The organism is Micromonospora sp. WMMC273, assembly GCF_027460285.1.
Lineage (GTDB): Bacteria > Actinomycetota > Actinomycetes > Mycobacteriales > Micromonosporaceae > Micromonospora > Micromonospora aurantiaca.
Map to the genome: position 1 here is coordinate 4,607,793 of NZ_JAPZBE010000001.1, position 112,895 is coordinate 4,720,687.

Sequence of the window (112,895 nt, forward strand, 5' to 3'; positions counted from 1 at the left end):
CGCACCCCGGGCCGCCAGCCGCTCGGCCAACGCCGGGGACACCTCGGTGCGGGCCGCGACTGTCGCCTCCCGGGCCAGCGCGGCGCCGCTGAACACGGCCTCCAGGCAGCCGACGTTGCCGCACGAACACATCGGACCGTTCGGGTCGACCTGGATGTGGCCGATGTCCCCGGCGCAGCCGTCGGTGCCGCGGTAGACCTCGCCGTGCAGGTAGATGCCGCAGCCGATGCCGGTACCGATCTTGATGAACAGGAAGTCGTCGACGGAGTGGGCCACGCCGCCGTGCCGCTCACCGATCGCCATGATGTTGACGTCGTTGTCGACCACCGCCGGGCAGCCGTGCTCGCGGGTGAGCAGTTCACGGACCGGGAACCGGTCCCATCCGGGCATGATCGGCGGGGAGACCGGCACGCCGTCGCGGAAGCTCACCGGCCCCGGTACGCCGATGCCCACCGCGTCGAGCCGCTCGTACGCGCCGTCCACCTTGGCCTTGTGCAGCAGCTCGTTCACTCGCTGGAGCGTCACCTTCGGACCGGAGCGGATGTCGGCGGCCTCGGTGTAGGCGGCCACCGTCTCCAGCCGGCCGTCCACCACCTCCACGTCGATCGAGCTGGCGCCCAGGTCGACGGCGGCGAAGCGCAGGTGCGGGCTCAGCTCGACGAGGGTGGAACGGCGCCCGCCCCGGGAGGCGGCCAGCCCGGCCTCGGCCACGTATCCGAGGGAGACCAGGCGTTCCAGCTCGGCGAGCAGGCGCGGGCGGGGCATCTGGAGCCGGTCGCCGAGTTCGGCGCGGGACACCGCGCCCTCGTCCCGGAGCAGTCGCAGAAGCCGTACGTGCAGGGGGTCGACCGTCCGCACCGGCAGTCACCTCCGCATCGGCGTTGGGTGTTGTGTCCGACACAGTAGGAGCCTTCCGGGCCGCATGTCCATAGCTTCGGCACGTCCGATGCAAACTTTTGTCCATACGAACAAAAGCGAGTTACGGATCATGAAAACGTGACGCCCCGCCCGGGCGACTTCCGGGCGGGGCGACACGATCTCGGGTCAGGTGCGTTCTCGGGTCAGCGGGAGGGCGCGCGGCCCTTCTTGCGCAGCTTGCGGTCGTCGCGCAGCTCCACGTAGGGCTCCTCGTCGGCCGGGTGCCCCGCCGCGATGGCGCGGCTGCGCTCCAGTTCGGCGTCGAACTCCGCACCCAGCAGGATCGCGACGTTGCTCAGCCAGAGCCACACCAGGAAGATGATCACGCCGGCCACCGCGCCGTACGTCTTGTTGTACGAGCCGAAGTTGCTCACGTAGAGCGCGAACAGGCCGGACACGACCAGCCAGAGCACCACCGCGAGCACGCCGCCGGGGCTGACCCAGCGGAAGCCGCCGTGCCGGGCGTTCGGCGAGGCCCAGTAGAGGATCGCGAACATCAGGCTCACCAGCACCAGCAGCACCGGCCACTTGGCGATGTTCCACACCGTCACGGCGGTCTCGCCCAGGCCGATCGCGTTGCCGGCCTGCTCGGCCAGCCCGCCGGTGAACACCACGATCACGGCGCTGATCAGCAGCATCACGCCGATCACCGCGGTCACACCGAGGCGTACCGGCAGCGTCTTCCAGATCGGCCGCCCCTCCGGCACGTCGTAGATGCTGTTCGAGGCGCGCATGAACGCGGCGACGTAGCCGGACGCCGACCAGAACGCCGCCACCAGACCGACGATCGCCGCGATGCTCGCCAGCCCGCCGGACTGGCCGGCCTGGTCGATCGCGCTCTCGATGATGCGGCGGATGTTCTCCTCCGGCACGGCCTGCCCGACGGTGTCCCGTACCCCCTCGGTGGCCCGGTCGCCGAGCAGGCCGAGCACCGAGATCAGCACCAGTACGCCCGGGAAGATGGAGAGCACGCCGTAGTAGGTGAGCGCGGCGGCCCAGTCGGTCAGGCTGTCGTCCTGGAACTCCCGCACGGTCCGCTTGAGGGTCGCCATCCAGCCCGTCGCCGACAGGTCGGCCGGGCTGTCCGGCCCGTCGTCCGGCCCCACCGGCCCGGCGTGCTTCCGCCCGTCGGGCCGGTCCTGCCCGGCGCGGGCGTCGTCGCGCATGGTGGGGGCGTCCTCGCGCCCGTCACGGGTGTCGTCGTGGACGTCGTGGGCGTCGTCGCGGGCGGCCATGGCACCTCCTCGTCGTCATGTCGTCCCGCACGACATGCCCTGACGAGGGCAGCGATAACCACCGCACCCGCAAACCGGCCACTCGACCGCCGGCGACCGGTCCCCGCCCCTTCCCTGCCGGCCCGGCCCCCGGCCGAGCCCTGCCCTCGACTCCCACCCACGCCCCCACTCGCGCCCCACTGCTCGCACCCTGCCGCCGCCTCCCCCGTCGGCACGTTCACACCGCTGGCCGCCGCTTGCTCTGCAGCCATGCGCGCGACGGACACGCTCCGTAACCATGTGCGCCGATGGCTGCAGAGCAAAGAAGGCGTGGGCAGCGCTCCCACCGGCACCCCACCACTCCCCCGCCCGAAATCCTGGCGAGCCGCCGCTCCGCCGCGACCACCAATCGCCACCATCTCGACGACCGTCACGACGAGTGGAACATCATGGGTGTCAAACGGGACCGGAAGCACCCATGACGTTCCACTCACCGAGGGTCGATCACTGGCGTGCGCGGAAGCGAGAGCGCGGGGCACGGGCGGCAGAGGCCGGGGCGCTGAAGTGACGCGTGATCCGTCCTCCGATGCCACCACCTCGGGAAAGTGGAGATGACCGTGGAAACGCGAGCCGGCGAACACACTCTCCGGCCACTTCCCCACCGGGTGAGCGCGGCAGGCACGAGCGCGCACGACCCGGCGCGACGGGCGTCCCCCGCGCGAGCCGACACGGGAGACGCACCCACCTGAGTGGACACGTTGCGTGACGACAAGCATCACGGGCACGCCCATTGTTCATCGTTGTAAGCGATATCGGGAGAGAGTCGCGCGAGACCACCTCCCACCATTGCGAAACAGTTTCAAGAAATATGCGACGCGAATGAGCGAAGCTCCATTCCGTCACTCATTGCAATCATGATCGGCAATGTTCCCAACATGCGCGCTATTCGCGTATCGTGCCCCCTCGTGCCGCCCGTTCGCCCCTCCGACGCGACTCCCCCCAAACCCCGGCCGCCGTCCGGCGGACGACCGGGGTCCGACGTGGACGCCGAGGTGGTGTCGCTGCCGCCGGACGACGGAAGCGTCGCCGGGCCCGAGTGGGCCGACGACGGGCCGGGCGAGACGCACCACCACAGCCGAGCAGCGCACCACACCGCAGGCGAGCAGCACACTGCGGACGATCACCACACCCCGGACGAGAACGAAGCCCGCGACAAGGACGACGAGACCCGCGACAAGGGCGAGAGCCCGGACCAGACCCGGGACGCCCGTGAACTGGCGGCCCGGTTCGAGGAGGAGAAACCGGGACGGGTGCTCGCCGGCCCGGTCGGGGTCCTCTTCACCGGCGTCACCGTCGCGGTCGGACTGCTGACGCTCTGGCAGGTGTTCTTCCCGCTGGCTCAGGGCAGCAAGTACTACCTCATCTTCTTCCTGGCCGGCGTCCTGCCGGTGGTTTTCCTCGCGTACCCCTCGGGGGTGCGGCTGCGACGCGCCAAGGCCGACGCGGACGACGCGGACGACCGGCGCGGGCCCACGCCCGTGGACTGGCTGCTGGCCCTCGCAGCGCTCGTCGTCTGCCTCTACCCGGTGCTGCCGGTCACCATCGGTGCCGGTGGCGGCGGGTACGACGCCTTCCTCGACCGGCAGGGCCTGCTGGATCCGCTGGACGTGGCGTTCGGCACCGGGCTGCTGCTCCTGCTGCTGGAGGCGTGCCGGCGTACCACCGGATGGATCCTGCCCGCGGTGTGCGTGCTGTTCCTGGGGTACGGCTACTACGGCGGCCTGCTGCCGCAGTCCTGGCCGGTGGCGCACGCGGGGCTCGACTTCGGGCAGCTCGTGGACGCGTTCTACAACTCCGACAGCGGCTTCTACGGCACCCCGCTGGACGTGGCCGCCTCGTACATCGTGCTGTTCACGATCTACGGCGCGGTGCTCGACCTGTCCGGCGCGGGCCGGTTCTTCGTGGAGCTGTCCGCCGCCGCGTTCCGCCGCTCGCGGACGGCCGCCGGGCGTACCGCGGTCGCGTCGGGTTTCCTGCTCGGCACGGTCTCCGGCTCCGGCGCCGCCACCACAGTCAGCATCGGCGCGGTGACCTGGCCGATCCTGCGCCGCGCCGGCTACCCGGCCGAGCGGGCGGGCGGCATGCTCGCCGCCGCGGGTGTGGGGGCGATCCTGTCGCCGCCGACGCTGGGCGCCGCCGCGTTCATCATCGCCGAGTACCTGGGCGTGTCCTACCTCCAGGTGCTCGGCTGGGCCACGGTGCCGACGATCCTCTACTACCTGGGCATCCTGCTCTCCGTCGAGATCGACGCCCGGCGCTCGGGCGTGCGCCCGGTGGTCATCGACACCGGCTCGGCGTGGCGGCTGCTGGCCCGCTTCGGCTACCACTTCCTCTCGCTTCTCGTGATCATCGTGGTGCTGGCGCTCGGCGCGTCGGCGATGCGGGCGGTGGTCATCGCCACTGTGATCGCGGCGGCGCTGTCCTTCCTGGACCGCCGGCACCGGCTCACGCCGGCCAGGCTGGTGGCGGCGCTGCGCGACGGCGTACGCGGGGTGCTCGCGGTGAGCGCCGTCTGCGCCGCGGCCGGCATCATCACCGCCACCACCACGAAGACCGGCCTCGGGCCGCAGGCCGCCGCGCTGCTGATCGACGGCGCGCAGGCGGTCAGCTCGGAGCCGGCCGTGGTGCTGGCGCTGACCGCGGTGCTCGCCGCCGTCGCGCTCAGCCTGCTCGGCCTCGCCGTGCCGGTCACCGCCTCGTTCGTCATCGGCTGGGTGATCATCGGCCCCGCGCTGCTGAACCTGGGCGTCGAGGCGCCCGCCGCGGCCATGTTCGTCTTCTACTTCGCGGTGCTGTCCGAGGTCTCGCCGCCGACCGCGCTCGCCGCGGTCGCCGCCGCGGCCGTCACCGGCGGCCGGCTGGTGCCGACCATGTGGCAGACCCTGCGGTACGCGCTGCCGGCGTACCTGATCCCGCTGGCCTTCGTCATCACGCCCACCGGCCTCGGGCTGCTCGGCATCGGCGGGCCTGGGCGGATCGTGACGGCCGGCCTGGTGTCGGCGCTCGGCGTCGCGGTGCTGGCGGTCGCGGCCGGCGGCTGGCTACCCGGTGTGGGCCCGGCCGGCGTGCCGGAGCGGATCGTCGGGGCGATCGCCGGGCTGGTGCTGCTCTGGCTGGAACCGCTGCCCATGGCGATCGGCGCGGCACTCGCCGCGCTCGCGGTCGCGGGCGTGTACGTCCGACGTGGCGCCGCCGGACACCCCGGCTGCCCGGCGGTCGAAGAATCCGTGGACCTTGGGGAGGAGAGAGAGTGGGACGGATCGACGCGAGGATAGTGGCGGGTGTCGGGGCACTTGTCCTGGTCGCCGCCGGTGCCGCCGGCTGCGGGGGCCGTCAGGACGGCGCGGCGAAGGACGACGCCGCCCGCGAGGTCAGCTGCAAGGTCACCAAGGACACCCGGGTCGGCATCGCCACCGGAAACGCCACCGGCGTCTACTACGTGGTCGGCAACGCGCTCGCCGGTGAGCTGAGCAAGACCACAGACGGCAAGCTCACCGGGACGGCCGCCGAGACCGGCGCCTCCGTGCAGAACGTCGAGCAGCTCGTCGCCGGCCAGTACGACGTGGCGTTCTCGCTGTTCGACACCGCCGTCAACGCGGTGCAGGGCAAGGGGAGCTTCACCGCGCCGCAGCCGGTGAAGGCGCTGGCCCGGATCTACGACAACTACACGCAGGTGGTGGTCCGCGCCGACGCGGGAATCACGTCGGTGGCCGACATGAAGGGCAAGAAGATCTCCACCGGCTCGCCGAAGTCCGGCACCGAGGTCATAGCCAACCGACTGCTCACCGCCGCCGGGCTGGACCCGGCCACTGACATCCAGGCGCAGCGGCTGGACCTCACCAAGACCGTCGACGGCATGAAGGACGGCAGCATCGACGGCTTCTTCTGGTCCGGCGGCGTACCGACCGGCGGCGTCACCGACCTGTTCACCACGTCCGGCGACAAGGTGAAGTTCGTCGACATCAGCCCGCTGCTGCCGAAGATGGCCGAGCTGAACCCGGCGTACCAGGCGGGCACCATCGGCAAGGACATCTACCGGACCCCGGCCGACGTGCCCACCATCGTGGTGCCGAACGTGCTGCTGGTGCGGGACGACCTGGACGCCGACGTGGCCTGCGCGATCACCCGGACGGTCTTTGACTCCAAGGACGCCCTGGCCCAGGCGAACCCGGCGGCGAAGGGCATCGAGCTGGGCAACGCCCGCAAGACCGACCCGGTGCCGCTGCACCGCGGCGCGGAGCGGGCGCTGAGCGACCTCGGCGCGAGCTGACCTGAACGGGCCGGGCCCGGACTCGTGTCCGGGCCCGGCCCGCCCGACCCGACCCGGAGACCCCCGTGCCGCTGCCCCACCCGGCTCGCGTACGCCGGCATCACCGCTCCGCGGACCGCACCGGACGCCTCCGCTCGGTCCGCGTCCAACTGCTGGCCCCGATCCTGGTGGCCACCGCCGGCCTGGTCGTGCTGGGGGCGGCGCAGACCGGCGCCGCGCTCGACGCGTCCGCCGACGCCGACCGGGCCCGCGTGCTGGCCGGCACCGCCACCGCGACCGTACGGCTGGTGCACGAGCTGGAACGCGAGCTGGGCGAGACGGCCGCGTTGCGCCAGCGCGGCGGCACGTCCGGCCGCCCGCTCGTGGACGCGCAGCGTCGCCGGGTGGACACGGCCGTGGAGCGCTACCGCTCGGCACAGGGAGACGCGCGCCGGGCCGCCCCGGATCTGGCCGGGGTGCTGGACGACGCACGCGGACGCCTGGATCAGCTCGCGCCCACCCGGGAACAGGCGGTGGCCGGCGAGGACGCCGACCCGGCGTACGTGTCGCTCGTGGAGTCGCTGCTCGCGGTCGCGGACGCGCTGCCGAGCCAGCTCCGCGACGCCGACCTGGCCAACCAGGCCCGTGAGGTCGCAGCGGTGGCCGCCCAGGAGCACCTGTCCTCACTGGAGCGTGACCTGCTGCGGGCGGTGTTCGTCCGCGGTGGGCTGCAGAGTGGCGAGCTGGCCCGGCTGGGCCGGCTGCGGGGTGCCCGGGAGCAGCGGCAGGCCGAGTTCCTGCGGATCGCATCCACTCCGGCGAACCGGGCCTGGTACCGCCTGGTCGACGGCGTCGACGTGACCACGGCCCGCCGGATGCGGGACGCCGTTCTCGACTCCGACGGCGCGCCGGGCACGGTGAAGATCGACGGCGACGCCTGGTACGTGGCGCAGAGCGGCGCGATCCGCCGGTACAACCTGCTCGGCCGGGACCTGACCGACGGGCTGGACCGGGACGCGGCGGACCTGGCCGGGGCGGCCCGGTTGCGTGCGGTGCTGACCGCCGGCGCGACGAGCACGGTCGCGCTCGGCTCGCTCCTCACCGCCGTGCTGCTGGCGGTCCGTACGAGCCGCCGGTTGCGCCGGCTGCGGGTGGCCGCGCTGACCATGGCGAACCGGGAACTGCCGGAACGGATCACCGCGATCGCGGCGGGCGAGCGGACCCCGGCGGAGGGCCCGGCGACCCGGATGACCGACGGGATCAGGCGGGGCCGGGACGAGGTGGCGCAGGTCGCCGAGGCGTTCGACACGGTGAACCGGGCCGCGTTGCGGCTGGCCGGTCAGCAGGCCGAGTTGCGGCTGGACGTGACCCGGATGGCGGAAGCGCTGGCCCGGCGCATCCGGACGCTCATCACCCGGCAGCTGCGGCTGCTCGACGACTTCGAGCGCGAGGAGACCGACCCGGACGCGCTGGCCCGGCTGTTCGCGCTGGACCACCTCGCCGCCCGGTTGCGCCGCAACGGCGAGAACCTGCTGGTGCTCGCCGGCGGTGAGCCCGGCCGGGGGCACGAGGGCGCGTTGCTGCTGGACGATGTGGTGCGGGCGGCGGCGTCCGAGATCGAGGACTACCCGCGGGTGGAGATCGACGTGCCGACCGCGGCGGTGCACGGCACGGCGGCCGGCAACCTGGTGCACCTGCTGGCTGAGCTGCTGGAGAACGCCACCGTCTACTCGCCACCCGAGGCCCGGGTGCTCGTCGACGGCCGGCGCACAGTCGACGGGCTGGTGCTGCGCGTCCGCGACCAGGGCATCGGCATCAGCGAGAGCCGGCTGACCGAGATCAACGAGCGGCTGGCCGCGCCGGCCACGCTGTCCAGCGCGGCGGCGGGCAGCATGGGCCTGCACGTGGTGGCCCATCTGGCCGCCCGGCACGGGATCCGGGTGCAGTTGCACAACCCCGGTACCGGCACTGTGGCCCAGGTCGACGTACCGGAATCGGTGCTGACCCGGGTCGAGTCGGTGGCGTCCCGGCCTGCCGCCGAGCGGCGGCCGCGCGCCGCGGCCTGGTTCAAGTCCGGGCCGGCCGCCGGTCGCAGTCTCGTCACCAGCGCCACGGCCGTCGGGCCGGTGCGTGGCGTCGCCGCGGTCCGCACGCCGGGTGGCGCGTTGCTGGCGCCGAGCACGGCGCGGATCCGGCCGGTGAGTGTGCCGCCGACGCCCGTCCCGACCACCGCCGCCGGGCTGCCCCGGCGGCAGGTGGGCGGCCACCTGCCCGAGCCGATGCCGGACACCACCGCGCCGCCGCCGGCCACCGACCTGCTCGACCCCGAAGTGGTACGTGCCCGGCTGTCCGCCCTCGCCGAGGGGGTGGCCAGCGCGACCCGCCGTGCCCCGAACACCACACCCAACGGGAGAAGACCATGACCTCACCGTCCACCACCGGACTGGACTGGCTGCTGGCGAACTTCGCCGAGCAGGTGCCGGACGTCTCGCACGCGCTCGCGGTCTCCGAGGACGGGTTGCGGCTGGCGTCCTCGCCGGACCTCTCCCCCGACCAGGTCGACCAGCTCGCCGCAGTGATCAGCGGGCTGGCGAGCCTGACCGTGGGCGCGGCCCGGCTGATGTCCGCGGGCCGGGTACGCCAGCAGATCGTGGACATGGACGGCGGGGTGATGCTGGTGATGGCGGTGGGTGAGCGGGCACTGCTCGGCGTGCTGGCCGCTCCCGGCTGCGACCTGGGCCAGATCGGCTACGAGACGGCGACGCTGGTGCAGCGGGTGGCGGAGGCGCTGGAACCGGCGGTCCGCCGGTGACCGGCCGCGCGCTGCGGCTGACCGCCGCGCTGATGTCGGCGGTGCTGGTGGCCGGGTGCGCGGCCGAGGACTCCGCGCCGGAGGCGTGGCACGGCGGGCGGATCTTCCTGGCCACCGGCAACACCACAGGCGTCTACTACCAGCTCGGCGGCGGGTACGCCGACCTGATCACCCGCCACCTGCCCGGGTACGAGGCGCGGGCCGAGCCGACCGGCGCGTCGGTGGAGAACATCACCCGGGTGGCGAGCGGCGACATGGAGATCGCGTTCAGCCTGGCCGACACGGCGGCGGACGCGGTCGACGGGCGCGGGGCGTTCGACAAGCAGCCGCAGCCGGTACGCGCGCTGGCCCGGGTCTACAGCAACTACACGCACGTGATCGTCCGTGCCGACGGCAAGATCCGCAGCTTCGCCGACCTGCGCGGCAAGCGCATCTCCACCGGTTCACCGAAGTCCGGCACCGACATCATCGCGGGGCGCCTGCTCACCGCCGGTGGCATCGACCCGAACCGGGACATCCAGCGGTTCAACCTGTCGCTGCCGGAGACGGTCAAGCGGATGCGGGCCAAGGGCCTGGACGCCATGTTCTTCTCCGGCGGTCTGCCCACCCCCGGTGTCAAGGATCTGCTCTCGTCCGCACCGGGCACGTTCCGGCTGCTGCCGATCGACGAGCTGATCGAGCCGTTGAGCGCCCGCTTCGGCGCCGTCTACACCACGGCGACGCTGCCGAAGGAGGTGTACGGGACACCCGAGCCGACGCCGACCATCACGGTGGCGAACGTGATCCTGGTGGGGGCGGACATGCCGGACCAACTGGCGTACGACCTTACCCGGGTGCTGTTCACCTGGCAGGGCGAGTTGATCCAGGTGCACCCGGAGGCGGCGAACTTCAACCGGTCCAGCGCCGCGTCGACCCGGCCGATCCCGTTGCACCCGGGCGCGCAACGGTTCTACCGCACCGGCTGAGTGCGGGACCGCGCCGCCTCGACCGCGCCGGGGCGGGACCGCGTCTGCTCACGGCGTCCAGTCGCGTCGTAGCAGGCCGTAGATCGCCAGGTCGGTGAAGCCGTCGCCGTCGTACTCGCGGTCCCGTTGGGTGCCCTCGTGGACGAAGCCGCACCGCTCGGCGGTGCGTCGCATGGCCGTGTTGGCGGCGAGCGTCTCGATCTCCAGCCGGCGCAGGTTGCGGTTGCGGAAGCCGTACCGGCAGAGCAGCCGGATCACCTCGGTGCCGTAGCCCTGGCCGCGCGCCTCGGGGAGCAGGGTGATGCCGAGGTGGGCGTACCCGTTGAAGGCGTTGATGCCCCAGAGCACGCCGGTGCCGAGAAACGTGCCGTCGGCGACGGTCTCGGCCAGCAGCGACACCGGGGCGCCGGCTTCCGGCTGCTCGGCGGCGCGCTTCTCCAGCCGGGCCCGGACCTGGCCGACGTGGTGCGGCAGGAACGGTTCGTCGTCGGTGACCAGGTGCAGCTCCGGATCGGCGTGCAGCCGGAACAGGTCCGGCGCGTCGTCGGGGGTGGGGGGACGCAGGCGGACCCGGTCGGTGGCGAACATGCCGCGACGCTAACGGTGGGTGGGCAGGGCGACAACCGGATTTGGCTCCCCTACCGACCGGTCGGTAGGGTGGTGGCATGACTCCGCTCGTGCTCGCCACCGCCCTGACCAAGACCTACGGGACGCGCCACGCCCTGCGCGCGCTCGACCTGACCGTCGCGCCGGGCAGCCGGTTCGTCGTGCTCGGCCACAACGGCGCCGGCAAGTCCACGCTGCTGGAGATCATCGCGACGCTGCGCACCCCGACGTCCGGCTCGGTACGCGTCGGCGGCTTCGACACCGTCACGCAGGCGCGGGACGCCCGACGCCTGATCGGCCTCGCGCCGCAGTCGAACGCCCTGGACCCGCTCGCCACCCCCACCGAGGTGCTCGACTTCCAGGGCGTCGCGCTCGGGCTCGGCCGCCGCGAGCGGGCCCGCCGTACGCGCGAACTGGTCGACCTGTTCGGCCTGGGCGAGCACCGCTCGACCCGGGTCGCCAAGCTCTCCGGCGGCACCCGCCGCAAGCTGGACCTGGCCGTGGCGCTCGTCGCCGAGCCCGCCGTGGTGATCCTGGACGAGCCGACCACCGGCCTGGACCCGCTCGCGCGCATCGACTTCTGGACCGAGCTGACCCGTCTCAACCAGGCCGGCACCTCGCTGCTCATCTCGACCCAGGACCTGCACGAGGCGGACGTGCTCGCCACCGACATCGCCGTGCTCCGGGACGGCCGGGTGGTCGCCCAGGGCCCGCCGGCGTCGCTGAAGCAGCGCGTCGGCGCCCGCACGCTCACGCTCGACCTGTCCGGCGCCGCCGCCGCTGCCGCGTTCGCCGCCGCGTCGGAGGCCGGGTTCCGCGCCGACCCCGACCGCCCGGACCGGGTACGCCTCAGCGTGCCCGACGACCCGCGTGCCCTGGCGAAGGCCCTGACCGAGGCCGGAGACGCCGCCGCCGACATCACCCGGCTGCATCTCGCCGAGCCCTCCCTCGACGACGTCTTCGTCGCCCTCGCCGCCCGCTGAGGCGAGACCCCACCGCACCCCGAAAGGCCCGAACCCGTGCTCCCGCTGGCAGTCGCCCCGCCCCGCCGCTCTCCTGCCCCGGTCGTCCTCGCGGCGATCAGACGCTCCACGCGTGCCGTGCTCCGTACGCCCGCGCTGCTCGTCGCCCCCGTCGCCCAGTCCCTGTTCTTCCTGCTCGTCTACGCCGGGCAACTCGACGCCGTGGGCAGCACCTACCTGGACGGCACGAGCTTCATCGCGTTCCTGCTGCCGCTGATCCTGCTCACCGGCGTCGCCACCGGCGCGGGCGCCGCCGGCACGCTGGTGCTGGGCGACATCACCAGCGGCTACCTCGACCGCCTCCGGCTCGCCCACGGCACCACCACACCGTTCCTCGTCGGGCCGCTCGTGGCCGCGCTGGTCGCCGTCGTCCTCCAGATGGCGGTGACGATCGCCGGGGCCGCGCTGATCGGCTACCGGCCGGCGAGCTGGTCCGGAGTCGCCGCCATGCTGCTGCTGATGCTGGCCCTGGGCCTCGGTGTCGCGCTGCTGAGCATGGCGCTCGCGATCCGGTCGGCCTCGGCGTCGGCCACGAACCTGGTCACGCTCGCCGTGTTCGGCCTGTCGTTCTTCACCGGCGTGTTCGCGCCGGTCGACCGGCTCGCCGGCTGGATGCGGATGATCGCCACCGTCAACCCGCTCACCTATATCGTCGACACCGCCCGCCAACTCGGCGGCGACGCGTCGCTCACCGCGGCTCCGGCCGGCGTCACGGCGGTCGCCGTCCTCGCCGTCGCCGGAACCGCCGCCTGCGCGCTCGCCCTCCACCACGCGAGGAAGAACCGATGAGTCCCACCGACACCCGCACCCAGATCATGGACGCCTTCGCCGAGCAGCTCGCCGCGACCGGCTACCAGGGCATCTCCCTGGTCGGCGTGGGCCGCAGCGTCGGCATCCAGAAGCCGTCCATCTACCACCACTTCCCCGGCGGCAAGGAGGACCTGTACATCGCGGTGGCGGAACGGTACATCCGGGACGTCGGCGGCCGGATCGCGGCGGCGCTTGCCGAGCCCGGCGACGTGACGCACCGGCTGCACGCGCTCGCCGCCGTCGCCGCCGGGCAGCACGGCGACGCGATCACGTTCGAGCAGCGCATCTACGACACGCTGCCGCTCGTCTCCGCCGGGACCAGCGAGCACGTGTCGGGCCTCTACGTCGCGCTGATGCTGGAGCCGGTGACCCGGTTCTTCGCCGACGCGAAGGCCGAGGGCGCCGTCACCGGCGACCCGGAGTTCCTGATGAACGCGTTCCTGCACCTGGCCCGCGCGGCCGACCTCACCGACGAGACCGGACCCGCCCGGGTCGTCGCGCTCTTCCTCGACGGCGCCCGCCCACGTGCCTAAACTAAGTACTTAGCTAACTGAGGAGGTCGCGCTGTGTCTGCTGAGGCTGCGCACTACAACATGCATGACGCCAAGACCCACCTGTCGCGCATCATCGAGCGGGTGGAACGCGGCGAAGAGATCATCATCGACCGGGCGGGCACCCCCGTGGCGAAGGTCGTGCCGCTCGTGCGCCGAACCGACCGCACGGCGGTCGGCTCCCTCGCCGGGCAGGTGGACCTCTCCGGTGACTGGGACTCGCCACAGACCAACGCCGAGATCGCCGCCGACTTCGGAATCGGCGCATGACCCTGCTGCTGGACACCCACGTCGCGCTCTGGGCCATCACCGGCGACGCCACTCTCGGCGTCGAGTTCCTCGACCGGCTACGCCACGACCCCGATGTCTTCCTCTCCCCGGTCAGCCTCTGGGAGATCACCATCAAGCAGCAGGCGGGAAAGCTCTCCGGTCCTCCCGACCTCGCGGAACGGGTGCGGGACATGGGTTTCCGTGAACTCCCGGTGACCCACGACCACGCCATCACCGCGGGCCGCCTGCCGCCGCATCACCGGGATCCCTTCGACCGGATGCTGGTGGCGCAGGCGATCACGGAGAACCTGACCCTGGCCACCCGCGACGCCTCCATCCCGCTCTACGACGTCGACGTCCTCAAGGTGTAGGCCTCAGGCGTCGGCGGGGGCGGTGGCGGCCCGCGCCGCCGCGACCAGCCGGGCGGTCTCGGCGGTCACCGCCTCGTCGTCGGCCGGCGTCCCCGGGTCGTAGCGGACCGTCCAGGTCAGACCGTCGACCCCGGACACCCGCCGGGCCGCGATCCGCCCGGAGCCGCCGGGCACCTCGTGGTGCGAGGTGTACGCCACCGAGCCGGTGACCCGGGCCCGGACCTGGTGCGGCAGGTCACCCGGGTCGACTAGTAGGTAAGTCTCGGGGAGGCCGTCCGCGACCACCAGGTAGCCGTCGCGCTCGGCGACCGGCTCGGCCGGGGTGACCGTCAGCTCCCGGCCGGACCAGACCGCCTTGAGGATGTCGTGCCAGCCGAGGCGGTCCACCCGGCCGGGCAGCCAGAGCCCGCGGTTGCTGGCGACCAGCACGCCGTCGTTGCCGCCCTCGCCGGTGCCGGCGGCGGCCCAGGCGAGGACCCGCTCGTCGGCGGCCAGCGGCGGCCGGTCGGCCGAGGGCAGTTTCGGCCGGCGGTTGAACAGACCCATCACAAACCTCCGGCGGCCTGCTCGCGCAGTGCCCGTGCGTGCTGTTCCAGCGAGAGCAGTTCCCCGAACAGGGCGAAGTACTCGTCCTTGTTGCTCACCGGGTTGACTCGCTGGATCTTCGACTTCAGGTCACGGATGCGGCCGGTGACCGAACTCCACTGGAGCCGGGCCATGGTGATCGAGACGTACCGCGGGTCGGGCTCGCCGTCGATGCGCAGCGGCTCCACCGCCAGCTCACCGATCAACGCCTGCCCGGCCAGGTCGTCGCACGCGTCGCGGACCCGCTCGATCCAGACCGCGCCGCCGGTGGCGCCGGACGCCCCGCCGGCCGCTGCGACGGCGGCGCGTACCGCGAGGTGCACCGGATGCTGGTAGTCGGTCGCCTCGACCGCGTCGAACATCGGGCCGGCCAGGACCGGCTCCTGCAACGCAAGCTTCAGCGCCTCCCGCTCCACCATGGAACGCGGGCTGTCCACACTCGGCGCGGCCGGGCCGGAGCGGGCGGGTGCTGCGGGCGCGCCACCGGCCTGCGGCCCGTGCGCGGCGGCCAGCACCGCGCGCTGCACCGGCTCGATCTCCATGCCGAGGTCGCCGGCGAGTTTGCGGACGTACTCCGGGCGCTTCTCCCGGTCCTTGATCTTCGCCACGAGCGGCGCGGCGCGGCGCATGGCCTCGACCCGGCCGTCGACGGTGTCCAGGTCGAACCGGTTGATCACGTGCCGGAGCGCGAAGTCGACGAGCGGCTCCCGGCGGGCCACCAGGTCGCGTACGGCCAGGTCGCCCTTTGCCAGGCGCAGATCGCACGGGTCCATGTTGTCGGGGCTGACCGCGATGAAGGTACGCCCGACGAAGCGCTGGTCGTCCTCGAAGGCGCGCAGCGCGGCCTTCTGCCCGGCGGCGTCGCCGTCGAAGGTGAAGATGATCTCCCCGGCCCGCTCGTCGCTGTCGAACAGCACCCGGCGCAGCACCGAGATGTGGTCGCCGCCGAACGCGGTGCCACAGGTCGCCACCGCCGTCGGCACGTCGGCCAGGTGACAGGCCATCACGTCGGTGTAGCCCTCGACCACCACCACCTTGCCCTGCTTGGCGATCTCCCGCTTGGCCTGGTCGATGCCGTAGAGCACGTGCGACTTCTTGTAGATCGGCGTCTCGGGGGTGTTCAGGTATTTCGGGCCGTCGTCGTCGTCGAACAGCTTGCGGGCGCCGAAGCCGATCACGTCGCCGGTGATGTCCCGGATCGGCCACATCAGGCGGCGGCGGAACCTGTCGATCAGCGAGCCGGAACGGGCCGGGCGGGACAGCCCGGCGGTGACCAGCTCGTCGTGGGTGAAGCCCTGCTGACGCAGGTGCTTGGTGAGCAGGTCCCACCCGTCGGGGGCGAAGCCGCAGCCGTACCGCTCGGCGGCGGCCCGGTCGAAGCCGCGCCCGGCGAGGAACTCGCGGGCCGGGCGGGCGCCGGCGGTGGTGAGCTGGGCCCGGTAGAACTCGACGGCGGCGGCGTGCGCGGCCACCAGGCGCTGCCGCTGCCCCTGCTGCGGCCGGGGACGCGGCGCCGACCTGTCGTCCTCGACGTAACGCAACTGGATGCCGGCGCGGGCGGCCAGCCGCTCGACCGACTCGACGAAACTGAGGTGCTCGGCGTCCATCAGGAACTTGATCGCGTCGCCGCCGACCCCGCAGCCGAAGCAGTAGAACACGTTGCGGGCGGGCGAGACGTTGAACGACGGGCTCTTCTCGTCGTGGAACGGGCAGAGCCCCTTGAGGTTGCCGCCGCCGGCCGACTTGAGCGTCACCACCTCGGAGATGACGTCCGCGATGGCGGTGCGCTCGCGGACCAGCGCGATGTCCTCGTCCCGGATCCGCCCCGCCATGACCGCCACCCCCTCGGCGTACATCCTGCCCTGCCGGACCGACGTTCCGGCGGCCGGGGGGACGGGCGTGTGGCCGGCCACGCCCGTCCCCGCCGGCTCAGGCCGAGCGGGCCGCCGCGGGGTCGCCGATACGCGGGAACGGCTCGATCGAGAAGACCACCTCGACCGGCACCTCGAAGTACGCGGCGATGCGCAGCGCCAGGTGCAGGCTGGGCCGGAACTCGCCGCGTTCCAGGTAACCGACGGTCTGGTAGTGCACACCGAGCGCGTCGGCCAGTTGCCGGCGGGAGATGCCCCGTTCGGCGCGCAGCACCGCGATACGGTTGTGCACGGTCTCGCTCATCGACGCCCTCTCATCCGACCCGCTGCATGGCCCGCTCCCGCCGGGCCGCGACCCGCGAGCCGGACTCCCGGCGGGCCATCCGGCGCAGCACCACCGGGGCCAGCACGAGCCCGAGCACCGCCCAGGCGCCGAGCACGCCGACCGTCTCCAGGTGCCGCCAGGAGCCGCCGAGTTCGACAGCAGCGAGGTCGCCGGGGAGCAGCGCCGAGCGCATGCCCAAGCCTAGCCAGTAGAGCGGGAAGACCTGGGCGACGCCCTGGAGCCAGCCGGGCAGGCCGTTGATCGGGTAGAAGATGCCGGACAGCGCGATGAGACCGAAGATCGGCATCACCACCAGGCCCATGTTGCGGGGGTTCTCCACCAGCGAGCCGATCACCGCGCCCAGCGGCAGCGTCGCCACCAGTCCGAGCGGCACCACCCAGGCCAGCGTGAGCCAGGCGCCGGGGTCGCCGAGCCGCAGCCCGTCGAGGAAGAACAGCCCGGGCGTGAGCTGGATGACCACGCCGATCAGCGCGACCGCCGAGACCAGCACGATCTTGCCGACCAGGTAGCCGAGCATGCCGTCCGGGATCGCCTTGGCGCGCAGCAGCGTGCCGTCCTCCCGGTCGATGACGAGCTGGTTGGCCAGCCCGAGCAGGCCGCCGAAGAGCAGGCCCATGCCGAGCGCGCTGGGCAGCGTACGGGCGCCGAGCGAGAAGTCGGTGCCGGGCACCGTCGAGCCGCGCATCCAGAACACGGCGATCAGCAGCACCACGGTGGGGAAGAAGTAGGTCCAGAGATCCTGACCGTTTGTGAACGTGGCGCGCAGTTCGATCGCGCCGCGCCGCAGACCGGCCCGTAGCGCGTTGGTGGTCGGATTCATCGGTTCGCCTCCTGCTGCCACACCCGCTCGGCCCGGCCGGTACGGATGCCGGTCTCCTCCTCGTGCACCAGCGCCAGGTAAGCGTCCTCCAGGCTGGCCCGGCGCACCTCCAGCTCTCGTATCCGGTCGCCGTGCTCGCGGAGCAGGTCGCGCAGGAACGCGGTGGCGTCGGCGGTGGCGTGCACGTACCGCTCGCCGTCGCGGGTCCAGCGCACCTCGGCGTCCCCCGCGACGCGCCGGGCGAGCTGGTCGGGCGACCCCTCGGCGATGATCCGGCCGCCGGCCAGGATGAGGATGCGGTCGGCCAGCTTCTCCGCCTCGGCCAGGTCGTGCGTGGTCAGCACGATGGTGGTCTCGTCCAGGTCGGCCAGGCGGTGCACCAGCTCGTGGAACTCGCGCCGGGCGGCCGGGTCGAAGCCGACGGTTGGCTCGTCCAGGAACAGCAGTTCCGGCCGGCCCACGATGCCGACAGCGACGTCGAGCCGGCGGCGCTGACCACCGGAGAGCCGGGACACCCGGCTGCCGGCGTGCGCGGCCAGGCCCACCGTCTCCAGCAGCTCGTCCACCGGCCACGGGCGTGGGATCCGATCGGTGGCGTACGGCGCGTAGAAGTCGCCGAGGTGGGCCAGCAGCTCCCGTACCCGCCACTTGCCGTGGTCGCGCCAGGACTGCAGCACCACGCCCAGTCGTGCGCGCCACCGCTCGTCGCCGCGGGCCGGATCGGTGCCGAGCACGCGCACCGTGCCGGCCGAGGGCAGCCGGAAGCCTTCGAGGATCTCGATGGTGGTGGTCTTGCCGGCGCCGTTGGGCCCGAGCAGCGCCACCACCTCGCCCCGCCGGGCGGTCAGGTCGACGCCGTGCAGCACGTCGACGGCGCCGTAGCGCATACGCAGATCCCGCACGTCGAGGACGAGATCCTCGTCGGGCGGTCGGGGGGACGCGACGGCCCCGGGAAGTTCGACCGCAGTCATGCCTCGGAATGTAGCACCCATGCTACAAACAGAGGTACCCCCACTCAGGAGCGTGGGCGGTGGAACCAGCGCGTGACGGGGGCCGGTTCCTCCTCCTCGTACGACCGGGCCGCGTTCACCGCGGCGGCCAGGCCGGAGCGGCGGGGCCGGGGCCCGGTGCGCAGCATCGGATCGGCGGCCATCTCCCGGAGCACCGCGACGGCCAAGCCCAACATCACCACGACGAACGGCAACGCGACCAGGATGGTCGCCTGTTGCAGCGCGGCCAGGCCGCCGGCCAGCAGCAACGCCGCCGCGACCGCGCCGATCAGCACGCCCCAGAGCACCACCACCCCGCGATGTGGCCGCAACGCGCCCCGCGAGCTGAGCGAGCCGAGCACCAGCGACGCCGAGTCCGCGCTGGTGACGAAGTAGAGACCGATCAGCACCATGGCGAGCACGCTCGTCAGCGTGGCCAGCGGCAGCGCGTCGAGCAGCCCGAACAGCCCCTGCTCGGACCCGGCGTCCACGTCCGCCACCAGATCGCGGGTGCCGGTGGTCTGCGTACGCAGGGCGGTCCCGCCCATCACCGCGAACCAGACGGTGCTCGCGCCGCTGGGTATCAGCAGCACCCCGATCAGGAACTGGCGGACCGTGCGGCCGCGCGAGATGCGGGCGATGAACGTGCCCACGAACGGCGCCCAGGAGATCCACCACGCCCAGTAGAAGATCGTCCACGAGCCCAGCCAGTCAGGATCGGAGAACGCCCCGGTACGCGTAGACATGCGCACCAGGCCGCTCAGGTAGTCACCGACCGAGGCCGGCAGCACCTCCAGCGTGTAGACGGTCGGACCGACCACGAACACGAACAGCATCAGCACGACCGCGATCAGCACGTTCGTGGTGGACAGCCACTTCACGCCCCGGTGCAGGCCGGAGAACGCGGAGACGACGAACGCGAGTGTGAGCGCGCCGATGATCGTCAGCTCGACGGCCCGGCTGTCCGGCACGCCGGCCACCAGATCCAGGCCGGCCGCCACCTGGAGCGCGCCCAGACCGAGGCTGGTCGCGGAGCCGAACACGGTGGCGAAGACGGCGAGCAGGTCGATCGCCCGACCGAGCGGGCCCTCGGTCCGGTCCCCGAGCAGCGGCGCGAACGCGGACGAGATCCGGTTACCACGCCCCTTGCGGAACGTCGAGTACGCCAGCGCCAGCGCCGCGATCGCGTAGATGCCCCACGGATGCAGCGTCCAGTGGAAGAGCGTGTACTGCATCGCCGTCGCCGCGGCGGCACCGGTCTGCGGCTCGACGCCGGACGCGGGCGGCGGCGTCGCGTAGTGCTGGATCGGTTCGGCGACGGCGAAGAACACCAGGCCGATGCCCATGCCGGCGCTGAACATCATGGCGATCCAGGCCAGCGTGTCGAACTCCGGCTCGTCGTCGTCGGCCCCGAGTCGGACCCGGCCGAACCGGGAGGCGGCCACGACCACCGCCAGCACCAGGAAGGCGTCCGCCGCGACCACGAAGAACCAGCCGAACGTGCTCACGGTCCAGGCCAGGCCGGACTCGCCGAACCGGGCCAGCGAGCCCCGGGCGAACACGCCCCAGGCCACCACGGCCAGCACGCCGGCCACGCCGAGCCCGAGCACCACCCGGTCGACCCGCTTGCCCACGTCTTCCCCCATGTCCCCATCCTGGGCAGCGCAGCCGCCCGGGTAGGACGAAACGCCCCACTCCACACCTCCGTCGATCTTGGAGTTGTGGCGCCCGGAATGCCGGCTTCACGCCGGTGTCAGAGGTGCCACAACTCCAAGATCGGCGTCGGGAGCGGGGCGGCGAGGGCGCGGCGGGGCGGGGGCGGGGGGGGGTGGGGGTGGGGGGTCAGGACACGACGGCGGCGGATTCCTCGGCCTCAACCGCGGCGTTCCAGGCCGGCTTGGTGGACCGCCAGCCCTCGTCGTCCAGGCCCTGCCGCCAGTAGCCGGAGATGGACAGGTCACCCCGGGGCACGCCGCGCTCGACGCGCAGCAGCCGCCGCAGCTCCTTCACCGCCCCGGCCTCACCGTGCACGAACGCGTGTACCCGGCCGGGCGGGAACTCCAGCGCCCGGACCGCCTCGACCAGCGGCGCGCCGTACGGGCGCCCGTCGCGGTGCAGCCAGCGCACCTCGACCCCGTCCGCACCGGCCAGGGGCAGTTCGTCGGCCGGGCCGCCGACCTCGACGTACACCTTCGCAGGAACGCCCGCGGGCAGCCGTTCCAGGGCGGCGGCGATGGCCGGCAGCGCGCTCTCGTCGCCCGCCAGCAGATGCCAGTCGGCGGCCGGGTCCGGCGCGTACGCGCCGCCCGGCCCGGTGAACAACACCCGGTCGCCGGGACGCAGCGCCGCCGCCCACGGCCCGGCCACACCCTCGTCGCCGTGGTGCACCACGTCCACCGTCATCTCACCCGCCGCGGCGTCCCAGGCCCGGACGGTGTACGCGCGCAGGCGCGGCCACTGCTCCGCCGGGAACTCCCGCTTGATCGTCGCCAGGTCGACCGGGTACGGGTAGGTCACCCCGGCCGGCGGGAAGACGAACTTCACGTAGTGGTCGGTGTACGCGCCCACCGGCAGCCCGGCCAGCTCCGGACCGCCCAGCACGAGGCGGATCAGGTGCGGGGTGGGCCGCGTGGTCCGGACGACCGTGGCGGCGGTGAGCTTCTTCGGACGATCCGTCATGCCGCTTAGGCTAGCCTAAGCTCCGCGAGGACGATCCGGTCAGCTCGGCGACACCAGGCGGGCGTGCCAGGCCAGCGCGGCCGGATCGGTGAGCGAAGCGACCTGGTCGATCACCACGCGCAGCCGCGCGGCGTCGTCCGCCGCGTCCCGCCACAGCGGCGCGAACACCGGGTCGAGCACGTCCGGCGCCCGGTCCAACAGCGCCGCGACCAGCCCGGTCAGCACGTCCCGCTGCCGCCCGTAGCGGTCCTCGGCGCCGGGGCGGCGCATCACGTACCGCAGGGCGATGCCCTTGAGCAGCGCACACTGCGCCCGGATCCGGCGCGGCACCACCAGGTCGGCCTCGTAGCGGCGGTGCGGGCCGGGACCGTGGCGCTGCTGCGTGGCGGCCACCACGCCGGCGACGAACCGGCCGGTGAGCACGCTCGTGGTGGCCTTCAACGCGGCGAGCGCGCGGTGGCTGCCGTCGTACGCGGCCAGCGGGGCGAGCACCGGATCGGCGAGCAGGTCGGCCAGCACCTCGCCCAGGTCCTCCGGCGCCTCACCCGAGTAGGTGGCGGCCACGTCGGCGCAGAGCGCCCGCCGCTCGTCCGCGTCGGCCAGCAGCGGGCGCAGGTCGACGTACCCGCCGTGGATGCCGTCCTCGACGTCGTGCACCGAGTACGCCACGTCGTCGGCCCAGTCCATCACCTGGGCCTCCAGGCAGCGCCGGGCGCCGGGCGGGGCGCCCTCGCGCAGCCAGTCGAAGACCTGGTGGTCGTCGGCGTACACGCCGAACTTGCGCTCGCCGGGGCGGCGCGGCCACGGGTACTTGCTCACCGCGTCCAGCGCGGCCCGGGTCAGGTTCAGCCCGGCCGAACGCCCGTCCGGGGTGAGCACCTTGGCCTCCAGCCGGGTGAGCACCCGCAGCGTCTGCGCGTTGCCCTCGAAACCGCCGCAGGCGGCGGCCAGCTCGTCCAGCGCGTACTCGCCGTTGTGCCCGAACGGCGGGTGACCCAGGTCGTGGGCCAGCCCGGCGGTGTCCACCACGTCCGGGTCGCAGCCCAGCCGGGCGCCCATCTCGCGGGCGATCTGCGCGACCTCCAGCGAGTGGGTCAGCCGGGTACGCAGGAAGTCGTTCGTGCCGGCGGTGTGCACCTGCGTCTTCGCGGCGAGCCGGCGGAACGCCGCCGAGTGCAGCACGCGGGCGCGGTCCCGCTCGAACGGCGACCGGCCGTACCCGGTGTCCTTCGGCGCCTCGTCGACCAGCCGCGCCGCGTCGTTCACCTCTGCCGGAGTACGCAGAACTCGTTGCCCTCCGGATCGGCGAGCACCGTCCACTCCACGTCTCCCTGGCCGATGTCGACGTGCCGGGCGCCCATGTCGACGAGGCGCTCCACCTCGGCCTCCATGTCGGCCGGACGCAGGTCGATGTGCAGCCGGTTCTTCCCCTCCTTCGGCCCGGCGACCGGGACGAAGACGAGGCCGGGCAGCGTGTCGGGGGTCCGGCGGATCTCCACCTCGTCCGGCTTGTCGGTGATCACCTGATAGCCGAGGGCCTCCGCCCACCAACTGGCGAGCCGGGACGGGTCCCGGGCGTCGACTACCAGGTTCTCCCAGACGGCGGTCATGTGGACACCCCTCCTGATCGACACGCGGCGGAAGCTCAGGTTACGCCGAGGAGGCCGGAAAGGCGCGCCGGGCGTACGCGGGGCCGTCGATGAACACCGGCGGCCCCGCGTCCTCGTCAGCGGGAGTCGGAGCCGGTGGTGGTGATCGCCGCCCGTCCTGCCTCCAGGCGCGCCACCGGCACCCGGAACGGCGAGCAGGAGACGTAGTCCAGCCCGACTTCGTGGAAGAAATGCACCGAGTCCGGGTCACCGCCGTGCTCGCCGCAGACGCCGAGCTTCAGCCCCGGACGGGCCGCCCGGCCCTCCTCAGCGGCGATGCGCACCAGCCGGCCGACACCGTCGGTGTCGATCGACTCGAACGGTGAGATGCCGAAGATGCCCAGCTCCAGGTACCGCCAGAAGAACGCGCCCTCCACGTCGTCGCGGGAGAAGCCCCAGCCCATCTGGGTCAGGTCGTTGGTGCCGAAGGAGAAGAACTCGGCCGCCTCGGCGATCTGCCCGGCGGTCAGCGCCGCCCGGGGCACCTCGATCATCGTGCCGATCAGCACCTCGACGCCGCTGTCCCCGACCACCTCGGCGATGATCCGCTCGGCCTCGGCGCGTACCGTCTCCAGCTCCTGCACCGCCCCGACCAGCGGCACCATGATCTCCGGGCAGGCCTTGCCGCCGTCGCGGACGACCGCCACGGCGGCCTCCGCGATCGCGCGGACCTGCATGGCGAACAGGCCCGGGATGACCAGGCCGAGCCGGACGCCGCGCAGGCCCAGCATCGGGTTCTCCTCGTGCATCCGCCGCACGGCGGCGAGCAGCGCCTCCTCCTTGGCCACGTCCTCGCCACGCTCCTGGGCGACCGCGACGTTCACCGCGAGCTGCTCCAGCGGAGGCAGGAACTCGTGCAGCGGCGGGTCGATCAGCCGCACGGTGACCGGCAGGCCGTCCATCTCGCGGAAGATCTCGATGAAGTCGGCGCGCTGCAGCGGCAGCAGCGCCGCGAGCGCGTCCTCCCGCTCCTTCTCGCCGGAGGCCAGGATGAGCCGCTCGACCAGCTCGCGCCGGTCGCCGAGGAACATGTGCTCGGTGCGGCACAGGCCGATGCCCTCGGCGCCGAAGCGCCGCGCCCGGGCCGCGTCCGCACCGGTGTCGGCGTTCGTGCGGACCCGCAGCCGCCGCGCGGCGTCGGCGTGCGTCATGATCCGGTGTACGGAGCGGACCAGCGCGTCGTCGGTGTTCTCCGGGTCGAGTTCACCCTCGAAGTACTGCACCACCTCGGACGGCATGACCGGCACCTCGCCGAGGTAGACCTTGCCGGTGGTGCCGTCGATCGAGACCACGTCGCCCTCGTTCACCACGTGGTCGCCCACTGTGAACTTCTTCGCCGGCACGTTCACGTCCAGCTCGTCGGCGCCGGAGACGCAGGTCTTGCCCATGCCGCGGGCCACCACGGCGGCGTGGCTGGTCTTGCCGCCCCGGGACGTCAGGATGCCCTTGGCGGCGATCATGCCGTTGAGGTCGTCCGGGTTGGTCTCCCGGCGGACCAGGATCACCGACTCCCCTTCGGCGGCCAGCTCGACCGCCCGCGCCGAGGTGAAGACCACCTTGCCGGACGCGGCACCCGGGGAGGCGCCGATGCCCTTGGCGACCGCCTCGAACTCGTGGTCGAGCTGGAAGCGCGGGAACATCAGCTGGGCGAGCTGCGCGCCGTTGACCCGGTGAAGCGCCTCGTCCAGGTCGATCAGGCCCTCGTCGACGAGCTGCCCGGCGATGACGAACGCGGCGGCGGCGGTGCGCTTGCCGACGCGGGTCTGCAGCATCCAGAGCTTGCCGCGCTCGATGGTGAACTCGATGTCGCAGAGGTCCTTGTAGTGCTCCTCCAGCCGGGCCATGATGCCGAGCAGCTGGTCGTAGGAGGTCTTGTCGAGCTGCTCCAGATCCTGCAACGGCACCGTGTTGCGGATGCCGGCCACCACGTCCTCGCCCTGGGCGTTGGCCAGGTAGTCGCCGTAGATGCCCTGCGCGCCGCTGCCCGGGTCGCGGGTGAACGCCACACCGGTACCGGAGTCCGGACCGAGGTTGCCGAAGACCATCGCCACCACGTTGACCGCGGTGCCCAGGTCGGCGGGGATGCGCTCCTGCCGGCGGTAGAGGATCGCCCGCTCCGCGTTCCACGAGTCGAAGACCGCGCGGATGGCGAGGTCGAGCTGCTCGCGCGGCTCCTGCGGGAACTCGCGGCCGGTGTGCTTGGCGAAGATCTTCTTGTACGCGTCGACCAGCCCGCGCAGGTCGTCGGCGTCCAGGTCGAGGTCGTTGTGCGTACCCTTGGCGCTCTTGATCTCGTCGAGCGCGTGCTCGAACTCCTCGCCCGGCACCTCGCAGACGGTCTTGCCGAACATCTGGATCAGCCGCCGGTAGGAGTCCCAGGCGAACCTGTCTGCGCCGCCGGAGGCGGCCCGGTCAGCACTGCCGCCCGCCTGTCGTGCGAGTCCTTCGACGCTGCGGTCGTTGAGGCCGACGTTGAGGACGGTCTCCATCATGCCCGGCATGGAGAACTTGGCGCCGGAGCGTACCGAGACCAGCAGCGGGTCGTCCGGGTCGCCGAGGCGCCGGCCCATCTCGCGCTCCAGGGACTCCAGGTGCGCCTCGATCTGCGCGGCCAGGCCGTCCGGCTCGCGCCCGGTCGTCAGGTACGCCTTGCAGGCCTCCGTGGTGATGGTGAAGCCGGGCGGAACCGGCAGGCCGAGATTCGTCATCTCGGCCAGGTTGGCCCCCTTGCCGCCGAGCAGATCCTTGAGATCCTTGTTGCCCTCGGCGAAGTCGTAGACGTACTTCTGCTCGACCGAATCGTGCGCTGCCACCAGAGCCTCCCACGCGCGCCATTGACACTTAACGAAGGTTCAGTTCGGACATACCCCGGTAGTGACCACCGGCAATCCCGGCTCGTCAGCGTCGGTGGGCCGAAGGCTAGGCGAACTTCGAGAAACCTGGGAGCGTTCGGTGACTTTCGGCACAACGGTCACCACAATCCGCGTCCGTACGGGTTTTTGGGAACGCTTCCACGAGCACGATCACGCAATTCCGATTCCCCTCGTACTCTGGACGTCACTGCATCTCGCGGAACCTGACCTTTGCCATATCCCGCGCGAATACACCCCTCGGAGCCGTCGCCGTGCCGACAAACCCCGCCGCCCCGCAGATCGGGCCGGAGCCGTCCGACACCCCTCCCACCAGCCCTTCCGTCGACCTGCCGCCTTCGGAGGCGTCCTCGCCCGGCGCGCCCGCCCCGGCATCTCCCACCGGCCTGACCGGTGGGGCGGCGCCCTCCTCCCCCGGCCTGACCGGTGGGGCGGCGCCCGCCGACGGCCTGCCGGGTGTGGCGGCGTCCTCCGCCGAGTTGGCCCGGGCCGCCGCGGGCCGGGCCGCCGGGGCGCTTGCCGGGCCGGCGCCGGTCCGGCTCGACGACGTGGTGCCGGCGCCCGAGCAGGTGCGCCCCGACCCGGCGGGTGACTTCACGCTGGACGCGGACGCGGTGCTGCGGGTCAGCCCCGCCGGGCGGGACGTGGCCGAACAGCTCGCCGGCTGGCTGCGCCCGGCCACCGGCTTCCCGCTCCCGGTCACCGACACCACCGAGGGCGGCCCGCTGACGCTCACGCTGTCCGCGGCGGTTTCCACCGGGGCCGGCGGATCGGGCGGCCCCGGCAGCTTCGGCGGCTCCAGCGAGTCCGGCGGTTCCGGCGGGCCGGGCGACGTGCGGCTCGGGGACGAGGGCTACCGCCTCGACGTGACCGCCGACGGCGTGCGGATCACCGCCGCCGGCCCGGCCGGGTTGTTCCACGGGGCGCAGACACTGCGGCAGCTGCTACCCGCGCCGATCGAGAACCCGGCCGCCGTCGCCGCGCGCTGGGCGATCCCCGGCGGCACGATCGTCGACCGGCCGCGCTTCCCCTACCGGGGCGCCATGCTCGACGTCGCGCGCCACTTCTTCCCGGTCGAGGACGTACTGCGGGTGATCGACCACCTGGCCCGCTACAAGCTCAACCACCTGCACCTGCACCTCACCGACGACCAGGGCTGGCGGATCGCCGTCGACTCCTGGCCCCGGCTCGCCGAGGTCGGCGGCACGACAGCGGTCGGCGGCGGCCCGGGCGGCTGGTACACCCGTGACGACTACCGCCGCATCGTCGCGTACGCCGCCCGCCGCCACGTGACTGTGGTGCCCGAGATCGACCTGCCGGGCCACACAAACGCGGCGCTCGTCGCGTACCCCGAACTGGCGCCCGGCAAGGTCGCGCCGCCGCCTTACACAGGCACCGAGGTCGGGTTCAGCTTCGTCGACCCCGCCGACGAGCGGACGTACGCCTTCGTCGCGGACGTGGTCGGCGAGGTGGCCGCACTGACGCCCGGGCCGTGGCTGCACCTGGGCGGCGACGAGGCGTTCAAGGTGCCGGCCGACAGCTACCGCGCGTTCGTGGCGCGGGCGCAGCGGCTGGTCGCCGCCACCGGCAAGACCGTCGTCGGCTGGCACCAGCTCGCCCCGGCCGAACACGTCGACGGGCGCGTCCTGCAATGGTGGGGTACGAACGGCGACGACCCGGAGACCGCCGACGCGGTACGCCGGGGCGCCCGGCTGATCCTCTCCCCCGGTAACCACGCGTACCTGGACATGAAGTACGCCCCGGACACCCCGATCGGACACGACTGGGCCGGTCTGATCGACGTACGCCGGGCATACGAGTGGGATCCGGCCAGTCACGTGCGGGGCGTACCGGCCGAGGCGGTGCTGGGGGTGGAGGCCCCGCTGTGGACCGAGTCGGTCACCACGCTGGCCGAGGTCGAGTTCATGCTCTTCCCGCGTCTGCCCGCCGTCGCCGAACTCGGCTGGTCACCCCGCGAGACGCACGACTGGTCAGGGTTCCGCAGCCGGCTCGCCGGCCAGGGCCCGCGCTGGACCACCGCCGGCATCACCTTCCACCAGTCCCCCGACATCCCCTGGCCCACCACCCCAGCCCAGATCCCCACCCAGCCCACTGCCCACCCAGCCCCCTCCCCACCCACCCCCTGACCGCGCGGAGGCACCCACCCGCGTCACCCCGCGGACGCCAAACCCGGTCGATCATGAAGTTGACGGCGACAAACCGGACACAAGACGCCGCCAACTTCATGATCGTCGCCCAAGGCGACTCGCTGCCCTCCCCTCGGGCGGGGACGGGCCGGGTGGCTGCGGTGAGGGCGGGCGGGGTCGGTGTCGGCGGCGGGGCCGGTGGGTTGGGTGTCCGGATTTCGGGTGGTGGGGGTCACCGGTGGGGTGGAATCGGGGGTGGGTGCGGGGCGTTGTACATGGCAGACCGCGCCGCACCCACCGACCGCCCGCCCCCTCGGGCCGGGAATCGGGCCGGGCCGCCGGTCGTTACATCACCCGGGCCGCCGAGCAGGCCGACCGCCTGTCGAGCCGGCCCCACCGCCGGGCAGCGCCCCCGGGAATGACCCCGGGCCCCCGGTCGTTACATCCCCGAGCCGCCGGAGCAGGCCATCCCCCTGGCCGCCCGAGCGAGCCACCGGCCCCCCGACGCACATACCGGGCCACCTGATCTTTCTTCGCGGCATCCCCCATCGCCGCGTACCCCCGACAGAGAGGCAACTGATCATGGCTACCACTCTGCTGCGTAAGACCGTTCTGACCGCTGCTGGTGTCGTCGCCACCGCTGGTGGCATCGCCGGCCCCGCCATCGCCGCCCAGGCCACCCCGGCCGAGCGCGCCGCCGCCCAGGTCACCACCGACCGCAAGCACGGCGAGCGGGAACTGGACGTACGCTACGAGGCGCAGCCCAACTTCTACTTCTGCGGCCCGGCCGCGGCCCGCAACGCACTGAGCGTGCAGGGCAAGAACATCGACGTGCACGCGATGGCCGAGGAGATGGGCACCACCGAGGACGGCACCAACTCCATCAACGACATCACGCCGGTGCTGAACAAGGAGACCGGTAAGGACGTCTACAAGTCGACCGAGATCCCGGTGGACAAGGCCGGTGACAAGGTGGAGAAGCTGCGCGCCGACGTGGTGCGCACGGTCGACGACGGCCGGGCCGTGGTGGCGAACATCGCCGGCACCGCGACCGACACCGACGGCAACGCCCACTCGTTCGAGGGTGGCCACTACATCAGCGTGGTCGGCTACCGCGACGGCGGGAAGGTCGTGACGATCGCCGACTCGGCCAACCCGAACCAGGCCTCGTACCGCATGGACGTGGACGCCCTGGCCCACTGGATCGCCAGCCGCGGCTACAGCTCCTGACCGAGTGACAATGCCGAAGGGCCCGACCCCAGAACAGGGGTCGGGCCCTTCGGCGTGTCCGGGGTCAGCCGCCGGAGTCGTCCAGCTCGGCGCCGTCGGGCGGGGTGTCGTCGTCGCGGCTGGCCAGCCAGCCGTCGGGCAGGAAGACCTTGCCCGGGGAGTTGGTGCGGCCGCGCGGCTGCCCGAGGTTCTCCACCGGGAACGGTACGGCCGGGTCGAGCTTGCCGAGCAGGTCGTCGAGCTGCGCCAGGCTCTCGATCATGGCGAGCGAGCGGCGCAGTTCGCTGCCGATCGGGAAGCCCTTCAGGTACCAGGCGACGTGCTTGCGGAAGTCGGTGCAACCGTCCCGCTCGCCCCGGGCCGGGTTGCGCGCACCGGCCACGAACTGCTCCACCAGCAGCTCGGCGTGCCGCCGCATGGTCACCGCCACCTCGCCGAGGCTCGGCAGCCGCCGCTCGGCGCTCCCGTTGAACGCGGCCTCCAGGTCGGCGAACAGCCACGGCCGGCCCAGGCAGCCGCGCCCGATCACCACACCGTCGACGCCGGTGTGCGCGACCATCCGCAGCGCGTCGTCGGCCTCCCAGATGTCGCCGTTGCCGAGCACCGGCACGTCGAGCGCCGACTTGAGCGTGGCGATCGCGTCCCAGTCGGCGGTGCCGGAGTAGCGCTGCGCGGCCGTACGCCCGTGCAGGGCGACCGCCGCGACGCCCGCGTCCTGCGCGGCCAGCCCCGCCTCGACGTACGTCAGGTGGTCGTCGTCAATGCCCTTGCGCATTTTGACGGTGACCGGCACCCCGGCGGGTGACGCGGCGTCCACCGCGGCCTTGACCAGCCGGGCGAACAGCCGGCGACGCCACGGCAGGGCCGAGCCGCCACCCTTGCGGGTCACCTTGGGCACCGGGCAGCCGAAGTTGAGGTCGATGTGGTCGGCCAGGTCGCGCTCGACCACGATCCGTACGGCGGCGGCGGTGATCTCCGGGTCGGTGCCGTAGAGCTGGAGGCTGCGGGGCTGCTCCTCGGCGCCGAAGGCGATCATGCGCAGCGTCTTCGGGTTCCGCTCGACGAGCGCGCGAGTGGTGATCATTTCGCAGACGTAGATGCCGCCGCCCTGCTCACGGCAGAGCCGGCGGAAGCCGACGTTGGTGATCCCGGCCATCGGCGCGAGCACCACCGGCGGCCACACCCGGTGCGGGCCGATGGTCAACGCGGGCAGGATCGGAGCAGTCACCTGACCAGTGTAGGGAGGGGTTCTCGGGTATCGACGCCTACCGGGCCGCCACCCGCTGCGGCGCGGGCTCCGGCGCGGTCCCGGGGTTCCCCGCCGGCATGATCAGCAGCAACGCGAGGACGCCCAGCCCACCCGCCACGGCGCCGAAGAACTGCACGACGCCGTAGCCGACCCCGGCGGCGAGCAACGTGAGGAAGACCGCCACGGAGACGGCCCCGGCCACGTGGGTGGTCGACTCGAACACGGCCGAGGCCGTTCCCTGGTCGCCCGGCGGTGCGTCACCGACACACACGCGGGTCAGCCCGACGTAGATCGGACCGGCGCTGAGCCCCCAGGCGACCAGGATCGTCGTCACGAGGATCAGCGGGCCGCCCGCGTTGACCGCCACCAGCGCGAGCGTGACCGCGCACAGGGCAAGCGCCACCGCGACGACCCGCCGCGCGCCGAACCGGCGGATCAGCGCGCCCGCCGGAGCGGCGCTGACCAGCGCGCCGAGCAGCACCGGGGCCAGCACCAGCCCGGCGCCCGCCGGGGACAGGCCGTGGATCTCCTGGAGGTAGAGACTGCCCACGACCACCACCACCGCGTACGCCGCCGAGTGCGCGGCGAAGGCGAGGCAACCGGCGACCAGCGGGCGCGACCGGAACAGGGACGGCCGGACCAGCGGGTCGGCCACCCGCCGCTCGACCCGCACCAGCAGGAACAGCAGTACCAGGGAGGCGGCGACAGCGCCGAGCCCGACCGGGTCCGGACCCGACTCGGCGATCCGGTTGGCACCGAAGATCAGCGCGAGCAGCATGCCGGTGGCGAGGACCGCGCCGGCGAGGTCCAGCCGCTGCCGGCCGCCCGGTTCGGGCCGGCTCGCCGGCAGCAGCAGCCGGGCCGCCACCATCGCCACCAGTCCGACCGGCACGGTGGCCAGGAAGACCCAGCGCCAGCCCAGGTGCGAAGTGATCAGGCCGCCGACGATCGCCCCGGCCAGGCCGGCCGTGTTCGCGGCGGCGGCGACCACCGCGAACACCCGGCTGCGCCACGGCTCGTCGGGGAAGAACGTCGCCGCCGAGGCCAGGGTCGCCGGGATGGCGAGGGCCGCCCCGGCGCCCTGCAACACCCGGCCGAGCAGCAGCGGGAACAGCGCGGTCGCCAGCCCGGCCAGGGCCGAGCCGAAAGTGGCCAGCGCGAGGCTGACGACGATCAGGCGGCGGCGCCCCCACAGGTCGCAGAGCCGGCCCCCGAGCAGCAGCAGGCCGCCGATGCTCAGCGAGTACAACGTGACGACCCACTGGAGGCGGGCCGGGCCGAGGCGGAACTCGTCACCGATGCGCGGCAGCGCGGTGGCCACCGCCAGGCTGTCGAACAGCACCAGGAACATGGCGCTGGCCAGGACCAGTGCGGTGGGCCACCGATGCGCCACCACCGCGGGCGCCGGGGTGACAGTCGGTCCGCTGGTCGCCTGCCGCATCTCGCCCCCTCCGCTGCCGGTGAGGGATCTGCTACCCGGCGCTCCCGCCGGCTAACGCCACCGGCCTCGCGGGATCCAGACATGTCGACCTGTCGTCCCCGCGCGGAGGACATGAAGAAGGGCGCCGTCGGCGACGGCGCCCTTCTTCGTGCGACGTCAGCAGCCGGGCAGGCGCTCGATCAGGTAGCGCTCGACCTGATCCAGCGAGACGCGCTCCTGGGCCATCGTGTCCCGGTTCCGGACCGTCACGGCGTTGTCGTCGAGCGTGTCGAAGTCGACGGTGACGCAGAACGGCGTGCCGATCTCGTCCTGCCGGCGGTAGCGGCGGCCGATCGCCTGCGAGTCGTCGAACTCGACCACCCAGCGCTTGCGCAGGTCGGTGGCGAGCTGCTTGGCCTTCGGCGACAGCGCCTCGTTGCGCGACAGCGGCAGCACGGCGACCTTGACCGGGGCCAGGCGCGGGTCGAACCGCATGACGGTGCGCTTGTCCACGCCGCCCTTGGTGTTCGGCGCCTCGTCCTCGTCGTACGCCTCGAGCAGGAACGCCAGCACCGCGCGGGTGAGGCCGGCGGCCGGCTCGATCACGTACGGCATCCAGCGCTCGCCCTTGCCCTGGTCGAAGTACGACAGGTCGACGCCGGAGTGCTTGCTGTGCGTGGACAGGTCGAAGTCGGTGCGGTTGGCGATGCCCTCCAGCTCGGCGAACTCGCTGCCGCCGAACCGGAACCGGTACTCGATGTCGACGGTGCGCTTCGAGTAGTGGGAGAGCTTCTCCTTGGGGTGCTCGTAGAAGCGCAGGTTCTCCTCGGACAGGCCCAGGTCGAGGTACCAGTTCCAGCGCTCCTGAAGCCAGTACTCGTGCCACTGCTCGTCGGTGCCGGGTTCGACGAAGAACTCCATCTCCATCTGCTCGAACTCGCGGGTCCGGAAGATGAAGTTGCCCGGGGTGATCTCGTTGCGGAACGACTTGCCGGTCTGCGCGATGCCGAACGGCGGCTTCTTGCGGGCGACCGTCTCCACGTTCTTGTAGTTGACGAAGATGCCCTGGGCGGTCTCCGGGCGCAGGTAGTGCATGCCCTCGTCGCTCTCCACCGGGCCCAGGTAGGTCTTCATCAGGCCGTTGAACATCTTCGGCTCGGTGAAGGTGCCCTTGTTGCCGCAGTTGGGGCAGTTCAGCTCCGTCAGCGAGGTCAGCGGCTTGCCGTGCTTGGCCTCGTACGCCTCTTCCAGGTGGTCGGCCCGGAACCGCTTGTGGCAGGACTGGCACTCGGTGAGCGGGTCGACGAACTCGGCGATGTGGCCGCTGGCCTCCCAGACCTTGCGGGCCAGGATGACCGCCGAGTCGAGGCCGACGACGTCGTCGCGCTGCTGCACCATGGTCCGCCACCACTGCCGGCGGACGTTCTCCTTCAGCTCGACGCCGAGCGGACCGTAGTCCCACGCCGACCGGGTGCCCCCGTAGATCTCGCTGGAGGGAAAGACGAAGCCCCGGCGCTTGGCGAGGCTGGTGACGGCGTCGATACGGTCGGCTGGCATGTTTCCTCCTACGCCGGCTGGCGGTCGGCGCGGTTGAGATGGATGGAACCGGGCTGTTCGGGACAACGGTACGACCGTGTCCGTCCCGAGCCCAGCAGAATACCGGGGGCCGGTCAGCTCACCCCGCAGACCTCCACGCCGCCCGTCTGCTGGTCCGGTGCCAGCGTCACGGTCTGCGCCTCCCGGCGGCCGCCGGCGAGTGTGACGTCCACCGGCACGGTGAGCGTGTTGAGGTCGACCTCGCCGACCCGGTAGCCGGAGATCTGCGGCTCGGTCGCCACCCGCCGCTCGAACTCGCGCCGGGGCTCGCGTCGCCGGATGTCGTCGCAGAGCGTGTCGTACGCCTTGGACCACTCCCGGGCCACGAGCGCCTGGTAGTAGTCGTTCGTGACGGCCCGGCCCTGCTCGCCGATCGCCTGGGCGTTGCTCACGGCCAGGCCGACCACCGCGGCGCCGCCTCCGCCGCAGCAGATCAGCACTGCGAGCGCGCCCGCGCCGAGGCCGAGCCAGAGCCGGGTCCGCCCGCCCTCGGTGGGCGGGGCGGCGAACGGCGGCACGGCACCGGGCCCCTGCGGCGGCGCGGGCACCCCGGGGTCCGCCGGCGGCGCGGGCGGAACTGACGACGGGGGTGGCGCGGCCGGTCCGGGAGCGGTCATACGCGCCAGGGTAGTGCCCCGGCACTCAGCGGTACGGGCCTGCGGCACGATCGCTGGCGACGACGACGATCTCCCCCTCCGGGGCGGCGCCGGCGAGCGTCTCGTACGCCGACGGCTCGTCCACCGATCGGGCGAGCAGCGGCACGGCGGTGACCTTGACGTCGAATCCGCCGAGCGCCCGGCGGTACGCACCGACCGACTCCCACTCGGTGACCAGGAGCCAGTGGTCCGGGTCGTCGAGCGCCCGCAGCAGTTCACCGCGCAGGTAGCCGGGGCGGGCGGCGAGCGCGGCCAGCGCGGCGTGCGCCTCCCGGGTGAACTCGTCCACCGTTTCGGCTTCCACCACGAACCGGTTGGTGACCAGCACGGCGTTCCTCCTCGTAGAGTTTGTGGCATGCAGCGTACGCAGAGTCCCGTGCTGTCCCGGCTGGCACGGCTCAACCCGACGGCGGTGTTCCTGGCCGCGCTGGCCCTGGTGCTTGTCGGCCTGTTCGCGCCCGGCCCGGCGGGTGGCGTCCTGCTGCTCGTGCTGGCCGGCGGGCTGGTCTGGCTGATGTCGGTCACCTGGCCGGTGCAGGCCCCGGCGACCCGGATGCTCCGGCTGGTGATGTTGACCTTGTTGATCGCGGTGGCGCTGGCGAGGCTCATGGTCGGCTGACCGCACGAAGCAGAGCCGAGCTGACCTGCGCTGACATGCAATCATGCGTTTTTGACAATAGTTTTCGTTGTCGCGGACAGTTGAGCCCATGACCGTTCGTGCACCGCGCCGCATCCTGACCGCCGCAACCACCGCCCTGCTCGCCGCCGCCGGCCTGACCGCCTGCGCCGACGGCTCGGGCGGCGCGAGCGAGCCCGGCAGGGTCGACGTGGTGGCCGCGTTCTACCCGCTCCAGTTCCTCGCCGAGCGGATCGGCGGCGACACGGTCGCGGTCAGCAACCTCACCAAGCCGGGCGCCGAGCCGCACGACCTGGAACTCAACCCGCGCCAGGTCGGCCAGGTGGTCGACGCCGACGTGGTCGTCTACCTCAGCGGCTTCCAGCCGGCGGTGGACGAGGCGGTGGAGCAGAACGGCGGCGACCGCGCGTTCGACGTGGCGGGCGTCACGCCGCTGCGGGACGCCGCCGCCGGTGGGCACGACCACGACCACGAGGGCGAGGCCGGGCACACCGAGGAGGGCGGCGGCAAGGACCCGCACGTCTGGCTCGACCCGACCCGGCTGGCCACCATCGGCGACAAGCTCGCCGAGCGGCTCGGCAAGGCCGACCCGGACCACGCCGCCGACTACACCGCCCGCGCCGGCGCGCTGCGCGCCGAGCTGACGAAGCTCGACACCGAGTACGCCGACGGCCTGCGCACCTGCCAGCGCCGGGAGATCGTCACCAGCCACACCGCGTTCGGCTATCTGACCGAGCGCTACCAGCTGGAGCAGATCGGCATCAGCGGGCTCACCCCGGAGTCCGAGCCGTCCCCGAAGCGCCTCGCCGAGGTCGCCGAGGAGGCCCGGGAGCACCAGGCCGGCACGATCTTCTTCGAGACGCTCGTCAGCCCGAAGGTCGCCGAGACGATCGCGCGTGAGGTCGGGGCGAAGACGGCGGTCCTGGACCCACTGGAGGGCCCGCCCGCCGACGGCGACTACCTCTCCGCGATGCGCACCAACCTGCAGACCCTGCGAACCGCTCTGGACTGTTCATGACCTCACCCGTGATCGAGATCGCGCACGCCACCGTCGGCTACGACGGCCGCCCGGTGCTGCGTGACGTCTCGCTGACAGTGACCGCTTCAGAGGTGGTCGCCGTGCTCGGCGCCAACGGCTCCGGCAAGTCGACGCTCGTGCGCGCCGCGCTCGGCCTGGTGCCGGTCGGCGCCGGGTCGGTCGCCCTGTTCGGCACGCCGCAGCGCCGCTTCCGGCAGTGGCACCGCATCGGGTACGTGCCGCAGCGGCTCGGCGCGGGCAGCGGAGTACCAGCCACCGTGCGCGAGGTGGTGGCGTCCGGGCGGCTGGCCCGCCGGGGCGTACTGCGTCCGGCCGGGCGGGCGGACCGGGAGGCGGTGGCGGCGGCGCTGGACGCGGTCGGGCTCGCCGACCGGGCCGGCGACCCGGTGTCGACGCTCTCCGGCGGCCAGCAGCAACGCACCCTGATCGCCCGCGCGCTGGCCGGCCGGCCGGAGCTGCTGGTGCTCGACGAGCCGACCGCCGGGGTGGACGCGGCGAGCCAGGAGGCGTTCGCCGGGGCGCTGCGCGCGTTCCGCGACGGCGGCGGCACGGTGCTGCTCGTCGCGCACGAGCTGGGCCCGCTGCGCCCGCTGATCAGCCGGGCCGTGGTGGTGCACCAGGGCGGGATCGCCCACGACGGCGCGGTGCCCGAACCGGCCGGTCACCACGCCGACCCGGACCACGAGCACGTGCACCCGCACTGCGACGAGGAGCCCGCCCGGCTCTGGACAGGCATCTGAGATGGATCTCTTCCAGTACGACTTCATGCTCCGCGCCCTGGTCGGCGCGCTGATCATCGGTTTGGCCGCCCCGGCGCTCGGCATCTACCTGGTGCAGCGGCGGCTGGCGTTGATCGGCGACGGGCTCGGGCACGTGGCGCTCACCGGCGTCGGCGCGGGGCTGCTGCTCAACCGCTCGCCCGTGCTGGTGGCGGTGATCGCCGCGACGCTCGGCGCGGTGGTGATCGAGCTGGTCCGCGCGTACGGGCGCACCTCCGGTGACCTGGCGCTGGCGCTGCTGTTCTACGGCGGCATCGCCGGTGGCGTGATGCTGGTCGGGCTCTCCGACGCCAGCAGCGGGTCGCTCAACGCGTACCTGTTCGGGTCGCTGACCACCACCTCCCGCACCGACCTGATCACCATCGGCGTCCTCGGCGTGGTGCTGCTGGTGACCATGCTGGTGCTGCGTCCGGCGCTGTTCGCGGTGTGCCACGACGAGGAGTACGCCCGGGTGTCCGGCCTGCCGGTGCGGACACTGAACCTGGTCATCGCGGTCGGTACCGCGGTCACCGTGACCATCGCGATGCGGGCGGTCGGGGTGCTGCTGATCAGCGCGCTGATGGTGGTGCCGGTGGCGACCGCGCAGCAGGTGACCCGGGGCTTCCGCTCCACCATGACGGCGGCCATGGCGCTGGGCCTGTTCGCCGCCGGCACCGGGGTCTGGGTGGCCGCCACCGCCGACACCGCGCCCGGCGCGTCGGTGGTGCTCGTCGCGATCGGCTCGTTCCTGCTGGTCGCGCTCGCGGCGGCCGGTGTGCGGGCGCTGCGGCGGCGGGTGCGGGCCGACCGGGCCACGCCCCCGCCCGAGCCGGTCGAGCACGAGGTGCTGCTGCGGTGAGGCCCTGCCCGCCGGCGCAGCTGGGATTGGTTACCGTTACAGGGTGACCGGCACGAACGGGTACGACGCCTTCGAGGGTGCGGGTGACCTGCTGCGCGCGCTCTCGGCCCCGATCCGGCTCGCGATCGTCAGCGAGCTGGCCGAGGGCGAGCGCTGCGTGCACGAGCTGGTCGAGAAGCTCGGTGCGCCGCAGCCGCTGGTCTCCCAGCACCTGCGGGTGCTGCGCGGCGCCGGGGTGGTGCGCGGGTCGCGGCGCGGCCGGGAGATCGCGTACGCGCTGGTCGACGACCACGTCGCGCACATCGTGGCGGACGCCGTCAGTCACGCCGGTGAAGGGTCGCACTGAGCGGGAAATCGGCCAGGTGCCGACGCGCCCGCGCCGTGGGACGCTGTCCGGCGTGAAGATCTACGCCGACCGTTTTCCCACCGCCGTCCGCCAGTTCCTCACCGACCTGCTCGTGGTCGTCTGGGTGTACGCGGCGATCCGCTTCGCGCTGTGGCTGCACGACGTGGTCGAGAAGCTCGCCGTACCCGGGCAGAAGCTGGAGGGGGCCGGCGGTGGTCTCGCCGACAACCTGGCCGACGCCGGCGGCAAGGTCGGCCGGGTGCCGATCGTCGGCGACGAGCTGACCGCGCCGTTCACCCGTGCCGCCGACGCCGCCCGCGCGGTCGCCGAGGCGGGCCGCGACCAGCAGGAGCTGGTCGGGCAGCTCGCGCTCGGGCTGACCGTCGCGGTGCTGGTGTTCCCGCTCGGCCTGGTGCTGTTCGGCTGGCTGCCGCTGCGCCTGCGCTGGATGCGCCGGGCCGGCGCGGCGAAGGCCCTGGCGGGCGTCCCGGCCGGCCGGGACCTGCTGGCGCTGCGCGCACTGGCGGGTCAGCCGCTGTCGAAGCTGACCCGGATCGCGCCCGACGTCGCCGAGGCGTGGCGGCGCGGCGACGACGCGACTGTCGACGCGCTCGCCGCGCTGGAGCTGCGCGAACTGGGGCTGCGCGGCGGCCGGTAAGGTGTGCGGGTGCTGTACTTCCTGATCGTCGTCGCCGTGCTGCTGCTCGGGTACGCGGCCGTGCTGGTGAGTTTCGTCCGCAAGGGCCGCAAGATCCCGCCGTCGGCGTACCTGGTGCTGGCCGGGCTCAACGGCCTGATCCTGGCCGGCGTCCTGGCCTGGGCGATCGCGCGCTGACCGCCCGCGGCGGCCGTCCGGGTGGGACGACCGCCGGGCGGGCGGGGCGGGGTCAGCCGGCGGGCGGGATGCGACGGCGGACGTCCTGCTCGGTGGACGCCCCCGGTTCCCAGCGGGCCACCCAGGGCAGGTCGGCGGGCGGGGTGACGACACCCTCCTCCACCGAGGCGTACCGGCCGGCGACGATCCGCTTGGCGGCGGCCACGTCGACCGAGTCGGTGTTCGACCACAGGCCGGTGAACAGCTCGTCGACGCGCAGCCGCGCCTGACGGCAGAACAGGTCGGCCAGCTCGACGTTCTCCGGGTGCGCGTCCCGCTCGGCGTAGGCCCGGACGCAGACCGCGCTCATCGCGAACAGCTCCGCGCCGATGTCCACCACCCGGCCGAGGAACGCCTGCTTGCGCTCCATCTTCCCCTGCCAGCGGGACATCGCGTAGAACGTCGACCGGGCCAGCTTGCGGGAGGTCCGCTCGACGTGGCGCAGGTGCCCGGCCAGCGGCCCGAACTCCTGGTACGCCCCGGGCGTCTGCCCCTTGCCGACGGCGAGCGTGGGCAGCCACTTCGCGTAGAAGGCGCCGGCCCGCGCGCCCGCCTTCGCCTTGCGGCCCAGCCCGGCGTCGGGGTCGATGATGTCGCCGGCGACGGACAGGTGCGCGTCGACCGCCTCGCGGGCGATCAGCAGGTGCATGATCTCGGTGGAGCCCTCGAAGATCCGGTTGATCCGCAGGTCGCGCAGGAGCTGCTCGACGGCGGCCGGCCGTTCCCCGCGAGCGGCGAGCGAGTCGGCCGTCTCGTAGCCGCGGCCACCGCGGATCTGGATCAGCTCGTCGGCGATCCGCCAGGCCATCTCGCTGGCGTAGAGCTTGACCAGCGCCGCCTCGATCCGGATGTCGTTGCGGTCGTCGTCGGCGAGCATGCAGGACAGGTCGAGCATCGACTCCATGCCGTACGTGGTGGCGGCGATGAAGGACAGCTTCTTCGCCACCGCCTCGTGCTCGCCCACCGGGCGGCCCCACTGGACCCGGTCCGCCGCCCACTCGCGGGCCACGTTGAGCGCCCACTTGCCGGCGCCGACGCACATGGCCGGCAGCGAGAGCCGGCCGGTGTTCAACGTGGTCAAAGCGATCTTGAGGCCCTTGCCCTCACCGCCGATCACGTTCTCCTTCGGCACGAACACGTCGTGGAACCGGGTGAGGCTGTTCTCCAGGCCGCGCAGCCCGACGAAGGAGTTGCGCCGCTCCACGGTGATGCCGTCGCTGTCGCCCTCCACCACGAACGCGGTGATGCCGCCGCGCCGCCCCTCACCGGCCGGCACCCGGGCCATCACCACCAGCAGCGTGGCGAGCGTGCCGTTGGTGGCCCAGAGCTTCACCCCGTTGAGCCGGTAGCCGGTGCCGTCGGCGGTCGGCTCGGCGGTGGTGGCGAGCCGGGCCGGATCGGAGCCGACGTCCGGCTCGGTGAGCAGGAACGCGGAGACCTCACCGGCGGCGAGCCGGGGCAGGAACCGATCCTTCTGCTCGGGCGTGCCGAACATCTTCAGCGGCTGCGGCACGCCGATCGACTGGTGTGCGGAGAGCAGCGCGCTGACCGCCGGGTTCACCGAGCCGACGAGCATCAGCGCCCGGCAGTAGTGCAGGTTGCTCAGCCCCAGCCCGCCGTACTTCCGGTCGATCTTCATGCCGAACGTGCCGAGCCCGGCCAGGCCGTGGAACACCTCGTCGGGGATGCGCGCGTCCCGCTCGATCGCCTCGCCGTCCACCTCGGACGTCAGGTACGCGCGCAGCGCGCCGAGGAACTCGTCGGCGCGGGCCACCTCGGCCGGGTCGGGGCGGGGCCACGGATCGATCAGGTCGAGCCGGAACCGGCCGAGGAACAGTTCCTTGCCGAAGCTGGGCCGGTCCCAGGCCGACTCGCGGGCCGCCTCGGCGACCTGGCGGGCCTCCTTCTCGGAGACCTGGCCCGCCTCGGTGGGCAGCGGCCCCGCGCCGTCCGGTGACTCGGGCCGGCTGTTCTGGGTCGTGGTCACGGCTGCCTCCTCGTCGGTCCGGCTGCGTCGACACGTGCGACGAAAACGACGCTACCCCCGGGTGTTACCCAGGGGTAGCGCTGCGTGCACGTCCGATTTGGCGGACCGTCAGTCGGTCAGCGACTGAGGGCTGTCGTCCTCGTCGTCGATGTCGTCCTCACCCCAGTTGCGCCTGCTGAACGGCAGGATCGCCCAGAAGATCAGGAACCACACGCCGGTGAGCGCGCTGAGCAGGAACGCGATCGGCCGGTCCAGCACGAAGTCGGTGACCAGCAGGACCGAGCTGACCATCGCGATCAGCATGAAGAACAGGCCGCCGGTGGCCATCCGGTGGGCGAACCGGACCAGCTCCGGCTTACGCCCCTGCCGGAACAGCGCCCGGTGGAACGCGACCGGAGAGATGATCATCGCGGCGGACGCGGCGGCGGTCAGCAGCGCCAGGATGTAGACGTCGCGCTGGAACTCCGTGGTCCGGCCGAACCCGTTGCTGAACGGCAGCGTCAGCAGGAAGGCGAAGAGGATCTGCACGCCTGTCTGCGCGACCCGCAGCTCCTGCAACAGATCGGCGAAGTTGCGCTGCCAGCGCTGCTTCTCGGATTCCTTTGACACTCGCGGACCTCCCCGGGAGACGGCACGGCCGGCGGGTGAACGCCCACCGGCAGGAGCGCCTGTGCCCCGTACGGCTGATCACGAAACCGGTTCAGGATCCCCGGCGGATGCGGCCCGCGTACCGTGCCTCCAGCTCGGCGTTGTGCTCGTCGCCGCCGGTGATGTTCGCGGACAGGTAGACCGGCGGGCGCTGCCCCGCCGCGACCAGCCGGGCCACCACCTCGGTGACGATCTGCTGGGCCAGCAGCGCGGCAGTGATCGAGGAGACCGCGCCGACCGCGCCGCCGCCGGGTAGCGGCAGCGTGGCGTCGCCGTACGGGGCACCGTTGTCCAGCACCACGTCGGCGAAGTCGGCGAGCTTGCGGCCGGACGGGTGCCGCGAGGTCATCCGCGCCGAGTGCTGCGCGGAGGTGATCGCCACCAGGCCGTGCCCGCGTTCCTTCACGACGGACGCGAACTCGACCATCGCCCCGTTCACGCCCGAGTTCGAGGCCAGCACGAACACGTCCTGCGGCCGGATCGGCGCCAGCTCGTAGAGGCGGTGCGCCACCGCCGGATCGCGTTCCAGCTTCGGGCCGAGCACGTCGGCCGGGTCGCCGCCGACCAGCACCAGGTCACGCAGCGCGATCCGGTTGGTGGGCACCAGGCCGCCGGCCCGCCCGGCGATCTCCATGGCCAGCGCCTCGGAGTGCCCGGTGCCGAACGCGTGCACCACCCCGTCGGCCTGCAGTGCCGCCGCGATCAGGTCGGCCGCTTCGGCGACGTTCTGCCGCTGCTCGGCGGCGACCCGGCCGATCGTCTCGGTCACCACCGCCAGGTACGCCTCGGCGCTCACCGTCATGCCTCCTCCGTTCCTGCGCACCGGGCGAGGATCGCCTCGGCCAGCGGGCCGGGCGCCTCGTCCGGGATCCAGTGGCTGACGCCGGACAGCGTCACGAACCGGTAGTCACCGGTGACGTGCGCCGCGCACGCCTGCGCGGCCGTCCGGCCGATCGCCACGTCCTTGTCGCTCCAGACGAACGTAGTAGGCACCCCGACCGGCGCGACCGCCTTCATGTCCGCCCCGGTCATCGCGCGGTACCAGTTCAGCGCCGCCGTCAACGCGCCCGGCTCGCGCATCGGCTCGGCGTACCGGGCGACCGCTTCGGCGTCGCCCACGCCGCTCAGCAGCTTGCGCAGCGTGGCGCCGTTCCACGCCAGCAGCACCTTCTCCGCCGTACCGGGCTTGCGGAACAACGCGATGTACGCGGACTTGACCTTCTGCCGGGGGTCGGTGGCGAGCGCGTGGCCCATCGCGGACGGGTGCGGCACCGACACCGCGGTCAGCGTCCGCACCCGGTCCGGGTGCGCCGCCGCCAGGCCCCACGCCGCGATCGCGCCCCAGTCGTGGCCGACCACGTGGGCGCGAGTCACCCCGAGCGCGTCGAGCACCGCGGCCGCGTCGGCCACCAGCTCCGGAATCCGGTACGCCCCGACGTCGGCCGGACGCGCGCCGGGCGAGTAGCCGCGCTGGTCGAGCGCGTACGTGCGCAGCCCGGCGGCGTGCAGCGCGGGCGTGACCGCGTCCCACTCACCGGAGTGCTGCGGGAAGCCGTGCAGCAGCAGGACGGGATCACCGCCCTCGGGGCCGCCGGCGCGTACCTCGAACGTCAGTCCCCGCGCATCCACCAGCATGATCGCCACCATACCGACACTCGCCCTGCTGGGCCGGGGGCCGTGGTCGGTGCTAGCGTCTGCGACGAGACAACTTCACATCCGACAGGGGAGCGCACAGCGCTGAGAGTGCGGGCCGGTGCCCGCAGACCCTCGAACCTGATCTGGGTAATGCCAGCGCAGGGAGTTCGGTCGACCTCCAGCCGCGTCGCCGTCCGGTGACCACCGGGCGCGGCGTGCGTCTTCTCCTGGTTCACCTCGACGAACTGGGAGCCAACCGTGAACCGTACCGACAGCAACCGCTGGCGTACCGTCGACATCGTCGTCGCCTCGGTCATCGCCGTCGCCTTCGGCGTCGTCTTCTGGGCCTGGGGCCTGCTCTGGAGCGCCACCGACGCGGCGTTCGCGTTCTTCCCGCCGGCACAGGCCGTGCTCTACGGCGTGTGGCTGATCCCGGCGGTGCTCGCCGGCCTGATCATCCGCAAGCCGGGCGCTGCGCTGTACTGCGAGACCGTGGCCGCGATCATCTCCGCCCTGCTGGGCAGCCAGTGGGCGAGCATCGTGATCCTCCAGGGCCTGATGCAGGGCATCGGCGCCGAGCTGGCCTTCGCCGCGTTCCGGTACCGCTCGTTCCGACTGCCGGTGGCGGTGCTGGCCGGTGCGCTGACCGGTCTCGGCGCGGCGATCTTCGACTTCGTCTACTGGAACAAGGCGTTCGACTTCGCCTCCTACCGCCTCCCGTACGCGCTGATCACGATTGTCAGCGCCACGATCGTCGCCGGTCTGGGCGCGCACGTCCTCACCCGCGCGCTGGCGAACACCGGCGTCCTGGACCGCTTCCCCGCCGGCCGGGATCGCGCCCTGGTCTGAGGCTCGCCTCGCACCGCCCCGGTGATCAAGGAGTTTGCGTCCGCCGGGCACGGTTTCCCGGACGCGAACTCCTTGATCACGCAGGCTGGGCCGGGAGAGGGGGTGGGTGGGCGGTGAGCGGGGTGGTGCTGCGGGGGTTCGGGTGGCGGCACGGGGGACGGAAACGCTGGGCTCTGCGCGGGGTGGATCTGCGCGTGGAGAGCGGCGAGCGGGTGCTGCTGCTCGGACCCTCCGGCGCCGGCAAGAGCACGCTGCTGGCGGCGCTGGCCGGGCTGCTGCCGGAGGACTCCGGCGAGCAGGAGGGAACCGTCGAGATCGACGGGCTGGACCCGCGCAAGGCCCGCGAGCGCGTCGGCATCGTCTTCCAGGACCCGGAATCCCAGCTCGTCATGGCCCGCTCCGGTGACGACGTGGCGTTCGGGCTGGAGAACCGTGGCGTACCCGCCGGGGAGATCTGGCCCCGCGTCGACGAGGCGCTGCACCGGGTCGGCTTCCCGTACGACAGGGACCGCCCCACCGCCGCGCTCAGCGGCGGCGAGCAGCAGCGGCTCGCGCTGGCCGGCACGCTCGCGCTGCGCCCCGGGCTGCTGCTGCTCGACGAGCCCACCGCCAACCTCGACCCGGCCGGCGCCGGCCTGATCCGCCGGGCCGTCGCGAATGCGCTCGACCCGGACACCACGATGGTCCTGGTCGAGCACCGGGTCACCGAGGCGCTGCCGCTTGTCGACCGCGTCGTGGTGCTGGAACCCGGCGGCGGGGTCCGCGCCGACGGGGCGCCCGACGCGGTCTTCGCCGCGCACGGCGAGGCGCTGGCCGCCGCCGGGGTCTGGGTACCCGGGCACGTCGCGCCGCCCCGGCACGCCACCACGCCGCCCGGCGACGTGCTGCTCACCGCGGAGCGGCTCGGCCTGCCGCCGCGGCTCAACCCCACAGACCTTCGGGTACGCGCCGGCGAGGCGCTCGCCGTCCTCGGCCCCAACGGGGCCGGCAAGTCCACACTGGCACTGCTCCTGGGCGGCCTGCTGAAGCCCGGCACGGGCGCCGTCACCGCGTCGGCGGAACTCGCCGGGCGGGACGCGCGCACTCCCCCGCACCGCTGGCGCGCACCCGCGCTGGTACGCCGGATCGGTTCGGTCTTCCAGGACCCGGAACACCAGTTCGTCACCGCCACTGTGCGCGACGAACTGGCGCTCGGCCCGCGCCGCACCGGCCGGCCCGAGCCGGCGGTCACCGCCACCGTCGACGAGCTGCTGCACCGGTTGCGGCTGGACCGGCTGGCCGGCGCCAACCCGTACACCCTCTCGGGTGGCGAGGCACGGCGGCTGAGTGTCGCGACGGCGCTGGCAACCGCGCCCCGCCTGCTGATCTGCGACGAGCCCACGTTCGGCCAGGACCGGCGGACCTGGCTGGAGCTGGTCGACCTGCTCGCCGAGCTGCGCGACGCCGGGCACGGCGTGGTCACGGTGACCCACGACGAGGACTTCGTCGCCGCGCTGGCCGACCGGACGCTCACCCTGCCCCGCTCCCCCGACGGGGTGGTCGCGTGATCGGCCTCGAACCGGTCGCCGCACCCGGCGCACCGCTGGCCCGGCGCAACCCGGTGGCGAAGCTGGCCGCCGCCGTGGTCTTCACGCTGATCCTGGTGGCGACGCTCGACCCGGTGGCCCCGGCCGTCGCCATCGCCGTCGAACTCGCGGTGCTCCCGCTGTTCGGCGTCCGCTACCGGGTGCTCGCCCGCCGGGCCTGGCCGCTGCTCGCCGGTGCCGTGGGCATCCTCGTCACGCTTGTGCTCTTCGCGGCCGACCGCTCCGGCCGGGTCCTGCTCGAAGCCGGCCCGGTGCTGGTCACCGAGGGCGTGCTGATGACCGCGCTCGGACTGGTGCTGCGGATGCTCGCCGTGGCGCTGCCCGGCATCGTCGTGTTCGCCACCACCGACCCGACCGACCTGGCCGACGCGCTGATCCAGAACGCGAAGACGCCCGCCCGGTTCGCCATCGGGGCGCTCGCCGCGTTCCGGATGGTGCCGCTGCTGGAACAGGAGTGGCGGATGATCAGCATGGCCCGCCGGGCCCGCGGCGTGGACGCCGGCCGCAACCCGGTGGCGAAGCTGCGGCTGTTCGCGTCCACCGCGTTCACGCTGCTGGTGGGCGCCATCCGGCGGGGTACCCGGCTGGCCGTGGCGATGGACGCGCGGGGCTTCGACGCGGGTACGCCGCGCACCGTGGCCCGCCCGCAGCGCTTCACCCGCGCCGACGCGCTGCTCGTCGCGGGCGCCGCCCTGCTGGCAGCCGGCGCCCTGGCCACAAGCATCGCCCTGGGCACCTTCCGCCCCTTGATCGGCTGACCCCGAGCCCAGTCCCCGCCCAGCGCCCCGCCCCCCGCCCCGCCCCGTTGATCATGAAGTTGACGGTACCGGTTGCCCGTTTTGTCGCCGCCAACCTCATGATCAGCCAGGGTCGGGCGAGATCTTGGTACGGAAGGGCCCCTATGGGGGCCGGAATCTTCCAAGATCTTCGGGGATGCTCGGGCAGGCCCCGGATGAGAGGGCCAGCCCGGTGGGCGGGGCTGTCGGTCAGCTGCGGCGGAAGGCGTAGAACCGGGTCTGGCCGGCGCGCTGGCTCCGCCCGGTGAACCGGGCCTGCTGCCCTGCCGGTGGACCCGATCTGGGCGGCGTCGCGGATGCGCCCGGCAGGACCGGGGTCTCCGGAGACTCCGAGGGCGACACCGTCGGCGCAGCCAGGACTGGCGACACCGCATCCGGGGACACGGCGGGCGCCGCCGGCTCGGTGGGAAGCACCACCGGGGACACGGTGGACGCCAACGGCTCGGTGGGGAGCACCACCGCGGGTGGCGTCTCCATGAGCGCGTCGAGGTTCGGCGTGGTCACCTGCGGCGACGACTGCTTGCGGGACTTCTTCGGATTGCGCTTCGCGGGCATTCGCGGGCCTCCTGTCGTGCGGGCGCGCCGACCGGGACGCGCCGAGCGAGGGCTCCGGTGCGTTCCGATCACGACAGACACCGCGACCGACGGTGGCGGGGAAGGAATGCGGACGCCCGGAGCAGGACGGGTCCACGGCACTGGCGGCGGTGGACCGGGCTCGGAGGTGGGGCGTCACATACGCATGCGGCAACGCTACCCCGCCACCGGACGTCCCGCACCCGAATTAACGCAAGGACGCACGGCCACGCCTCGGTCACGCCCTGTCGACGTCCCCGCCCGCTCCCCCGGCGACCGCGATACGGTCGCAGCACGGCAGCACGAACGAGAGGTGGCGGTACGCATGGCAGAGCAGGCGACGGCGCAGATCGGGGTCACCGGTCTGGCGGTGATGGGCCGCAACCTGGCCCGGAACCTGGCCCGCAACGGCTTCGCCGTGGCGGTGCACAACCGGTCGCCGGAACGTACCCGCAGCCTGGTCGCGGAGCACGGCGACGAGGGCACGTTCGTGCCGTCGGAGTCGCTCGCGGACTTCGTCGGCTCGCTGGAGCGGCCCCGCGCGGTGATCGTGATGGTGAAGGCCGGCGCGCCCACCGACGCGGTGATCGACGAGCTGATCCCGCTGCTGGAGGAGGGCGACATCGTCGTCGACTGCGGCAACGCGCACTTCGCCGACACCCGCCGCCGGGAGGAGGCGCTGCGCGAGCACGGGCTGCACTTCGTCGGCACCGGTGTGTCCGGCGGCGAGGAGGGCGCGCTGCTCGGCCCGAGCATCATGCCCGGCGGGTCGGCCGAGTCGTACCGCAAGCTCGGGCCGATCTTCGAGAAGATCGCCGCGCAGGTGGACGGCGAGCCCTGCTGCCGGCACATCGGGCCGGACGGCGCGGGCCACTTCGTGAAGATGGTGCACAACGGCATCGAGTACGCCGACATGCAGCTCATCGCCGAGGCGTACGACCTGTTGCGGGCCGGTCTGTCGGCGAGCCCTGCGGAGATCGCGGAGATCTTCCGGGAGTGGAACGGCGGCGAGCTGGGGTCGTTCCTCATCGAGATCACCGCCGACGTGCTCGGCCACACCGACGCGGCCACCGGCCAGCCGTTCGTGGACATCGTGCTCGACCAGGCCGAGCAGAAGGGCACCGGCCGCTGGACCGTGCAGAGCGCGCTGGACCTCGGCATCCCGATCACCGGCATCGCCGAGGCCACGTTCGCCCGGTCGCTGTCCGGTCACGCCGACCAGCGCGAGGCCGCCCGCCGGGTGTTCGCCGACGCGGGCGACAAGTGGCAGGTGGACGACCGGGACGCGTTCGTCGAGGACGTGCGCCGCGCGCTCCTGGCCAGCAAGATCGTCGCGTACGCGCAGGGCTTCGACCACATCCGGGCCGGCAGCCGGGAGTACGACTGGGACATCGACCTGGGCGGTACGGCCACGATCTGGCGGGGCGGCTGCATCATCCGGGCCGGTTTCCTGGACCGGATCCGGGAGGCGTACGACGCGGAGCCGGACCTGTCGACGCTGCTCGTCGCGCCGTGGTTCGCCGAGCGGGTCAGCGCCGGCGTACCGGCCTGGCGACGGGTGGTGGCCGACGCGGCCCGGGCGGGCGTGCCGGCCCCGGCCTTCGGGTCGTCGCTGGCCTACTTCGACGCGCTGCGGGCGCAGCGGCTGCCGGCCGCGCTGATCCAGGGCCTGCGGGACGACTTCGGCGCGCACACCTACCACCGGGTGGACCGGCCCGGCTCGTTCCACACGCTCTGGGCGGGCGACCGCTCCGAAGTGGAGGCGTGAGCCGCACCGGCAGCCCGGCCGGACGCCTCACCAGGCCCGCTGGCCGTCCGGGTCGGGCGCCCACCCGGCGGCCGGCTCGCCCGCCGCCAGCTCGCCGATCTCACCGGAGCGGACGGCGGGGGTGTGCCCGAGGTCGGCGCACCACCGCTGGGCGACGTCGGCGCACAGTGCGGCGACGGCGTCCCGGCGGGCCGGCTCCACCAGGTCGGCGGCGGCCAGGGCAGCAGTCATCTCGTACCGGAGATCGCGCATCCTCCACCCCCGTGGCGGGCGCGCACCCGGCGGCACGCCCTGCGCCGATCGTAGAGCGCGACGCCCCGCGCCCGGCGGGAAAGCCGGATGCGGGGCGTCACGGTCGGGCCGGATACCGGCCACGGCCACCAGGGCCGGACGTCGCGGTCAGAAGAACCGGCGACGCTTGGCCTTCTGCGGCCGGACCAGGTCGGCGCCCTTGGTCAGCAGACGGCTCACCCCGGACGGGCCGCGACGGGCCTCCAGGGTGTGGCTGAGCCGGCGCGCGCCGGCCGCTGCCAGCGGCACGGCGACCGCCATGAACGCCCACTGCGCGATCCGCTTCTGAATCATGTGGTTCACCTCCGCGTTTGCTGTCTGGAGGTATCGGTACCCAGCGCGGCGCCCCGGTAAGCGTGACGTCAGGCGCCCGGGGCGACCGGGTTGGGCAGGGCACCGCCGAAGCGGCGGTCGCGTTGCGCGTACAGCTCGCAGGCGTACCAGAGATGACGGCGGTCGAAGTCGGGCCAGAGCGTGTCCAGGTAGACCAGCTCGGCGTACGCGGTCTGCCAGAGCAGGAAGTTGGAGATGCGCTGCTCGCCGGAGGGGCGCAGGAACAGGTCGACCTCGGGCACCTCGGGGTGGTAGAGGTACCGCGCCACCGTCTTCTCGTTCACCTTCGCCGGATCCAGCTTGCCGGCGGCGACGTCACGGGCGATCCCGGCGGCGGCGTCGGCGATCTCGGCCTGGCCGCCGTAGTTGACGCAGAACTGCAGCGTCAGCGTCGAGTTGCCGCGCGACATCTCCTCGGCGGTCTGCAGCTCGGAGATGACGCTCTTCCACAGCCGGCCGGCGCGGCCCGACCAGACCACCCGTACGCCCAGGTCGACGAGCTGGTCGCGGCGGCGGCGGATGACGTCCCTGTTGAAGCCCATCAGGAAGCGGACCTCGTCGGGCGAGCGCCGCCAGTTCTCGGTGGAGAACGCGTACGCCGACAGGTAGGGGATGCCCATCTCGATCGCGCCCTCGACGGCGTCGAACAGGCTGTGCTCGCCCTGCTCGTGCCCCTTGGTGCGGGGCAGCCCGCGCTCCTTGGCCCAGCGGCCGTTGCCGTCCATCACGATGGCGACGTGGCGGGGCACCGCGGCGGGCGGCAGCGCCGGCGGACGGGCGCCGGAGGGGTGCGGGGTCGGCGGCACCGGCTCGCGGCGGGTCGCCCTCGTCGATCGGATCACTCGGTCATCTCCCTGTTCACACCGGCGACTGGCCCGGCGCCGGAGCGCGGCGGGACCACATCCGGTCCCGCGACGCCGGGCGGCGGGACCGCGCCGGCCGCCGGGGCACCCCGGTCGACCAGCGGCAGCGAGCGTAGCGCGCGCTCCAGATGCCACTGGAGGTGCGCCGCGACCAGCCCGCTGCATTCCCGGCGTACGCCGGTCTCCGCCGCGTCGGCGTACCCCCAGTCGCCGGAGGTCAGCGCGGACATCAGCTCCAGCGTGGCGGGCGCGGGGTGGGCGGCGCCCGGCGGGCGGCAGTCCGGGCAGACGGCGCCGCCGGCCGGTACGGAGAACGCGCGGTGCCGGCCCGGCTCGCCGCACACGGCGCAGGCGGCGAGCGCCGGCGCCCAGCCGGCGAACGCCATGCCGCGCAGCAGGTACGCGTCGAGCACCAGCGTGGTGGCGTGCTCGCCCCGGGCGAGCGACTTCATCGCGCCGAGGGTGAGCTGGAACAGTCGCAGCGACGGCTCGCGCTCGACCGGGGTGAGTCGCTCGGCGGTCTCGGCGATCGCGCTGGCCGCGGTGTAGCGGGGGTAGTCGCCGAGGAACCGCTTGCCGTACAGCTCGATCGCCTCGACCTGGCTGACGGTGTGCAACGAGCTGCCCTGGTTGCCCTTGGGGTCACCGGCGAGCTGGAGGTCGACGTGCCCGAACGGCTCCAGCCGTGCGCCGAACCGGCTCGTGGTGCGCCGCACGCCCCGGGCCACCGCGCGCAACCGGCCGTGCCGGCGGGTGAACAGCGTGATGATGCGGTCGGACTCGCCCAGCTTCTGCACACGCAGCACCACCGCGTCGTCGCGGTAGAGCTGTCGGCGGTACCCGGCCATCAGGCCATTCTCCCTCCGGGTGCGATCTCAGGGTCGGCTCGGGGTGCACCGGCGGGCGATCCCCGATGTGCCGGGCGCCGAGCCGGTCCTAATGTGCTGGCCATGGCTTCGCTCCGCACCGCGGTGGCCGCGACCGCTGCCGCCGCCCTCATCGTTCTCTCCGGGTGTGACACCCTCTCGTTCCGCCGCCTCGACTACGACCACACCGAGCGGACCAGGATCACGAAGATCACCGTGGACGACGACGGCGCCGGCGACGTCGTGGTGCGGGCCAACGGCCCCGCCGACCAGGTACGCGTCAAGCGCGTGGTCCGCTACCAGGGCGACGAGCCGACCAGCCGGTACGAGATCAAGGGCGACGAACTCGTCCTGCCCACGGACTGCGGGCACCGGTGCAGCATCTCCTGGGAGGTGACCGCGCCGCCCGGTGTGGTGGTCCGCGGTGGCACCGGCTCGGGCAACGTCGACCTCACCGACGTGGGCGCCGTCGAGTTCACGCTCAGCTCCGGCGACCTGACCATCAGGGGCACCACCGGCGAGGTCCGTGCCTCCACCACGTCGGGCAACATCCGGGTCGTCGAGGCGGCCGGCCCGGTGCGGCTGCGGGCCCGCTCCGGCGACATCGAGGCCCGCCGGCTCGCCTCCGCCGTCGACGTGGAGACCACCTCCGGCAACATCGTCGTCGAGCTGGACGAGCCGGCTCCGGCCCGGGTGCACGCCACGAGCGGCGACGTCGACCTGGCCGTACCGGCCGGCCGCTACCGGGTGCGCGCCACCGCGACATCCGGCGACACCGACGTGCGCGTCACCGACGACCCGACCGCGTCGGTGACGCTCGAAGCGTCCGCCACCAGCGGCAACGTCACGGTAAGCACGCGCTGAGCGGGCCGCGCCCGGTGGTCGCTCAGTCGCCGCCGGGCGCGTCCCGCCGGGACGCCGGGACGCCGTCTCTCCGGCCGGGGTCCTCGGGCGGGCGACGCGGGCCCGGCACCCGGGCGCCGACGCTGACCAGCGCGTCCTCCGCCCCGGCGGGGGCCGGGCTGGCCGGGGCGGCCGCCGCCCGGTCGGCCACGGTCCGCCGCGGCTTGCCGGGGAGCAGTTCGGGGGTACGCCGGGCGGCCACGTCCTCGACCCAGCCGACCATGAGCGTCACCACGCCGACGAGCGCGAAGACCAGCCCCACCCGCAGCCACAGGCCCACCGGGTCGCGTGGCGACCAGCCGACCAGGCCGACAAGCGGGGTGAGGAGCACCACGAACGGCATGTGCCAGAGGTAGATGGTCAGCGCGCGCCGGTTCACCACAGTGACCGCCCGGCCGAGCGCCGGCACGCGGTCGACCCAGGTCACCCCCGCCGGCGCCCGGCCGATCGCCACCAGGATGAACGCGGCCGACCAGAGCGCGTTGCCCAGCGGGATGTCGTTGATGTCGTACCCGCGCGGCCCCGGGTGGGTGACGATCCACGCCAGCCCGGCAGCGCCGACTACAGCGGCCACCGGCAGCAGCACCCGGTTGCGCATCCGGCGCAGCATCCCGTCGTGGTGGGCGAAGCCGAGCAGCCAGGCGCCGAAGTAGAGGCCGAACTCCCGCAGCACCGTCGGCGGGTTCGCCAGGAGGCCCACCTCGATCGCGACCAGCAGCAGGTACGGGGCGGCGAGCGTGGGCAGCGGCGCCCGGCGGAACAGCCGGAGCACCAGCGGTGAGGCGAGGATGAACCACAGGTAGTCCCGCAGGTACCAGATCGGACTGAGCGCCAGCCCGCCCCAGTAGTTGGCCGGCGGGTCGCTGATCGGGAAGAGCCAGAGGAGCACCTTCGGGCTGAACGCCAGCCCGGTGAGCAGCATGGCCGGCACGAAGACTGCGGCGACCACCCACAGCGACGGCAGCAGGCGGCGCAGCCGGCGGCCGACCGCGCGTACCCCGCTGCGATCGAGTGACGCCGCCATCAGCGACCCGGCCAGGGCGAACATCACCGACATCGCCGGGAACACCAGCGTGAGCGTGGCGTAGCCGGTGACGTGGTAGGTGACGACGCGCAGGATGGCCAGGAAGCGGAGCAGGTCCAGGTAGCGGTTTCGCATCAGCTCGCGGCGGGGTCCGGGGGCAGAGACAATGGTCCCTACCCTGCTCCCGGACACTGTGAAACAAGCAAGAACACCTATGGAAAGTGAGATGTCCCATAGGTCTGGCTGATCCTGATCATCCGCTACCCGGCCTGCCCCGGCCGCCGGTCAGAAGCCGAGCTTGCGCAACTGCTTCGGGTCGCGCTGCCAGTCCTTCGCCACGCGGACGTGCAGGTCGAGATAGACCCGGGTGCCCAGCAGCTCCTCGATCTGCCGCCGGGCGGTCGTGCCCACGTGCTTGAGGCGACTGCCCCGGTGGCCGATGACGATGGCCTTCTGGCTCGAGCGCTCCACGTACACGTCGGCGTAGATCTTGGTGAGGTTGCCCTCCGGGATCATCTCCTCGACCACCACCGCGATGGAGTGCGGCAGCTCGTCGCGTACGCCCTCCAGCGCCGCCTCGCGGACCAGCTCCGCCACGAGCACCTGCTCCGGGTCGTCGGTGAGCATGTCGTCCGGGTAGAGCTGCGGCGACTCGGGCAGGTAGCCGGTCATCACGTCGACGAGCGTGTCCACCTGGTGGCCGGAGACAGCGCTGACCGGCACCACGTCGGCGAACTCGCCCAGCTCGCTGACCGCGAGCAACTGCTCGGCCAGCCGCTTCTTGTCGACCAGGTCGGTCTTGGTGACCACCGCCAGCACTGTCGCCTTGAGGCTGGCCAGCTCGCCGGTGATGAAGCGGTCGCCCCGGCCGACCGGCTCGTTCGCCGGCACGCACAGGCCGATCACGTCGACCTCGCTCCAGGTCTCCCGGACCAGGTCGTTGAGGCGCTCGCCGAGCAGCGTGCGGGGCCGGTGCAGACCCGGGGTGTCGACAAGCACGAGTTGCGAGTCCGGGCGGTGCAGCACCGCCCGGATGATGTGCCGGGTGGTCTGCGGCTTGTTCGAGGTGATCGCGATCTTCGTGCCGACGATCGCGTTCGTCAGCGTCGACTTGCCGGCGTTCGGCCGACCGACGAAACAGGCGAAACCGGCCCGGTAGGGACGCGGCTCGGGCGTTGTCACTCGACCACCGTGCCGAGGACGGTGCCGTCCGGCGCGGCCACGTGCACCGGCGCGTCGGCGGACAGGTCACGCACGGCGGCGTGCCCGGAGCCGTCCAGCGTCGACGCCTCGGTCACCACCACCGCGGCCTCCAGCCGGCTCGCGCCCGCCGCCACCGCCGAGGCCACCGCGAGCTGGAGGGCGGTCAGGGTCAGCGACGGCAGCGCCACGCTCGCCGCCGCGTACGTCCGGCCGTCCTGGTCGCGAACCGCGGCGCCCTCCACTGCAGCCACCCGGCTCCGCGCGCCCCGGGCCAGGATCACGAGCTTGGCGTCCTCCGCGCTCAGCTCGGCCGGGTCGGCGGGGGTGGGCAGGGCGGCCGGTACGGCGGGTGACTCAGGCATCGGCGGGTTGCCTCTCCTCGGAACGGTTGTTGTCGCCACGGTTGTTGTCGCCACGCGAATCGGGCGGCTCGCTGCGGTTGGTGCCCTCCGGCGCGTCACCCCGGTCGACCCGGCTCACCAGAACCGTGTCGATCCGGTTGCGCCGGCCGGTGGTGCCCTCGGCCACCAGCCGCAGGCCGGCCACCTCGGCCTCGGCGCCCGGGATGGGCACCCGGCCGAGCGCCTGGGCGAGCAGGCCACCGACCGTCTCCACCTCGTCGGTGGGCAACTCGGTGTCGAACAGCTCGCCCAGATTCTCCACCGGCAGCCGCGCGGTCACCCGCACGGCCCCGTCGGGCAGGTGCTCGACCGGCGGGCGCTCGACATCGTACTCGTCGGTGATCTCCCCGACGATCTCCTCCAGGATGTCCTCGATGGTGACCAGCCCGCCGGTGCCGCCGTACTCGTCGACCACGATGACCAGGTGGTTGCGGGCCGCCTGCATCTCGGAGAGCAGGTCGTCCACCGGCTTGGACTCCGGCACGAACGTGGCCGGGCGCATCAGCTCGGCCACCGGCATCTGCCGGGCGGCCTGGTCGCCCTGCACCCGGCGGATCAGATCCTTGAGGTAGAGCACACCGAGCACGTCGTCGACGTTCTCGCCGATCACCGGGATGCGGGAGAACCCGGAGCGCAGGAACAACGCCAGCGCCTGCGCGAGCGTCTTGCGTTCCTCGATCCACACCATCTCGGTACGCGGCACCATCACCTCGCGGGCGATGGTGTCGCCGAGCGCGAAGACCGAGTGGATCATCTGACGCTCGCCGTGCTCCACCACACCGCGCTGCTCGGCCAGGTCGACCAGTTCCCGCAGCTCCACCTGGGTCGCGAAGGGCCCCTCGCGGAAGCCCTTGCCGGGGGTGACCGCGTTGCCGATCAGGATCAGCAGCGACGCCAGCGGGTTGAGCGCGCGGCCCAGCCAGCGCACCAGCGGCGCGACCGCGCGGCCGACCGCGTACGCGTGCTGGCGGCCGATCGTCCGCGGGCCGACGCCGACCACGACGAAGCTCACCACAGTCATCGCGCCCGCGGTCACCAGCGCCGCCCGCCAGCCCGCGCCGAACGTGTCGACGGCCACCAGCGCGACGAGCGTGGTGGCGGTCAGCTCGGCCAGCAGGCGCAGCAGGAGCAGCAGGTTCAGATGGCGGACCACGTCACCGGCGACCGCCTGGAGAGCACGTCCGCCGCGGGCGCCGTCCCGGGTCAGCTCCGCGGCACGGGCCGGCGAGACCGCTGCCAGCGCCGCCTCGGTCATCGCGATCAGGCCGGCGAGCACCACCAGCCCGGCGGCGAAGACCAGGAGTTGAAGATCAGGCAGTCCGGCGGGGGTGCGGACCGCCGCCAAGGTGTCCATCACCGCGACCGGGTCGACCGCCAGCTGGCCAGCAGCCGGGCCTGGAGACCGAACATCTCCCGCTCCTCCTCGGGCTCGGCGTGGTCGTAGCCCAGCAGGTGCAGCACGCCGTGCACGGTGAGCAGGTGCAGCTCGTCGGCGGCCGAGTGTCCGGCCACGGCGGCCTGCTTGGCCGCCACCTCCGGGCAGAGCACGATGTCGCCGAGCAGGGCGGGCTCACCGCCGGCCGGGTTGCTCTCCCCCGGGCCGTGGTCGACGCTGCCCTCGTCCATGGGGAAGGCGAGCACGTCGGTCGGGCCGTCGCCACCCATCCAGCGGTGGTTCAGCTCCGACATGTATTCGATGTCGACGAGCAGCACGGACAGCTCGGCGAGGGGGTTGACCCCCATCTCGTCGAGGGCGTGCCGCGCGACGGCGAGCACGGCGTCGGTGTCGACGTCGACACCCGACTCGTTGGCGATCTCGATGGACAACTGTCTTCCTCTGATGATGTGACGGCTTCCGCCGGTGGTTCAGCGGCGCCGGCCGGCCCGGCCGCCCTGGGCGGTGCGCCCCGGTACGGCGTGCACGCTCTGCGCCTGCTGGTTCTCCCGCTCGGCGTCCCAGCGGGCGTACGCGTCGACGATGTCGCCCACCAGCTTGTGGCGCACCACGTCGGAGCTGGAGAGCTGGGCGAAGTGCACGTCCTCGACGTTGTTCAGGATCTCCCGGACCACCCGCAGGCCGCTGGTCGTCCCGCCGGGAAGGTCCACCTGGGTGACGTCACCGGTGACGACGATCTTGGAGCCGAAGCCGAGCCGGGTGAGGAACATCTTCATCTGCTCGGGCGTGGTGTTCTGCGCCTCGTCCAGGATGATGAACGCGTCATTAAGGGTGCGCCCCCTCATATATGCCAGCGGCGCCACCTCGATCGTGCCGGCGGCCATCAGCTTCGGGATGGTCTCCGGGTCGAGCATGTCGTGCAGCGCGTCGTAGAGCGGGCGCAGGTAGGGGTCGATCTTCTCGTTCAGGGTGCCGGGCAGGAAGCCCAGCCGCTCCCCCGCCTCGACCGCCGGCCGGGTCAGGATGATCCGGTTGACCTGCTTGGCCTGGAGCGCCTGCACGGCCTTCGCCATCGCCAGGTACGTCTTGCCGGTACCCGCCGGGCCGATGCCGAAGACGATGGTGTGGGCGTCGATCGCGTCGACGTACTTCTTCTGCCCCAGCGTCTTGGGACGGATGGTGCGACCGCGCCGGGAGAGGATGTTGAGCGTCAGAACCTCGGCGGGCCGCTCGGTGCCGCCCTGCTCGAGCATGCCGACGGTACGCCGTACCGCGTCTGTGGTCAGGGTCTCGCCTTTCTCGATCAGTTCGAGCAGCTCACTGAAGAGACGCTCGGCGAGGGCGTTGTCGGCGGGGGCACCGGTGATGGTGATCTCGTTGCCGCGGACGTGGACGTCGCTGTCGATCGAGCGCTCGACGAGCCGCAGGATCTCGTCGCCCGCGCCGAGCAGGTTCACCATGATCTTCTGGTCGGGGACCGTGATCCTGGTCTGCACACGCGGCGTGCCGGGAGGTGGGGTGCCGGTCATAGGTCGGGCCCGTCGGGCCCTGCGCCACCTGCTCTCCGCTTCTCGGGCGCCGGGCCCTGCTGGCGCGGCGTACGGTTACCTCCATCGTATCGGGTCGGCACCGTACGCACCGCGCCCATTTCCGGTGCCCGGCGGTCAGCCGCCGGCGCGGAAGTCGTACCCGTCGAAGGTCTCCTGGGTGCGGGTGAAGCGGTAGGTCGCCCAGTGCATCCGGACCACCACGCCGCATTCGTCGCGGGTCAGCCGCAGCAGCTCCCCCGCCTCCCGGCCGGAGACCGTGCGGAACACGTCCGGCCGGTCCGGCAGCGGCGCGAACACCGCGGGCGGCTTCCCGGCCGGGTCGTCGGCGCCACGCGCCCGCAGCGTCCCGTCGTGCCAGGAGAAGACGTACTCGAAGCCCTCGCCCCACCAGCGGCCCAGCACGCCGCGCAGGTGGTCCGGCGCGGGTGGGCCGGGACGCCACGGCTCGATCTCCGCCGGGTCGTGCTCGGCGGCGGCGGCCAGCAGCCGGTGTGACAGGTCGAACACCTCCACGCCGGTGCCGGACGAGCCGAGCACCGCGGCGCCCATCGCCCCGGCGGTGCCCTGCCCGCCGCGCCGCCCGTACACGGCGGCGAGGAATCCGGGCATCGCGCCGTCGTGGCCGACGTGGGTCACCCGCTCCGGCTGCGGGATCAGGATCAGTCCCAGTCCGAAGCCGGCCGACCAGACCGCCTCGTCGGTGGGGGTGAGCGGCCAGCGCATCTCCTCGACAGTCGTCGCGGCGAGCACCGTGCCGTCCGGGTCCAGCGCCGCCGGGTCGGCCAGGAACGCGGCCCAGCGGGCCATGTCCGACGCGGTGCTCCACAGCTGCGCGGCGGGGGCCACCGCGCCGAAGTCGGCGGGTGGTTCCGGGTGGGCCTCGTCGGAGTACGCGTCGACCAGGAACCCGGTCGCGGCCCGCTCGGTCGGGTACGGGCCGGTGGCGGTCAGCCCGAGCGGGCCGAGCACCCGGTCGGCCAGCACCTCGGCCCAGGTGCCGCCGCGCAGCCGGGCGACCGCCTCGCCGAGCAGCGCCAGTCCGAGGTTGGAGTAGTGGAAGCGCCGGCCGGTGGGCAGCACCCGCTCGACCCGGGCCAGGTCGGCAAGCATCTCGTCGACGGCCGGGGCGCGCAGGCTGTCCCACACGTCGCCGTGCGGCTCGCGTTGCAGGCCGGCGGTGTGCGACAGCAGCCGGCGTACCGTCGCGTCGCCGTGCGCGGGCAGGTCGAGGTGCCGCCCGATCGGGTCGTCCAGGTCGAGCAGCCCCTCGTCGCGGCACTGCATGACGAGCACCGCGGTGAAGGTCTTTGTGACCGAGCCGATCCGGAACACCGTCTCCGGCCCCAGCGGAGTGTCGTTGCCGGTGTCGCCCACGGTGCAGGTCCAGAGCGGCCGGTCGGCCCGGTGCAGGGCGGCCGACACCGCCGGGATCCGCCCGGTGGCCTGCGCCTGGCGCACCATCCGGGCGAGCCGGTCGGAGACGTCGGTCATCGGCAGAGCATCGGGCCGAGCGGCGCGCCGCCGAGCAGGTGGGCGTGCACGTGGAAGACCTCCTGGCCGCCGTACGGGCCGGTGTTGAACATCAGCCGGAACCCGTCCACGGTCAGGCCCTCCTCCTCGGCCACCACGGCGGCGGTCTGGAGCACCTCGCCGGCCAGCTCGGGCGCACCCTGGGCCAACGTGGCCACGTCCGCGTAGTGCTCCTTGGGGATCACCAGCACGTGCGTGGGCGCCTTCGGGTCGATGTCCCGGAAGGCCAGGGTGGTGGCGGTCTCGCGGACGATGGTGGCCGGAATCTCCCCGGCGACGATCCGGCAGAAGAGGCAGTCCATCGCAGCAGTGTAAGGACGCCGCCGCAAGCGTGGCGGGGGCACCGCCGGGCGGACCGGCAGGATGCGGCAGGATGGCCGCCATGTCGGGACGGGCGGTGCTGGTGACGGGGGCCTCGCGGGGCATCGGGCGGGCGGTGGCGCGGGCGTTCGCCGCCGGTGGGGACCGGGTGGCGATCCACCACCGGGACTCGGCCGAGCTGGCCGAGCGGCTGCGCGCCGAACTGCCCGGTGACGGGCACGTGGTGGTACGCGCCGATCTGGCCGACCCCGACGCGGTACGCGCCGTGGTGGACGAGGCGGCCCAGCGGCTCGGCGGGCTCGACGTACTCGTGAACAACGCCGGGGTGTTCGGGCCGGCCGATCCACCGCACCCGGTCTTCGAGAGCAGCTACGAACAGTGGCGGGCGCGGTGGCGGGAGGTGCTCGACACCAACCTGGTCGGCGCCGCGAACGCGGCCTGGTGCGCCGCGCAGCACATGCGCGACCGCGGGGGCCGGATCGTGAACGTCTCGTCCCGGGGCGCGTTCCGGGGCGAGCCGGCCAACCCGGCGTACGGGGCCAGCAAGGCCGGGATGAACGCGATGGCCCAGTCGCTGGCGGTGGCCCTGGCGCCGTACGGCATCGCTGTGGCCTGCGTGGCGCCCGGCTTCGTCGAGACCGACATGACGAACGAGCATCTGAAGAGCGAGCGGGGCGAGGCGGTACGCGCCCAGTCTCCGTTCCACCGGGTGGCCCGGCCGGAGGAGATCGCCGCGGCGGTGTACTGGCTGGCCGGCCCCGAGGCCGAGTGGGCGTCGGGCACCATCATCGACCTGAACGGCGCCTCCTACCTCCGCTCCTGACCCCCACCCTCGCCCCTGACCCCCGCGATCTTGCACTTTCGGCCCGGGCAAGACGCAGCAAAAGGGGCGCAGCACGGGCCGAAACTGCAAGATCAGCGCGCACCGAAAAGAGGGCGGGCGCGGGGGTTACCAGTGGGTCAGGCGGGTGGCCAGGACTGTCAGGGCTGCCACGCCTGCCGTGGACGTACGCAGGACCGACGGGCCCAGGCGGACCGTGCGGGCGCCCGCCTCGGCGAACGCGGCCAGCTCGTGGTCGGCGATGCCGCCCTCCGGGCCGACCACCAGCACGACCTCCCCGGCGGCCGGCAGGTCGACTGTGGTCAGCCGGTCCTGCGCGCCCTCGTGCAGCACGAACGCGCCGGCCGCGCCGGCGATCCGGCGGGCCACCGAGGCGGTGGACTCGTCCGGCGCGCCGGCCACCACCGGCAGCCACGGGCGGCGGGCCTGCTTGGCCGCCTCGCGGGCGGTCGCGACCCACTTCTGCCGGGCCCGTTCGCCCCGCTCGCCGCGCCACTGCGCCACCGAGCGGGACGCCGCCCAGGGCACGATCTCGTCCACCCCGACCTCGGTCATCGCCTGCACGGCCAGTTCACCCCGGTCGCCCTTGGCAATGCCCTGCACCACGACGAGCCGGGGTACCGGCGCGTCCGCGTACCCCCGGCTCGTGACCCGCAGGTCGAGCGTGCCGCGGCCGACGGCGGTGACCACCGCGGCGGCGGTGCCGCCCCGGCCGTCGGCGAGCACCAGTTCCTCGCCGACACGCAGCCGCTGCACGGTGGCCGCGTGGTGGCCCTCCGGGCCGTCCAGCGTCAGCGTGTCACCGGTGGGCAGCGCCTCGACCAGGAACAGCGGCGCGGACACCTCAGGCGTGCCCGTTGAAGGCGTCGCGCATCCGGGAGAAGAAGCCGCCCTGCTTGGTCAGCTCGGCGACCTCCTCGCCGCGGGTCTTGGCGAAGTCGCGCAGCATCCGCTCCTGGTCGGCGTCGAGCTTGGTCGGGGTACGCACGTCCAGGTGCACGTAGAGGTCACCCCGGCCGGTGCCGCGCAGGTGCGGTACGCCCCGGGCGCGCAACCGCAGTGTGCTGCCGGGCTGGGTGCCGGGCTTGACGTCGACCGTCTCCTCGCTGTCCAGCGTCTTGATGGTCAGCCGGGTGCCGAGCGCGGCGGCGGTCATCGGCACCGTGACCCGGCAGTGCAGGTCGTCGCCCTTGCGGGAGTAGACGTCGTGCGGCCGCTCGTGGATCTCGACGTAGAGGTCACCGGCGGTGCCGCCACCGGGGCCGACCTCGCCCTGCTGGGCCAGGCGGATCCGCATGCCGTCCTCGACCCCGGCCGGGATCTTGACGGTCAGCGAGCGGCGGGTGCGTACCCGGCCGTCACCGGCGCAGGTCGGGCAGGGGTGCGGGATGGTGGTGCCGTAGCCCTGGCAGACGGTGCACGGCCGGGCGGAGACCACCTGACCGAGGAAGGTCCGCTGCACCGACTGCACCTCGCCCCGGCCGCCGCACGCCTCGCAGGTGGCCAGGTGGGTGCCGGCGGCGGTGCCGGCGCCGGAGCAGGTGGTGCAGAGCACCGCGGTGTCGACGGTGATCGGCGCCTCGACGCCGAACGCGGTCTCGTTGAGGTCCAGTTCCAGGCGCAGGATCGCGTCCGCGCCGGGGCGGGTACGCGGCCGCGGCCCACGGCTGCCGCCCGCGGCACCGCCGAAGAACGCGTCCATGATGTCCTGGAAGCCGACGAACGGGCCGGCGCCGCCGGGACCGCCCGGGCCGCCCATGCCACCGCCGCCCGGGGCGAGCGGGTCGCCGCCCAGGTCGACGATCTGCCGCTTCCGGTCGTCCGAGAGGACCTCGTACGCGGCGTTGATGTCCTTGAACTTCTCCTGGGCCTCCGGGTCCGGATTGACGTCCGGGTGGAACTGCCGCGCCAGCTTGCGGTAGGCGCGCTTGATCTCGTCGTCGGAGGCGTCCCGGCTCACGCCGAGAATGCCGTAGTAGTCCCTGGCCACTGCGTTAGGTGTCCTCATGTTCGTCTCGCGTCGCTCCGGTCGTCGGCCGGAACCGGCCGTCGGCCCAGACTGGTCAGTTCTGGGCCAGCAGTTCGCCCACGTAGCGTGCCACGGCCCTCACCATGGCGATATTGCCGGGGTAGTCCATCCGGGTCGGCCCGAGCACGCCGAGTCCACCGACGATCGTGCTGCCCGGTCCGTACCCGGTGCTGACCACCGAGGCGGCCCGCAGGTTGTCGAATTCGTTCTCGTCGCCGATGAGCACCCGGGTGGTGCTCGGCTCGGTCTCGCCGATCAGCTTGAGCAGCACGACCTCTTCTTCGAGCGCCTCCAGGATGGGGCGCAGCGAACCCTGGAAGTCGAGCAGGCCGCCCCGGGTGAGGTTGGCCTGGCCGGCCAGCGCGAGGCGTTCCTCGTGCCGCTCGACCAGCGTCTCCAGCAGCACGGTGGACAGCGTGGTCATGGCCGGGCGCAGGTGCGGCGCGGACTCGTCGACGAGCGCCTGCACCAGCGGCGGCGTCTCGGCGAGCTGGCTGCCGACCAGCTTCTCGTTCACCAGCCGGCGCAGGTCGGTCACGTCGTCGGCGGGCACCGGGGCGGGCAGCTCGACCAGCCGCTGCTCGACCCGGCCGGTGTCGGCGATCATGACGACCATCAGCCGGGTGGTGGAGATCGGCACCAGCTCCAGGTGGCGCACCTTGGACCGGGCCAGGCTCGGGTACTGCACCACCGCCACCTGACGGGTGAGCTGGGCGAGCAGCCGGACCGTACGGTGCACCACGTCGTCCAGGTCGACAGCGCCCACCAGGAAGCGCTCGATCGCCCGGCGCTCGGCCGGGCTGAGCGGCTTGACCCGGGACAGCCGGTCGACGAAGAGGCGGTAGCCGCGGTCGGTGGGCACCCGGCCGGCGCTGGTGTGCGGCTGCCGGATGTAGCCCTCCTCCTCCAGCACCGCCATGTCGTTGCGCACGGTGGCGGGCGAGACGCCGAGCTGGTGCCGCTCGACCAGGGCCTTGCTGCCGACCGGTTCCTGCGTGGCGACGTAGTCCTCGACGATCGCGCGCAGCACGGCGAGTTTGCGGTCGTCGAGACCCATTCCCCACCTCCTGACGCACCTCGGCCGGGCCGGCACGCGGCATCCGCCGGGCGGCTGGCACTCGACTGTAGCGAGTGCCAGTCTACGTCGGCACCCCCGCCGACGCGATGATCGCCTGACGGACCTGCGGTGCGGCCCACCACACAGCGCCGCCCACCAGGGCCGAACAGCCGGTCATCGTCGGTCTGTGTCGCTCTGGTGCGAGTTGACCGGTGCCCCTACCGTGGCGACCATGACAGAACCTCCTCGCCCTCCAGGGGCAGGGGACTCCGGCCCCCAGCCCGACCCGTCGGCGCCCTACGGCTCGTCGCCGGGCAGCGAACCGCCCACCGCTCCACTGTCCGGGGCGCCGGGCGCCGGCGGCTATCCCCCGCCCGGTGACTATCCGCCCCCGGGCGGCTACCCGCCCCCGGGCGGCGGCTACCCCCCGCCGGGCGGCTACCCCCCGCCGGGTGGCACGCCCGGCTACCCCGCCGGTGGCGGGTACGGCCCGGCCTCCTACGCCAACAACGACGAGAAGACGTGGGCCCTGGTGGCGCACTTCGGCGGCGCCGCCGGTGTCATCGTCGGTGGCGGTCTGCTCGGCTGGGTCGCCCCGCTGATCGCGATGATGGCCCGGGGTCAGCAGTCCCCGACGGTCCGCGCCCACGCGGTCTCGGCGCTGAACTTCCAGATCACCTGGACCATCGCCAGCGTGCTCGCCTGGGTGATCACGGTCATCACCTGCGGGATCCTGTTCTTCGTCCCGATGCTGGTCTGGCTGGTGCCGCTGATCTTCGGCATCATCGGCGGGGTCAAGGCCAACGAGGGTGTGCTCTACCGCTACCCGATGACCTACAACTTCATCAAGTGACACCGCCGGCCGGCCGAGGGGGCGGCCGGCCGGTGCCGGTCACGGCAGCAGGTCGCGTACCACCGCGTCGGCCAGCAGCCGGCCCCGCAGCGTCAGCACCACGAGCCCTCGCGCGTACGCCCCGGCGTCGAGCAGCCCGGCGTCCCGGGCCCGCTCGGCGCCCGCCCGGCCGGGTTCGTCCAGCACGTCCAGCGGCAGGCCGGCGGCGAGCCGTACCCGCAGCATCACGTCCTCCATGTGCTGCTCGTCCGGAGTGAGCCGCTCCCGGGCCAGCGCGGGCGAGGCGCCCTCGGCCAGCCGCGCCGCGTACGCGCTCGGGTGCTTGACGTTCCACCAGCGCACGCCGCCGACGTGGCTGTGCGCCCCCGGGCCCAGGCCCCACCAGTCGGCGCCGGTCCAGTAGAGCAGGTTGTGCCGGCACGCCGCCGCCGCCGAGCGGGCCCAGTTCGACACCTCGTACCAGGAGAATCCGGCCTCGCCGAGCGCGGCCTCCGCGGCCAGGTAGCGGTCCGCTGCCACGTCGTCGGAGGGGTACGGCAACTCGCCGCGTCGCATCCGCGCGGCCAGCCGGGTGCCGTCCTCCACGATCAGGGCGTACGCGCTGACGTGGTCCACGCCCGCGTCGACCACCTGGGCCAGCGAGGCGGCGAAGTCGTCGGCCGTCTCGCCCGGCGTGCCGTAGATCAGGTCCAGGTTCACGTGCTCGAATCCCGCGTCGCGCGCCTCCAGCGCGGCGGCGGTGGCCCGGCCCGCGCTGTGCCGCCGGTCCAGCACCGCGAGCACCCCGGGAGCGGCGGACTGCATGCCGAGCGAGATCCGGGTGTAGCCGGCCGCCCGCAGCGTCTTGAGCGACTCCGGGCTCACCGACTCGGGGTTGGCCTCGGTTGTCACCTCGGCGTCGGCGGCCAGCCCCCAGACCCGGTCGATGCCGTCGAGGATCCGGGCCAGGTCGTCGGCGGGCAGCAGGGTGGGCGTGCCGCCGCCGACGAAGACGGTGTCGACCCGGGGCGGCGGCGAGTCGCCCAGCACCCGGGCGGCCAGCTCCAGCTCGGCGAGCACCGAGTCGGCGTACGTCTCCCGGCTCGCCCCGCCGCCCAGCTCGGCGGCGGTGTACGTGTTGAAGTCGCAGTAACCGCACCGGCTGGCACAGAACGGCACGTGGACGTACACGCCGAAACCGCGCGCGCCGACGTCGCGGCGGGCGGTGGCGGGCAGCGATCCGTCGCGCGGGACGGGTTCGCCTTCTGGAAGGACGCCGGGCATGGCCACTAGTGTGCCCGGCATGACCTCTCCGGACGCTCTCGTGCGAGTCGCCACGGCCCGTGGGGTGACCACCCTCACCCTGGACAGCCCGCACAACCGCAACGCGCTCTCCACGCCCCTGATGACCCAGCTGCTGGCCGGGCTGGCCGACGCGGTCGCCGACGACGCGGTACGCGCGATCGTGCTCGACCACACCGGCCCGGTCTTCTGCTCCGGCGCCGACCTGAAGGAGACCGCCGCCGCGTACGCCAGCGGCACGGTGCCCGCCGGGATGCTCGGCGACGTGCTGGTGGCGGTGCGGGAGTGCCCGAAGCCGGTGGTGGCGAAGGTCGCCGGGCCGGCCCGGGCCGGTGGGCTGGGCCTGATCGCCGCCGCCGACCTGGCGGTCTGCGCGCAGGAGGCGACGTTCGCGTTCACCGAGGTGCGGATCGGCGTGATTCCGGCGGTGATCTCGGCGACCGTGCTGCCGCGGCTGGGCCAGCGGGCCGCCGCCGAGCTGTACCTGACCGGCGACACGTTCGACGGCCGCCGCGCCGCCGAGATCGGCCTGGTCACCGCCGCGGTGCCGGCCGACGAGTTGGACGCCGCCGTCGGGCGCTACTGCGACTCGCTGGTGAAGGGCGCGCCGGGGGCGCTGGCCGGGGCGAAGGAGCTGCTGCGCCGGCCCGCCGGGACCGACCTGCGGGCCGAGATCGCCGAGTTGGCCGCGCTGTCGACCGGGTACTTCCTCTCCGACGAGGGACGCGAGGGCGTCATGGCGTTCCGGGAGAAGCGTCCCGCCGCCTGGGTGCCCGCCGGAGACTGAGGTGCGCGGCGGGCCCCGCGGGAGCCATTGCGGCCGAGGTGGGGCCCGCCGGTCGGCCGAGACGCGCCGGTGCGGGTGGGACGTACGCTTGTCGGACTGTCGGGACAGGGGGTGCGGGTGCGGACGCGAGCGGCGATCGTGGCATCTGGGGTGGCGGTGTGCGTGCTGGCACTGCTCGCGGTCTATGTCGTGACCAAGCAGTTCGGCGAGCACCTGCGGCTCCCCCTGTCCAGCCGGACCTGCACCGTGAAGGCGGACGGCGAGGTGGTGCTCGGCGCCGACCAGATGGCGAACGCGGCCACCATCGCGGCCATCGGGATGCAGCGCCGGATGCCCGAGCGGGCGGTGGTGGTGGCGTTGGCGACCGCGTACCAGGAGTCGCACCTGCGCAACATCGCCCACGGTGACCGCGACTCGCTCGGCCTGTTCCAGCAGCGCCCGAGCCAGGGCTGGGGCACACCGGAGCAGGTCCAGGACCCGCGGTACGCGGCGAACAAGTTCTACGCCGCGCTGAAGAAGGTCAAGGGCTGGGAGCGGATGCGGGTCACCGACGCCGCCCAGCGGGTGCAGCGGTCGGCGTTCCCCGAGGCGTACGAGAAGTGGGCGGACGAGTCGGAGGTCCTGACCCGCGCGCTGCTCGGCCACGCGACCGGCGCGGTGGCCTGCACTGTCTCCTCGCCGCCGACGATGCGCGGCCCGGCCGCCGCCAGCGCCGTGCTGGAGAGTCTGTCGCTGGACTGGGGGCTGCCCCGGCTGCCCACGGCGACCGACCTGACCGCGCTCACCGTGCCGGCCGGCGGCGACCGCAACGGCTGGCGGTACGCGCACTGGCTGGTCTCGCACGCCGACGACCACGGCGTGAAGAAGGTCCGCTTCGGCAACCTGGAGTGGACCGCCGAGCAGGGCTCCTGGGCCCGGGTGAAGGGCGACCCGGCCACCGAGGTGCGGGCCGAGGTGTTCGCCGCGGCCTGACCGGCCGCGGCCCTCAGCCCTTCACGGCTCCGGCGACCAGCCCGGAGACCATCCGGCGCTGCACCAGCAGGAAGAAGACGATCACCGGCAGGGTGAACAGCGTGGACGCGGCCATCACCGAGCCCCAGGCGGTGTCGTCCCGGCCGAAGAAGAACGTCATCGCCACCGGCAGCGTGTACTTCTGCTGGTCGTTGATGAAGGTCAGCGCGAAGATCAGCTCGTTCCACGCGGTGATGAACGAGAAGATGCTGGTGGCGACCAGGCCGGGCGCGACGAGCGGGAACAGCACCTTGCGGAACGTCTGGGCCCGGCTGGCGCCGTCGATGGCGGCGGCCTCCTCCAGTTCCTTCGGCACCGCGGCGACGAAGCCACGCAGCATCCAGACCGCGAACGGCAGCGAGAAGCCGAGGTACGTGAGGATCAGGCTGGGCAGCGTGTTGTAGAGGCCGAGCCGCTGGATCATCAGGAACAGCGGGATGACCAGCGCCTCCAGCGGGATCATCTGCACCACCAGCAGCATGATCAGGAACGTGGTGCGCAGCTTGAACCGGAACCGGGCCACGGCTGTCGCGGCGAGCAGCGCGACCAGCCCGCTCAGCAGCACCGTCGCCAGCGCGACGAGCGCGCTATTGAGGAAGAAGTCGGCGAACGTGACGCCCGGGATCAGGTTGCCGGTGAGGATCTCCCGGTAGTGCTCCAGCGTCGGCTCCGCCGGCACCGGCCGGGGCGTGGACGAGAAGATCTCCCGGTTGGGCTTCAGCGACGTCGCCACCATCCAGTAGACCGGGAACGCGGCGAAGAGCGCGACCAGCAGGCCCGCGCCGTTGAGGGCGATCTTCTTCATCATTCGTCCTCCTGCCGCAGCACCATGCGGACGTACAGGGCGGTCACCACGAGCAGGATCACGGTGAGGATGACTGCGATGGCGGAGCCGAGGCCGTACTTCGGCGGCGGCGAGAACGCCTCCGCGTACGAGTAGATCGACAGCATGAACGTGGACCGGTCCTGGGTGCCGCCGGCCAGCACGAACTGCTGGGTGAAGACCTTGAAGTCCCAGATCGTGGAGAGCACCACGAGGATGCCGAAGACCGGCCGCAGGACCGGGAACGTCACCGACCAGAACACCTTCCACGGCCCGGCGCCGTCGACCCGGGCCGCCTCCTGCAACTCCGTCGGCACGCTCTTGAGCCCGGCCAGCACGCTCACCGCGATGAACGGGAACGAGTGCCAGACCACCACGAGCGTCAGGATGGCGAAGAACAGCAGCGGGTCGTTGAACCAGCCGTACCCGGTCCAGTCGCTGCGCCCGAACAGGGCCGTGGACAGCCCGTCCGGGAGCTTGTTGAACAGCCACGTGACCAGGCCGCTCGTGTCGTCGAAGATCCACTTCCAGACGATCGTGCCGGTCAGCGCCGGAGTGGCCCAGGCGAGCATCACGCAGCTCGCCACGAACGTGGCCATCTTCTTGCCCAGGCGGTTGAGCAGCAGCCCGACCAGGGTGCCGAGGATCATCGTGAGCGCCACGTTGGCGAGCGCGAACAGCACCGTGTTGCGCAGCACCGTACGGAAGAACGGGTCGCCGAGGATCTGCGCGTAGTTGGCCAGGCCGACCCACGGCCACTCGCGGTCGCCGCGCAACTGCCGGACGCTGTCCAGCTTGTGGAAGGACATCCACACGACCTGGCCGAGCGGCCAGAGCAGCAGCACGGCGATGATCGCCAGGCAGGGCAGGAGGAGCAGGTACGGAAGGTGGTCCACCCGGCGACGGCGCCGCCGCGCGGGGGTCTCCCGCGCGGCGGCCTCGCCGGTGGCCTCGGTCAGCGTGGTCACTTGGCGTTGAGAATGCTTTCCATCTCGGTGGCCGCGTCGGCGGTAGCCTTCTCGACCGTCTTCTGGCCCTTGATGACCGAGCTGTTCATCGCCTGGGTCACCGTCTTGGTCCGGCTGACCTCGACCCACTTCGGGGTGAGCGGGGTCAGCTTGGTGTTCTGGATGGCGGTCGCGAACGCGGCCATCACCTTGTCGTTGGCGTAGTCGCCGCTGCTGACCAGGTCCTGGTAGACCGGGAAGAAGCCGAGGCTGCTGGCGAACTCCTTGTCCTTCTGCTTGCTCAGCAGCACGGTCATGTAGTCCCAGGCCAGCGCCTGCCGCTCGCTGTCCTTCCAGATGGCGATGTCGGAGCCACCGGCGAACGCCGGGGCGGCCTTGCCGTCCGGGCCGGGGATCGGGAACGTGCCCCACACCTTCTCGATGTCGGGGTTGTCCTTCTTCATCGCGCCGCCCTGCCAGCTGCCGGCGAACGCCATCGCGGCCTTCCCGGTGGCGAACTGGGTACGGGCGTCGACCTCGTTCCAGCCGGCGGCGGCCGGCGGGGCGACCTTGTGCACTGTGACCAGATCGGTCCAGAACTTGACCGCCTTCTGCGCCTCGGGGGTGTTGTAGCCGGACTTCCAGCTGTCGCCCTCCTTGGTGGCGATCTCCCCGCCGGCACCCCAGAGGAAGGAGTAGAACGGCAGCTCGGAGTTGCCGGGCAGGGCGATGCCGTAGGTGCCGGGCTTCTTGGCCTGCACGGCCTTCGCGGCGGCGACCATCTCGTCCCAGTTCGTCGGCGTCTTCACGCCCGCCTCGGCGAACCAGTCGGTGCGGTAGTAGACGGCGCGCACGCCGGCGTACCACGGCACGCCGTACTGCTTGCCGTCGAGCTGGGCGTTCTTGACCAGGTCGGGCAGGATGTCCTTGCCCTCGGACCAGCCGTTGAACTTGTCCGAGACGTCGGCCAGGGCCTCCTGCGCGGCCCAGCCCTGGGTCTCGGTGTTGCCCAGCTCGGTGACGTCCGGACCCTCCCCGCCGGCGAGCGCGGCCTGGAACTTCTTCGGCGCCTCGAGCCAGGGGATGTACTGCACCACGACGTCGGTCTCGGGGTGCTTCTTCTTGAACTCCGCCTCGACGCTGTCGAGGAACTTGGTCTGGGCGTCGCCGCCCTCACCCATCATCCACACAGTGAGCTTGCTGTTGTCGGCGGCCTTGTCGTCGTCGCCGGAGCCACCGCACGCGGTCAGCACCAACGCGGCCGACGCCACGATGGCGGTGACCGGAGCCAGCCGCTTCCACCTGTTCACGCCATATCTCCCTCAGGGCCGTTTGGCACTAACCTTCTCCGCCGCACCTTAGTAGGAAAATTTCCTTTACAACAGGGGGTGTTCGTGACGGAGGGCACAGGCGACCGTATCGCAGCCGGAGGCCCGGCCGACATCGATGCCGTCCGGGCAGCTCAAGGGGCCGCACACGGCGACGGGCGCCCGGCCGTGAGGCCGGGCGCCCGTCGAGGCGCGTGATGCGGGGTCAGTAGCGCGAGACGCCGCGGCGACGACCGACACCGGCCACCAGGGCCACGCCGATCGCGGCGAAGAGCACCTGCAGCATCAGCTCGCGCCAGTCGATACCGGCGGTCTCGGCGAAGCCGGAGGCCCGGGCCACGATCGTGCCCAGAAGCGCGGCGCCGACGCCGATCAGCATGTGCAGCCACATCGGCATGTTCTGCCGGCCCGGCACGACCAGCCGGCCCAGCGCGCCGACGATCAGACCAACGACCAGCGCCGTGATGATGCCCCAAACGGTGAGCTCCATGGTCGCCCTCCTCCTTAAGATCCGGTCACACGTTTTTGTGTGGTTACTGTCGTGATCGCTAAGTTCCCGACCGTCCGGAAATCCAAACCGACTCCGATGACGAATTGTTCAGACGTACCCTGACCTGCTGCTTCTCCCCGAAACCCGGCGCGGCGGGCGGGCCCGGCACACCGACGGGGTTCAATGCGCCGAATACGCCGACGGGCGCCCGGCCGTGGGGCCGGGCGCCCGTCGAGGCGCGTGATGCGTCGATCAGTAACGCGAGACGCTGCGGCGGCGGCCGACGCCGGCCACCAGGGCCACACCGATGGCGGCGAGCACGACCTGCACGGCCAGCTCGGCCCAGTCGATACCGGCGGTCTGCGTGGCGATGCCGAGCGCACGGGCCAGGACGGTGCCCAGCAGCGCCGCGCCGACACCGATCACCATGTGCAGCCACATCGGCATGTTCTGCCGGCCCGGCACGACCAGCCGGCCCAGCGCGCCGACGATCAGACCCACGACGAGCGCGGTGATGATGCCCCAGACGGTGAACTCCACGGTCGGTCCTCCTAAAGCGATTTCGCACGTTCTGTGCGGTTGCTGTCGTGACCGCTAAGTGCCCGACGCATCGAAAACCGAAACCGGCGGCAACGACCGCCGCTCCCCCGGCCGGGACGAACCCGCAGGTGGGAGCGCTGCCAGCAGCTGAAAATTTCCTGGGTACGCGAACGGCCGGCGCCCCTGCGAGGGGACGCCGGCCGGTTCGTGGGCTCTGGCGACCTACTTCTTGCCGGCGGGCTTGCCGTCGCCGGAGTCGGACGACAGCGCCGCGATGAACGCCTCCTGGGGGACCTCCACCCGGCCCACCATCTTCATCCGCTTCTTGCCCTCCTTCTGCTTCTCCAGCAGCTTGCGCTTCCGGCTGATGTCACCGCCGTAGCACTTGGCGAGCACGTCCTTGCGGATCGCGCGGATGGTCTCCCGGGCGATCACCCGGCTGCCGATGGCCGCCTGGATCGGCACCTCGAACTGCTGGCGCGGGATCAGCGTGCGCAGCTTCGCCGCGATCGTCGTGCCGTACGTGTACGCCTTGTCCTTGTGCACGATCGCGCTGAACGCGTCGACCGGCTCACCGTGCAGCAGGATGTCGACCTTCACCAGGTCGGACGCCTGCTCACCGGAGGGCTCGTAGTCCAGCGAGGCGTAACCCTTGGTGCGGCTCTTGAGCTGGTCGAAGAAGTCGAAGATGATCTCGGCCAGCGGCAGCGTGTACCGCAGCTCCACCCGGTCGGCGGAGAGGTAGTCCATGCCCAGCAGGCTGCCCCGGCGACCCTGGCACAGCTCCATTACCGCACCCACGTAGTCGTTCGGGGTCAGCACCGTGGCCCGCACGGTCGGCTCGTACACCTCGGCGATCTTGCCGGTCGGGTACTCGCTCGGGTTGGTGACCACGATCTCCTCGCCGTCCTCCTGGATGGCCCGGTAGACCACGTTCGGCGCGGTGGAGATCAGGTCGAGGTTGAACTCCCGCTCCAGCCGCTCCCGGATGATCTCCAGGTGCAGCAGGCCGAGGAAGCCACAGCGGAAACCGAAGCCCAGCGCGCCGGAGGTCTCCGGCTCGTAGACCAGCGCGGCGTCGTTGAGCTTGAGCTTGTCCAGCGCCTCGCGCAGGTTCGGGTAGTCCGAGCCGTCGATCGGATAGAGACCCGAGTAGACCATCGGCTTCGGGTCCTTGTAGCCGCCGAGCGCCTCCTTGGCCGGGTTGTTGTTGATGGTGACCGTGTCACCGACCCGGGACTGGCGCACGTCCTTCACGCCGGTGATCAGGTAACCCACCTCGCCGACGCCGAGCGCGTCGGCCTTCACCATCTCCGGCGAGATGACGCCGATCTCCAGCAGCTCGTGGACCGCGCCGGTGGACATCATCTTGATCCGGTCCCGGGCCGAGATCCGGCCGTCGATCACCCGGACGTACGTGACCACGCCCCGGTAGACGTCGTACACCGAGTCGAAGATCATCGCGCGGGCCGGCGACTCGGCCTCGCCCACCGGCGGCACGAACTGCCGGACGATCTCGTCCAGCAGGTAGGGCACGCCCTCGCCGGTCTTGCCGGAGACCCTGATGCAGTCCGCCGGGTCGCCGCCGATCAGGTGCGCCAGCTCCTCGGCGTACTTCTCGGGCTGGGCGGCCGGCAGGTCGATCTTGTTGAGCACCGGGATGATGTGCAGGTCGTTCTCGAGCGCCAGGTAGAGGTTGGCGAGCGTCTGCGCCTCGATGCCCTGCGCGGCGTCGACGAGCAGGATCGCGCCCTCGCAGGCGGCGAGCGAACGGGACACCTCGTAGGTGAAGTCCACGTGGCCCGGGGTGTCGATCATGTTGAGCACGGCGCTCTCACCGGCCCGGTCGCCCTCGCGGATCGTCCACGGCATCCGCACGGCCTGGCTCTTGATGGTGATGCCGCGCTCGCGCTCGATGTCCATCCGGTCCAGGTACTGCGCGCGCATCTGCCGCGGGTCGACCACACCGGTGAGCTGCAACATCCGGTCGGCCAGGGTCGACTTCCCGTGGTCGATGTGGGCGATGATGCAGAAGTTCCGGATGCGCGCCGGGTCGGTGGCACCAGGAGCGTTCGCGCCGGGATCGAGCGTCGGTGGCACAGCGGTCCGTTCTGGTCGGCTGACGTGAGCGGGCCGGCGCGCCGCCGGCCCCCTCCATGGTCCCACGTCGCCCGGCGCGCGCCCGGGCTCCCCCTTCACTCCACCGCTATTCCACGGGTGGCTCGGCTATTCCACGGGTGGCTCGACGAAGAGTGCGGCCAGCCGCGGCAGGCGGCGGCGGGCCTCCTCCTCGTCGTCGAAGTCCCAGAAGTCGTTCAGGTCGGGCACCGGAACCGGGTCACGCTCGGCCGGCAGGTCGGACGCGGTGGCCTTCCGGTACGCGTCCCACGGCACCGCCAGCATCTGCTCGCACTCGAACTCCTCGCCGCTGAGCGCCGCGGCCCGGACCTGCGGCAGCTCGGCCAGCGCGTCCGGATCGCCGACCGCCCGCGCGAACACCGCCCGCCCCTGCGTCATCAGCCAACCCCGGAAATATTCGAAGCCGTCGTCCGAGGCACCCCCGTTGATCAGGTAGGCCGCGCCCCACAGGTCGACCTTGTATGAGGCGGCGAGCACCCGCCGCTGGTGGTGGGCGTAGCCGACGATCTCCTCCGGGTCGCGCTCGGCCAGCAGCGCGACCGCCCGGGCGGCCACCGCGTCGGGCTCTCCCCCGGCGCCGGCGCGCGCGTCGTCGATCAACTGCCAGAACTCGTCGGTCCTCATGGCAGGCAGTCTGGCAGAGCCCACCGACGCGCCGGTCCGCCGCGCGCCGCCGGTGCGGCAGCATGGTGCGGTGCGCCCGATCTCCCTACCGCCCGTCCCGTACGGGTCGACAGCCGTCCGGCCCGGCTGGGCCGACCTGCCGGCCGGGCTGCGCGATGCGCTGTCCGCCCGGATCGGCGGCGAACCGTCAGCGGTACGGGTGACGGGTGGCGGATTCACCAGCGGCTTCGCCGCCGTGCTGACCGGCCCCGCCGGGGAGAGCGTGTTCGTCAAGGCGGCGGCGCTGCACGGGCAACGACACCTGGTCGACTGGTACGCCCACGAGGCGGCGGTCCTGGCCCGGCTCCCGGCCGGCCTGCCGGTGCCCCGGCCGCGCTGGGCGCTCACCGAGTCCGGCTGGTACGCGCTCGCGCTCGACGCGATCGACGGGCACACCCCCGCGCTGCCCTGGGCGCCGGCCGAGCTGGACGCCGCACTCGCCACGTACGCCGAAGTGGCCGCCGCGCTCGCCGAGCCGCCCGCGGAGCTGGCCGCGCTCCGGCTACCCCGCCTCGCGGACCTGGCCCGCGACGACATCCTCTGGTGGGGCGAGGTGGCCGCCGGGCGGGAGCCGCCGCCCGAGCAGGCCGCCGGCGCCCCGCTGGCCGAGCTGGTCGCGCTGGAGTCGCGGCTGCCCGGGTACGCCGACGCGGCCCCCGGGCTGGCCCACGGCGACCTGCGGGTGGACAACCTCCTGATCGACCCCGACGGCCGCGCCTGGCTGTGCGACTGGCCCTGGCTCTGCCACGGGCCGGCCTGGTTCGACCTGGCCGGGCTGCTGCTCACCGCGTACGCCGGCGGCCTGGACGCGGACGCCGCGTTCGCCGGTCACCCGGCGACGGCGGGAGCGCCGGCCGACGCGCTGGACGTGACGCTCGCCGCACTGGCCGGGTACTTCCTGACCGGTGCCGCCGCCGGACCGTCGAACGCCTCCCCGCACCTGCGCGCCCACCAGCTGTGGAGCGGGGAGCAGGCGCTCGGCTGGCTGGCCGAGCGGCAGGGCTGGTCCTGACTGACGAGGGACAGCCATGTCAACAAGCAACCTGGTCCGCGAGCCGGCCCCACCCCGCCGGTTCCCCGTGATCCACCCCGGTTCGGCAAGGCGGCCGCATCCCACCGCCTCCTTGATCCACACCAGCACGGGGAAGTGGTCACATCACACTGCCCCCGACCCCGCCACCTCCCCGAACTGGCGAATCAGTCCACCGACCCTCACCCTTGATCCACACCAGCACGGGGAAAAGGCGGCATCACACGGGCTCTGACCCCGCCACCTCCCCGAACTGGCGCGCCGCCCAACCAGCCTGGGAACGCCGGTCGGCCTGGCGGCGTCCATGAGTGCGGCGGCATGCTGGTGACGAGGGTCGGGTGGGCCCCGGCCGGAGGCGTTTTGGCTCGTCCGGGGCCGACCTGGTAGCCTGGCTTTTCGCGCGGCGATGACGCATGCTCGTCGTGCGCGAAAGCAGACCAACCCGAGCTATCAAGACGAGGCTGTCGCGTGGCGAACATCAAGTCCCAGATCAAGCGCAACCGGCAGAACGAGAAGCGCCGGCTGCGTAACAAGTCGGTCAAGTCGTCGCTGAAGACCGCCATCCGGAAGTTCCACGAGGCTGCCGAGGCGGGCGACACCGAGAAGGCCACCGTGCTCATGCGTGAGGCCACCCGCAAGCTGGACAAGGCTGCCAGCAAGGGTGTCATCCACTCGAACCAGGCGGCCAACCGGAAGTCGGCGATCGCCAAGCGCGTCGCCTCGTTCTCTGCCTGACCAGCGCTACAGATTCCACCGGAAGCCCCGGGGCCACGAGCCCACGGGGCTTCCGCCTGTCCGCACTCCCCCGTCGCGCGCCGCGCGCGGAGATCTTGGAAGATTTCGGCCCCTCTGGGGGCCATTTCGTACCAAGATCTACGGAGTGATCGGGCCCCCGGCGGCGGCTTCGGCGGTCGGTCCGGCGGGAAAGCGCGGGGCGTCCGGAGAGCGCGGGGCGCGGTGTCGGGAGGCGCAGCGCCGGGCCTCTGGAGGGCGCAGCGCGAGGCGGCGGGAGAGCGCACCCCGGTGGCTGCGGCTATCGCTCGTTCGGGCGGTCGAATGTCACGCGTTGCGGATGGTGGTAGCGGACGCCCCGGGAATCCGCGGTCACGCCGCCGGGCAACGCACGGGAACTCGCCGCGCCGCGCGGCAGCGACCCGATGCTCGTCGCGCCGCCCGGCAACGCACGGGCGCTCGTGGGCACCCGGGCCCGGCCGACCACCGGCTCCATCTGGCGGCGGAAGCGATCCCGCTCCTGCTCGGGCACCTGCGCCGCGGTGCGGACGACCATCTCGGCCACCACGTCGTTGAGCTTGACCATCGCGGCCACCGCGATCGGCAGCACCAGCACCGCCCACCAGCTCACCAGTTCGGCGAGCGCGAGCAGGACGGCCAGCGCCACCGCGCCCTCGAAGAACAGGAAGCAGAGCACCCCACCCGGGTTGACGAAACGCAGCCCCAGCACCCGGGCGTAGAGCGGGCGGTACCGCTCCTCGTCCGTGGGCACCGTCGACCACGCTCGGGTCACCGGGCGCCGCCCTGCCGGGCCGCGGCCACCGAGAACACGGCCCGCTCCAGCGCGTACGCCCGGTCGTCGGCGCCGCCCTTGACCGCCGCGTTGCACTCGGCCGCCACCCGCATCGCCTCGACCAGGCCCTCCGGCGTCCAGCCCCGGGCGCGTACCTGGGCCTTCTCGATCTTCCAGGCCGGCATGCCGAGCGTCTTCGCCAGTTGGAACGCGCTGCCCCGCCCTGCGGCGGCGACCCGGGCGACGGTCCGTACGCCGTCGGCCAGCGCGTCGGCGATCGGCACCGGGTCGACGCCGACGTGCAGCGCCCATCGCAGCGCCTCCAGCGCACCTGGTACGTCACCGACCATCGTCGCGTCGGCGACGGTGAAGCCGGTGACCTCGGCCCGCCCCCGGTAGTAGCGGGCGACGGTGTCCGCGCCGATCCGCCCGTCGGTGTCGGCGACCAGTTGCGAGCAGGCGGCGGCCAGCTCGCGCATGTCGTTCCCGACGGCGGCGACCAGGGCGTCGGCCGCGTCGGGCGTGCACTTGCCGCCGATGCGGCGGATCTCGTCCCGCACGAAGGCGGCCCGCTCCCGGTCGCCCTTCAGCTTCACCGCCGGCACCACTGTGGCGCCCGCAGCCCGTAGACCGTCGGCGAACGCCTTGCCCTTGGCCCCGCCCAGGTGCAGCACCACGAGCTGCACGTCCGGGTCGGGGTTCTTCGCGTACGCGAGCAGCGCTGTGGACAGGTCCTTGCGGGCGTCCTGCCCGGAGCGGAGCACGAGCACCCGGCGACCGCCGAACAGCGACGGGCTGAGCATCTCGGCGATCTCGCCGACGGTGAGCGTGCCGGCCTGGTATTCCCGTACGTCCACGTCGGGGTCGACCTCGCGGGCCCGGGCGACGGCTTCGGTGACCGCTCGCGTGGCGAGCAGCTCCTCGTCGCCGAGGACGAGCACAATAGGAGGCAGGTCGGCGGGGGTCACGTCGCCCATACTCGCACGCCCTCCGACCCGGCCGGGCCTGCTCATCGGGGACTGTGACGGCGCAGCCCGCACACAGCGCAAATCCAGACATTTGACTTGATTCCCCATCTATCGCAACAAGATTCCCCTGGTTCAGCGTGGCGGTCCCGACTCGGCGCCGCGTTTCACCACTGCGAGGCCGGCATCCACCCGGACCGCCGCGACGTCCCCGTCGGTGTCGGTACGCAGCACCCGCGCACCAGCCCGGGTCAGCCGGTCCAGCAACCCGGCGTTGGGGTGCCCGTAGTCGTTGCCGACGCCCACGCTCACCAGCGCCACCGCCGGACGCACCGCGGCCAGGAACTCCGGCGCCTGGTACGCGGACCCGTGGTGGGCGACCTTCAGCACGTGGGCCCGGATCGCGGCGGCCGGTGTGGTCTCCAGCATCGCCCGCTGCTCCTCCGTCTCGGCGTCACCGGTGAGCAGGATCCGTACCCCGCCCACGGTGGCGGCCAGCACCAGCGAGTTGTTGTTCGGATCCGACCGGCTGCCCCGCAGCGGGTACGGCGGCCCGACCGCGACCAGGTCCACCGCGCCCGCTGACCACCGCCAGCCCGCCTGCACCGGGGTCAGCGGCGCACCGGCCCCGCGGGCCGCCTCGCGTACCTGGGCGACACCGAAGGGCGGCTCGGACCAGGACGGACCCACCACCGCACCCACCCGCCGGCCGCGGAACACCCCGGCCACACCGCCGACGTGGTCGACGTGGAAGTGGCTGACCACCAGCAGCGGCACCTCGCGTACGCGAAGGCGGCGCAGGCATGCGTCCACGCCGGACGGCTCCGGGCCGGCGTCGACCACGACGGCCCGGCCGGCGGCGACCGGCAGCACCACCGCGTCCCCCTGCCCCACCGCGCACGCCACCACCACCCAGCCGCGCGGCGGCCAGCCCGAGGCGAGCAGCCGGATCGGCACCGCACCCAGCACCACCGCCACCACGACGACAGCGATCAGCCGCCGCGCCCGGCGTCGCCGGAAGGCGAGCAGCAGCGCCACACTCACCGCCGCCAGCAGCAGGGCTCCTGCCACCCCGCCCGCCCACGGCAGGTTCCCGGCCGGCAGGTCCGCCCCGTACGCGGCGACCGCCACCAGCCAGCGCGCCGGCCAGCTCGCCAGCCAGGCCAGGAACTCCGCACCGCCCGGCCACACCGGCGACAGCACCGCCGCCAGCACGCCGAGCACGGTGGCCGGCGCGACGGCCGGCACCGCGAGCAGGTTCGCCGGCACCGCCACCAGGCTCACCGTCGCGGACAGCCCGGCGATCACCGGGCCGCAGGCCAGTTGCGCAGCGGCCGGCACCGCGAGCGCCTCCGCCAGCCCGGCCGGTACACCCCGTCGCCGCAACGCGTCCCGCCATCCCGGCGCGAGCAGCAGCAGTCCCCCGGTGGCGCAGACCGACAACGCGAAACCCGGGTCGCCCGCGAGGTCCGGGTCGTACAGGACCAGCCCGGTGACAGCGGCGGCGAGCGCCGGCAGTGCCGACCGGGACCGCCCGGCGGCGAGCGCGGCGAGCCCGATCGCGCCCATCGCGGCGGCACGCACCACGCTCGGCGATGGCCGCACCAGGATGACGAACCCGACGAGCGCGAGGACGCAGAGCACGGCGGCGGTACGCGGACCGGCGCGCGCCCAGCGGGCCAGCAGCAGCACCGCTCCCACGACGATCGCCACGTTGGACCCGGACACCGCGTTGAGGTGCGTCATCCCGGTGGCCCGGAAGTCCTCCTCCACCTCCGGCAGCAGCCGGCTGGTGTCGCCCACCACCAGACCCGGCAGCAGCCCGCCCGGCGCGTCGGGCAGCGGCTCGCAGGCCCGTTGCAGCCCGGCCCGCAGCACCCCCGCCGCCCGTTGCGGCCACGACGCGTCGCCGCGCAGCGTGGGCGGTTCGGCGGTGGAGAGCACGGCGGCGGTCAGGTCACCGCCGCGCGGGGCGGCCAGCCTCCCCCGGCTGGTGACACGCTGGCCGGGAAGCAGTGGACGCCAGGCCGGGTCGGTGGCGAGCACCAGGGCGCGTACCGGGCCGGTGACGCGGGCGCCGCCGGGGCCGGTGAGCTGGATCAGATCCACGCGGACCAACAGCATCGGTTGCCGGCCGGGCGCGCCGCGTATCGGGCGGGGATCGTCGCGCAGCACCAGCTCGGCAGTGACCGGGGCGCTGTCGGCGACGAGCGCGCGGACCGGGGCGGCGTCGCGGACCGCGACCCGCGCGCCGGTGGCCGCCGCCCCGCAGAGGACGCCGAGCAGTACGGCGACCGCGATCCAGCCGTAGCGGCTGGCCGTCACGCCCGGCCGGCCGAGCACGCCGGCCAGGTGCAGGCCCGTGAGCAGGGCGAGCGCGGCGGCGACGGCGGCCACCCACACGCTCGACCGGACACTCAGGTGCAGCCCGGCCAACGCGGCGAGCCAGGCCGCCACCGCCAGCCCGGCCAGCCGCAGGTCGGGCACGTCGCGGCCGGCCACGTCACCGTCGAGGGGCGCGGGGCGTGGCCCGCGTCCGGCGGTCACACCGTCACCAGTTCTTTGAGCTGCTCGTACCGGGCGTCGCCGATGCCGTCGACCTGCCGCAGGTCGGACACGGACCGGAACCCGCCGTTGCGGTCCCGGTGGTCGAGGATCCGCTGGGCGAGCACCGGGCCGACGCCCGGCAGCGCGTCGAGCTGGGCCAGCGTGGCGGTGTTCAGGTTGACCGGGCCCGCAGGTGCCGCCGAGCCACCCGGTGCACCACCACCAGCCGCGGCCTGCCCGGGTGGGGCGGTGACGCCGACCAGGATCAGCTCCCCGTCGGTGACCTTGCGGGCCGGGTTGAGCAGCGCCACGTCGACGCCGGGCAGCGCGCCGCCGGCCGCCTCGATCGCGTCGGCCACCCGCGCGCCGGCCGGCAGGCGGACCAGGCCGGGACGCCGGACCTTGCCGGCGAGCGCGACGACCACCTGACCGGGTGAGCCGACCGCCACCGGCGCTCCGGGAGCCGCTTCGGTCGCCGCGCTCACCGGCGCCTCGGAGGACGCCGTGACGGGCTTTACGGGCTCGGCGCTGGGACGCGCGCGCCACGCCCAGACGGCGGCCACCAGGACCACCACTGCGGCCACCGCCGCGAGCGCGCGTACACCCCGGCGGCCGGGATCGAACGCCCCAGGACCGGGCAGCCGCGACGCGAGCCCACGCCCGGATCCCGGAGCGTCGCCTGTGCCGTCGGCGTCCGAATCGTCGGAGGCCGGATCAGCCCCGAACGGATGCTCCCGCCCGCCGTCGCGCTCCGGGAATCCGGGGCGCAGCCCGAAACCCGGCTCGATCTCGTCCGGCCCACGCCCGAGCCGCCCTCGGGCACCGGGCCGACGCCGAGCAGGCGGACCGGCGTCCTGCTCGCCCGGCGGCTGTGGGTCGCGGGTGCCGGCCCGGCCAGGGGCATCCCCGAGGCTCGCGCCGGACCCGCCGGTGAAGATCGGCACGGCACCGTCCGGCCCGGGCAGGGAAAAGCCGGGCGGCCAGGAGGACCGCGCCGGCCGGCCGCCCTGCTCGACGAGATCCGGGCCGGGCTGGGCCTCTCCGGCTCGATGGCCGGACTCCCCCAGCCGGCCGGCGCGGATCGACGGAACAGCGACGGCATCCGTGAACCCGAACAGCCGGGCGAGCCGCCGCCGTACCGTCGTTTCCTGGTCGTCTGGCACGGCTCGGGACGCTACGGCGACGGCTCGTCGACCGTCGGCCGGTGAACTCCCACCTGTGGACAGCCAGCGCGCTGTGGACAGGAGCCCGATCAAGCCCTGACTGTGCTAGGGCGGCCGGAAGGCGAAGCTCAGCGTGCCTCCGGGTCCAGCCCGAGCGCGGCCCGCCCACCGTCGACCGGCACCGTCGCGCCGTTGACGAACGAGGCGCGGTCGGAGAGCAGGAACGCGACCACCTCGGCCACCTCGTCGGTACGCCCGATCCGGCCGAGCGGGTGCAGCCGGGCCATCTCCGCGTCGACGTGCTCCACCCCGGCCGGGTCGAGTCCGGCCAGGTAGGCGGCGTGCCGTTCGGTGTGGATGGACCCGAGCGCGACCGCGTTGGCGCGGATCCCGCGCGGACCGTAGTCGACGGCGAGCGCCCGGGTCAGCCCCTCCAGCGCGGCCTTGGCGGTGGCGTACGGCAGTGCCCCCGGCACCGCCCGGCGGGCCTGGTGGGATGAGACGTTGACGATCGCGCCGCCGGTGCGTGCGGCCAGGAACCGGCGTACGGCGGTCGCGGCCCCGGCCACGGCGGGGCGCAGGTTCAGCGCGATCAGGTCGACGACCTCGCTCGCGGGCGCGCGGTGCAGGTCGGCGTCGCGGAAGACGGCGGCGTTGTTGACCCAGCCGGCCAGTGGCGCGTGTGCCTCGGCGCGGTCGGCGGCCCGGCCGGTGACCGCCTCGTCACCGGCGTCGCCGGTCAGGGCGTGCAGCCGGTCGGCGAGCGGGTGGCGGGCCAGCCAGTCCAGCGCGCTGGTGTCCCGCTCGACCACGACCACTGTGCCGCCGTCTGCGGCCAGCCGTTCGACGACGGCCCGTCCGACGCCGCGCCCGCCGCCGGTGACGACGTACGACAGAGCGCTCATCCGGCCACCCTATGGGGTGCGGCGGTGCACCACCACGCATGCCAGCCCGGGCCCGGCGTGCGCGGCGACGACGGCTCCGGCCTCGGTGACGTACGTGTCGTGCAGGCGATCGCCCAGCCGCTCGGTCAGCGCCGTCAGCAACTGCTCGGCGCGTTGCGGCGCGGCGAGGTGGTGCACGGCGAGGTCCACCTGGGCGTCACCTGCTGCCTCGACGGCGAGGTCGACCAGGCGTGCCACGCCCCGGCTGGCGGTGCGGACCTTGTCCTTCACCACGATCGCGCCGTCCGGCATGTGCATGATCGGCTTGACCGAGAGGGCGGTGCCGAGCAGCGCCTCGGCCGCGTTGATCCGGCCGCCCCGGCGCAGGAACTCCAGCGTGTCGACGTAGAAGTAGATGGTGGTCCTGGTGACCGCGTCCAGCGCCGCGTCGCGTACCCCGGTCAGGTCGGCGCCCTGCGCGGCGGCCGCAGCGGCGGCGAGCGCCGGGAAGCCGAGGCCCATGCCTGTGGATCGGCTGTCGACCACCGTGACGCGGTCGTCGCCGACCTCGGCGGCGGCCAGCCGGGCGGCCTCGACGGTGCCGGACAGCTCGGCGGACAGGTGCACCGACACCACGCCGTCGGCGCCCTCGGCGAGCAATCTGCGATAGACCTGCGCGAACTGTTCGGGCGCGGGCCGGGACGTGCTCACCGAGACCCGCCGGCCGCTCAGCGCGCGGGTGGCGTCGGCCGGGGAGGTCTCGACGCCCTCCAGTCCTTCCGCGCCGTTGAGCACGACTGTGAGCGGGACGACTGTGAGGCCGCGTGCGCGGATCAGGTCGGGGGGCAGGTAGGCGGTGGAGTCGGTGACGACCGCGACGGGCATGACCGGCACGCTAGCCGATGGCGCTGTGACGTGCCGGGGCCGGAGGTGTCAGACCGCGTCGGTGAGCGCCGGCTGGGTGATCAGGCCGACGTTGTGCGCGCGCAGGTGCCAGCCCCGCACGTCGTCGTGGCGCAGTTCGGTCCAGTGGCAGTTCGCCAGCGAGCCGAGGCTGCGCAGCACCGTGTGGTCCCAGCCGAGCAGGTGCCCGACGCCCTGCCGGGCGCCGCCACCGTGCGTGGTCACCACGACGGTGCCGCCGACGGCGAGGCCTGCGGCGTCCTGGAACCCGGCGCCGAGCCGGGCGCCCAGGTCGCCCAGGGGCTCGATGCCGGCGCCGGGGTCGGGGTCGCCGGCCCGCCAGCGGGCGTACTCGTCGGGGAACCGCTCGGCCGCCTCGGTCAGGGTGAGGCCCTGCCACTGGCCGAAGTGCCGTTCGCGCAGCCGGGCGTCGGAGCGGACCGGTAGCCCGGTCAGCGCCGCGAGCGCGGCGGCGGTGTCGGCGGCCCGGCGCAGGTCGCTGGCGACGATCGCGTCCGGGCGCAGCGCGGCGAGCACCGGCGCGGCGGCACGTGCCTGCTCCCGGCCGAGGTCGTTGAGCGGCACGTCGGTCTGGCCCTGGACGCGGCTTCCGGCGTTCCAGTCGGTGTTGCCGTGCCGCCAGACGATCAGGCGGGTCATTCGGCGGTGGCGGTGCCGGCGGCCGAGTCGGCCAGGTCGCGGTCCTCGAAGGGAATCTGCGGGCAGTCCTTCCAGAGCCGGTCGAGGGCGTAGAACTCGCGCTCCTCGGTGTGCTGGACGTGGACCACGATGTCGACGTAGTCGAGCAGCACCCAGCGGCCACCCCGCTCGCCCTCGCGGCGCACCGGCTTGGCCTTCTCCGGCAGCTCCAGCAGGCGCTCCTCGATGGCGTCGACGATGGCGAGGACCTGACGCTCGTTCGGAGCGGCGGCCAGCAGGAACGCGTCGGTGATCGCGAGCTGGTCGCCCACGTCGATGATGACGATGTCCTGTGCCTTCTTGTCGGCCGCGGCCTGGGCGGCGGCCATCGCCAGCTCGTGCGCGCGTTCGGAAACTGTCACCGTTCTCCTTCGATCAACCGTGCGACCCTCCAAGCGTCTCACACCCGGCGGTGCGGCGACTTGTCAGTTCTGGTCGATTTCAGGCATGAACCGGGACACACAGGGGCGAATCACCGCTGGTAAAGACGCCGCTTCGCGATGTACTGCACCACACCGTCGGGCACCAGGTACCACACCGGCTCTCCCCGGGCGACCCGCGCGCGGCAGTCGGTCGAGGAGATCGCCATCGCGGGCACCTGCACGAGGCTCACCGAGTCGGCCGGCAGGTGCTTGTCGGTGAGTTCGAAACCGGGCCGGGTCACGCCGATGAAGTGGGCCAGTTCGAGCGCTTCGTCCAGGTCCTTCCAGGAGAGGATGCGTTCCAGGGCGTCCGCGCCGGTGATGAAGAACAGCTGGGCCTTCGGGCCGTACTCGGCGTGCAGGTCGCGCAGCGTGTCGACGGTGTAGGTGGGACCGCCCCGGTCGATGTCGACCCGGCTCACCTGGAAGCGCGGGTTGGAGGCGGTGGCGATCACCGTCATGAGGTAGCGGTCCTCGGCCGGGGTGACAGCTTCCTCCGCCTTCTGCCACGGTTGCCCGGTCGGCACGAACACGACCTCGTCCAGACCGAACCGGTCGGCCACCTCACTCGCCGCCACCAGGTGCCCGTGGTGGATCGGGTCGAACGTGCCGCCCATGATGCCGACCCGCCGGATGTCTTCCTCCACCCCGCGATCGTAGGCCGCGCGGCGGGCGGGCTCGGGCGGGGTCGGCCACGCCGGGCGGGTGGGCCCCGCCCGGCGTGCCCCGGTCAGGCCGACGCGGCGGCCACCGCCGTCCGGGCCACCAGCGCCCGGCGCATGTCGTCGTCCAGGTCCGTCACCCATCGCCGCAGGCCGGGCGTGAGGTCGTCGCGGGCCAGCAGCGCCGCGGCCATCTCCCGGGTGGGTTGCGACACGGCGTAGCGGGGGTACGCGGCCACTGTGACCGCGTCGGCCACCCACGCGGTACGCAGCCGCGCCGCCGCCGGCATGTCGGTGAAGTAGCGCTCCACGTACCCGGCGGTCAGCTCGGCCTGCTCGGGCTGCCAGAAGCCCTCGGCGGTCGCCTCGACCAGCCGGTTCGACAGCTCGGTGCTGCGCGTGACGATCTCCCACGCGGCCCGCTTCGCGTCGACGTCGGGCAACGCGGCCCGGCACGCGGCAGCCTGCTCGGCGCCGGTGGCGCTGCGGTCGGCGTCGGCCTCGGCGTCGATCTCCGGCGCACCGGCGGCCCCGAGCACCACGAGTCGGCGCAGCACCGCCCAGCGCAGGTCGGCGTCGACCGCCAGACCCGGCGGCACGTCCTTGCCGGCGAGCCAGCCGGTCAGCATGGCGGTGTCGGTTGTCGCGCCGATCAGACCCCGCGCCGCCGCCAGTTGCAGGGAGCCACCCGCGGGCGCCGAGTCGAGCAGCGCCCCACATGCGGTCGCCACCCGCACCAGCGCCGCGGCCCGGGCGAGCGGGTCGAGGTAGCGGTCGATCAGCCGGCGGCTGAGCAGCAGCACGTCCTCGACGATCGTCACCTCGGTCTCGGCGGACAGCGCCGCCGCGATCAGCCCGGCGAGCGCGCCGGCCGGCCGTTCGCCGTCGGTGACCGCGTCAAGCGTCTCGGCCCAGAGCAGCGCCCGGGCCAGCGAGTCGTCGAGCCCCGGCAGCAGCAGCGGCACCGCGTCCGCCGAGGCCGGGTCGAGGCGGATCTTCGCGAACGTCAGGTCACCGGCGTTCGGCAGCACGAGCCCGGTGGCGGGCCGTCCGACCAGCTCGGGCAGCGGCGTCCGGCCGCCGTCGGCGTCGGGGTCGAGGTCGACCTCGAACCGGTACGCCGGGCCGTCCGCGGTGTGGTGGGCCACACCGATGCGGTGCGGCCGCAGCACCGGGTGGCTCGCCGGGGCGGTCTGCACGATCGCCACGTCGGTCCACCGCCCGTCGGCGTCCACGGCGGTGTCGACCCGCAGCGTGTTCACCTGCGCGCGGCGCAGCCAGCGTTCCGCCCAGCCGTCCAGGTCGCGGCCGCTCGCCGTACCCAGGGCGGCCAGCAGGTCGGCGAGCGTCGCGTTGCCGAACCGGTGCGCGGCGAAGTGCGCGTTCAGCCCGGCCAGGAACGCCTCGTCACCGAGCCAGGCGACGAGCTGGCGCAGCACGCTGGCGCCCTTGGCGTACGAGATGCCGTCGAAGTTCAGCAGCGCCTGTGCGGCGTCTGCCACCTCCTCCGGCGCCACCGGGTGGGTGGAGGGACGCTGGTCGGCGGTGTAGCCCCAGGCCTTGCGGTGGCTCGCGAACGTGGTCCACGCCCGGTCGAACCGGGTCGCCTCGGCGGTGACCCGGGTGCCCAGGTATTCGGCGAAGGACTCGTTGAGCCACAGGTCGTCCCACCAGCTCATGGTGACCAGGTCACCGAACCACATGTGCGCCATCTCGTGGGCGATGGTGGTGGCGCGCAGCTCCCGCTGGGTGTCGGTGACCGCTGAGCGATAGACGTAGTCGTCGCGGATCGTGACCAGGCCCGGGTTCTCCATCGCGCCGGCGTTGAACTCGGGCACGAACGCCTGGTCGTACTTGCCGAACGGGTAGCGCTCGGCGAACAGCTCGTGGAAGCGGTCGAGGCACTGCCGGGTGACGGTGAGGATCTCCTCGGCGTCGGCGTCCAGGTGCTCGGCGAGCGAACGCCGGCAGTAGAGGCCGAGCGGGATGCCGTCGTGTTCGGCGCGCAGCACGTGCCAGGGCCCGGCGATCAGCGAGACGAAGTAGGTGGCCAGCGGCTCGGTGGTGGCGAACTCCCAGCGCCCCGGTGCGGGCCGGTCGGCGAGCGGCCCGTTGGCGGCGACGGTCCACTCCGGCGGCGCGGTGACGGTCAGCGTCACCGGGGCCTTCAGGTCGGGCTGGTCGAACGCGGCGAAGATGCGCGGCCCGTCGTCCAGGAAGGACAGCGCGTAGAGGTAGGTCTCGCCGTCGGCCGGGTCGACGAAACGGTGCAGCCCCTCGCCGGTGTTGGAGTAGGCCATCTCGGCCTCGACGGTGAGCGTGTTGTCCTCGGCCAGGCCGGTCAGCGGCAGCCGGTCGCCGGCGAGCAGGGCCGGGTCGAGGTCGTTGCCGTTGAGGCGGGCGGCGAGGAGTCGGCGCGGCTTGACGTCGACGAAGGTCTCGGCGTCGGGGGTGGCCCGGAACCGGATGGTGACGGCGGAGCGGAACCGCTCGGCGTCGCCGGTCAGGTCGAGGTCCACATCGTAGGACTCGACGGTGATCGACGCGCGGCGCGCGGTCGCCTCTGCACGGGTGAGGCTCGGCATCCGCTTATCCTGCCCGATGTGGTCCGCTCGGGCCGCCTCGTTACGCATGGCGATGGAGGAGCAGCGATGGGTCAGCACCCCAAGGGCGATTTCGACCTCTCCCGGGCGGTTTGGCAGCGGGCTGAGGGCGACACCTCCGAGGGAGCGGTCGAAGTGGCCTTCGTCGACGACCTGATCGGTATGCGCAACTCCGCCGAGCCGGACGGGCCGGTGCTGGTCTTCACCCAGGCCGAATGGGACGCGTTCGTCGCGGGCGCCCAGGACGGCGAGTTCGACCTGGACTGAGCGCACCTCAGTCACCGTCGCCCCAGCCGAGCCCGCCCGGGCCGGGCGCGTGGTGGAAGCCGGGGTGACCGGCCACGTCGGCGCAGCGCTCGCCGTCGGGCCCGGCGGCGTCGCAGAACAGCCGCTCGGCGCGGTGCCAGGCGTCCGCCGGGGACAGCGCCGCCGCGGCGAGCGCCAGCTCCGGGCGGAGCAGGCCGAGCGCTTCGGCGTACGCCACGGCGTGCTCGCGCGCGACCGCCGGATCGTCGGCGGCGAAGCCCAGGTGCACGGTGAAGTAGCGCGGCGGGCGGGCGGCGGCGCGCCGGGGCGTGCCGATCAGCGGCCCGTCGCGGCCGTCGCCGCGCAGCCGGGCCGGTGCCTCGCGGTGCCGTCGTGCCGCCCTGTCGTCACGCATCGGTACCCTCCCCCGTCGTCGATGACGCCCCCGGACGTCGCGCCGGCGGGCGGCGGGCCGGTCGCCGCCGGTCCGCGAACCCGAGCCAACCAGCTTTTCCGGGCCCGGGGAGGGGCCAGCGCCCGCCCGCGTGGCCGGCCCCTCCCCCAGGGGGCCGGAGCTGCTGGAATGGAGGGTTCGGCCGCGTCGGCCCGGGTAGGTAGGCAGCGCCGCCGAACCGCGTCAGGAGCAGCCGAGATGAGCACCATGCCGAGCGACCGGAGCCCGGACAGCACGCTGGCGTTCCTCCGGGAGGGCTACCGCTTCGTCGGCTCCCGCTGCGACCGCCTCGGCAGCGACGTCTTCCAGACCCGGCTGCTGTTGGAGCCGACGATCTGCCTGCGCGGCCGGGAAGCAGCCGAGCTGTTCTACGACGAGGAGCGGTTCGTCCGGCGCGGCGCCATGCCGATGCGCGGGCAGCGCACGCTCACCGGCGTCGGCGGCGTGCAGGGCCTCGACGGGCAGGCCCACCAGGTCCGCAAGGCGATGTTCATGTCGATCATGACGCCGGCCGCGATCCGCCGCCTCGGGGAGATCTTCGACGAGCAGTGGCAGGCCCGGATCCCGGTCTGGGCGCAGGACGGCCCGGTGGTGCTCTACGACGAGGTGGGCCGGATCCTGACCCGTACGGTCTGGGCCTGGGCCGGGGTTCCGCTGGCCGAGGCAGACGTGCCGCGCCGCACCGCCGAGATGCACGCCATGATCGAGGCGCCGGCCGCGGTGGGCCCCCGGCACTGGCGCGGACGGCGCGGCCGCCGGCACGCGCAACGCTGGGCCGGCGAGCTGATCGAGCGGGTACGCGCGGGCGCGGTATCCGCCCCGGAGGGCAGCGCACTGGCGGTGGTGGCCGGGCACCGGGACGAACGAGGGCTGCCGCTGCCGCGCCGGATCGCCGCTGTGGAGCTGCTGAACGTGCTGCGCCCCACCGTCGCGGTGGACCGGTACGTGGTCTTCGCCGCGCTGGCGCTGCACGACCACCCGCACTGGCGGGACCGGCTACCGGGCGATGACGCCGCGACCGAGCAGTTCGTGCAGGAGGTACGCCGCTACTACCCGTTCTTCCCGGTCGCCGCGGCCCGGGTCCGCCGCTCGTTCCAGTGGCGCGGGTACGCGTTCCCGCAGGGCCGGCGGGTGCTGCTCGACCTGTACGGCACCAATCACCACCCCGACGTGTGGCCGGAGCCGGAACGGTTCCGCCCGGAGCGCTTCGTGGGCTGGCGCGACGACCCGTTCGGCCTGGTCCCGCAGGGCGGCGGCGACCACTTCACCGGCCACCGCTGCGCCGGTGAGTGGATCACGATCGAGCTGATGAAACGGGCGGTGACGAACCTGACCGGCGCGATGAGCTACCGCGTACCGCCGCAGGACCTGGCGCTCGACCTCGGCGCCATGCCGGCGTTGCCGCCCGGCGGCCTGGTGCTCGACGGGGTACGCCCGGCCGACGGCGCACGCCCGGCCGGTGGGGTACGCCCGCTGCGCTGAACCGGGCGCACCCCTGGCACGGTCAGGCGGCCTGCGGGTGCAGCACGGTACGCAGGCAGCCGTCCTCCTTCTTCTCGAAGATCTCGTAACCCCGGGCGCCCTGCTCCAGCGACATCGGGTGGGTGGCCAGGTAGCCGGGGTCGATCTCGCCGGCCGCTACCCGGTCCAGCAGCATCGGGATGTAGCGCTGGGCGTGCATCTGCCCCATCCGCAGCACCAGGGCCTTGTTCATGGCCGCGCCGAGCGGGAACTTGTCCACCAGACCGCCGTACACGCCGACGATGCTCACCGTGCCGCCCTTGCGGGCCGCCATGATCGCCTGCCGGACCGAGGTGGGGCGGTCGGTCTGTGCGCGTACCGTCTGCTTGGCCTTGTCGTACGCGTAGACCGGGCCGACGTCGTGCGACTCCATGCCGACGGCCTCGATGCAGGCGTCCGGGCCGCGCCCGGCGGTCATCTCCCGCAGCGCCTCCAGCACGTCGGTCTCGGCGTAGTTGATCGTCTCCACGCCGAGGCGCTGCGACGCGGTGGCGAGCCGCTCCGGCAGCCGGTCGATGACCACGACCCGCTCGGCGCCGAGGATCTGCGCGGACCGGGCCGCCATCTGGCCGACGCCACCGGCACCCCAGACCGCCACCACCTCGCCGCCCTTGAGGTTGCAGAAGTCGGCGGCCATCCAGCCGGTCGGCATCGCGTCGGAGGCGAACACCACCGAGTCGTCCGGCACCCCGTCCGGCACGGTGAACGCGCCGACGTCGCCGAACGGCACCCGGATGTACTCGGCGTGACTGCCCGCGTAGCCGCCGGCGGCGTGCGAGTAGCCGAGGATGCCCGCGGGCGAGTGGCCCCACAGCTTTTCGGTGAAGACCGGCTGCGGGTTGGAGTTGTCGCACAGCGAGAACTGCTCGGTGCGGCAGTACCAGCACGAGCCGCAGGCCACCACGGATCCGACCACGACACGGTCGCCGACGGAGATCCGGCGCACGTCCGGGCCGGTCTCGACCACCTCGCCCATGAACTCGTGGCCGAGGATGTCACCCTCGCGCATCGCCGGCAGGTAACCGTTGATCAGGTGCAGGTCGGAGCCGCAGACGCTGCTCGCGCGCACCTTGACGATGATGTCGCCGCCGGACCTGATGGTCGGCTCCGGCACGTCCCGCACGGCCAGCTTGCCGACGCCCTCCCAGCACAACGCCCTCACGGTCGTCCTCCCGCCATCAGCTTCTCGCGTACCTTGTCCGTCGCCCGTTCCTGGCGCGGGCTGCGCCCGGACGGGTCGTGCCGGGTGTCGAGCACCTGGCCGGTCTCGACCAGCGACTTGATCCGGCGCAGCGCCGTGCGCAGTCCCAGGTCCGGGTCGCTGCCGCCGACGAGGCCGACCGCCCGCCGGATCGGCCCGGAACGCCACCGCAGCTCGGCCCGGATCTCGGTGCCCCGGTCCTGCGGGGCGGCGGCCAGTTCGACCCGGCCGCGCTGGGCGACCGGCCCGTCGGTGACCCGCCAGCTCAACCGGCCCGGTCCGTCGACGGTGATCTCGGCCCGCCACTCGGTGCCGCCGCCGGCCGGGTCGGCCGCCACACAGCGCCACCGGTTCGCGTCGAGCTGCTCCAGCGTGGCCCACTCGGCCAGCCCCCGGTCGAGCCGTTCCCGGTCGGTCCAGAACCCGATCACCTCGTCCACCGGCCGGTTCACGGTGATCCCGCGGCGCACCACGTACCAGCCGTCCTCCCGGTCGGGTTGGTGCCGGTGCCGCCGACGGGCCACCGTCCGGGTGACTCCGAGCGCGGCCACCGCGGCAGCGCCGGCCAGCGTCCATCTCGTCGCGTTGCTGGGCATCACGTCTCCCTCCGACTCGGACCGTCCGTATCCGGCTGCGCTACCCGACACAGCCCGCCCGAAACGGTTTCAGCAGCCGCATTCCGGGCAAGTCGCGTGACCCGACACGAGGGGGAGGCGACGTGAACCGACCTGCCGCCGCACACCCGCACGACGAGGGCGCCGCGTCCGCGCCGGTCCGGCTGCCGATGGCGTACGTCCTGCCGCTGCGCGCCCGCGACGGCGAGGGCCTGGACGAGCTGACCGGGTACCTGCGCGAGCTGAGCCGCTGGGTCGACGTGGTGGTGGTGGACGGATCGGCGCCGGATCTGTTCGCCCGGCACGCCGACGCCTGGCGTGGGCTGGTCCGGCACGTACCGCCGGACCCGGCGCTGCGCGGGCGCAACGGCAAGGTGCTCGGCGTGCTCACCGGCGTCGCGCTGGCCCGGCACGAGCACGTGGTGATCGCCGACGACGACGTGCGGTACGACCGGGCGGCCCTGTGCGCGGTGCACCAGCTGCTGGACGGGATGGACCTGGTCCGGCCGCAGAACCACTTCGAACCGCTGCCCTGGCACGCCTGGTGGGACACCGGCCGGACGCTGCTGGCCCGCGTGTTCGGCGGGGACTGGCCGGGCACGCTCGCGGTGCGGCGGAGCACGTTCCTGGCGATGGGCGGCTACGACCCCGACGTGCTCTTCGAGAACCTGGAACTGGTCCGCACCGTGCGCGCGTACGGCGGCAGCACCGCCACCCCGGCGTGGCTGTACGTGCGACGACTGCCGCCCACCGTCGGGCACTTCCTCGGGCAGCGCGTCCGCCAGGCGTACGACGAGACGGCCCGGCCGGTGTGGCTGCTGGCCGCGCTGGCGGTGCTGCCGGCGACGGCTGTCGCGCTCGCCACCCGCCGGCCCGGGCTGCTGCTGCGGGCCGGGCTGGCGACCGTCGCAGTGGCGGAGCTGGGCCGGCGGCGGGCCGGCGGCACCCGGGTCTTCCCGGCGCACACGAGCCTGGCCGCGCCCGCCTGGGTGCTGGAACGCGGGCTGTGCGCCTGGCTGGCGGTGGGCCGGCGGCTGCGCGGCGGGGTGCCCTACGCGGGCGCCCAGGTGCGGACGGCGGCCAACTCCACACGGGTTCTCCGCCGACGGATGACCCGGCGCCGCCCCGACGACCTGGTGCTCTGGGTGGAGACCGGGGCGGTGCCCCCACCACCGTTGCGCGCCGAGGTGTAAGGAAGGGCCCCTTTTCATCGCCTGGGCGGTGAAAAGGGGCCCTTCCTAACGGGAGGCGCGGACCTTCAGGACCGCACCTGCTCGGCGCTGTGCCGGACGTCCTGGGCGGCGGCGCGGCCGTCGTCCTTGACCGTGTGCGCGGCGTCCTGCGCGGTGGCCTTCACCGACTCGGCGGCGTGCTGCGCCGGTTCGCGCAGCTCGTCCTTCAGCTCACCGGCGAACTCGCCCAGCTTCTCCTTCACCACCCCGCCGTGCTCGGCGGCCTTCTCCTTGACCTGCGCGGCGACCTGCTGCTCGCGGCGGGTGGCCGGGATCAGCGAGGAGACCAGCATGCCGACACCGAAGGCGATCACGCCGGCGGCGATCGGGTTGCCCTCGGACTTGCGCCGCACCACCTGCGGCGCCCGGTGCGCGGCGTCGCTCACCGTGGCGGCGGCGGACTGCGCCTTGTCGCCCACCGTGGACGCCATCGAGGAGGCGTGGTCGCCCACCGAGTGGGCGGCGTGGCCGGTGCCGTGGCCGAGATCCGATGCGGTTCCCATCACCTTGTCCTTCACGTTCGTCAGCGCGCTGCGGACGCGCTGCTTGCGGTCGTCGACGATGCGGCTCGGGCTGACCTTGTACGCCAGGGCGTCCACGTCCGAGCTGAGGTTGTTGCGGGTGGCTTCGATCTCGCGGCGGATCTGCTCGGGATCGGTGCTCATCGGGTCACTCCCTCCGGGTGCGGCTTGAGCGCGTCGGGGATGCGCTGCACGCTGTCGTTCGTCTGCTTCAGGCCGCGGATCCGCTCGGCGTTCTTCTTGCCCATCGAGTACAGGACCGCCGCGACAGCGGCCCAGATGACGGCCACGATCAGCGCGGCCAGCCCGGAGTCCATGACGTTGTCGAGGAACTGCCAGATCGCGATCGAGACGAAGAGCGCCACCATGTAGCCGCCGAAGCCGGCGCCGCCGAACAGTCCGGCGGCCTTGCCCGCCTTCTTGCCCTCCTGGCGGATCTCCGCCTTTGCGAGCTCGACCTCCTGGCGCATCAGCGTGGACAGGTCAGTGGTGACCTGACGCATCAGGTCGCCGAGCGAGCTGCCGCGCACCTCGTCGGCGTGGGGCGGGGCACCCGCCGCCTGATAGCCGGGGTCCTGCGTGGGTACGGTCATGCCGTCGCCTCCCTTCTGCCGGTGCGGCCGGTCACGGGCGGGGAGCGCCGGTCGACGGGACACCCGGCAGCGGGTCGGTGCGCTCCGGCGGCGGCAGCGGCTGACCGGTGCCGCCTGCCGGGTCGGCCCAGGTGTTCGGGGCGCCGCCGGTCGGGTAGGTCGCGCCCGGCGCGGAGTAGCCCGGGTCCGGCTCGGCGTAGCTGCCCGGCGTCGGGTCGAGGTAGCCGCCCGGCGGCACCTGGTCCGGCATCTCACGCGCGGTCGGGATGACGGCGGTGCGGTCCGGGTCGTACGCCGGCCGCGCCGCGCTGTCGTCGCCGAGCGCGGTGATGTTGCGGGTGAGCCGTCCGGCGACCACGCCGAGCAACGCCGCGCCGACGAGGAACGTGCCCGGGTTGCGGCGGGCGTAGCTCTTCACCTCGTGGAGGAGGTCGCCCGGCTCGCGCTGCTCCAGCCAGCCGGCCACGCCGTGCACCCGCTCGGCCGCCTGGTGGGCCAGCTCGGTGACCGGGCCGGAGCCGCCGCCCTGCTGCGCCATGGTGCGCATCTCGTCGGCGAGCGAGCGCAGTCCGCTGGCGGCGCGCTGCTGCTGCTGACCGGCCTGCGCGGTGACCTGGCTGCGGGTCTCGCCGTAGAGGTCGCGGGCCTGCCGCTTGGCCTCGCCCACCACCTCCCGGCCCTGCTCCTTGGCGGTCTGCGCCACGGCGCCGCCCGCGTTCGCGGCGTCGGAGCCGACCTGGCGGGCCTGGTCACGTACGCCACCACCACCGTTCGTCGACTGGTACGTGGCCGAACTGGGGGAAAGATCCTGAGTCATGGTGTCCCTTCCGCTCGTGGTTCCCAGCGGGTGTCTTCGGGGGGTACGCGGATTTGTTTCCGCGTGACAATCGCCCTACCCCAGGTCGACGGCTCCATGCCTGATTCGTGAATTCTCTGCGGGAGCGCCCCACCCCGGTCAGACAATGGGGTGCGCGCCCGCCCGGGCGGCGGCGAGTTCCACGGGGGTGACAGGGATGGCACGTGACCTGCGCGAACACGCGACCGCCCGGCCTGCGGTGCAGAAGGTCGCCCTCGCGGCGGCGGCCCTGTTCGCGCTCATCGGCGTGCTCGGTTTCATTCCCGGCATCACCACGCACTACGGCGAGCTGACGTTCGCCGGGCACCACTCCGAGGCGAAGCTGCTCGGGGTGTTCCAGGTGTCGGTGCTGCACAACCTGGTGCACCTGCTGTTCGGGCTGGTCGGTCTGGTGATGGCCCGGCGACTGGCCGGGGCACGGGTCTTCCTGGCCGGTGGCGGCGCGCTCTACCTGGTGCTGTGGCTGTACGGGTTCGCCATCGACCGGGACACCGCTGCCAACTTCGTGCCGGTGAACGACGCCGACAACTGGCTGCACCTGGTCCTCGGTTTCGGCATGCTCGCCGCCGGCCTGCTGCTCAACAACAGCCTCGGCACCGGCACCCGGGTGGAGGCACCCTTCGACCGCCCCTGACCAGGCGCGACACGCCGAGCGGGCGTTTGCCGCGGGCCGTCGCCGGGCAGGAGGACCACCGCGAACGGGTCGAGGAGGTCCGGCGATGCCACGGTGGTTGCGCGACAACATGCTCTCGGTCGCCATGCTCGGCGCGTTCCTGGTCTTCCTGCTGCTGCAGAGCGTCTTCGGCTGGCAGGTGCACAACGAGGAACTGAGCCGGTACGGCGCCGAGCCGCTGAGCTGGTGGGCCTACCTCGGCACCGGGCACTTCGCCGAGGCGGTGTTCGAGAACTGGGAGTCGGAGTTCCTCCAGATGGGCGGCTACGTGCTGCTCACCGCGTACCTGGTGCAGAAGGGCTCGGCCGAGTCGAAGCCGGAGGACCAGACGGACCGGCCGGAGGACAACCGCGACCACGCCGGCCCCGACTCGCCGTGGCCGGTACGCGTCGGCGGGCTGCCGCTCGTGGTCTACCGGAACAGTCTCGCCATCGCACTCCTGATGATCTTCGGGGGCGCGTTCCTGGGGCACCTGTTCGGTGGCGTGGCCGCCTACAACCAGGAGCAGACGCTGGAGAGCGGCGCCGCCCCGATCAGCGCGTGGCAGTTCCTCGGCACCAGCGACTTCTGGTTCCAGTCGATGCAGAACTGGCAGAGCGAGTTCCTCGCCGTCGGCGTGCTGATCCTGCTCAGCGTCGTGCTGCGCCAGCACGCCAGCCCGGAGTCGAAGCCGGTCACCGCGCCGCACGCGCAGACCAGCGCCTGAGCGTCAGGCCGCCGATCAGGCCGCCACCGGCAGCCGCTTGGCGAAGCAGACGCTGTACGGGTTGTCCACGTACTCGCCGTACACCGGGATCGGCTCGTAACCGCTTGATCGGTAGAGCGCGATCGCGGCCGGCAGGTAGGTGCCCGTCTCCAGGCACACCGTGCGGTGCCCGTGCCGGAACGCCAGTTCCTCCAGCGCAACCAGCAACTGCCGGGCGATGCCCCGCCCCCGGTACGCCGGACGCACGTACATCCGCTTCAGCTCGCCGGTCTCGGCGTCGAGCGCCTGGAGCCCACCGCAGCCGACCGCCCGGCCGCCCACCACGGCGGCCAGGTAGTGGATGTCGGTGTGCACGACCGTGACCTGCCCGTCCAGCCCGCCGTCCGCGTCGCGCAGTTCACGCTGCTGGGCGACGACGAGCGCGGCGATCTCCGGATCGGTGGCGGGACGGGACTCGATCAACATGCCCGTACGCTAGATCGGCCGGATTTCGCGCACGTTTCCCGCCACCGGCCCGGAAACGGCTACTCGGCGTCCGCTTCCGCCGCAGGCGCGGCCTCGACCTCGTCCTCCGGCCGGACCCGGCGGGCCTTGCGGGCCGCCAGCCGGTCGGACGCCGACGGCCGGTTCGACTTCTCCTCCAGCCGCACGTCGGTGCCCCGGTTGCCGGGCACGAAGTCGACACCGGCGTAGAGCGTCGGCTGCCAGTCGAACTCCCGGTCACCGATGCGCACCAGGTCACCGGCCTGCGCGCCGGCCTTGGCGAGCTTCTCCTCGACGCCGAGGCGGGCCAGCCGGTCGGCCAGGTAGCCCACTGCCTCGTCGTTGTCGAAGTTGGTCTGCTTGACCCAGCGCTCCGGCCGGCTGCCGCGCACCGTGTACGAGCCGTCCGGCTCGGCCTCGATGGTGAAGCCGGCGTCGTCGACCGCCTTCGGGCGGATCACGATCCGGGTCGGTTCGGCGGGCGGGGCGGCGCGGCGGCCCTGGTCGACCAGCTCCGCCATCGCGTACATCAGCTCGCGCAGGCCCTCGCGGGTGGCGGTCGAGACGTCGAAGACGCGCAGGCCGCGCGCCTCCAGGTCGGGGCGGACGATGTCGGCGAGGTCCTTGCCGTCCGGCACGTCGACCTTGTTGAGCGCGACCAGCCGGGGCCGGTCGGCCAGGCCGCCGTACTGGGACAGCTCGGACTCGATGGCGTCGATGTCGGCGAGCGGGTCGCGGCCGGGCTCCAGCGTCGCGGTGTCGATCACGTGCACCAGCACGGCGCAGCGCTCGACGTGGCGGAGGAACTCCAGGCCCAGGCCCTTGCCGCTGGCCGCACCAGGGATCAGGCCCGGTACGTCGGCGACGGTGAAGGTGTGGTTGTCGACCCGGACCACGCCCAGGTTCGGCACCAGCGTGGTGAACGGGTAGTCGGCGATCTTCGGCTTGGCCGCGGAGATCACCGAGATCAGCGACGACTTGCCGGCCGAGGGGAAGCCGACCAGGCCCACGTCGGCGACGCTCTTGAGCTCCAGCACGACGTCGAGCCGGTCGCCGGGCTCACCCAGCTCGGCGAAGCCGGGCGCCTTGCGGCGGGCGTTCGCCAGTGAGGCGTTGCCGCGCCCGCCCCGGCCGCCTCGAGCCGCCTCGAACGTGGTGCCGACGCCGACCAGGTCGGCCAGCACCTCGCCGTCGAGGCTCTGCACGACGGTGCCGTTCGGCACCTTGATGAGCAGGTCGCGGCCGTTGGCGCCGTCCCGGTTCGAGCCGGCGCCGCCCTTGCCGTTCTCGGCCTTCAGGTGCGGCCGGAAGTGGAAGTCGAGCAGCGTGGTGACCTGCGCGTCGACCACCAGCGACACGCTGCCGCCGTGGCCGCCGTTGCCGCCGTCCGGCCCGCCGAACGGCTTGAACTTCTCCCGGTGGATCGAGACACAGCCGTGCCCGCCGTCGCCGGCCTGCATGTGCAGGACGACCCGGTCAACGAACGTCGTCACGACGCCAATCCTTCCAGCGGGGTCCGCCCCGCACGGGGAAAAGCGAAGCGGGCCGGGACTCGAGGTCCGCGGCCCGCTTCGCAGGAGAACTACTGCTGCGGCACGATGCTGACGGTCTTGCGACCGCGCTTGGTGCCGAACTGCACCGAACCGGCGGCCAGCGCGAACAGCGTGTCGTCGCCGCCACGGCCGACCAGGTCACCGGGGTGGAACTTGGTGCCACGCTGACGGATGAGGATCTCACCCGCGCTGACGACCTGACCACCGAAGCGCTTCACGCCGAGTCGCTGGGCCGCGGAGTCACGGCCGTTACGCGAGCTGGACGCACCCTTTTTGTGAGCCATTGGAGGACGACCTACTTCCCGCTGGAGATGCCGGTCACCTTGACCTGGGTCAGCGGCTGGCGGTGACCCTGGCGCTTGTGGTAGCCGGTCTTGTTCTTGAACTTGTGGATCCGGATCTTCGGGCCCTTGGTGTGCGCGGCGATCTCGCCGGACACCGCGACCTTCGCGAGCTTCGCCGCGTCGGTCACCAGGTCGTCACCGTCGACGAGGAGCACCGCGGTGAGCTTCACCGCGTCGCCGGGGGCACCGGCGAGCTTCTCGACCTCGATCACGTCGCCCTCGGCGACCTTGTACTGCTTGCCGCCGGTCTTGACGATCGCGTACATCGGAGGCGGACTCCCTGTCGTTGAGGCTACTGGCGTCTATTCCACCGCAGTCGGCTGTCACACCGTTCGCGGTCGTTCCCACGGCGTCTCGCCGGGAGCCGTGACACCGGCAGCGCGGGCACGCGGGAACTCGGCACACCAAAGTGCGCCGCAGGCAAGCGTACGCCATACCCGGCCCGGCCCCCAAACCGGGCCCGCGGTCCGCGTCCTCCCGGTGGCCGGCGGACACGACAGAACCCCTGAATCCACCCATAGCGTCCGGATTCAGGGGTCCTGTTCGAGCAGGTCAGAGCCTCACGGCCGGGTACGCCGCCGGGCGCCACCACGGCGCGCCCGCCGGCGCGGGGCGCCGCTGTCGTCGTCGTTGTCGCCGTCACCGATCGCGTCCGGGTCGTCGGCGGCGGCCAGCCGGGCCGAGTCGCCCTCCTGGCTGTCCGCGACCGCCGGCGCGGCCGGTGTGTCCGTCTCGAACCGGGACAGGTCGTAGCCCTGGGTGTCGTAGTAGTCGTCGTCGGTCTCGACCACCTCGGCGACGGTCCGCTCCGGGGCGGCCGGTGCGGCAGGCGCCTCGGCGGCCGGCGGTTGCGCGGCTGCGGCCTCCGGCGCGGCCTCCCCGGCGGGCTTGTCCGCGGCGGCCTTGCGGCCCCGGCGCCGGCCGCTCTTCTCCTCGGCCGGCGCGGTGACAGCCGAGGCGACCGCCTTGACCTTCTCCCCCGCCCCGCCTCGCGGCTTCTCCGGCACCGGCTCGGTGTGGATGATCACGCCCCGGCCCTTGCAGCACTCGCAGGTCTCGCTGAACGCCTCCAGCAGGCCCGCGCCGATGCGCTTACGGGTCATCTGCACCAGGCCGAGCGAGGTGATCTCGGTGACCTGGTGCTTCGTACGGTCCCGGCCGAGGCACTCGGTGAGCCGGCGCAGCACCAGCTCCCGGTTCGACTCCAGGACCATGTCGATGAAGTCGATCACCACGATGCCGCCGAGGTCACGCAGCCGCAGCTGGCGCACGATCTCCTCGGCCGCCTCCAGGTTGTTGCGGGTGACCGTCTCCTCCAGGTTGCCCCCGGAGCCGGTGTACTTGCCGGTGTTGACGTCGACGACAGTCATCGCCTCGGTGCGGTCGATCACCAGCGAGCCGCCCGACGGGAGGAAGACCTTCCGGTCCAGCCCCTTGAGGATCTGCTCGTCGATCCGGTACTCGGCGAACACGTCCGCCACCCCGGCGTGCCGACGCAGCCGCGCCACCAGGTCCGGCGACACGTGCGACAGGTACGACTCGACCAGGTCGTACGCCGGCTCGCCCTCGATGACCAGCTCGCGGAAGTCCTCGTTGAAGAGGTCCCGGACCACGCGGATGACCAGGTCAGGCTCCTCATAGAGCAGCACCGGGGCGCCGCCCTCGGTCGCCTTGGCCTGGATGTCCTCCCACTGCGCCTGGAGCCGCTTGACGTCACGCGCCAGCTCGTCCTCGCTGGCGCCCTCGGCTGCGGTCCGGACGATCACCCCGGCGCCGTCCGGCACCAGCTTCTTCAGCACGTCCCGCAGCCGCTTGCGCTCGGTGTCGGGCAGCTTGCGGCTGATCCCGGAGGCGTTGCCGTTCGGCACGTAGACCAGGTGCCGGCCGGAGAGCGCGATGTGGCTGGTCAGCCGCGCGCCCTTGTGCCCGATCGGGTCCTTCGTCACCTGCACCAGCACCGAGTCGCCGGAGCGCAGCGCCTGCTCGATCGAGCGGGCCCGGCCCTCCAGGCCGGTGGCGTCCCAGTTGACCTCACCGGCGTACAGGACCGCGTTGCGCCCGCGCCCGATGTCGACGAAGGCCGCCTCCATGCTCGGCAGGACATTCTGGACCTTGCCCAGATAGACGTTGCCGGCCATGGTGCCGGACGAGTTCCGCGTGACGTAGTGCTCCACGAGCACGCCGTCCTCGAGCACGGCGATCTGGGTGCGGTCGCCGCGCTGGCGGACCACCATCACCCGGTCCACCGCCTCGCGGCGGGCCAGGAACTCCGACTCGCTCAGGATCGGCGGCCGGGTACGCCGCTGCTCGCGGCCGTCCCGCCGCCGCTGCCGCTTGGCCTCCAGCCGGGTCGAACCGGAGACACCCTGCACCTCGTCGACCGGCTTGCGCGGCTCACGGATCTTGACGACGGTCGGCACACCGTCCTCGGCGGCGGTGTCCGCCTCCCCGGCTCCCCGGCGGCGACGACGGCGACGGCGACGGGTCATCCCCTCGCCCTCGGCCTCCTCGTCCTCCGCGGGCTCCTCGGCCTCGCCCTCGGCGGTCTCGGCCGCGACGGGCTCCTCGCCGTCCTCGTCGTCTGCCTCGTCCGCGCCGCCCTTGCCCCGGCCACGACCCCGGCGGCCCCGGCGACGGCGACGCCGGCCCGCGGCCGTCTCGTCGTCCTCGTCCCCCTCGACGGCCTCCTCGGCCTCGGCGGCGGACTCCTCCTCGGCGACCTCCGGCTCGACCTCGGCCTCGACCGGCTCGACCTCACGGCGGCCGCGACGGCGGCGCCGGCCGGTCTCGACCGCTTCCTCGATCGGCTCCTCCGCCGCCGGGTACGTCACCTGGACGGCGGGCGCCTCGTCGGGCTGCGGCGCCATGAACAGGACGGTCGGCGCGGAGAGCGCGGCACGACGGCGGCGGCTGGTGGGCGGCGGCGTCTCGGCCGGCTCCTCGGCCACGCGCGGCACGGCGGCGCCCGTCGACACGGCGCCCGTCGCGTCCGCCGGGCCGCCGCTGCGGGCCAGGTCGACCTCCTGGGTACGCGCGGCAGCGGCGCCCGCGTCCTCGACGGTCCCGCTCTCGGCGTCCTCGTCCTCGACGTCCTCGACGGTGCTCTCGGCGGCGCCGGTGCTCGCCGTACCGGCGGCGGCCCTGCTCCCGCTGGTGGTCTTGTCGCCGGCGGCGGTGGTCTCGGTGGCGGCGCGCCGGCGGGTACGGGCCCGCCCGCCGGTCCCGGCGGCGCTCTCTTCGGTGGCGGTCCCGCCCGGGGCGGTGGCTTCGCCGCCGTCGATGTCGGCGCGTCCCTCAGCGATCAGATCGCCACCGGGCGCGGACACCGGCCCGTCGATCATGCCGTCCGCGGGCATCTGCCCCGCGGCGGCGGCCTCGTCCGGGGCGACGGTCTCGGCAGCCGGCGTGGCCTTGCGGCGACGGGTCCGGGTCACCTTGACCGGCGGCACGACCTCCTCCGAGGCGGCCTCCACCCCGGCTGCGGCCACCGGCTCCTCGACCGCCTTCGCCGGCGTCGCCTTACGACGCCGCCGGGTGGTCTTGGGCGCGGTGTCCAACTCACCGGCGATCGGTGCGAACACCTCGGCCTGCGGCGACTCGCCGCTGCCGGTCACCGCGGTGGACGCCTCGACCGGCGCGTCGGTCTGCTCCGGCTGGTTCAGCGGAGCGGCCTTGCGGCGGCTGGCCCGCTTACGGGCCGGCGGCTTGGTCTCGGCGACGCCCTCCACGGTGCCTTCCGTGGTGGCTCCCTCGGCGCCGGCCGGGGTCGCGCTCGCGGCGCTGCCGGAGGCGGTGGCGGCACTGTCGGCGGTCGTCCCGGTCGGCTCTGCGCCGGTCCGTTCGCCGCCCTCGGGCTCGTTCTCGAGCATGGACGTTCTCCAGTTCTGGCCGCCCCGGGCGCGGGTGAGCGCTGCCACGCAGGGTTGCCGCAAAGGTGTTTCCGCCGGGCGCGCAAACGCGCGACCGCCGAAGTCTGCCTGCCAGAGCGTTGACCGACGGTCAGCGCTCTCCGATGGTTGCCCCGTCGCGATCCGCTTCCAACGGATCGACGATCTCGCCCTGCGCGGTCAGCGTGCCCTGCGCCACCCGGATCACCTTCGGGGTGACCGGCGGCTCCAGGGCGGCCACCGCGCGGAGGCCGGACAGGACGTCATCGGGCCGAACGGACGGGGTGACCTGCCGCACGACCAGTTCGAGTATCGCACACGGTACGGCCGCCGCCCCGGAAGGCGTCTCAGCCGGAGCCATCACATCGATGGATACCACTGCTGCCCGGGCATCGAACGTACGCCGTCCCTGCTTGGTCATCCGCTCGACCTGGATCTCGTCGGCGGCGGTGAAGGCCGCCACCGCCTGCGCGAGCACCTTCGGGTCGACCTCGGGCAACTCGATGCGCCAGTACGACGCCTCGATCCGGTCGGCCAGGCTGCCACCGGTGGCCTCCACCGCGTCGAGCACGTCGAGTCCGGGCGACAGGGCGCCGTCGAGGGCTTCGCGCAGCTTCGCCGGGTCGACCGGCTCACGGAGCCCGATCTCCAGGTACTCGGCCTCACTCGCCACCCCCGTCGGGGCGGCCGAGGCGTACGAGATCTTCGGGTGCGGGGTGAACCCCTGGGAGAAGGCGATCGGCACGCCGGCCCGGCGCAGCGCGCGCTCGAAGGCCCGGGCGAAGTCCCGGTGCGAGGTGAACCGCAACGGCCCACGCTTGGCGTACCGGATACGGACCCGCTGGACGACAGGGGCCTGGCCGCCCTCGGGTTGAGGCTTTCTGGCGATCGTGAGCTCCTCGGCTGTGCCTGCGTATCGGTCTCATCCTGACGCAGCGCCCACCACGCCCCACACCCGGGGCCACCCCACCCACCCCAAACCCACCCAAACCCCACCCGCCCTCGCCCCGCACCAGCCCCGCACCCGCCCTGCACCCGCCCCGTTGATCATGAAGTTAGCGGCGAAGTCGATCTCCGAATGTGCCGCCAACTTCATGATCGTCGGGCCGAGGCGGGCCGGGTGGGTGGGCGCGGGCGTGCGGGTGCGGTGCGGGTGCGGGTGGGGGTGGGGGTGGGCGCGGGACCGGGCGGTAGCGGGGTGGGTCAGGAGCGGTTGTCGCCGGGTGGGGCGTAGGGGCTCTGGCCGGGTGGGGCGTGGTGGGCCTGCCCCTGGGGCGGGTAGGCGCCGTCGCCCGGCGGCGGGTACGCCCCCGGCTGGGGGTATCCGCCCTGCTGGGGATACCCGCCCGGGTGGGGGTGCGCGCCGGGCTGCGGGTAGCCGCCGGGTGTGCCGTAGCCGGGCGGCGGGGCGGTCGCCTGACCGGCGGGCACCGGTGGGCCCTGCCCGTTCAGCCGGTCCAGTTCGTCGTCCGGGATCGCGGCCCGGGCCAGCTCGCGCCGGTGACGGCGGCGGTTCCAGATCAGGAACGCCACGAGCGCCAGCAGCACCACCAGCGCCACGGCGATGCCGATGCCGATGACCATCACCTGCTGGTCGGTGGGGCCGCCTCGGTCGCCGTACTTCGTCACGTCGAAGTTGTCGTCCTCGGCGGCGGCCGGTGGCGCTGACGCGCTCGGCACGGCAGCCCCGAGCAGCGGGTTCGCCGACACCCCCGGCACGTCGGCGGTGAGCGCCGCCACCGGGTCGATCCGGCCGAAGCCGAACCGGGGGTCGCGGCCGGGCGGTCCCGCGTCCCGGGCGGTGCGGATGATCCGGTTGATCACGTCGGGTGCGGAAAGCTTCGGGTACTTCGACCGGATCAGCGCCGCGACGCCGGAGACTACGGCGGCGGCGTCGGAGGTGCCGTCACCCCAGCCGTAGCCCCGGTCCGGTCCGATGTTGTAGACCTCGTCGCCGGGCGCGGCGATCACCGCCTCCGGCCCCGAGGCCGATCCGGACCAGAATCCCCCGCCCCGGACCGTGCCGGTCACCGCGATCACGCCGGGGATCTTGGCGGGTGAGGTGACGTCCGGGCCGGCCTGCCGGGCGTTGCCTGCGGCGGCCACCACGACCACGTCGCGCTCCAGCGCGTACCGGATCGCGGCCGCCTCGACCTCCTCCACGGCGCCGGCACCGCCGTACGACAGGTTGAGCACCTTCGCCCCGCCGTCGACGGCCATCCGGATGCCCCGCGCGGAGTCGTCCGAGGTGAACGCGTCGCCGGCAGGCTTCCGGATGGGCAGGATCCGGGCGTCGGGCGCGATGCCCACCACCCCGGTCCCGTTGGCCGCGATGATCCCGGCCATGTGGGTGCCGTGACCGTCCGGGTCGCGCCGCCCGTCGCCGGAATCGCGGGTGCTTCCCCCGGCCAGCAACTGGCCCCGCATGTCGGGGTGCCCCGCGTCGACGCCGGTGTCCACCACGCCCACGACGACACCCCGGCCGGTGGAGATCTGGTGCGCCCGGTCGATCCGAAGCTCGTCCAGGTACCACTGCTCGGCGCGACGCGGAGCGGCGACCGCCGGCTGGGCGGCGCCCAGCAGCATCAGTCCGGCAAACAGGCCGGCAGCCACCGGCCGGAGCGCGCCGACGTGCACCTTCATCCGTCCGTCCTCATCGCAGGATGCCCGGGGACGCACCGTCACCGGCGCCCCACGGATCGTCGTCCTCAGTCAACCATGAAGAGTGCCCTGCCGCGTCGCCGCCGTGACCGGCGCCGCCGTGACCGCCCATCATCCCGCCGCCCATCATTCCGGCGCCGGCCATCCCGCCACGCGCACCGGCCGCGCCGCCCGGGCCCGCCGCGGCCGCCGCCTTCAGCGCGCTGGCCGCGCTGGTCAGCGGCGGAACCTTGCCGTTGCCGCCGCCGACCATGCCGGGCAGCCCGCCCATGGCCATGCCGCCGGCCGCGCCGATCCCACCGCCGCCGATCCCACCGGCCGAGCCCAGGCCGGCGCCCCCGCCGCCGAAGCCGCCGCCACCGGCGCTCAGTCCACCCGCGCCACCGCCGACGCCGCCGGCGCCCAGGCCGAGCGTGCCCGGCCCGCCGGCGGTGACCGTGCCGGGCCCGCCCGCGCCGGCCAGACCGCTGCCGTACTCCGGTGTGCCCGAGCCGGGGGCGCCACCGAGCTCGGGGATACCCCCGGTGGTCGGCGGGGTGTAGGAGCCGCCGCCCGGCAGGCCGCCGCCGGGCCCACCGGGGGGCGGCGTGTACGAGCCGCCACCGGGCGTGCCACCACCGATGCCGGTGCTGCCGATGCCCGGCATCGGGCCGCCGCCGGGCATACCGCCGCCGGGCAGGCCACCACCGGGCAGGCCACCACCGGGTACGCCCGACGGGGGAACACGCGGGTCGCCCCGGTAGCCGTCGCCGAAGTCGTTCTTGGGCTGGGGTACGGCCAGCTTGGGGCGCTCGGCCTCGACCGCGGCCGGCAACGGCGACATCGCCGCGTTGGCCGCCTTCTGGTTGTCGTTGTACCAGTTGTCGAGGTGCGACTTGGTGTCCCACCAGCCGCCGCGCTTCTGGTCGCTGGCGTTGCCGTCGATCTTCATGGTGGCTTCGAGGTCGTCGGCCTTGTCGCGGAACGCGCCGTCGGCGTACAGGGACTGGTTGCCCTGGTAGTCGCTGCGCAGGGCAGCGAGGAAGCCGGACTGGCTCTCCCCGTCGCGGGCGTCGTCCAGCTCGGTGCCGCCGGGCAGGCTCCACTCGTTCCAGCCGAAGTTGTCCATCAGCGGAATCGGGATGCTCGCCACCGTCTTGCGGATGTCACCCTCGATCCGCGACAGCGCGCCACTGACGTTGCTGGCGTGCGTGATGAGGTCCTCGATGTCCTTGCCGATCTCGGACAGGTGCTCGCGGTACGCGTCGCCGCCGCTGCCCTTCCAGCCGGCGAGCATCCCGGGCAGGCCGCCGGTGTGCGGGCGCTCCTGGCCGGCCGCGATCGGACCGACGAACGACCGGCCGACGAGGGAGTCGCGCAGGTGGCCGAGAGCGGTGGAGAGGTTGCTCCACCCCGAGCCGACCACGCCGACGGTGTACGGATCCGCCGACAGCGTCACCTCGCGGACACAGCGTTCCCAGGTTGCTCCAGCCATGACCGTCTCCTCTCTCAGGCCGGGTACGGATAGGTGGGCGGCTCGGCGCCGCCGGGCGGCGGAGCAGCGGACTCCAGCAGCCGTTCGATGTCCTTGCCGTTCGCGGCGTTGCGCTCCTCGGCATCGCGGAACGCCTTGGCGATGTCCTCGGTGCCCTTCTTCAGGCCGGCCAGCTTGGCGGAGAGGCCCTTGAGGTGGGCCTCCATGTTGGCCGTGGAGCGTTCCAGCGCCTGCCACTGCAACCGGGCGTCGGCGAACGCGCCGAACGGGGTGCCGTTGGACATGATCTGCGGGCTGTTGCTGTCGCCCTTCATGTTCTCCTTGATGCGCTCCATCTCCCAGGAGATGGTGTCCTCGACGTACTGCTTGAGGCGCTCGATGTACTCGGCCGCCGCATCCAGGTCCTCGACGCTGACGTGCAGATCGCCGGTGTCCGGCGGATTGATGCCCATGCTGCCTGTCCTCCCCGCTACCGGCCCGGCCGGTCCATTACGGACGCAGCGTATCGAGGAAGGACCAGTCGGGGCACCCCCACCCCGCGTACCACGGCGGTCACCGGAGACGACGGAGCGCGGGAACCCGTGTCGGGTTCCCGCGCTCCGGTGCGTGCGGGCGGGCTCAGCCCTGGGCGGCGGCGGGCAGCTTCAGCCCGTTGACCGGGGTGAGCGGCAGCAGCTTGCGGCCGGTCGGGCCGATCTGGATCTCGGTGTCCATGGACGGGCAGACGCCGCAGTCGAAGCAGGGCGTCCAGCGGCAGTCGTCCTGCTCGTACTCCGACAGCGAGTCCTGCCAGTCCTGCCAGAGCCAGTCCTTGTCGAGGCCGGAGTCGAGGTGGTCCCAGGGCAGCACCTCCAGCTCCTCGCGCTCGCGGGTGGTGTACCAGTCGAGGTCCACGCCGTACGCCGGCAGCACCTCGGCGGCGGCGTCCACCCACCGCTGGTACGAGAAGTGCTCGCTCCAGCCGTCGAACCGGCCGCCGTTCTCCCAGACCTTGCGGATCACCGCGCCGACCCGGCGGTCGCCCCGGGACAGCAGGCCCTCGATCAGCGACGGCTCGCCGTCGTGGTAGCGGAAGCCGATCGCCCGGCCCAGCGACCGGTCGCTGTTGATGGCCTGCTTGAGCAGCTTGAGCCGGCCGTCGATGACCTCCGGCCGCTCCATCGAGGCCCACTGGAACGGGGTGTGCGGCTTCGGCACGAACCCGCCGATGGAGACCGTGCAGCGGATGTCCTTGGACCCGGTGGCGGCGCGGCCGGCCCGGATCACCTCGTGCGCCATGTCGGCGATCTCCAGGACGTCCTCGTCGGTCTCGGTGGGCAGGCCGCACATGAAGTAGAGCTTCACCTGCCGCCAGCCGTTGGAGTACGCGGTGACCACGGTGCGGATGAGGTCTTCCTTCGACACCATCTTGTTGATCACCTTGCGGATCCGCTCCGACCCGCCCTCGGGGGCGAAGGTCAGACCGGTCCGGCGGCCGTTGCGGGACAGCTCCTGGGCCAGGTCGATGTTGAAGGCGTCCACCCGGGTCGACGGCAGCGACAGCGAGACGTTGGTGCCGGCGTACTGCTCGGCCAGGCCGGAACACATGTCGCCGATCTCGGAGTGGTCGGCCGACGACAGCGACAGCAGGCCCACCTCGTGGAAGCCGGAGAACTCCAGCCCTTGCTGCACCATCTGGCCGACGGTGGTGATCGACCGCTCCCGCACCGGGCGGGTGATCATGCCGGCCTGGCAGAAGCGGCAGCCCCGGGTGCAGCCCCGGAAGATCTCCACCGCGTACCGCTCGTGCACCGTCTCGGCGAGCGGGACCAGGGGCTTCTTCGGGTACGGCCAGGCGTCCAGGTCCATGGTCGTGCGCTTGTGCACCCGGAACGGCACGTCCGGGCGGTTCGGCACGACCCGCTGGATCCGGCCGTCCGGCAGGTAGTCGACGTCGTAGAAGCGCGGCACGTAGACGCTCTCGGTCCGGGCCAGCCGCAGCAGCAGCTCGTCCCGGCCGCCCGGGGAGCCCTCCGCCTTCCACTCCCGCACGATGGCGGTGATCTCCAGCACAGCCTCCTCGCCGTCGCCGAGCACCGCGGCGTCGACGAAGTCGGCGATCGGCTCCGGGTTGAACGCGGCGTGCCCGCCGGCCACGATCACCGGGTCGGCGTCGGTGCGGTCGGCGGCGAGCATCGGGATGCCGGCCAGGTCGATCGCGGTGAGCAGGTTGGTGTAGCCCAGCTCGGTGGAGAACGAGACGCCGAACACGTCGAAGTCACGCACCGGGCGGTGGGCGTCGACGGTGAACTGCGGCACGCCGTGGGCGCGCATCAGCTTCTCCAGGTCCGGCCAGACCGCGTACGTCCGCTCGGCCAGCACGTCGGGCAGCTCGTTGAGCACCTCGTACAGGATCTGCACGCCCTGGTTGGGCAGGCCCACCTCGTACGCGTCCGGGTACATCAGCGCCCACCGGACGGTCGCGGCGTCCCAGTCCTTGACCACGGCTCCCAGCTCTCCACCCACGTACTGGATGGGCTTGGTCACCTGCGGCAGCAACGGCTCCAGCCGGGGCCAGACCGAGTTGGCGGCGGTGGGACGCGGGGTCGTGGACGGGGCACTCATGATGCCCAAGCGTACGCGGTGCCCCCGCCCTCTCCCGCGCCCGCGCCCGTGTCCACCGCGTTGATCAAGGAGTTCGCGGACTGTCCCGCGCTCCCACCGGACACGAACTCCTTGATCACCGGAGTGGGGGGCCCGGGGCGGGCGGGATTCGTCCCGGGTGGCGGGGCGGTACTAACCTCGCAACGGGCGCGAGAGGAGATAGCCGCGATGCCGCAGCCGCAGCCGGGGGCGGACCGGCCGGCCGACGGGGCCGAGATGCCGTCCGTCACCGAGCCGGCGACCGCCGCCGACACCGAGGACGCCGCCGGCGCCTCGGCTCCGGCGTCCCCGTCCACCACGCCGGAGGGCGCCGACGACCGGACGGCCGAGGAGCCGTCCGGCGCCGCCGAGAGCAGGGCGCACGACGGTACGCCCCGCCGCCCGCCGTCCGCCGTCGCGCCGGATGAGCAGCCGCACCGCGCCGAGCCCGGTGACCAGCCGTCCGGCGGCGCGGCGCCCGCCTCCCCGCCCGACGTCCCGGTCACGCCGAGCCCGGCGACCCCGCCCCCCGGCCGATCGACGACCTGTCCGGCATCGAGGAGAACGCAGCCGGCACCCGCCGAGCAGTCGGAGCAGGTCGAGCCCGCGCAGCAGGACGGACGGGCGCTGCCGGAGGACCGCCCCGAATCGTCCGAGCAGGCCGAACCGGCACGGCGGGACGAACGAGCCGAACCGGCGGGCGAGCCGGCAGACCCGGCCGACACCGCCGCGCTCGACGACACGAGCCAGCACGCGCCGGCGAGCACGACGACCGCCGACGCCCTCACCGGCGACGCCGGAACGCCGGCCGACGCGCCCACGGACAGCGAGGCCCCGACCGCCGACGCCGGAACACCTGCCGACATCGACGCCACCCCGCCCGTCCCGGTGACCAGGGCGCGCGGATCCGCAGCGGTTCCCGGCCGCACCACGCCCGTCCCCGCTCCGCGTACCGGGGGCCGGCCGGATCCGACCCGCATCGACGTCGCGGCGCAGCCACCGCCGGCCGCGACCACGCCGGATCCCACCAAGGTCGAGAACGCCCCGGAATCCATGCGGGCCGGGAACACGCCGGACCCGACCCGCGTGGAGAACGCCCCGAACCCGACCCGGGTCGAGGCGCCCCGCTGGAGCGGTTCGGCAGCCGTCCCGCCACCGCCGGCACGCCGGCCCGCCTGGGGTGAGTCCGCCGAGCCCACCCCGGTGCCGCCGCTCGCGTCGCCGGAACACGCCACGCCTGTCGACCCGTGGGCGGGGGTGGACACCACCGGCTGGGAGCTGCACGCCCCGGAGCTGCCGCCACCGACGCCGACGCTGCCGTACACCGCGCCCTGGGCCGTGCCGAACAATCCGCACCCGGCCCACCCGGCGCCACCGGCGGCGCACCCTGCCCCGCCACCGGCCCGTCCCGCGCCGCCCGCCGCCCGGCCGGTCTCGCCCCCGCCGCACAGCGCCCCGTACCCCGGACCGGCCCGGCCGGTCTCGCCGCCGCACCATCCCGCTCAGCCCGCCGCCCGGCCCCTGCCGCCCGCGACGCCCGTCGCGCCGCCGGCGAAGCCCGGGCGGCCGCCGAAGCAGCGCCGGGGCAAGGCCGGTCCGCCTGTCGCACCGCCGCCGGGCTGGCAGCAGCCGCCGAAGCGGACCCGCCGCCGGCGCCGCTGGCCCTGGGTGCTGCTGCTCTCCGTCGCCTGCTGCTGCGGGCTCCCGCTCTGGTGGTTCCAGCCGATCTCCACCCAGTACCCGGCCAGCGCCACCCTCCCGGACCAGATCGACTCGATGCGGCTACGCCAGGACGACAGCAGCCGGGCCGCCGCCGAGGAGCTGAAGTCCCGGGTACGCGAGTCGAACCTGCTGGCCGAGGACACGTTCGCCGGCATCTACAGCACGAGCGACGGCAAGCGGGTGACGTTGTTCGGCAGCACCGGGCTGCGGTTCAGCCCGGAGTCGGACGCCAAGTCGGAGATCGAACGTCTCGCCGGGGACTACGCCCTGCAGGAGCCGGTGGTGGTGGACACCGGCGTACGGGGACGCCACGAGCGCTGCGCCGTCGGCCGCGCGGACGGCGACTCGGTGGTGGTCTGCGTCTCGGCCGACCACGGCAGCCTCACCACCGGCGTGTTCACCCGGCTGTCGGTGGACGACAGCGGACGGCTGCTGAACGACCTGCGCCAGCGCGTGGTGGTGCCGAAGTCCTGACCGCTCAGGCGGTCTGATCGCCGCCGGTCTGGCCGCCGGTGGCCTGGTCGGCGCGCTTCGGGGCGTAGCGCGGGACGTACTCCTGGCCGCTGAGCTTCTGGATCTCGGCCATCATCTCGTCGGTCATCGCGCGCAGCGACGTGCGGTCGTCGGGACGGCCGGTGAAGTCCAGCGGCTTGCCGAACTTCATGGTGATCTTGGCACGACCCGGTCGCGGGATCCGCGTACCGATGGGCTGGGCCTTGTCGGTGCCGGTCACGCCGACCGGGATGATCGGCACGCCCGCGGCGATCGCCAGCCGGACGGTGCCGGTACGCCCGCGGTAGAGCCGCCCGTCCGGGGAACGGGTGCCCTCCGGGTAGACGGCGACCAGGTCGCCGGCCTTGAGCACCGGGATCGCCGCGTCGAACGCGGTGAGCGCGGCCCGGCCGCCGGCCCGCTCGACCGGGATGGCGCCCAGCCCGGTGAGCACGAACTTCGAGAAGCCGCCCTTGAGGCCGGTGCCCGTGAAGTACTCCGACTTGGCCCAGAACGCCAGGTGCCGGGGCACCACGGTGCCGAGGAGCAGTTCGTCGGCGACGGAGAGGTGGTTGCTGGCGAAGATCGCGCCGCCGGTCGCCGGGATGTGCTCCAAACCCTCCACGTGCGGACGGAAGGCCAACCGGAGCGCGGGCGCCACGGTGAGCTTGCCGATGGTGTAGAGCAGGGGCACGGGTCCTCCGGCGGTCGTACGTGAAACAGGCGCTGTCACGGTAGCCGACGCGGCCGTCCGCCACCGAGCGGGTGGCCCGCAGTCCACTCGCTGGGTGCGGGCCCTCCTCCACCCGAGAGGGTGCAGGAGGGCCCGGTCCGCTCACACCTTGCGGACCGTCACGGTCACGCGCTCGCCCTCGCCGGCTTCGCCGGCGAAGCCGTCGAGGCCCTCGGCGAAGTCGATGCTGTCGGCGAGCACCTCCCGCGCCACGAACCCGGTGTACGCGGCGACCGCCGCCCGCACCTCCTCGGACGCCGAGACCGCCACCGTGATCCGGTCGGAGATGTCCAGATCGGCGTCGCGGCGGGCCTGCTGCACGACCCGGACCACGTCCCGGGCCAGCCCCTCGGCGGCGAGTTCCGGCGTGACCTCGGTGTCCAGCACGACCACTCCCTCACCACCTGGTAGCGGCGCGGAGTGCTCGGCGTCGGCGGCGACCAGGCGCAGCTCGTACTCGCCCTCGGCCAGCGTGACCCCGGCGGCGACCGGGGCGCCGTCGCGCAGCTCCCACTCCCCCGCCTTGACCGCCTTGATGACCTGCTGGACGGCCTTGCCGACGCGCGGGCCGAGCGCCCGCGGCACCACGGTGAGCACCTGCTGGCAGTACGCGGACACCTCGCCGGTGAGCACGACCTCCTTGACGTTGACCTCGTCGGCGACCAGATCGGCGAAGGGCCGCAGCTGGGCGGCGACGGGCGACGCCACGGTGAGCGTCGCCAGCGGCAGCCGTACCCGCAGGCCCTTGGCCTTGCGCAGCGACAGCGCCGCCGAGGCGACCGCCCGGACGTTGTCCATCGCGGAGACCAGCTCGTGGTCGGCCGGGAACTCCTCCGCCTGCGGCCAGTCGGTCAGGTGCACCGACCGCTCGCCGGTCAGCCCGCGCCAGATCTCCTCGGCGGTCAGCGGCGCCAACGGCGCCACCACCCGGCAGAGCGTCTCCAGCACGGTCCACAGCGTGTCGAACGCGTCCGCGTCGCCGGCCCAGAACCGGTCCCGGGACCGGCGCACGTACCAGTTGGTCAGCGCGTCCAGGTAGGACCGCACGGTGGCACAGGCGCCGGAGATGTCGTACGCGTCCATCTGCGCGCCGACGGTCGCGACCAGCTCGTTCGTCTTCGCC

General features: G+C 73.1%; 111 protein-coding genes and 1 riboswitch (2 of these 112 cut by a window edge). Of the genes, 37 read left to right on the forward strand and 74 right to left on the reverse strand.

Translation table 11 applies throughout. From position 1 onward, the window contains the following. Positions 1–858, reverse strand: the 5' portion of a protein-coding gene (locus O7611_RS21230; RefSeq protein ID WP_194802303.1) for an ROK family protein. Its footprint begins 321 nt before the window's first position; the window shows 858 of its 1,179 coding nt (coding positions 1–858); the start codon lies at positions 856–858; the stop codon falls past the left edge of the window. Positions 859–1,061: 203 nt separating this feature from the next. Further along, positions 1,062–2,153 (reverse strand): YihY/virulence factor BrkB family protein, encoded by a 1,092-nt coding sequence (locus O7611_RS21235; RefSeq protein ID WP_194802304.1) that lies wholly within the window; start codon positions 2,151–2,153, stop codon positions 1,062–1,064. Positions 2,154–3,172: 1,019 nt separating this feature from the next. Here O7611_RS21235 and O7611_RS21240 point away from each other — a divergent pair. The 5 genes from O7611_RS21240 to O7611_RS21260 all read left to right on the forward strand — a co-directional run bounded on the left by O7611_RS21240 (position 3,173) and on the right by O7611_RS21260 (position 10,218). Then, positions 3,173–5,467: a TRAP transporter fused permease subunit gene (locus O7611_RS21240; protein WP_269697469.1), complete on the forward strand. Its 2,295-nt coding sequence runs from the start codon at positions 3,173–3,175 to the stop codon at positions 5,465–5,467. Next, entirely contained in the window at positions 5,443–6,462 is a 1,020-nt protein-coding gene (locus O7611_RS21245) for a TAXI family TRAP transporter solute-binding subunit (protein WP_194802306.1), read from the forward strand. The genes O7611_RS21240 and O7611_RS21245 overlap by 25 nt, the downstream gene beginning before the upstream one ends. 65 nt (positions 6,463–6,527) lie before the next feature. Continuing rightward, complete coding sequence (locus tag O7611_RS21250; protein ID WP_194802307.1) at positions 6,528–8,864, forward strand: sensor histidine kinase; 2,337 nt, start codon at positions 6,528–6,530, stop codon at positions 8,862–8,864. Next, positions 8,861–9,253, forward strand: coding sequence for a roadblock/LC7 domain-containing protein (locus O7611_RS21255; RefSeq protein ID WP_194802308.1), 393 nt, complete (start codon positions 8,861–8,863; stop codon positions 9,251–9,253). Before O7611_RS21250 ends, O7611_RS21255 begins: the two co-directional genes overlap by 4 nt. Then, positions 9,250–10,218, forward strand: a complete 969-nt coding sequence (locus O7611_RS21260; RefSeq protein ID WP_194802309.1) for a TAXI family TRAP transporter solute-binding subunit — start codon at positions 9,250–9,252, stop codon at positions 10,216–10,218. Before O7611_RS21255 ends, O7611_RS21260 begins: the two co-directional genes overlap by 4 nt. 48 nt (positions 10,219–10,266) lie before the next feature. Here the strand turns inward: O7611_RS21260 and O7611_RS21265 are convergent, their stop codons facing one another. After that, positions 10,267–10,806 (reverse strand): GNAT family N-acetyltransferase, encoded by a 540-nt coding sequence (locus O7611_RS21265; protein ID WP_194802310.1) that lies wholly within the window; start codon positions 10,804–10,806, stop codon positions 10,267–10,269. A 77-nt stretch (positions 10,807–10,883) separates the two neighbouring features. Between O7611_RS21265 and O7611_RS21270 the strand changes: the two genes are divergently transcribed. Genes O7611_RS21270 through O7611_RS21290 form a run of 5 tightly spaced genes read left to right on the forward strand, consistent with a single transcriptional unit; the run spans position 10,884 to position 13,848 of the window. Continuing rightward, complete coding sequence (locus O7611_RS21270) at positions 10,884–11,807, forward strand: ABC transporter ATP-binding protein (protein WP_269697470.1); 924 nt, start codon at positions 10,884–10,886, stop codon at positions 11,805–11,807. Positions 11,808–11,843: 36 nt separating this feature from the next. Then, positions 11,844–12,635 carry an ABC transporter permease gene (locus tag O7611_RS21275; RefSeq protein WP_194802312.1) on the forward strand — a complete coding sequence of 264 codons (792 nt, stop codon included), beginning with the start codon at positions 11,844–11,846 and terminating at the stop codon, positions 12,633–12,635. Then, a complete protein-coding gene (locus O7611_RS21280; protein ID WP_194802313.1) occupies positions 12,632–13,189 on the forward strand; it encodes a TetR/AcrR family transcriptional regulator in 558 nt (185 codons plus the stop codon). Before O7611_RS21275 ends, O7611_RS21280 begins: the two co-directional genes overlap by 4 nt. Positions 13,190–13,222: 33 nt before the next feature. Next, positions 13,223–13,477 carry a type II toxin-antitoxin system Phd/YefM family antitoxin gene (locus O7611_RS21285; RefSeq protein WP_194802314.1) on the forward strand — a complete coding sequence of 85 codons (255 nt, stop codon included), beginning with the start codon at positions 13,223–13,225 and terminating at the stop codon, positions 13,475–13,477. Next, on the forward strand, positions 13,474–13,848 hold the full coding sequence (locus O7611_RS21290; protein ID WP_194802315.1) for a type II toxin-antitoxin system VapC family toxin: 375 nt from the start codon (positions 13,474–13,476) through the stop codon (positions 13,846–13,848). Before O7611_RS21285 ends, O7611_RS21290 begins: the two co-directional genes overlap by 4 nt. Positions 13,849–13,851: 3 nt before the next feature. On the opposite strand, the gene O7611_RS21295 is transcribed toward O7611_RS21290, so the two are convergent. The 10 genes from O7611_RS21295 to ppdK all read right to left on the reverse strand — a co-directional run bounded on the left by O7611_RS21295 (position 13,852) and on the right by ppdK (position 25,600). After that, a complete protein-coding gene (locus O7611_RS21295; protein WP_194802316.1) occupies positions 13,852–14,394 on the reverse strand; it encodes a hypothetical protein in 543 nt (180 codons plus the stop codon). Further along, complete coding sequence (gene dnaG / locus O7611_RS21300; protein ID WP_194802317.1) at positions 14,394–16,289, reverse strand: DNA primase; 1,896 nt, start codon at positions 16,287–16,289, stop codon at positions 14,394–14,396. Before dnaG ends, O7611_RS21295 begins: the two co-directional genes overlap by 1 nt. A 73-nt stretch (positions 16,290–16,362) precedes the next feature. Further along, positions 16,363–16,608 carry a helix-turn-helix transcriptional regulator gene (locus O7611_RS21305; protein ID WP_013287928.1) on the reverse strand — a complete coding sequence of 82 codons (246 nt, stop codon included), beginning with the start codon at positions 16,606–16,608 and terminating at the stop codon, positions 16,363–16,365. A gap of 10 nt (positions 16,609–16,618) precedes the next feature. Further along, positions 16,619–17,470 (reverse strand): ABC transporter permease, encoded by an 852-nt coding sequence (locus O7611_RS21310; RefSeq protein ID WP_018787372.1) that lies wholly within the window; start codon positions 17,468–17,470, stop codon positions 16,619–16,621. Continuing rightward, positions 17,467–18,441, reverse strand: coding sequence for an ABC transporter ATP-binding protein (locus O7611_RS21315; protein WP_194802318.1), 975 nt, complete (start codon positions 18,439–18,441; stop codon positions 17,467–17,469). Before O7611_RS21315 ends, O7611_RS21310 begins: the two co-directional genes overlap by 4 nt. 44 nt (positions 18,442–18,485) lie before the next feature. Then, positions 18,486–20,105 (reverse strand): BCCT family transporter, encoded by a 1,620-nt coding sequence (locus O7611_RS21320; RefSeq protein ID WP_194802319.1) that lies wholly within the window; start codon positions 20,103–20,105, stop codon positions 18,486–18,488. Positions 20,106–20,301: 196 nt separating this feature from the next. After that, the gene (locus O7611_RS21325) at positions 20,302–21,138 is read right to left on the reverse strand and encodes a siderophore-interacting protein (protein ID WP_194802320.1); all 837 of its coding nucleotides are present in this window, start codon (positions 21,136–21,138) and stop codon (positions 20,302–20,304) included. A 39-nt stretch (positions 21,139–21,177) separates the two neighbouring features. Next, positions 21,178–22,404: a deoxyguanosinetriphosphate triphosphohydrolase gene (locus O7611_RS21330; protein ID WP_269697471.1), complete on the reverse strand. Its 1,227-nt coding sequence runs from the start codon at positions 22,402–22,404 to the stop codon at positions 21,178–21,180. Beyond that, positions 22,401–22,748: a VOC family protein gene (locus O7611_RS21335; protein WP_269697472.1), complete on the reverse strand. Its 348-nt coding sequence runs from the start codon at positions 22,746–22,748 to the stop codon at positions 22,401–22,403. The genes O7611_RS21330 and O7611_RS21335 overlap by 4 nt, the downstream gene beginning before the upstream one ends. Positions 22,749–22,864: 116 nt before the next feature. After that, on the reverse strand, positions 22,865–25,600 hold the full coding sequence (gene ppdK, locus O7611_RS21340) for a pyruvate, phosphate dikinase (RefSeq protein ID WP_269697473.1): 2,736 nt from the start codon (positions 25,598–25,600) through the stop codon (positions 22,865–22,867). A gap of 386 nt (positions 25,601–25,986) precedes the next feature. On the opposite strand from ppdK, the gene O7611_RS21345 reads away from it, so the two are divergent. Continuing rightward, on the forward strand, positions 25,987–27,804 hold the full coding sequence (locus O7611_RS21345; protein WP_442929392.1) for a beta-N-acetylhexosaminidase: 1,818 nt from the start codon (positions 25,987–25,989) through the stop codon (positions 27,802–27,804). Between the two features lie 582 nt (positions 27,805–28,386). Then, entirely contained in the window at positions 28,387–29,034 is a 648-nt protein-coding gene (locus O7611_RS21350; RefSeq protein ID WP_194801693.1) for a C39 family peptidase, read from the forward strand. A gap of 64 nt (positions 29,035–29,098) precedes the next feature. On the opposite strand, the gene dusB is transcribed toward O7611_RS21350, so the two are convergent. From dusB to O7611_RS21375, 5 genes are all read right to left on the reverse strand, one after another. Continuing rightward, positions 29,099–30,262 (reverse strand): tRNA dihydrouridine synthase DusB, encoded by a 1,164-nt coding sequence (gene dusB, locus O7611_RS21355; RefSeq protein ID WP_194802325.1) that lies wholly within the window; start codon positions 30,260–30,262, stop codon positions 29,099–29,101. A gap of 37 nt (positions 30,263–30,299) precedes the next feature. After that, entirely contained in the window at positions 30,300–31,724 is a 1,425-nt protein-coding gene (locus O7611_RS21360; protein WP_269697474.1) for an MFS transporter, read from the reverse strand. Between the two features lie 156 nt (positions 31,725–31,880). Further along, the gene (locus O7611_RS21365; protein WP_194802327.1) at positions 31,881–33,260 is read right to left on the reverse strand and encodes a glycine--tRNA ligase; all 1,380 of its coding nucleotides are present in this window, start codon (positions 33,258–33,260) and stop codon (positions 31,881–31,883) included. A gap of 113 nt (positions 33,261–33,373) precedes the next feature. Continuing rightward, entirely contained in the window at positions 33,374–33,847 is a 474-nt protein-coding gene (locus O7611_RS21370; protein WP_194802396.1) for an Rv0361 family membrane protein, read from the reverse strand. 94 nt (positions 33,848–33,941) lie between these two features. Further along, positions 33,942–34,283: an antibiotic biosynthesis monooxygenase family protein gene (locus O7611_RS21375; protein WP_194802328.1), complete on the reverse strand. Its 342-nt coding sequence runs from the start codon at positions 34,281–34,283 to the stop codon at positions 33,942–33,944. Positions 34,284–34,310: 27 nt separating this feature from the next. Between O7611_RS21375 and O7611_RS21380 the strand changes: the two genes are divergently transcribed. The 7 genes from O7611_RS21380 to O7611_RS21410 all read left to right on the forward strand — a co-directional run bounded on the left by O7611_RS21380 (position 34,311) and on the right by O7611_RS21410 (position 38,429). Beyond that, positions 34,311–34,574, forward strand: coding sequence for a DUF6703 family protein (locus O7611_RS21380; RefSeq protein ID WP_269697475.1), 264 nt, complete (start codon positions 34,311–34,313; stop codon positions 34,572–34,574). An 88-nt stretch (positions 34,575–34,662) separates the two neighbouring features. Then, a complete protein-coding gene (locus O7611_RS21385; protein ID WP_194802329.1) occupies positions 34,663–35,610 on the forward strand; it encodes a metal ABC transporter substrate-binding protein in 948 nt (315 codons plus the stop codon). Beyond that, positions 35,607–36,371 (forward strand): metal ABC transporter ATP-binding protein, encoded by a 765-nt coding sequence (locus O7611_RS21390; RefSeq protein ID WP_194802330.1) that lies wholly within the window; start codon positions 35,607–35,609, stop codon positions 36,369–36,371. Before O7611_RS21385 ends, O7611_RS21390 begins: the two co-directional genes overlap by 4 nt. Position 36,372: 1 nt before the next feature. Beyond that, positions 36,373–37,248: a metal ABC transporter permease gene (locus O7611_RS21395; RefSeq protein WP_135241564.1), complete on the forward strand. Its 876-nt coding sequence runs from the start codon at positions 36,373–36,375 to the stop codon at positions 37,246–37,248. A gap of 43 nt (positions 37,249–37,291) precedes the next feature. Continuing rightward, positions 37,292–37,594, forward strand: a complete 303-nt coding sequence (locus O7611_RS21400) for an ArsR/SmtB family transcription factor (RefSeq protein WP_013287947.1) — start codon at positions 37,292–37,294, stop codon at positions 37,592–37,594. Positions 37,595–37,646: 52 nt separating this feature from the next. Further along, a complete protein-coding gene (locus O7611_RS21405; RefSeq protein WP_194802331.1) occupies positions 37,647–38,252 on the forward strand; it encodes a hypothetical protein in 606 nt (201 codons plus the stop codon). 9 nt (positions 38,253–38,261) lie between these two features. Continuing rightward, entirely contained in the window at positions 38,262–38,429 is a 168-nt protein-coding gene (locus O7611_RS21410; RefSeq protein ID WP_194802332.1) for a hypothetical protein, read from the forward strand. A gap of 52 nt (positions 38,430–38,481) precedes the next feature. Here O7611_RS21410 and O7611_RS21415 read toward each other — a convergent pair whose 3' ends face one another. From O7611_RS21415 to O7611_RS21430, 4 genes are all read right to left on the reverse strand, one after another. Continuing rightward, a complete protein-coding gene (locus O7611_RS21415) occupies positions 38,482–40,455 on the reverse strand; it encodes an acyl-CoA dehydrogenase family protein (RefSeq protein ID WP_194802333.1) in 1,974 nt (657 codons plus the stop codon). Between the two features lie 108 nt (positions 40,456–40,563). Then, complete coding sequence (locus tag O7611_RS21420; RefSeq protein ID WP_194802334.1) at positions 40,564–41,064, reverse strand: DUF6328 family protein; 501 nt, start codon at positions 41,062–41,064, stop codon at positions 40,564–40,566. 91 nt (positions 41,065–41,155) lie between these two features. Next, entirely contained in the window at positions 41,156–41,905 is a 750-nt protein-coding gene (locus tag O7611_RS21425; RefSeq protein WP_269697476.1) for an SIS domain-containing protein, read from the reverse strand. Further along, positions 41,902–42,738 (reverse strand): alpha/beta fold hydrolase, encoded by an 837-nt coding sequence (locus O7611_RS21430; protein WP_269697477.1) that lies wholly within the window; start codon positions 42,736–42,738, stop codon positions 41,902–41,904. Before O7611_RS21430 ends, O7611_RS21425 begins: the two co-directional genes overlap by 4 nt. Positions 42,739–42,814: 76 nt before the next feature. Beyond that, positions 42,815–42,921, forward strand: a riboswitch (TPP riboswitch). 75 nt (positions 42,922–42,996) lie between these two features. Here O7611_RS21430 and O7611_RS21435 point away from each other — a divergent pair. The 3 genes from O7611_RS21435 (at position 42,997) to O7611_RS21445 (ending at position 45,931) form a co-directional block, all read left to right on the forward strand. After that, positions 42,997–43,587 carry an ECF transporter S component gene (locus O7611_RS21435; protein ID WP_194802337.1) on the forward strand — a complete coding sequence of 197 codons (591 nt, stop codon included), beginning with the start codon at positions 42,997–42,999 and terminating at the stop codon, positions 43,585–43,587. 113 nt (positions 43,588–43,700) lie between these two features. Continuing rightward, a complete protein-coding gene (locus O7611_RS21440) occupies positions 43,701–45,134 on the forward strand; it encodes an ABC transporter ATP-binding protein (protein ID WP_269697478.1) in 1,434 nt (477 codons plus the stop codon). After that, a complete protein-coding gene (locus O7611_RS21445) occupies positions 45,131–45,931 on the forward strand; it encodes an energy-coupling factor transporter transmembrane component T family protein (protein ID WP_269697479.1) in 801 nt (266 codons plus the stop codon). The genes O7611_RS21440 and O7611_RS21445 overlap by 4 nt, the downstream gene beginning before the upstream one ends. A gap of 228 nt (positions 45,932–46,159) precedes the next feature. On the opposite strand, the gene O7611_RS21450 is transcribed toward O7611_RS21445, so the two are convergent. Further along, positions 46,160–46,525, reverse strand: a complete 366-nt coding sequence (locus tag O7611_RS21450; RefSeq protein ID WP_194802340.1) for a hypothetical protein — start codon at positions 46,523–46,525, stop codon at positions 46,160–46,162. A gap of 343 nt (positions 46,526–46,868) precedes the next feature. Here O7611_RS21450 and gndA point away from each other — a divergent pair, with 343 nt between their 5' ends. Further along, the gene (gndA, locus tag O7611_RS21455; RefSeq protein WP_194802341.1) at positions 46,869–48,311 is read left to right on the forward strand and encodes an NADP-dependent phosphogluconate dehydrogenase; all 1,443 of its coding nucleotides are present in this window, start codon (positions 46,869–46,871) and stop codon (positions 48,309–48,311) included. Between the two features lie 27 nt (positions 48,312–48,338). On the opposite strand, the gene O7611_RS21460 is transcribed toward gndA, so the two are convergent. The 4 genes from O7611_RS21460 to recO form a co-directional block, all read right to left on the reverse strand. After that, entirely contained in the window at positions 48,339–48,563 is a 225-nt protein-coding gene (locus O7611_RS21460) for a thioredoxin reductase (RefSeq protein WP_128138750.1), read from the reverse strand. Between the two features lie 147 nt (positions 48,564–48,710). After that, positions 48,711–48,896, reverse strand: coding sequence for a hypothetical protein (locus O7611_RS21465; RefSeq protein WP_194802342.1), 186 nt, complete (start codon positions 48,894–48,896; stop codon positions 48,711–48,713). A gap of 68 nt (positions 48,897–48,964) precedes the next feature. Next, positions 48,965–49,741 carry an isoprenyl transferase gene (locus O7611_RS21470; RefSeq protein ID WP_194802397.1) on the reverse strand — a complete coding sequence of 259 codons (777 nt, stop codon included), beginning with the start codon at positions 49,739–49,741 and terminating at the stop codon, positions 48,965–48,967. Positions 49,742–49,773: 32 nt separating this feature from the next. Then, on the reverse strand, positions 49,774–50,646 hold the full coding sequence (recO, locus tag O7611_RS21475) for a DNA repair protein RecO (RefSeq protein ID WP_194802343.1): 873 nt from the start codon (positions 50,644–50,646) through the stop codon (positions 49,774–49,776). A 102-nt stretch (positions 50,647–50,748) separates the two neighbouring features. Here recO and O7611_RS21480 point away from each other — a divergent pair, with 102 nt between their 5' ends. After that, a complete protein-coding gene (locus O7611_RS21480; protein ID WP_194802344.1) occupies positions 50,749–51,528 on the forward strand; it encodes a DUF4097 family beta strand repeat-containing protein in 780 nt (259 codons plus the stop codon). A 22-nt stretch (positions 51,529–51,550) separates the two neighbouring features. Here the strand turns inward: O7611_RS21480 and O7611_RS21485 are convergent, their stop codons facing one another. The 8 genes from O7611_RS21485 to O7611_RS21520 form a co-directional block, all read right to left on the reverse strand. Then, positions 51,551–52,726, reverse strand: coding sequence for an acyltransferase family protein (locus O7611_RS21485; RefSeq protein ID WP_269697480.1), 1,176 nt, complete (start codon positions 52,724–52,726; stop codon positions 51,551–51,553). Positions 52,727–52,876: 150 nt separating this feature from the next. Beyond that, on the reverse strand, positions 52,877–53,773 hold the full coding sequence (era, locus tag O7611_RS21490) for a GTPase Era (protein WP_194802346.1): 897 nt from the start codon (positions 53,771–53,773) through the stop codon (positions 52,877–52,879). Next, positions 53,770–54,156, reverse strand: a complete 387-nt coding sequence (locus O7611_RS21495; protein WP_194802347.1) for a cytidine deaminase — start codon at positions 54,154–54,156, stop codon at positions 53,770–53,772. The genes era and O7611_RS21495 overlap by 4 nt, the downstream gene beginning before the upstream one ends. Continuing rightward, a complete protein-coding gene (locus O7611_RS21500; protein ID WP_228532661.1) occupies positions 54,149–55,573 on the reverse strand; it encodes a hemolysin family protein in 1,425 nt (474 codons plus the stop codon). The genes O7611_RS21495 and O7611_RS21500 overlap by 8 nt, the downstream gene beginning before the upstream one ends. Then, positions 55,549–56,022 (reverse strand): rRNA maturation RNase YbeY, encoded by a 474-nt coding sequence (gene ybeY, locus O7611_RS21505; RefSeq protein ID WP_013287968.1) that lies wholly within the window; start codon positions 56,020–56,022, stop codon positions 55,549–55,551. Before ybeY ends, O7611_RS21500 begins: the two co-directional genes overlap by 25 nt. 39 nt (positions 56,023–56,061) lie before the next feature. Further along, positions 56,062–57,120, reverse strand: coding sequence for a PhoH family protein (locus O7611_RS21510; RefSeq protein ID WP_194802349.1), 1,059 nt, complete (start codon positions 57,118–57,120; stop codon positions 56,062–56,064). Positions 57,121–57,255: 135 nt separating this feature from the next. Further along, on the reverse strand, positions 57,256–58,632 hold the full coding sequence (locus tag O7611_RS21515) for a serine hydrolase domain-containing protein (protein WP_194802350.1): 1,377 nt from the start codon (positions 58,630–58,632) through the stop codon (positions 57,256–57,258). Beyond that, entirely contained in the window at positions 58,629–58,973 is a 345-nt protein-coding gene (locus O7611_RS21520) for a histidine triad nucleotide-binding protein (protein ID WP_013475524.1), read from the reverse strand. Before O7611_RS21520 ends, O7611_RS21515 begins: the two co-directional genes overlap by 4 nt. Before the next feature lie 80 nt (positions 58,974–59,053). Between O7611_RS21520 and O7611_RS21525 the strand changes: the two genes are divergently transcribed. Continuing rightward, complete coding sequence (locus O7611_RS21525; protein WP_194802351.1) at positions 59,054–59,815, forward strand: SDR family NAD(P)-dependent oxidoreductase; 762 nt, start codon at positions 59,054–59,056, stop codon at positions 59,813–59,815. Positions 59,816–59,941: 126 nt separating this feature from the next. Here the strand turns inward: O7611_RS21525 and O7611_RS21530 are convergent, their stop codons facing one another. From O7611_RS21530 to hrcA, 3 genes are all read right to left on the reverse strand, one after another. Next, the gene (locus O7611_RS21530) at positions 59,942–60,676 is read right to left on the reverse strand and encodes a 16S rRNA (uracil(1498)-N(3))-methyltransferase (RefSeq protein WP_269697481.1); all 735 of its coding nucleotides are present in this window, start codon (positions 60,674–60,676) and stop codon (positions 59,942–59,944) included. A gap of 1 nt (position 60,677) precedes the next feature. Continuing rightward, positions 60,678–61,823, reverse strand: a complete 1,146-nt coding sequence (dnaJ, locus tag O7611_RS21535; protein ID WP_175438744.1) for a molecular chaperone DnaJ — start codon at positions 61,821–61,823, stop codon at positions 60,678–60,680. Positions 61,824–61,896: 73 nt separating this feature from the next. After that, positions 61,897–62,919 carry a heat-inducible transcriptional repressor HrcA gene (hrcA, locus tag O7611_RS21540; protein WP_135241584.1) on the reverse strand — a complete coding sequence of 341 codons (1,023 nt, stop codon included), beginning with the start codon at positions 62,917–62,919 and terminating at the stop codon, positions 61,897–61,899. 232 nt (positions 62,920–63,151) lie between these two features. On the opposite strand from hrcA, the gene O7611_RS21545 reads away from it, so the two are divergent. Then, positions 63,152–63,772 carry a DUF4870 domain-containing protein gene (locus tag O7611_RS21545; protein ID WP_269697482.1) on the forward strand — a complete coding sequence of 207 codons (621 nt, stop codon included), beginning with the start codon at positions 63,152–63,154 and terminating at the stop codon, positions 63,770–63,772. A gap of 39 nt (positions 63,773–63,811) precedes the next feature. Here O7611_RS21545 and hemW read toward each other — a convergent pair whose 3' ends face one another. After that, a complete protein-coding gene (gene hemW, locus O7611_RS21550) occupies positions 63,812–65,035 on the reverse strand; it encodes a radical SAM family heme chaperone HemW (RefSeq protein WP_194802354.1) in 1,224 nt (407 codons plus the stop codon). A 19-nt stretch (positions 65,036–65,054) separates the two neighbouring features. On the opposite strand from hemW, the gene O7611_RS21555 reads away from it, so the two are divergent. Together O7611_RS21555 and O7611_RS21560 are read left to right on the forward strand one after the other, a co-directional pair. Beyond that, on the forward strand, positions 65,055–65,840 hold the full coding sequence (locus O7611_RS21555; protein ID WP_135241587.1) for an enoyl-CoA hydratase-related protein: 786 nt from the start codon (positions 65,055–65,057) through the stop codon (positions 65,838–65,840). A 111-nt stretch (positions 65,841–65,951) separates the two neighbouring features. After that, the gene (locus O7611_RS21560; RefSeq protein WP_269697483.1) at positions 65,952–66,812 is read left to right on the forward strand and encodes a hypothetical protein; all 861 of its coding nucleotides are present in this window, start codon (positions 65,952–65,954) and stop codon (positions 66,810–66,812) included. A 13-nt stretch (positions 66,813–66,825) separates the two neighbouring features. On the opposite strand, the gene O7611_RS21565 is transcribed toward O7611_RS21560, so the two are convergent. The 7 genes from O7611_RS21565 to O7611_RS21595 all read right to left on the reverse strand — a co-directional run bounded on the left by O7611_RS21565 (position 66,826) and on the right by O7611_RS21595 (position 73,742). Next, on the reverse strand, positions 66,826–67,659 hold the full coding sequence (locus tag O7611_RS21565; protein WP_013287980.1) for a carbohydrate ABC transporter permease: 834 nt from the start codon (positions 67,657–67,659) through the stop codon (positions 66,826–66,828). After that, on the reverse strand, positions 67,656–68,642 hold the full coding sequence (locus tag O7611_RS21570) for a carbohydrate ABC transporter permease (protein WP_013287981.1): 987 nt from the start codon (positions 68,640–68,642) through the stop codon (positions 67,656–67,658). Before O7611_RS21570 ends, O7611_RS21565 begins: the two co-directional genes overlap by 4 nt. After that, entirely contained in the window at positions 68,639–69,931 is a 1,293-nt protein-coding gene (locus O7611_RS21575; RefSeq protein ID WP_194802357.1) for a sugar ABC transporter substrate-binding protein, read from the reverse strand. Before O7611_RS21575 ends, O7611_RS21570 begins: the two co-directional genes overlap by 4 nt. A 223-nt stretch (positions 69,932–70,154) precedes the next feature. Continuing rightward, positions 70,155–70,439: a GlsB/YeaQ/YmgE family stress response membrane protein gene (locus O7611_RS21580; RefSeq protein WP_030503112.1), complete on the reverse strand. Its 285-nt coding sequence runs from the start codon at positions 70,437–70,439 to the stop codon at positions 70,155–70,157. A 252-nt stretch (positions 70,440–70,691) separates the two neighbouring features. Continuing rightward, positions 70,692–70,979 carry a GlsB/YeaQ/YmgE family stress response membrane protein gene (locus O7611_RS21585; RefSeq protein WP_116507974.1) on the reverse strand — a complete coding sequence of 96 codons (288 nt, stop codon included), beginning with the start codon at positions 70,977–70,979 and terminating at the stop codon, positions 70,692–70,694. Between the two features lie 222 nt (positions 70,980–71,201). Further along, positions 71,202–73,079, reverse strand: a complete 1,878-nt coding sequence (lepA, locus tag O7611_RS21590; RefSeq protein WP_194802358.1) for a translation elongation factor 4 — start codon at positions 73,077–73,079, stop codon at positions 71,202–71,204. A gap of 126 nt (positions 73,080–73,205) precedes the next feature. Continuing rightward, a complete protein-coding gene (locus O7611_RS21595; protein ID WP_135241591.1) occupies positions 73,206–73,742 on the reverse strand; it encodes a DUF4240 domain-containing protein in 537 nt (178 codons plus the stop codon). On the opposite strand from O7611_RS21595, the gene O7611_RS21600 reads away from it, so the two are divergent. Next, positions 73,741–74,793 carry a phosphotransferase family protein gene (locus O7611_RS21600; RefSeq protein WP_269697484.1) on the forward strand — a complete coding sequence of 351 codons (1,053 nt, stop codon included), beginning with the start codon at positions 73,741–73,743 and terminating at the stop codon, positions 74,791–74,793. The genes O7611_RS21595 and O7611_RS21600 overlap by 2 nt on opposite strands. Positions 74,794–75,279: 486 nt before the next feature. Next, a complete protein-coding gene (gene rpsT / locus O7611_RS21605; RefSeq protein WP_013287988.1) occupies positions 75,280–75,546 on the forward strand; it encodes a 30S ribosomal protein S20 in 267 nt (88 codons plus the stop codon). Between the two features lie 298 nt (positions 75,547–75,844). Here the strand turns inward: rpsT and O7611_RS21610 are convergent, their stop codons facing one another. The 4 genes from O7611_RS21610 to O7611_RS21625 all read right to left on the reverse strand — a co-directional run bounded on the left by O7611_RS21610 (position 75,845) and on the right by O7611_RS21625 (position 80,636). Further along, positions 75,845–76,336 (reverse strand): hypothetical protein, encoded by a 492-nt coding sequence (locus O7611_RS21610; RefSeq protein ID WP_269697485.1) that lies wholly within the window; start codon positions 76,334–76,336, stop codon positions 75,845–75,847. Continuing rightward, entirely contained in the window at positions 76,333–77,313 is a 981-nt protein-coding gene (gene holA, locus O7611_RS21615) for a DNA polymerase III subunit delta (RefSeq protein WP_013287990.1), read from the reverse strand. Before holA ends, O7611_RS21610 begins: the two co-directional genes overlap by 4 nt. 123 nt (positions 77,314–77,436) lie before the next feature. Then, entirely contained in the window at positions 77,437–79,848 is a 2,412-nt protein-coding gene (locus O7611_RS21620) for a ComEC/Rec2 family competence protein (protein WP_269697486.1), read from the reverse strand. After that, the gene (locus O7611_RS21625; protein ID WP_269698143.1) at positions 79,845–80,636 is read right to left on the reverse strand and encodes a ComEA family DNA-binding protein; all 792 of its coding nucleotides are present in this window, start codon (positions 80,634–80,636) and stop codon (positions 79,845–79,847) included. Before O7611_RS21625 ends, O7611_RS21620 begins: the two co-directional genes overlap by 4 nt. Between O7611_RS21625 and O7611_RS21630 the strand changes: the two genes are divergently transcribed. Next, on the forward strand, positions 80,577–81,056 hold the full coding sequence (locus O7611_RS21630) for a hypothetical protein (RefSeq protein ID WP_269698198.1): 480 nt from the start codon (positions 80,577–80,579) through the stop codon (positions 81,054–81,056). The genes O7611_RS21625 and O7611_RS21630 overlap by 60 nt on opposite strands. Before the next feature lie 83 nt (positions 81,057–81,139). Here the strand turns inward: O7611_RS21630 and O7611_RS21635 are convergent, their stop codons facing one another. The 6 genes from O7611_RS21635 to pepN form a co-directional block, all read right to left on the reverse strand. Then, entirely contained in the window at positions 81,140–81,916 is a 777-nt protein-coding gene (locus tag O7611_RS21635; RefSeq protein WP_194802361.1) for an SDR family NAD(P)-dependent oxidoreductase, read from the reverse strand. A gap of 9 nt (positions 81,917–81,925) precedes the next feature. Beyond that, positions 81,926–82,780: a DegV family protein gene (locus O7611_RS21640; RefSeq protein ID WP_194802362.1), complete on the reverse strand. Its 855-nt coding sequence runs from the start codon at positions 82,778–82,780 to the stop codon at positions 81,926–81,928. Between the two features lie 48 nt (positions 82,781–82,828). After that, positions 82,829–83,458 (reverse strand): histidine phosphatase family protein, encoded by a 630-nt coding sequence (locus O7611_RS21645; RefSeq protein ID WP_194802363.1) that lies wholly within the window; start codon positions 83,456–83,458, stop codon positions 82,829–82,831. After that, positions 83,455–83,859 (reverse strand): ribosome silencing factor, encoded by a 405-nt coding sequence (gene rsfS / locus O7611_RS21650; protein ID WP_194802364.1) that lies wholly within the window; start codon positions 83,857–83,859, stop codon positions 83,455–83,457. Before rsfS ends, O7611_RS21645 begins: the two co-directional genes overlap by 4 nt. Before the next feature lie 110 nt (positions 83,860–83,969). Further along, positions 83,970–84,566: a nicotinate-nucleotide adenylyltransferase gene (gene nadD / locus O7611_RS21655; protein ID WP_013475510.1), complete on the reverse strand. Its 597-nt coding sequence runs from the start codon at positions 84,564–84,566 to the stop codon at positions 83,970–83,972. A gap of 83 nt (positions 84,567–84,649) precedes the next feature. Then, positions 84,650–87,166, reverse strand: coding sequence for an aminopeptidase N (pepN, locus tag O7611_RS21660; protein ID WP_194802365.1), 2,517 nt, complete (start codon positions 87,164–87,166; stop codon positions 84,650–84,652). A 66-nt stretch (positions 87,167–87,232) separates the two neighbouring features. Between pepN and O7611_RS21665 the strand changes: the two genes are divergently transcribed. Then, on the forward strand, positions 87,233–87,451 hold the full coding sequence (locus O7611_RS21665) for a DUF397 domain-containing protein (RefSeq protein WP_013287999.1): 219 nt from the start codon (positions 87,233–87,235) through the stop codon (positions 87,449–87,451). Positions 87,452–87,458: 7 nt separating this feature from the next. Here the strand turns inward: O7611_RS21665 and O7611_RS21670 are convergent, their stop codons facing one another. Continuing rightward, the gene (locus O7611_RS21670; RefSeq protein WP_194802366.1) at positions 87,459–87,845 is read right to left on the reverse strand and encodes a hypothetical protein; all 387 of its coding nucleotides are present in this window, start codon (positions 87,843–87,845) and stop codon (positions 87,459–87,461) included. A 237-nt stretch (positions 87,846–88,082) separates the two neighbouring features. Between O7611_RS21670 and O7611_RS21675 the strand changes: the two genes are divergently transcribed. Then, entirely contained in the window at positions 88,083–89,366 is a 1,284-nt protein-coding gene (locus O7611_RS21675) for a cytochrome P450 (RefSeq protein ID WP_194802367.1), read from the forward strand. Positions 89,367–89,388: 22 nt separating this feature from the next. Here O7611_RS21675 and O7611_RS21680 read toward each other — a convergent pair whose 3' ends face one another. Together O7611_RS21680 and O7611_RS21685 are read right to left on the reverse strand one after the other, a co-directional pair. Further along, positions 89,389–90,567, reverse strand: a complete 1,179-nt coding sequence (locus O7611_RS21680; protein WP_269697487.1) for a zinc-dependent alcohol dehydrogenase — start codon at positions 90,565–90,567, stop codon at positions 89,389–89,391. Next, positions 90,564–91,202 carry an SRPBCC family protein gene (locus O7611_RS21685; RefSeq protein ID WP_194802369.1) on the reverse strand — a complete coding sequence of 213 codons (639 nt, stop codon included), beginning with the start codon at positions 91,200–91,202 and terminating at the stop codon, positions 90,564–90,566. The genes O7611_RS21680 and O7611_RS21685 overlap by 4 nt, the downstream gene beginning before the upstream one ends. Before the next feature lie 122 nt (positions 91,203–91,324). Here O7611_RS21685 and O7611_RS21690 point away from each other — a divergent pair, with 122 nt between their 5' ends. Further along, a complete protein-coding gene (locus tag O7611_RS21690; protein WP_269697488.1) occupies positions 91,325–92,413 on the forward strand; it encodes a glycosyltransferase in 1,089 nt (362 codons plus the stop codon). Positions 92,414–92,478: 65 nt separating this feature from the next. Here the strand turns inward: O7611_RS21690 and O7611_RS21695 are convergent, their stop codons facing one another. From O7611_RS21695 to O7611_RS21705, 3 genes are read right to left on the reverse strand one after another with little or no spacing between them, the layout of a single operon-like run. Further along, a complete protein-coding gene (locus O7611_RS21695; protein WP_194802371.1) occupies positions 92,479–93,117 on the reverse strand; it encodes a DUF3618 domain-containing protein in 639 nt (212 codons plus the stop codon). Continuing rightward, entirely contained in the window at positions 93,114–93,566 is a 453-nt protein-coding gene (locus tag O7611_RS21700) for a phage holin family protein (protein WP_018787295.1), read from the reverse strand. Before O7611_RS21700 ends, O7611_RS21695 begins: the two co-directional genes overlap by 4 nt. A gap of 31 nt (positions 93,567–93,597) precedes the next feature. Further along, positions 93,598–94,383 carry a hypothetical protein gene (locus O7611_RS21705; RefSeq protein WP_194802372.1) on the reverse strand — a complete coding sequence of 262 codons (786 nt, stop codon included), beginning with the start codon at positions 94,381–94,383 and terminating at the stop codon, positions 93,598–93,600. A 208-nt stretch (positions 94,384–94,591) separates the two neighbouring features. Between O7611_RS21705 and O7611_RS21710 the strand changes: the two genes are divergently transcribed. Beyond that, positions 94,592–95,056 (forward strand): DUF4383 domain-containing protein, encoded by a 465-nt coding sequence (locus O7611_RS21710; RefSeq protein ID WP_194802400.1) that lies wholly within the window; start codon positions 94,592–94,594, stop codon positions 95,054–95,056. Between the two features lie 85 nt (positions 95,057–95,141). Beyond that, on the forward strand, positions 95,142–95,801 hold the full coding sequence (locus O7611_RS21715) for a DUF6766 family protein (RefSeq protein ID WP_194802373.1): 660 nt from the start codon (positions 95,142–95,144) through the stop codon (positions 95,799–95,801). Between the two features lie 15 nt (positions 95,802–95,816). Here O7611_RS21715 and O7611_RS21720 read toward each other — a convergent pair whose 3' ends face one another. The 10 genes from O7611_RS21720 to O7611_RS21765 form a co-directional block, all read right to left on the reverse strand. Then, a complete protein-coding gene (locus tag O7611_RS21720; protein WP_194802374.1) occupies positions 95,817–96,266 on the reverse strand; it encodes a GNAT family N-acetyltransferase in 450 nt (149 codons plus the stop codon). 59 nt (positions 96,267–96,325) lie between these two features. Further along, a complete protein-coding gene (obgE, locus tag O7611_RS21725; RefSeq protein WP_194802375.1) occupies positions 96,326–97,777 on the reverse strand; it encodes a GTPase ObgE in 1,452 nt (483 codons plus the stop codon). Between the two features lie 89 nt (positions 97,778–97,866). After that, complete coding sequence (rpmA, locus tag O7611_RS21730) at positions 97,867–98,121, reverse strand: 50S ribosomal protein L27 (RefSeq protein ID WP_013288010.1); 255 nt, start codon at positions 98,119–98,121, stop codon at positions 97,867–97,869. A gap of 11 nt (positions 98,122–98,132) precedes the next feature. Then, the gene (gene rplU, locus O7611_RS21735; RefSeq protein WP_018787289.1) at positions 98,133–98,447 is read right to left on the reverse strand and encodes a 50S ribosomal protein L21; all 315 of its coding nucleotides are present in this window, start codon (positions 98,445–98,447) and stop codon (positions 98,133–98,135) included. A gap of 294 nt (positions 98,448–98,741) precedes the next feature. Beyond that, positions 98,742–102,050 (reverse strand): Rne/Rng family ribonuclease, encoded by a 3,309-nt coding sequence (locus tag O7611_RS21740; RefSeq protein ID WP_194802376.1) that lies wholly within the window; start codon positions 102,048–102,050, stop codon positions 98,742–98,744. A gap of 130 nt (positions 102,051–102,180) precedes the next feature. Beyond that, complete coding sequence (locus O7611_RS21745; RefSeq protein WP_269698145.1) at positions 102,181–102,900, reverse strand: TIGR03936 family radical SAM-associated protein; 720 nt, start codon at positions 102,898–102,900, stop codon at positions 102,181–102,183. 371 nt (positions 102,901–103,271) lie between these two features. Beyond that, entirely contained in the window at positions 103,272–104,711 is a 1,440-nt protein-coding gene (mycP, locus tag O7611_RS21750) for a type VII secretion-associated serine protease mycosin (RefSeq protein ID WP_194802377.1), read from the reverse strand. A 10-nt stretch (positions 104,712–104,721) separates the two neighbouring features. Next, a complete protein-coding gene (locus O7611_RS21755) occupies positions 104,722–106,203 on the reverse strand; it encodes a hypothetical protein (protein ID WP_269697489.1) in 1,482 nt (493 codons plus the stop codon). A gap of 14 nt (positions 106,204–106,217) precedes the next feature. Further along, positions 106,218–106,655 (reverse strand): hypothetical protein, encoded by a 438-nt coding sequence (locus O7611_RS21760; RefSeq protein WP_135241614.1) that lies wholly within the window; start codon positions 106,653–106,655, stop codon positions 106,218–106,220. Positions 106,656–106,821: 166 nt separating this feature from the next. Next, positions 106,822–108,807 carry a TIGR03960 family B12-binding radical SAM protein gene (locus O7611_RS21765; RefSeq protein ID WP_194802379.1) on the reverse strand — a complete coding sequence of 662 codons (1,986 nt, stop codon included), beginning with the start codon at positions 108,805–108,807 and terminating at the stop codon, positions 106,822–106,824. Positions 108,808–109,014: 207 nt separating this feature from the next. Between O7611_RS21765 and O7611_RS21770 the strand changes: the two genes are divergently transcribed. Beyond that, a complete protein-coding gene (locus O7611_RS21770) occupies positions 109,015–111,021 on the forward strand; it encodes a hypothetical protein (RefSeq protein ID WP_269697490.1) in 2,007 nt (668 codons plus the stop codon). 4 nt (positions 111,022–111,025) lie between these two features. On the opposite strand, the gene O7611_RS21775 is transcribed toward O7611_RS21770, so the two are convergent. Further along, positions 111,026–111,733 carry a lysophospholipid acyltransferase family protein gene (locus O7611_RS21775; protein ID WP_194802380.1) on the reverse strand — a complete coding sequence of 236 codons (708 nt, stop codon included), beginning with the start codon at positions 111,731–111,733 and terminating at the stop codon, positions 111,026–111,028. Positions 111,734–111,874: 141 nt separating this feature from the next. Further along, positions 111,875–112,895, reverse strand: partial view of an isoleucine--tRNA ligase gene (gene ileS, locus O7611_RS21780; RefSeq protein WP_269697491.1) — the 3' portion only. The gene runs 2,126 nt beyond the window's last position; the window shows 1,021 of its 3,147 coding nt (coding positions 2,127–3,147); its start codon lies off the right edge, out of view; the stop codon is at positions 111,875–111,877.

Bases quoted from the DNA above. Each gene is read 5' to 3' on its own strand.
- O7611_RS21640 (WP_194802362.1), bottom strand. From the start codon at position 82,780: ATGCCCGTCGCGGTCGTCACCGACTCCACCGCCTACCTGCCCCCCGAC.
- dnaG (WP_194802317.1), bottom strand. From the start codon at position 16,289: ATGTACGCCGAGGGGGTGGCGGTCATGGCGGGGCGGATCCGGGACGAG.
- O7611_RS21545 (WP_269697482.1), top strand. From the start codon at position 63,152: ATGACAGAACCTCCTCGCCCTCCAGGGGCAGGGGACTCCGGCCCCCAG.
- O7611_RS21555 (WP_135241587.1), top strand. From the start codon at position 65,055: ATGACCTCTCCGGACGCTCTCGTGCGAGTCGCCACGGCCCGTGGGGTG.
- O7611_RS21460 (WP_128138750.1), bottom strand. From the start codon at position 48,563: ATGCGCGATCTCCGGTACGAGATGACTGCTGCCCTGGCCGCCGCCGAC.
- O7611_RS21380 (WP_269697475.1), top strand. From the start codon at position 34,311: ATGCAGCGTACGCAGAGTCCCGTGCTGTCCCGGCTGGCACGGCTCAAC.
- O7611_RS21760 (WP_135241614.1), bottom strand. From the start codon at position 106,655: ATGGGCATCAATCCGCCGGACACCGGCGATCTGCACGTCAGCGTCGAG.
- O7611_RS21290 (WP_194802315.1), top strand. From the start codon at position 13,474: ATGACCCTGCTGCTGGACACCCACGTCGCGCTCTGGGCCATCACCGGC.
- O7611_RS21580 (WP_030503112.1), bottom strand. From the start codon at position 70,439: ATGGAGCTCACCGTTTGGGGCATCATCACGGCGCTGGTCGTTGGTCTG.
- hrcA (WP_135241584.1), bottom strand. From the start codon at position 62,919: ATGGGTCTCGACGACCGCAAACTCGCCGTGCTGCGCGCGATCGTCGAG.
- O7611_RS21720 (WP_194802374.1), bottom strand. From the start codon at position 96,266: ATGTTGATCGAGTCCCGTCCCGCCACCGATCCGGAGATCGCCGCGCTC.
- O7611_RS21385 (WP_194802329.1), top strand. From the start codon at position 34,663: ATGACCGTTCGTGCACCGCGCCGCATCCTGACCGCCGCAACCACCGCC.
- O7611_RS21740 (WP_194802376.1), bottom strand. From the start codon at position 102,050: ATGCTCGAGAACGAGCCCGAGGGCGGCGAACGGACCGGCGCAGAGCCG.
- O7611_RS21235 (WP_194802304.1), bottom strand. From the start codon at position 2,153: ATGGCCGCCCGCGACGACGCCCACGACGTCCACGACGACACCCGTGAC.
- O7611_RS21565 (WP_013287980.1), bottom strand. From the start codon at position 67,659: ATGATGAAGAAGATCGCCCTCAACGGCGCGGGCCTGCTGGTCGCGCTC.
- recO (WP_194802343.1), bottom strand. From the start codon at position 50,646: ATGGCCGGGTACCGCCGACAGCTCTACCGCGACGACGCGGTGGTGCTG.
- O7611_RS21685 (WP_194802369.1), bottom strand. From the start codon at position 91,202: ATGCCCAGCAACGCGACGAGATGGACGCTGGCCGGCGCTGCCGCGGTG.
- O7611_RS21595 (WP_135241591.1), bottom strand. From the start codon at position 73,742: ATGAGGACCGACGAGTTCTGGCAGTTGATCGACGACGCGCGCGCCGGC.
- rplU (WP_018787289.1), bottom strand. From the start codon at position 98,447: ATGTACGCGATCGTCAAGACCGGCGGCAAGCAGTACAAGGTCGCCGAG.
- O7611_RS21665 (WP_013287999.1), top strand. From the start codon at position 87,233: ATGGGTCAGCACCCCAAGGGCGATTTCGACCTCTCCCGGGCGGTTTGG.
- O7611_RS21715 (WP_194802373.1), top strand. From the start codon at position 95,142: ATGCCACGGTGGTTGCGCGACAACATGCTCTCGGTCGCCATGCTCGGC.
- O7611_RS21480 (WP_194802344.1), top strand. From the start codon at position 50,749: ATGGCTTCGCTCCGCACCGCGGTGGCCGCGACCGCTGCCGCCGCCCTC.
- O7611_RS21635 (WP_194802361.1), bottom strand. From the start codon at position 81,916: ATGAGCGCTCTGTCGTACGTCGTCACCGGCGGCGGGCGCGGCGTCGGA.
- O7611_RS21305 (WP_013287928.1), bottom strand. From the start codon at position 16,608: ATGAGCGAGACCGTGCACAACCGTATCGCGGTGCTGCGCGCCGAACGG.
- O7611_RS21360 (WP_269697474.1), bottom strand. From the start codon at position 31,724: ATGCGGCAGGCGACCAGCGGACCGACTGTCACCCCGGCGCCCGCGGTG.
- O7611_RS21515 (WP_194802350.1), bottom strand. From the start codon at position 58,632: ATGACCGACGTCTCCGACCGGCTCGCCCGGATGGTGCGCCAGGCGCAG.
- O7611_RS21645 (WP_194802363.1), bottom strand. From the start codon at position 83,458: ATGACCCGCCTGATCGTCTGGCGGCACGGCAACACCGACTGGAACGCC.
- O7611_RS21525 (WP_194802351.1), top strand. From the start codon at position 59,054: ATGTCGGGACGGGCGGTGCTGGTGACGGGGGCCTCGCGGGGCATCGGG.
- O7611_RS21270 (WP_269697470.1), top strand. From the start codon at position 10,884: ATGACTCCGCTCGTGCTCGCCACCGCCCTGACCAAGACCTACGGGACG.
- O7611_RS21320 (WP_194802319.1), bottom strand. From the start codon at position 20,105: ATGGGGGAAGACGTGGGCAAGCGGGTCGACCGGGTGGTGCTCGGGCTC.
- O7611_RS21695 (WP_194802371.1), bottom strand. From the start codon at position 93,117: ATGAGCACCGATCCCGAGCAGATCCGCCGCGAGATCGAAGCCACCCGC.
- O7611_RS21395 (WP_135241564.1), top strand. From the start codon at position 36,373: ATGGATCTCTTCCAGTACGACTTCATGCTCCGCGCCCTGGTCGGCGCG.
- O7611_RS21430 (WP_269697477.1), bottom strand. From the start codon at position 42,738: ATGCTGGTGGATGCGCGGGGACTGACGTTCGAGGTACGCGCCGGCGGC.
- O7611_RS21350 (WP_194801693.1), top strand. From the start codon at position 28,387: ATGGCTACCACTCTGCTGCGTAAGACCGTTCTGACCGCTGCTGGTGTC.
- O7611_RS21630 (WP_269698198.1), top strand. From the start codon at position 80,577: ATGCTCCCGCCCGCCGTCGCGCTCCGGGAATCCGGGGCGCAGCCCGAA.
- O7611_RS21510 (WP_194802349.1), bottom strand. From the start codon at position 57,120: ATGACCGGCACCCCACCTCCCGGCACGCCGCGTGTGCAGACCAGGATC.
- O7611_RS21255 (WP_194802308.1), top strand. From the start codon at position 8,861: ATGACCTCACCGTCCACCACCGGACTGGACTGGCTGCTGGCGAACTTC.
- O7611_RS21265 (WP_194802310.1), bottom strand. From the start codon at position 10,806: ATGTTCGCCACCGACCGGGTCCGCCTGCGTCCCCCCACCCCCGACGAC.
- O7611_RS21495 (WP_194802347.1), bottom strand. From the start codon at position 54,156: ATGCCTGAGTCACCCGCCGTACCGGCCGCCCTGCCCACCCCCGCCGAC.
- O7611_RS21325 (WP_194802320.1), bottom strand. From the start codon at position 21,138: ATGACGGATCGTCCGAAGAAGCTCACCGCCGCCACGGTCGTCCGGACC.
- O7611_RS21705 (WP_194802372.1), bottom strand. From the start codon at position 94,383: ATGACTCAGGATCTTTCCCCCAGTTCGGCCACGTACCAGTCGACGAAC.
- O7611_RS21675 (WP_194802367.1), top strand. From the start codon at position 88,083: ATGAGCACCATGCCGAGCGACCGGAGCCCGGACAGCACGCTGGCGTTC.
- O7611_RS21425 (WP_269697476.1), bottom strand. From the start codon at position 41,905: ATGACGGTGAGCGCCGAGGCGTACCTGGCGGTGGTGACCGAGACGATC.
- O7611_RS21280 (WP_194802313.1), top strand. From the start codon at position 12,632: ATGAGTCCCACCGACACCCGCACCCAGATCATGGACGCCTTCGCCGAG.
- O7611_RS21315 (WP_194802318.1), bottom strand. From the start codon at position 18,441: ATGACTGCGGTCGAACTTCCCGGGGCCGTCGCGTCCCCCCGACCGCCC.
- O7611_RS21295 (WP_194802316.1), bottom strand. From the start codon at position 14,394: ATGGGTCTGTTCAACCGCCGGCCGAAACTGCCCTCGGCCGACCGGCCG.
- O7611_RS21485 (WP_269697480.1), bottom strand. From the start codon at position 52,726: ATGCGAAACCGCTACCTGGACCTGCTCCGCTTCCTGGCCATCCTGCGC.
- rpmA (WP_013288010.1), bottom strand. From the start codon at position 98,121: ATGGCTCACAAAAAGGGTGCGTCCAGCTCGCGTAACGGCCGTGACTCC.
- O7611_RS21600 (WP_269697484.1), top strand. From the start codon at position 73,741: ATGGCAGGCAGTCTGGCAGAGCCCACCGACGCGCCGGTCCGCCGCGCG.
- O7611_RS21520 (WP_013475524.1), bottom strand. From the start codon at position 58,973: ATGGACTGCCTCTTCTGCCGGATCGTCGCCGGGGAGATTCCGGCCACC.
- O7611_RS21465 (WP_194802342.1), bottom strand. From the start codon at position 48,896: ATGATTCAGAAGCGGATCGCGCAGTGGGCGTTCATGGCGGTCGCCGTG.
- holA (WP_013287990.1), bottom strand. From the start codon at position 77,313: ATGGGCGACGTGACCCCCGCCGACCTGCCTCCTATTGTGCTCGTCCTC.
- O7611_RS21450 (WP_194802340.1), bottom strand. From the start codon at position 46,525: ATGCCCGCGAAGCGCAATCCGAAGAAGTCCCGCAAGCAGTCGTCGCCG.
- O7611_RS21310 (WP_018787372.1), bottom strand. From the start codon at position 17,470: ATGAATCCGACCACCAACGCGCTACGGGCCGGTCTGCGGCGCGGCGCG.
- hemW (WP_194802354.1), bottom strand. From the start codon at position 65,035: ATGCCCGGCGTCCTTCCAGAAGGCGAACCCGTCCCGCGCGACGGATCG.
- mycP (WP_194802377.1), bottom strand. From the start codon at position 104,711: ATGAAGGTGCACGTCGGCGCGCTCCGGCCGGTGGCTGCCGGCCTGTTT.
- O7611_RS21770 (WP_269697490.1), top strand. From the start codon at position 109,015: ATGCCGCAGCCGCAGCCGGGGGCGGACCGGCCGGCCGACGGGGCCGAG.
- O7611_RS21765 (WP_194802379.1), bottom strand. From the start codon at position 108,807: ATGAGTGCCCCGTCCACGACCCCGCGTCCCACCGCCGCCAACTCGGTC.
- O7611_RS21670 (WP_194802366.1), bottom strand. From the start codon at position 87,845: ATGCGTGACGACAGGGCGGCACGACGGCACCGCGAGGCACCGGCCCGG.
- O7611_RS21390 (WP_194802330.1), top strand. From the start codon at position 35,607: ATGACCTCACCCGTGATCGAGATCGCGCACGCCACCGTCGGCTACGAC.
- O7611_RS21700 (WP_018787295.1), bottom strand. From the start codon at position 93,566: ATGACCGTACCCACGCAGGACCCCGGCTATCAGGCGGCGGGTGCCCCG.
- O7611_RS21365 (WP_194802327.1), bottom strand. From the start codon at position 33,260: ATGCCAGCCGACCGTATCGACGCCGTCACCAGCCTCGCCAAGCGCCGG.
- pepN (WP_194802365.1), bottom strand. From the start codon at position 87,166: ATGCCGAGCCTCACCCGTGCAGAGGCGACCGCGCGCCGCGCGTCGATC.
- gndA (WP_194802341.1), top strand. From the start codon at position 46,869: ATGGCAGAGCAGGCGACGGCGCAGATCGGGGTCACCGGTCTGGCGGTG.
- O7611_RS21755 (WP_269697489.1), bottom strand. From the start codon at position 106,203: ATGGCTGGAGCAACCTGGGAACGCTGTGTCCGCGAGGTGACGCTGTCG.
- O7611_RS21335 (WP_269697472.1), bottom strand. From the start codon at position 22,748: ATGACCGCCGTCTGGGAGAACCTGGTAGTCGACGCCCGGGACCCGTCC.